A 115,343-nucleotide genomic window follows, 5' to 3' on the forward strand; every position below is an offset into this window, starting at 1 on the left:
GTTGCTGCAACGGCATGTGCAGCAGACGCGACGTATTGATCACATACACGAGGTCGAGCGGTGCCTCGCCGACGAAGTCCTGATAGCCAGTCAGGTTGCGTGCGTCGCTCGCATGTTTGAGCACGAGCCGGTGCGACGCCGGGTCGTATCGATAGACCCCGTTGGGCAGCACCGCGTAGAGGTCGACTTCGTGGACGGCATGCGCGGACGGCGCCGTGCGTCCACCGGTCGCGGGTCGATTGACACCGCCGGCAGCCCACAGCAGCGCGCCGAGCGTGCCGGGCGAGAGATCGGCCCTGGAGAACTCGCGCGTGCTCGCACGCAACGAAAGCGCTTTCATGAGTGGTGCGCCCGAACTCATGTCGGGCAGCGGCAACTCGATCGACGCGGGGGCTTCCCCGCGCGCGCGTGCCGGCGCTCGACCGGGTGCGGGCTCATAAGTGAGCAGTTGGGTGTCGGACATGGTCGACTCCTTGGATGATGGGGGCGATGCGTTCCCTCGCATGTCGATGCATCGTCTTGAACATACCGGCGCGTGCGCGCCTGCCGTTTGACTTCAGTCAAACACGTGGTGACACGGCTGGCGAGACGGGCGACGCGGCCCAGCTCGCGGGCAACCTCATAGAAGCGGCTGAGCTCGAGCAGACGCGTTGCGGCTTGCAGCGCCTGCTGGATTTGCCGCGCGTCGGTCCCGTCGCGCAGTGCGTGCGTAAGCCAGAGACCAGTCAGGCCGCCGCTCTGACGCGCGCCGCTTGATCTCGATCAACTTCGGCAAGCCAAAGCGAGTGAAACATTGTGCTGTCGTGCCCCAACCCGCCACTCGATACGGAGATCACCATGCAAGCCTCGGACATCATGACGACCCAGGTCATTTCAATCGCACCGGACCGCTCGGTCTTTGACGCGGCAAAGCTGCTCGCCGACAACAGGATCAGCGGCATGCCCGTCGTCGACGCCGCCGGCAGCGTGATTGGCATCGTCAGCGAGGGCGATCTGCTCCGGCGGGTCGAAACCGGCACCGAAACACCACGTCGCTCGTGGCTCGCGGAGTTCCTCGCACCCACGCGTCAGCTCGCGGTCGAGTATCTGAAAGAGCGTTCGATTCAGGTGAGCGACGTGATGAGCGCGCCCGCTGTCACAGTCGAAGAATCCGCGCCGCTCAACGAGGTCGCCGCGTTGCTCGGGCGCAAGCACATCAAACGGCTACCGGTGTTGAACAAGGGCACTCTGGTCGGCATCATCAGCAGGGCCAATCTGGTGCGTGCGCTCGCGAGTTGCGCGCCCGCGCAGCTCGATGCGCAGCCGTCGGACGAGGAGATCCGCGGAGCGATCATGAAGGAACTCGACGGACGTCGCTGGTCGATAGCCGCCGACGGCCTGATCGTCACCGACGGTGTCGCTCATTGCTGGGGAGTGGTGCGCTCCGAGGAAGAGCGTCAGGCGATCCTCGCCGGCGCCGCGCGCGTGCCAGGCGTGAAAGCCGTGCAGGATCATCTGGAGTATCCGGTCGCCTTTTCGCCGATGTGACAGGCGCGGTGCCCGAACCGTCGCGCACCTTATCGCGAGTATTGCGGCGGGACGAGCGCAATGCGCGCGGCGCGGCAAGTAGCGCTGCAGTGCGCCGCGGCCCGTCGGCCGGGAGCGAGCGGGCGTTGCCGCGCAGCTTGGCGGCAGCAGGGTGCCCCGGGAGCTGCAGTCGAGCGTCGCAAAGCAGGCGACCCGGTTCGGAACGGGCGTCGTCGCGCGAAGTGATTCGCTCGACGAATCCGACCAGGTCGAGCGCGCGCATCAGGCGCACAGCATTGAGGCGTCCGGACGTGAGCGGCGGAATCTCCGCGCCGCGGGGCAGCGCCTCGCGAATTTCGATTCGACAGGCGCCGCCCGGATCGCCGAGTGTCATCAGCACGTCATAGAGGCGGGCATGCCGAGAGCCGCCGCGATAGCGAAAGCAGATTTTCGTGGCGTCGTTACAGGTGCCAGCCGACGTGACTTTCGGCTCAAGAACAGGTTGCGCACGATGGCTACTCGCGGTTGGCTGAAGAGCGCGGCACGTCGGAAATCGTGTGCCGGCGATTCCGATTCGAACGCATGCCGCGCGAGGACGTGAGCGGCCGAGGCAGGCACGGTCAACGGGCTAGCGCCTCGGATCCGACGAACTGGCGGGCGTTTGCTCGATGCGCGCCTCGATGGAGTCGAGCGGTAACGAAACCGTGATGGCAAAGCCCCGATCCGGCGCTGTGCTGATCTGCAGGTCGCCGCGCAAGGCCCACGCACGCTCGCGGATTCCCAGCAGGCCGAACGAGTCCGCCGCGGGCCGCTTGTCCTGTTCCCTGCCGCGGCCGTTGTCCGTAACGCGAACGACGCAGTACGGTTCCTTGCGCAGAATTTCGAGCACCACTTCCGTTGCTTGCGCATGCCGGGCGACGTTCGTCAGTGCTTCCTGAACGATCCGGAACACAGCGGTGGCGCCGTCGTCGTTGAAATCGATGCCAGTATCAATGCGACGCGCGACGCGCACGCCATGTCGCTCCGAAAACCGGCTGACGAGCCATTCGAGGGCTGGAATCAGGCCTAGATCGTCGAGCATTGCCGGCCGCAGATCGGTGGCGATGCGCCGTACGGACACGACTAGTTGATCGATGAGCTTGTAGACGTTGGCGAGATCGAGCGCTCCTTCCGGGTTATCGCTCCTCATGACCAGCGTATCGAGCCTCGCGCACCCGATCTTCAGCGCGACGAGCTGCTGGCCGAAATCGTCGTGCAATTCTCGCGCGATCCGGGTCTTTTCCTCCTCGCGCGCCTGCTGGATGCCTGCCGACAGTCGCTGAAGTTCCTCGCGGGAGGCTCGCAAGGCCTCCTCGGCGAGCCTGCGTTCTGTGACATCGATGATCCAGCCCAGCATGCGATAGGGTTTTCCGAACTGATCCCACAATGCCTGCCCGCGCGCATGGACCCAGCAGTACTCGCCGGATTTTGTCCGAATGCGATATTCGACGTCGTAGAGCCGCATCTGATCGAGATGCGCGGCGAGGCATGCGTTGACGTGTTCGATGTCGGCCGGATGAATGGCTGCGAGAACGGCCCCGGAGTCGTCGGGAAATTCACCTGGCTCATAGCCGAGGATTTTCTTGAAATAGGGCGAAAGCCAGATTGCTCCCGATTGCGGATTCCAGTCCCACAGGCCCGCGCTTGCGCCGCGTACGGCAAGCTCAAACCGCTCCTCGCTTTCCTTGAGCGCATGCGCGATGCGATGGCGTTCGATCGCGTAGCGGATCGCGCGGCTCAATTCGAAAGGGTCGAGGTTGCGCTTGACGAGATAATCCTGTGCTCCATCCTGAATCGCCAGAAGGCCGACCGATCTGTCGTCGAGACCGGTGAATACGAGCACGGGCGTCTCGGGGACTCGCTCGCGAAAGGTCCTGAACGTAGAGATTCCCTGTGCATCGGGCAAACCCAGATCGAGAAGAACGATGTCGAAACGGCTTGCCGCGCAGCGGGAAATAGCGTCCCCAAGCAGTTCCGTATGGACGAGGTCGTGCTCGAAATCATCGACGTCGGCAAGCGCCTCCCGGATCAGCAGGGCATCGGTCGGACTATCTTCGACGAGCAGGATCCGCAAGTGCTGAGTCGTGTTCATGCTCTTCCCGGCGGCAACGTCACGACGCTGAACCAGAAGTCGTTGATTCTGCGCAGGACATCGACGAACTTCGTGAAGTCGACCGGCTTGGTGACGTAGCAATTCGCATGCAGTCCATACGTTCTTGCGACGTCCTCCTCCGATTTCGACGTGGTCAGCACGACGACCGGAATGCTCATCAGATCGGGGTCGGCTTTCAGTTCCTCAAGGACTTCCCGGCCGCTCTTCTTTGGCAGATTCAGATCGAGAATGATCAGGCCGGGGCGTGGCGCGTCGCCATGCCGTCCTTTGCGGCGCAGGAAATCCATGGCTTCGGCGCCGTCCTGCGCGACGTGCAAGGGGTTGAGCACTTCATAGTCCTCGAAGGCCTCGCGCGTCATCAACACGTCGGTGGGACTGTCTTCGACCAGAAGGATATGAACGGGATTACCCGTTAGCTGTGACAGCATCGGCGACTCCTCGGGTGGGTATTACGTTCGGGCGTGGCCATCCAGTTTCGCGCTCAGCGTGAAGAAAAAGGTCGATCCGCCGTCCGGCGAAGATTCCACCCAGATGCGGCCGCCATGCTGTTCGACGATACGTTTGCATAGCGCGAGGCCGATTCCCGTGCCAGGGTATTCGACGCGCGAATGCAGGCGCTGGAAAATCATGAAAATGCGTTCGAAGTACTGTGACTCGATACCGATTCCATTGTCCTTGACCGACACGATCCATTGGTCGCCTTCACGACGGGCGCCGATGTCGATCCGCACCGGCTGATCGGCTCGCCGGAATTTGATCGCATTGCCGATGAGGTTCTGGAACAGCATGGCGAGCTGCGTCGGAATGCCGACGACGACGGGAAGTGCTTCGCGGTTGATTTGCGCGCCGGATTCCTGCAGCACGACGCTCAGGCTCTTGAGCGCCTGGTCGAGCGCCGCCGTGCATTCGGTCAGCTGCTGCGCGGCCCCTGATCTGCCGACGCGCGAGTACGCCAGCAGATCCTCGATGAGCTTCTGCATGCGCGTCGCACCATCTACCGCATGCGCGATGAACTCGTCCGCGCGGGCATCGAGTTGCCCTTGATAGCGGCGCTGCAGAAGCTGAAGAGGGCCGGCCACGGCGCGCAAGGGTTCCTGAAGATCGTGCGACGCGACGTAGGCGAATTGCTCGAGATCGTGGTTGGAGCGCGCGAGTTCTTCGGTGCGTCTAATGAGCTCCTGCTCCGCGCGCTTGCGTTCCGTGATATCGACGATCGCGGCGAGCACGAAGACTTCTTCCGCGGTCGTGACCGGATTGAGTCCGATCTCCACGAGGACTTCGGCACCGTCTTTTCTGAGCGCGAAGAGATCGCGGCCGGTGCCCATCGGCCGGCTGCTGAGGTTGCCGTAGAACATGTGGCGATACCCGGGATGCGCCGCACGAAAACGCTCGGGCACGAGCATATCGACGCTATGGCCGACCAGCTCGTCGCGCGGATAGCCGAACAACTTTTCCGCCTGCGCATTGACCAGCACGATCCGGCCGTCCCGGTCGGCCATCACCATCGCGTTGGGGGCCGCTTCGACCACCTGACGGAATAGCTCGTGCGTGGGTTGGCTCAAGTGCTTGTACGGTTCCATTCGATCTCCGTGTGTTCGAAGTGTGCCGCCACGAGCATGCGAAGTTTACTTACTTTATAGCAGCTATTACCGGGCTGAGCGGACCTCAGCCGCAATTTTTACGCCTGCTATGCAACGTTGAATTAACCGCTGTGGTAGTGCCGATAACCCATCGGTAAAGGTGCTCAAAAGCACGGGTTCGTGGCTTCGATCCGGTTGACATGGGTCAATGGCAGCGTCGGTGAGACGTTTAGATTGCCTTACATCGGGACGCACTTTACATATGACTTGCGCTCTGTGCGCGAAATGCGATTCGCTGCTGCGAGCCGCATGAAAATCGGGAGCCCTGCCATGGCCAGGAAGCTTGAACGGCGTGTCGGCCGAGCGCTTGCCGGTTGCGATGCGAGAGGCGACGCCGAGTCGGCGCGTAACGGTAGGACCATGCGCAATCATCATATCAACACCCCCTCGCTCGGCGCATCGCTCGCCGATCCGCCCAGCTTCGAAGTCGTGTTTTACAAGGAAATCCTCGACCATCGCGGCTTCCCGCATCACTGCGAGGTCATGCGGGTCCGCTATGGCGGCGAGGTGGAGGAGGCTGCGATCTCCGGCGCCATTCACCGTTTCGAAGCACTGCAGCGCGTGACGACATGGAAGGTCGCCGCCGACGGCTACGAGGTGGTCAGGAAGCTCACGCGTCGCGGGTAGCCGGCGGATGGACCTCCGCGCTCGAGTGTCTGCGCCCGGTTCGCCATGCCCAAGCCATTGGTGCGGATATCGTCGTGATACCGGGGCCGTCCTGCTCGATTTTCCGAGGCTTTCCCGGGCAGCATCGCGTGGCGCCCGCGCACCGTGCGCGATTGACCCATGTCAATGAGCGATGCGCCGGGCCGCCTACAGTGAGCCTGAACAATGCAGCGATGCGACCTGCAGCTGCATGGCAGAGCTCCCGATTGCCGGAGTTCGATACAACGTCTCAGTGGAGAGATCGTATGAACTGGCTTGCAGAGTACTTTTCGCAGAAAACGGCATCGCTGTGCCTGTCGATGTGGGCGCACCCGCCCCTGATTCTCGGACCGGAAGGGCCGACCGCTCAGCCGGTACACGCTCTTCCTTATCCCGGCGCGACGCTCGTGTTCGCGCCCGGTGAGCGGGTCGAGCGCGGAGGCCTCGAATACGAGCTTCCCGCGCGGTTCGATCTGGCGCGCACGTCCGACACACGGGCGGTCGACCTCGACCGCCCGTTCCAGGCATCGCCGTTCTTCCGCTCGGTGACGATCTTCGCACCGTCGCGCTACAACCGCGATTTTCTGATCACGGTCAACGACGAGTTCGCTTTCGTGCCGGTCTTTTCGGCCGATGGCGCCCCGGGGTTCTCGGGTACGTGCATCGCAAGCGGTGCATCCGCGCCGCAGGGGCACATGCCGTTGCCGTGGACCTTCCAAGGCTATATCAGCATCTAGTCCGGGAAAAGGAGCACGACATGGATCAGGCTCTCGCGCACGTGATCTGGTTCGACGACTTGCGGCGCGAGGACGTCGCACGCGTCGGGGGGAAGAACGCTTCGCTCGGCGAACTGTTGTCGCAACTCGACGGCCGGGGCGTTCGGGTGCCACCCGGATTCGCGACGACAGCGCAGGCCTACTGGCGCTTCATCGACGCCAACGGCCTGCGTGAGCGCATTTCGACGTATCTCGACGACCTCGAAAAGGGGCGCCTCACGCTGGCCGAAGCGGGCGAGGCGATCCGCGCAGCCATCGCGCACGGCGACTGGCCGCCCGAACTCGCGCAGGCCATCTGCGCCGCATATCGGACGCTCGCTGAACGGGGCGGCGGCGCCGATGTCGATGTCGCAGTCCGCTCGAGTGCCACGGCCGAAGATCTTCCCGACGCGAGCTTCGCCGGTCAGCAGGAAACTTTCCTCAACGTGCGCGGCGAACGGGCGCTGCTCGATGCCTGCCGGCGCTGTTACGCGTCGCTATTTACCGACCGGGCCATCGCGTATCGAACGGCGAAGGGCTTCGACCATACGCAGGTTGCGCTGTCGATCGGCGTGCAACGGATGGTGCGCTCGGATGTCGGCGGCGCGGGCGTGATGTTTACGATCGACACGGAAACCGGGTTCGACAAGATCGTGCTGATCAATGCGGCATGGGGCCTTGGCGAGAACGTCGTGCAGGGGGCCGTCGACCCGGACGAGTATGAGGTGTTCAAGCCGTTGCTGGCGGAGCCGGGGTGTTCGCCGATCGTCGGCAAAAAGCGCGGGGAGAAGGCTCGCAAGATGGTCTACGCGAAAAGCGGCCCTCATCCGACGAAGAACGTGCCGACATCCAAGGCCGAACGCGCGGCATTCGTGCTTGACGATGCCGAGATACTGTCGCTGTCACGCTCGGCCTGCGCGATCGAGGCTCACTACGGTCAGCCGATGGACATCGAATGGGCGAAAGACGGCGCGACCGGTGAGATGTTCATCGTGCAGGCGCGTCCTGAAACCGTGCAGTCGCGCCGGGAAGCGAGTTCAGTCAGGAGCTACCGGCTGCGCGAGAAGGGGCGCCGTCTTTTGCGCGGCGTCAGCGTGGGTGAAGCGATTGCGGCCGGTCCAGTCTGCGTGATCGAGCATCCGAGCGACATGCACCGCTTCGTCGACGGCGCGGTTCTCGTGACTTCCACCACCGATCCCGACTGGGTGCCGGTGATGCGCCGCGCAGCCGCGATCATCACGGACCACGGCGGACGCACTTCGCACGCGGCCATCGTGAGCCGCGAGCTGGGGCTGCCCGCGATCGTCGGCACGGGCAACGCCACGCATCTGCTGCACGACGAACAGGAGGTGACTGTGTCGTGCGCCGAAGGCGACGAGGGTTTCGTGTACGAAGGCACGGCCGCGTTCGACGTCGAAGAGATCGATTTCCGTTCGATCCCGCAAACGCGCACGCACGTGATGCTCAATCTGGCGAATCCAGCGGCTGCGTTCCGCTGGTGGCGCTTGCCGGCCGATGGCGTGGGTCTCGTGCGCATGGAGTTCGTCGTGAGCAACGACATCAAGATTCATCCGATGGCGCTCGTGCGATTCAATGAGCTCGCGGACGCGTCCGCGAAGCAGCGCATCGAGGAACTGACGGCGGGGTACGCGGACAAAGCGGAGTATTTCGTGGACCGACTTGCGCGCGGACTTGGACGCATCGCCGCCGTGCAGTACCCGCGGCCTGCGATTATCCGCATGAGCGACTTCAAGACCAACGAATACGCGCATCTGATCGGCGGACAGGCATTCGAGCCGCACGAGGAAAATCCGATGCTGGGGTTCCGCGGCGCTTCGCGGTACTACTCACCGCGCTATCGCGAAGGCTTTGCACTGGAATGCCGGGCGATCCGGCGGCTGCGCGAAGAAATGGGCCTGCGCAACGTCGTGGTGATGATTCCGTTCTGCCGCACGGTTTGCGAAGCCGATCAGGTCTTCGAAGTGATGGCGCAGAATGGCCTGCGGCGCGGGCAAGACGGACTGCAGGTGTACGTGATGTGCGAGATCCCGTCGAACGTGATTCTTGCGCGCCAATTCGCGCAGCGTTTCGACGGCTTTTCGATCGGTAGCAACGATCTCACGCAATTGACGCTCGGCGTCGATCGGGACTCGGCGGAACTGGCGCCACTGTTCGACGAGCAGGACGATGCCGTCGAATGGATGATTCATCGCGTGATCGACGACGCTCATCGTGCAGGCGCGAAGGTGGGTCTGTGCGGTCAGGCGCCGAGCGATCATCCGGAATTCGCGGCGTTTCTCGTCGACTGTGCGATCGATTCGATGTCGGTGAGCCCGGACAGCTTCATCGCCGTCAAGCGTGTAGTGGCCAGCGCGGAAGTTCGCGTGGCGTCGAGCGCGGCGACTGGCTGAACTGCTTGCAGGCGCTCTAGCGCGACCGGAGATGCCACATGGCCGAGATCCTCACTTTGACACTGAACCCAGCGGTCGACGTTGCGACTTCGGTCGATAGAATCGTCGACACGCGCAAGCTACGCTGCAGTACGGCGCGGCGAGACCCTGGCGGCGGTGGGATCAACGTCGCGCGCGTGGTGCATCGGCTAGGTGCCGACTGCGAGGCGCTCTATATGGCGGGCGGCGTGCCCGGCCTGACCCTGAGCGCGATGATCGAAGCGGAAGGGTTGCACGCCACCCGTATCGGCATCGCCGGCGAGACCCGTGAAAACTTCTCCGTTCGGGAGACCTCGTCTGGCCGCGAGTTCCGCTTCGTGTTGCCGGGGCCCCTGCTCGCCGAGACGGAATGGCAGGCATGCCTGCGGCACATCGGCGGCCTCGCCGTCGCGCCGCGCTATCTCGTGCTGAGCGGCAGCGTGCCGCCGGGTGTGCCTGACGACATCTACGCTCGCGTCGCAACGATTGTCCGGCAACACGACACCCGCGTCGTGCTCGATACCTCCGGCGCGCCGCTTGCCGCGGCGCTCGCGGCTGGAGTTTTTCTGGTCAAGCCGAGTCTCTCGGAGCTTTGCACATTGGCAGGCCACGAGCTCGACGACGACGCGCAGCGTCTCGACGCGGCACGCAAGATCGTGCGTGACGGCGGCGCGGCGATCGTCGCACTGACGCTCGGCGACCAGGGGGCGCTCGTCGTCACCGCCGATCGCGCGCTGCGCGTGCCTGGATTCGCCGTACCGGTGTCTAGTTCGATCGGCGCGGGAGACAGCTTCCTGGCGGCAATGGTTTGGTCACTCAATCGCGGCATGAAGTTTGACGAAACCTTGCGCTATGCGGTGGCGGCCGCTTCGGCGTCGTTGCTCACAGAGGGCACCCGCCTGTGCGACCGGGAGCAGATCGAGCGGATTCATCGCGAGCTCGAACTCGCGGGGGCCGATATCGTCTCTGTGGCTTGAGCAACGGCAGGAATCCGCATACTCGTTGCTGGAGCCGTCGGGCGCTGTAAGGCGACGTTTCGACTCTGATCGAATGGCTGCTTTTCGTCGGGCTGGCGATCTTCGTCGGACGGTATCGTGCGCAGCGCCTGATAGAAGCTGAATGCCATGTTCCAGGCCTGGCTCGTGAAAATAGCGAAAAGCGCGGCAAATCAGGCGCGACAGATGCAGCCATCGGCCGAGCACCGCGACACGCGGATCGTGGTTTCATCGACGCAGCGCCATCAGCGACGGCGGAACCAGCGGACGGCCGGGGTTCATCGGAACCTTCTGATGGAGGACGGGGCGGCAGCGCCATGCGTGTCGATCGCGTCCCTGCAGAGGGGATTTTCCGCGCGGACTATGGTCTGGACTTGATGCAGGTCAGTCCCGCAGTCGCTGGGTGCTTCGGATGGCCACGCACTTTGGAGCGGGAGCAGCGCGTGCGTTGCGGTGCTGGCGATTTGAGGCGTCCGGGTTTAGTAGTTCAACGCTGCAATTAGGCAGTCGGATGTCCTGAGCAATGAAGCAGACCTCCAGTCACGGACCAGCTTGCAAACCAACAATGTGATGAGTACCGTCACGGCGCGGGCAGGATTGCGAATGCAGGCCTGCACCTGCGCGCTTTTTCCATTCCCGCATACGCACCACTGGCACAGATGCTCACAGTTGTTGGTGAGCAGCCTGTAGTTGCGCTCGCCGAGGCGCGACGCCGCGCGGTGCGCTACTTCGGCTCCCGTGTAGGGCGAGTCCGGGTGCCGAACGATCTCGATCCCGAAGCCTGCCGAAAAATGCTCGAGCGGGATCGCTTCGATGGGACCGCCGCAGCATCCACGTGAAAGGCCCGCGTAATGAATCACCCGGCCACGCCCAACATAAATGCCGTGATGCGTATAACCGTGGCGCTTCGAGGCGAGGTGGGCTCCGAGCGGCAAGTCGCGCATGGACGCGAGGTTCATGCATTGCGCTTCCTGATGCTGGTTCATGTCTCGCTCCCGAACATTGCCGCGGCAGTGGGCTTCATCGGATCGGCCTGCTGAATGTCGCCTTTGCCCGCTGAGTGCCCGAAGACGTGTGCTCCTGTCACGCTTTAAGAATGGGCTTTGGATGGCTCGGCAACAATCGGTCCTCGCTGGAATGCCCGTCCGATCTGCGGTCGCAAGTGTCGGAATTGTCCGACCCGTGCCGGGTGAAATGCTGATGTCGAAGCGGGTAACGACGGGATTTCGAATTCGGCGGGCACTGCCCGTGTGCCGAACGTCGGGATGGGTGCGGACTGGACCGCACGGCGCCCGCTGGATCGATGGACCGGCGCGAGCAGTTCCACTAGCGGAGCGCTGTCGGCCGAGGCTGAGCGCCGCAGTCGGCCTAACGGCGACGGTTGCCCAGCAGGCGAAGTAGCATCAGGAAAACGTTGAGAACAGCCGGTCGTTACCGACGAATCTGAGTGCCATGATCGTTCCTCCCGCTGGAATCGCGAGACGGGCTCAGCGCACCGGCGCGCCGTGTCGTGTGATCTGAACCGCGGTCGCCTCGACGTAGTCGACCCGCACGCTGTCGCCTGCTTCGAGCCCGTCGAGCAGTCCGTCTGACGACGCCTGCAGCACCACGGTGCGTGTCGGCCCGCGCAACGTCAGCTGACGTTTGCCGCGATCGATCTGCACGACGGTGACCACTGCCTCGACCCGGTGCATGGTGAGGGACTCGCCGAGCGATGCGCCAGTCGTGAATCCTTTGTCGACGCGCTCGCGAATGCCGCTCGAGTTGGACTTGTCGGCCCGCAGCAATAGCGCGCGGTTGAATGTGACGGCGACGGTGTCGCCCAGCCGCAGTTTGCCGACGTCGCCGATACTCGGGTCGACCACCACGTCCACGGGTTCGCCGTTGTCTTCGAGCAGCGTCATGCTGTTTCGTCCGCGATCGATGGCGAAGACGACCGCGTTCGCATGCGCGACGCTGGTGCCCGAGAAGCGCTTGTCGGGGGGCGCCTGCGTCGTCGCTTCTTCGCCCATCGCCGCGAGCATCGCCGCCGCGCTCAATACGAGCCCCGCTATGGCGGCCGGTAGTCCAAATTGGCATCTGCTTTTCATCGTGTCCCCACCGATCCATTTGACTTAAATGAGGGTGTTTGTGCCGCCACATGCGGTGGCGGCGACCGCGCAATACGTCTGTTCACATGGGCAAGCAACTGCGGCGCGTATGCGAGTTCGGCCAACCTTGCGCGAACGCGAGGATGAACGCACACGAGCGACAAGACAACGAAGGACCCCGGAAGCGCGAGAAATCCAATCAACAAGATCCGTTTGAGCATGCTGAGCCTCGACTGCGATTCATGTACGTTTCAGCGTAGGGCCTCGCGCACCGGCGGGTTTGATGCACGTCAACGGGGACACGTATCTCGCCCGAACCCGTGCTGGGTGAATCACCGTGCACAAGTGACGACGCATTGCGCTGTGTTGGCGCGCTTGGTCTATGTCTCATTGGTGATTGCGGAGGCGGCCAGGCGCGATTTCACGGGTGAGAACAGGTGGCCGGCCGCATCCGGCTCGCCGCAGTGCTCGAGGATGGAGGCGCGCACCCGCTCGCGCAATCGCGCGGTCGCGGCAAAGTCGGTTCCATCGGGCACGACAGGCGGCAGAACCGAAAGCGTCATGGAGCCGCGCCGGGGGACCCATTCGCCATCGGGCAATGCGGCACGCGCACCGCGCAGCGCAACCGGAACGACGCGCTGTCCCGTCACGCATGCGCAGCGGAAGGCACCAAGATGAAACGCGCGCAGACCAGCCTCGCGCACGAAGGTGCCCTCGGGGAAAAACAGCAGACGTTCTCCGGCTTTCGCGAATTCGATCAAGCGCGCTTCGTCGGCGAGGCTCCCCGCGTAGACTCCGCGCTCGACGAAGCGCGCGCCGATTGCCCGCAACAACGGACCGGCGAATGGCCGGCGCGCCAGTTCCCGCTTCGATACGAAGGCAACCGGCGCAGGCAGAAACGCGGTGAGCGCCACGACGTCGAGATAACCGGTGTGATTGGACACGATCACCGTATGCGGCTCGCGCAAGGCGGTGAGGTCACCTTCGAGTTCCACGCGCAATCCCGCCGCGCGCAGGAACAGTCGGCTGGCCCGCGCGAGGATGCGCCAGTTACGCGCTTGATCGCGTCGAAACGCGATACAGGCGAAGACGCCGACACCAAGCGCGGCCGGGATGTACGCGGAAGTGATACGACAGAGCGATCAGCAACCCGCGGCTTTGCGCGATTCACTCGATGCAGCGTGCGAGCACGCGGACGTCGCCGGGCAATTCCGGTGCGGCGACGCTAGCGTGACTGAAGCCAGTCTAGGCAGATAGGGGAGCGCAGCGTTGACGCAAGTCAATGGGATTCGGGGCTCGGCGAGTTTCACGGCACCAAGGGATTTACCAGCAGAAGGGATGCCGCGATCGTGCGTATCAGCGCCGCTCAATCCACTCGCTGCCGTCCTTGACGTAACACCGCTTGACCGCCGCCCATGCCACGCGATGCGCGATTTCTTCGTGACGCGCATCGGCTGCGTATTCCTCGTACGCGGAGTTAAATGCAGCCCGATAGATCTCCTGCGCGCGCTGCGGCAGATGATGCCGAACCGATGCGGGCAGATCGGCATTGCTGAAATAGGGCACTTCGTTCTCCGGTCGAGGAGTCGTCGTTCAGGCACGATCCAGGTTTGAGAGAGACGAACCGGATGTTTCAGATCTGTCGACGACCACCTCCGGCATCACTCGTGATGTTCGTGAGCGAGCCGGATGACGCTCTTCCACAGCCGCGACTCCGGCCGGACCGACCGCACCTTCCGGTGCAAGCACAGGCAACGCGGCAGCGGGGGCCGCACCAACTCCGTCGGCCAGATCGCGACACGCGTTGACAGCGTCCGAGACGTTCTTGAAGTAGCGCATCGCGCTGGATACGCACTCGGGCAGCATGAGGCTGGCAGTCGACATGCATTCGAGCGGATTGCGTGTGAGCGCGCAACGCGCCCATGTTTCCTGTGTCAGCGCCAACCAGTCGACGCAGGCTTGCGTCTGCGCGTCGGCGAAGGTCTTCCAGATTTCCGGCAAATTGCGTGTAGAGGACTGAGTCAACATGAATGCCTCCCGTGGGCGTGGTCGCGAGAGCGCCACCAGGCTGCCGGCATCCGGCTGTGCCCGGCAAGCCGGGCTCACGCGCCGCTGCGGGTCACCGTTGGAATGCAATAGCGTGACGCTCCAATAGGAGGATGAACGACTGCGAGGCGCGAGCATTGACGTGTGTCAATGAGGGAGCAGCGGGGTACGGATGTCGCGGGAAGCGAGTCACTCACCAGGTTTGACCTGGATCAATCCGCATCTCCCCGTCCGGCAGTCTGATATGCGAATGGCTCTTTAGCAGAGAGGATGGCCGGCGCCAGCCGCGTTACGCGCGAACGGTCTCACACCGCGGCAAAGGAGAAGGCTGATGGTCATCGTTGCCGCTTTCATCTCGATGGTATTTTTCTACAGCCTGATTTCCCGGCGACTGGAGCGAACGGTCCTGACGGCACCGATCCTCTTTACGGCGTTCGGTGCGCTCATGGCTTTTTCACACGGAGCGCTGGACGAACTCGCCCTTGACCGCAAAGACCTGCTGCAGGTGGCCGAGCTGGGACTTGTGATGACGCTCTTCACCGATGCTTCGAGAGTCCGTCCGAGCATGCTGAAGGGCGAGACCAATCTGCCGATACGCCTGCTGAGCACGGGCATGCTGCTCACCATCATGCTCGGGGTGCTGTGTGCGATGGTCGTTTTCAGAACGCTGACCTGGTGGGAGGCGGGTATCATCGCCGCGATTCTCGCTCCGACTGATGCGGGGCTCGGGCAGGTCATCGTCAATAGCCCGCACGTGCCACATCGAATCCGTCAGGCGTTGAATGTGGAGGCCGGATTGAATGACGGACTCTCGGTGCCCTTCCTGATGTTCTTTGTCGCGTTGGCGGAGGCCCGGGAAACGAGTCGGGGCGGCACAGTCCTGACCCGGTTTCTGATCGAGCAGCTCGGCTACGGCGCGCTGGTGGGACTCGCCATCGGACTGCTGGGCGGCTGGCTGCTGGGTCTTGCTCTCCGAAAGCAGTGGATGGCCGAACCCGTCGTGCAGCTGGGCGTCGTGGCGCTGCCGCTTGCTTGCGTGGTGGCCTCGGAGGCTACAGCAGCAAGTATGTTTATCGCCGCGTTCGTGGCCGGGCTGGCGACACAGGTCGGCTTCCGCGAGGTCGGCAAGCATAGCGTGGAGTTCGCCGAAGACTGGGGGCAACTCTTTAACTATTTCGTGTTCTTCCTGTTCGGGTTGCTGGTGACGCGTGTCTGGTCACAGTTCAGTTTTGCCGTCGTGACCTATAGCGTACTGAGCCTGACACTGATTCGCATCGTGCCGGTGGCGATAGCGCTGCTGGGCACGCGCCTGAGCTGGCCGACCGTGCTGTTCATGGGATGGTTCGGCCCGAGAGGCCTCGCCTCGATCGTTCTCGGGCTTGTCTATCTCGAGGGGGAAACCGATCTGCCCGGAGAGCCCACCATCAAGCTCGTGGTGATGGCGACGGTGCTGCTCAGCATCTTCGCTCACGGACTCACCGCGCTTCCTGCGACCGTCAGGTACGCCAAATCAATCGCCACGCTGGGGCATCGTGCGCCAGAGTATCAGGACGAGGTAATGGGCGCCGATCGGGCGACTGCCGAGGGGCTCTGACTCACAGCGAGGTCGTGCATCGAACACATCGCTCAGGGTGGCTGCTTGCTGCGGTCCTCGGCGCCAATGACGGACTGCTCTCGATGTTCAGCCTCATGATTGGCGTGGCGGCAGCGCACTCGCATCCACAAGGCTGGCGATGCGAGCAACGTCCGTTGGTCCGTTGGGGAGGCAACGGACGATTCGCCTGGCACACACGCTATTCCATCGTCAGCACGATGCGTCCGTTCACCGTGCCTTCCCGCAGCGAACCGAGCACGGCATTGATGTTTTCCAGTCGGTCACGGTGGATGTGCGCGCGCACGCTGCCTTCGGCCGCGAAGTCGAGCGATTCCTGCAGATCGCGCCGTGTCCCGACGATCGAGCCGCGCACGGTAATGCCGTTGAGGACGGTCGAAAAGATCGGCAACGGGAAATCGCCGGGAGGCAACCCGTTCAACGACACCGTGCCGCCACGGCGCAGCATGCCGAGCGCCTGTGCGAACGCGCTGCGCGAGACCGCGGTCACGAGCACGCCGTGGGCACCGCCGATTTCCTTCTGGATCACGGCCGCCGGATCCTGGGTTTTCGCATTGATCGCGAGCTTCGCGCCGAGCTTTCGCGCGAGTTCGAGTTTGTCGTCGGCGACATCGACCGCGACGACGTGCAGGCCCATCGCAATCGCGTACTGCACCGCGACGTGACCGAGGCCACCGATACCCGAGATCGCGAGCCACTGGCCGGGGCGCGTGTCGGTCATGCGGATGCCCTTGTAGACCGTCACGCCCGCGCAGAGGATCGGCGCGATTTCATCGAACGCAACGTTGTCGGGCAGGTGGCCGACGTAGTTCGGGTCGGCCAGCACGTACTCCGCGTATCCGCCGTTGACCGAATAGCCGGTGTTCTGTTGCTCGTGACACAGCGTTTCCCAGCCGCTCAGGCAGTGCTCGCAGTGGCCGCATGCGGTGTAGAGCCACGGCACGCCGACGCGGTCGCCTTCCTTGACCGCCGTCACGTCCCTGCCGATCGCGGCGACATAGCCGACGCCCTCGTGTCCGGGGATGAACGGCAGGCTCGGCTTGACCGGCCAGTCGCCGTCGGCGGCGTGCAGGTCGGTATGGCAAACGCCTGAAGCCTTGATGTTGACGAGAATCTGTCCGGGACCCACCTCCGGGACAGGCACTTCTTCGATGCGCAGCGGCGCGCCGAACTGGTGGACGACGGCGGCTTTCATGTAACGGGTCATGTGACGCTCCTCGAAATAGCCCGTCCAGTATTCCTTCGCGGGGAGACGCCGAAGTTGACTCACGTCAAGCGCAGCGGGTCATCGCGCTTAGTTAATCGCGTCGCCGCGCGGCTTGCGCGACCAGCAGCCGATCAGCGCGAGCGCGCCGGCCATGCCGCCGAGATGCGCGAAGTGCGCGATGCCCGGCGCCTCGCCCGAGACGCCCAGGCCCAGTTCGACCAGTGCGTAACCGGTGGCGAACAGCCACGCGGGCATCGGAATCGGCGGGAATAGCAGGACCACGCGCCGCTGCGGAAACAGCAGCGCGTAGGCAACGAGCAGCCCGAATATGCCGGCCGACGCGCCGATGGTCGGATACGCGTCGCCACCGAGCGCAAGCGCGGTCAGTAGCTGAACGACCGCGCCGCACACGACGCTCGCTGCATAGAGCCGCAACAGCCTTGCGGCGCCGAGCACGCGTTCCACTTCGCGGCCGAACATGAAAAGCCCCAGCATGTTGAACGCGAGATGCGTCAGGCTCGCGTGCAGCGCGCTGTAAGTCAGCAGTTGCCAGATGTGGAACGCGGGAGCATAGGCGTTCGCCGAATGAAGCGGCCACAGCGCGAAGCGGTCAATCATCGAGGCCGGACCCAGCGCCTCGAGTACGAACACCAGCGCATTCAATGCGATCAACAGGAGCGTCATGCTTAGGCGACCTTGCAGGAAAGGAGCAAATCAGCGGAGAGGTTTCAGATCAGGGTACGACGGCGAACTCGCGCACCGTTGATCTGCGTCAGACTCCTTACCCGGCGGCGCGACGAATCTGTGTCGTGACGGCATGAGCCGGCGGGGCGCAAAGCGTTGATGCAAATCAATAGACAAACGTGCTGCACGCGTAACGTGGGCACGGTCACCAGCCCGACGCGACCGCACGATGACTGCCAAGCTCTCCCTCGCTACAGCCACGCCGACCACCCGGGCCGCCAGGCTCGCGACGCATCCGTTCCCGGCGCGCGATCGACAGGCACCCGACACGTCGGCCGACCCTCGGGCGCGATTCGCGTTTTCGTGCGACGAACTCGACCGCGCGGCGCACGCTGGCGTGGCCGCGTTGACAGGAGGTTTGTCGCCATCTTCGGCAGTGCTCGCGATGGCGGACTGGTCCCTGCATATCGCGATTGCACCCGGCAGGCTCATGGAACTGGTATCGCAGATGTCGCTCGCGGCCCTTGATCAGGCCCTGCAGGCGCTGCGCGTGAAAATTGGGCACCGGAAAGCGCAGACCCGCTCCGACGATCCCCGCTTTGCCGGCGACGGCTGGTCGATGTGGCCTTTCCATGTGTACCGCGACAGCTTCCTGCAAATGCAACACTGGTGGGAGTCCGCGACGACCGCGATACCGGGCGTCGAGCGCCATCACGAAGAACTGGTGCGATTTCTGGCACGCCAGTGGCTCGATGCGTGCTCGCCGAGCAACTTTGCCGCGACCAATCCGGTAGTGCAGCGGGCGGCGTGGGCGAGCAGCGGCATGAACTTCGTGGCCGGCGCGCTGCACTGGCTGGCCGATCTGCACGATCTGTCGCGCGGCGCCGCGACGGCAGGGACCGGCGTGTCCGCGTGGCAGCCGGGCAGGGACGTGGCCGTCACCCGAGGCAAGGTGGTCTGGCGCGGGGAACTGTGCGAATTGCTGCAATACGCGCCCACGACGCGGGCCGTCACAAAAGAGCCGGTGCTGATCGTGCCGTCATGGATCATGAAGTACTACATCCTCGATCTTCAGCCGCACGATTCGCTGATTCGCTATCTGGTCGATGCGGGCCATACGGTCTATACGATCTCGTGGCGCAATCCGGACGAATCGTTCCGCGACTTCCGGCTCGAAGACTATCTGCATGACGGTCTGTTCGCGGCGCTCGCGCAGGTTCGCGCGCGCGAAGCCGATGACGTGCCGCGGCGCGTGCACATGGTCGGCTATTGCCTCGGCGGCACATTGCTCGCGATTGCCGCGGCCGCGCTGTTTCGCGACGGCAGGGGCGCGGAATTGAAGACGGTGACGCTGCTCGCCGCGCAGACCGATTTTACCGAGCCGGGCGAGCTGGGACTTTTCGTCGACGCGAGCGAACTCGCCGCGCTTGACGCATTGATGTGGCGCCAGGGCTATCTCGACGGTGCGCAGATGTCGGCGGCGTTTCAACTGCTGAACGCGCGCGATCTGATCTGGTCGCGCATGATGAGCGAATATCTGCTCGGCCGCCGTTCGAAACCCAACGATCTGATGGCGTGGAATGCCGACACGACGCGTATGCCGTACCGCATGCACAGCGAGTACTTGAGCTCGCTGTTCCTCAACAACGATCTGGCCGAGGGGCGCTATTGCCTGGACGGCGGCCCAGTCGCGCTGTCGGATATCGAGGCGCCGATGTTTGTCGTCGGCACCGAGCGTGATCACGTGTCGCCGTGGCGATCAGTCTACAAGGTGCATCTGCTCACGCACAACGAGCTGACCTTCCTGCTCACCGCGGGCGGGCATAACGCCGGCATCGTGTCCGAGCCGGGTCACGCCGGGCGGTATTACCGCTGTGCCACGCGCGCGCCCGACGAGCCGTATCGCAGCCGGCATGACTTCGCGAGCCAGTGCGAACCCGTCGACGGCTCGTGGTGGCCGCGCTGGAGCCAGTGGCTGCGTGAGCACTCGGATGGCGAGGTGGCCGCGCGCGAAATTATCGATGGGCTCGACGATGCACCCGGAACCTACGTATTCGAACGCTGATCGCAGCGGCGGCGACACTGACGTGCTCGCCGGCGCGCAAGTTCCGCACGACGCAACTCCCGGACCTGCGAGAGCGTCCGCGGCCGAGCGGCTCCCGGGTCTGCTGTGCGCTGACGCTGCGGCCTCGCCCTTGGTGCGACTGGCACGCAACGCCGGTTCGCTGCGGGTGGCCGTCGTGCATCCATGCGATGCGGCGAGTCTCGAAGGATTGCTTGCGGCGGCCGCAGGGCCCGGGGGTGGCCTCATTACGCCGCTCATCGTGGCGCCACGAGTGAAGCTCGACGCGCTTGCGCGCACGTTGCGGGTCGACCTCACCGGCTTCGAAATCGAAGACGTGCCACACAGCCATGCCGCAGCGGCCCGTGCGGTGGAACTGGTCGCGCAGGGCGCGGCCGACGCGCTGATGAAAGGCAGCCTGCACACTGACGAACTGATGAGCGCGGTGCTCGCGCCCGGTTCAGGTTTGTTGACAGATAAACGCGTGTCGCACTGTTTCCTCGTCGAAACGCCCGCGTATGAACGGCCGTTCATCATTACGGACGCCGTCGTCAATATCGTGCCCGATCTCGAGCAGAAGCAGGCAATCGCGCAGAATGCGATCGACCTCGCCCATGCGCTGGGCGTTGCCCGGCCGCGGGTTGCGGTGCTGTGCGCGGTCGAGACGGTCAATCCCCGCATGCGCTCGACCATCGACGCGGCGGCGCTTGCCAAGATGTCCGAGCGCGGGCAACTGACGGGCGCATTGGTCGATGGCCCGCTCGCCTTCGATAACGCCGTTTCCGTTCGCGCTGCGAGGATCAAGGGAATCAAATCGCCCGTCGCGGGGCACGCGGACATCCTGCTCGTGCCGGATCTGGAAGCCGGCAACATGCTGGTCAAGCAACTGGAGTTTCTCGGCGAAGCGGCGAGCGCAGGCCTGGTGGTCGGGACACGCGTGCCGATCATCCTGACGAGCCGGGCGGACAGCCTCGCTGCGCGCGTCAATTCCTGTGCGCTCGCGTCGGCGATCGCCGCGCGGCGTAGCGCTTGATATCCGAAAACCGAAAATTACGAGCAGGTGGTGGCCGCTGGCCGCTGGGAAGCGGCCGTGATCCTTTGTCCGTGGCCGCGGCCGTTAGCGTTGCTCGAGCTCGACGCTTTGTTCGTAGACGGGGACTTCGCAGGACCCGCCGAACTTCTCCGCGATGCGCCGCCGCATCGCATCGGCGGCCGCCGGCTCACCATGCGTGACGAAGGGCAAGCCCGCTTCTTCGAGCAGCTACTTCGACCCAGTGACGGTCTCGCTTGCACCGAGAAAGGTCAGCCTCATGGTTCCTCCGTGGCGCCGCGATGAGTTGGCGCCTCGTTCATTTCAGCGGATTCGGGCTCCTGGCTATTGACGTGGACCATGGGCCGCGCACCGGGGAAAGTAACAAATCGATTCGTCAGTGAAGCCGCCTGCATGCCGAGGCTCGCGGCGCGAGATCGAAGCGACGTTCTCCTTGACGCTCGTCAATTGCATCGGCCGCCTCATGCCTACACTCGTCTGCAACAGGGTAGGTCCCTCGACATGGAGACTCACTATGCAAACCTCGGACATCATGACCACTCCGGTCGTTTCCATCGCACCCGACAGCTCGGTCTACGACGCGGCGAAGCTGCTGACCGAGCACCGCATCAGCGGAATGCCGGTAATCGACGACAACGGCGACGTCATCGGCGTCGTCAGCGAGGGCGATCTGCTTAGGCGCGTCGAAACGGGCACGGAAACGCAGCGCCGCTCATGGCTTGCCGAATTCATGGCGCCCACGCGGGAACTCGCGGCCGAGTATCTGAAGGAATATTCGATCCAGGTGCGCGACGTGATGAGCGCGCCGGCGTTCACGGTAGATCACGCCGCCCCGCTCACCGAGGTCGCCGAACTGCTGGGGCGCAAACACATCAAGCGCCTGCCGGTGCTGCGCGATGGCAAGCTCGTCGGCATCGTCAGCCGGTCCAACCTGGTGCGCGCTCTCGCGAGTTGCGCGCCTGAGCAGCTCGATGCGCAGCCGTCGGACGAACAGATTCGCGATGCAATTGCGAAGGATCTCGATGGACATCGCTGGGCGATGGCCTCCGACGGCCTGATCGTCACGAAAGGTGTCGTGCATTGTTGGGGTGTGGCGCGTTCCGAAAAGGAACGCAAGGCAATACTCGCGGCGGCAGCGCGCGTGCCGGGGGTGAAGGAAGTGAGGGACCACATGGAATGTCCGGGCTTCTTCTCTTCGATGTGAAATGCAGTGCGCGACTCGTCGCGCACCGCTAGCAGGTTCCGACCCGGCTACGACTCGCCTGCAGAAATGGAAAGCCCGCAACGCAAAGCTGGCCTGCGAGGCCGATCGCGCCAGGCACAGTCAAGAAGCCGACAAAGTACTCGAGCACCGTCCTTCTGAACAGAAGCACGGCGGTGCCCAATTCCGCAAGCATCAATACGACCAGGGCGATTGCGCCCATCAGCAAGGCCTCGCTGGTATCTGTCAGCAGGTCGTGCTGGTTCGCGCTCCAGCGCGACAAGTTCCAACTCGCGGCAAGCATGAATGGCACTTCGAGCGATACGGCCGCCGCCTCGCCAAGGCGCGGCACGAGCAGCAGGATGCGAATCGCTCCGAGGGCAAAGCCGATCGCAAACACGAGCAACGCATAGAGGCAGCCCGCTTTGGCGCACACTGTCCACCTCGGCCGGCCATGTGAGCACCGCGTCATGGAGTCTTACGCTTGCGCTGATCTAACAATGACCCGATCGTCTTCGCCCGGATCTGTTCGTCCATGGATCATCTTCCAGTTCGTCAAAGTTCCATCTTGGACCGCCGGCTCATCGGGCGCTTGATGCAAGTCAATTGCCAATGATGAAGCACCTTTCTCAGCATCTCAACGTCGAGCAGATTTTTAAGTCCTGACTGGAGTGCTTCCGCGCTCGCCGTGGCCGACTGCGTCGCCGAGCAATTGATGCAGGTCAATCGGCTCGCTGAATCGTCTTAGCCGTCAGATAAACGTCATATTGACGATTGAGACTGAACCCATTCGCTTACCGCGGGTAGTCACCATGCAAAAGACCGAGGCGATCAACGTGCTGGGAGAGCGCAGCTTGCTGCTGCCGGGTTGGATCCGGGCGGCGCTCGCTGCCAACGACCGCGTGAAGTTGTATCTGAGCGTGCTTCAGGCTGCATTGGCGCACGCCGACGATGCCAACACCGACGCACTGGACCTGAGCGCGGAAATGGCGGCCGCACATGTCGATATGCCCTGGCTTCGTGACATGCCGAGCGGTTCAGCGCTCGTCAACGACGAATTGCTTGTGCCGGATCTGCGTCGTCTGCTGCAACGACTTGGCGAGGATCTCGCTACGATGGCCAAGCCGTTGCGTGGATCGGCCTATGACGTGCCCGCTCTGCGAGATCGTATTCAAGGCTGGCAGGCCGAACTGGAATCGATGGGAGGCGAGCGGATCAGCCGCGCCCAATTGCAGGCGCTGACGCGCGGCCGCAATGACGCCGGCGCCGACGGCCTGCACTGGCTGATCATGGATCTGCATCGCGCGCTGAACAAGCTGGCCGGCTCGCTCTCGAGCGAAGAAATCGATGGCGCGCACGTATGGCAACTTCAGCCGGCCGACCGCAGACTCGTCGTCGCTTTTATGCGTGGGTTGAACCGCACGGCGCCGTTGAAGTTCGATCACCCGGGACTCGAGACGGCTGCCACACGCGACGGTGACCGGGTACTGCTGCAGAACGACATCGGCACCAATGACGCGCATGTGCTGGTCATTCAGATCGAGAACCGGACAGTCACGCTGAGCTATGCCGATCTCCACCGCCCACGGTTTGAATTCCTCCAGACCCTTCTTGCCCCGGTGGGGGCCCATTGGACCGGAGTGCAATCGAAGGTGGAGGCCACGCTCAACGAGGGCGCTGCTTACACGTTCGGCACTGCGCGCTTTGATTGCGCCGACGACCCGGCTCTCGAGACGACCCTGGAAACCATCGGCTCGCGCATCGTGTTCCTCATCGACTGGAACCGGGCACGCAAGCGGCTGCTGCCTTTTGTGGGCAAGGACATCGCGATCGCAGTGCTGATCGAATCCGCGCAAAGCGAGGCCGGGCACATGGCATGGTTGAAGGCGGGCGGCGAAGCGCTGATCTACGCGGCCATGCAGGATGTGGGACAAGGTGTGTTCCGGATCGGTGACCGGCTCGATGCAATATTGGGAGCCCACGACGCGAAAGCATTTCTGGTCGACGTTCTGCAAACCGCCAGTCGCGAGCTACTCGGTGGGCATCCCGTGGCACTCGTCGCGGATGAGACACGCCTGCTGCTTGCGAGGAGGATGCGGCAGCACAACAGCGAATTCGAATTGCTCGAGGAACACGCGGCCTACTGCAATGCGCTGGCGCAAGCGGTATCCGACGGGCTGATGCATGACGTGGCCGCCGGGGCGGACGCGGAAGCGGTCCGTGCGCTGGCGGCGAGAGCCAAAGTGTGGGAGCGGCAGGCAGACCATCTGGTGATGCGCGCGCGTGAGCAAGCCCATCGGCAACCGCGCTGGCAGCCGTTCGCCCATTTGCTCGAACTTTCCGATGACGTTGCCGACGCTCTGGAGGAAGCAGCGTTTCTGATGTCCTTGATCGCCGAAGGTCATCAGCGCGATTGGGACGACGAGGTCAGAAGCGCGCTATCGGGTCTTGCGCAAACCGTGTTGCTGGCGACGCAAGAGCACGTGAAGGCGCTATCCATCGCGCGCTGTCTCGGCGATTCGAGTGACACGTTGGACACTGACGGTTTCCTGGCCGCGTTATGGAATGTTTTGCGTTCTGAACGCCAGTGTGATGAATTGCTGCGTGCTGCCCGGCGCGCCATTCTCGCCGTGGTGCTCGATGCGCCTACGCTGATGCTCGCCAATGACCTGGCGAGCACGCTGGAAACAGCGTCGGATCGTCTTCTCGTTGCAGGGTATGCGCTGCGCGATGTCGCTTTTGGTAAGGCAGGAGTAGGCGCATGAATGAACGTGCATTTTATGGTCCGCCACCGCTGTGTGAAAGCGTCTATCTGATCGGCTGCAAAGCGGCGCAGTGCGCTAACGTGGATCCGCCGCGTGTATCGACGGACGAGATTGGCAGCAAGGCCCACAATCTTGCACGCATGGCTGATCTTGGCCTTCCCGTGCCGCCTGCATTCGTACTCGGTACGCCCTACTGCAGGGACGATGCGTTGCGAAAAGCCGCAACTTCGAGCGCGGTGTGGGGCGGCGCACTTCAGGAACTCGAGCGGACAACCGGCAAGCGCTTCGGTGATACGAGACAGCCTCTCCTTCTTTCGGTGCGCTCGGGAGCACCCATTTCGATGCCGGGCATGATGGATACGCTGCTCGACATCGGAGTCTGCGATGCGACGATCGCAGGATTGTTGCGTCAGACCGGCAATCCGCGCCTTGTCTGGGATACCTATAGCAGGCTCGTCGCGAGCTATGGAGAACTGGTCGCGAATGTCCCTGCGAAAGTTTTCGAAACTGAACGCGAGGCGATTGCCGGTGAGCGCGACGAACAGACGCTCGATTTTGCCGAACTACGCGAGCTCACACATCGTTGCCTTGTCGTGTACGAGCGCGCAAGCGGTCAGCCGTTTCCACAGGATCCGCGGCATCAACTGGCGGGTGCGATAGACGCGGTGCTCCGAAGCTGGCAGTTGCCGAAAGCCGTCGCGTACCGAAGCCGATGCGGTATCGGCGATGCGATCGGCACGGCCGTAACGATACAGGCAATGGTGTTTGGCAATGCTGGCGGTCGTTCGGGCGCTGGAGTCGGGTTTACGCGCGATCCAGTGAACGGCGAGCCGAGTCTCTGGGTGGATTTCCTGTTCAATGCTCAGGGAGAGGACGTCGTGTCCGGCAGACGGAGCGCCCGAGGCCATCAGGAACTGGCCCGAACCATGCCGGCTGTCTGGGCGTCGCTACGGGACGCCGCGGCAAAGCTCGAGCGGGCGTTCGGCGACATGCAGGACTTCGAGTTCACCGTGCAGGATGGTTGCCTCTATATGCTGCAAGCCCGCAACGGCAAGCGCACGCCGCAAGCGGCCGCACGGATTGCGCTGGACATGCTCGACGAAGGCATCATCACCACGGCCACCGCTCGTGAACGCACAAAGGAACTCAGCCCCGCTGATTTGGTGCGTACCCGTATTGCGGCGCCGGATGGTCACTCGCTGATCCCGCTCGCACACGCTGCGAGCGCGACGAGCGGGGTGGCGATGGGAGAAATCGCGCTGGACGAGGCACGCGCGCGCGAACGCCACGCCGCTGGGGCCGCTGTGATCCTGGTGCGCCGCGACGCCGAGACCGACGACATCGCTGCCCTCGACATTGCGTCGGGACTGCTGACACAACGGGGCGCGCGGACTTCGCATGCGGCTGTCGTGGCTCGGCAACTCGGCAAGGTTTGCCTCGTAGGCTGCGCGATGCGGCTCGATGAGCCGACTCGCAGGCTCCAGATCGGGGAAACATGGATGCGTGAGGGGGACCTTGTGACCCTTGATAGCAGCGACGGCTCAGTCTATGCCGGCGCCGTGCAGACCATCGTCGAACCGCTAGTCGAATTGCAGTCCCGTCTCGCACGACTGCGGGCACCGTGACGGGCGCGATTTGCGGGCAATGCTCGCATCGTTGATGTGTGTCAATCGGGTGGCTGCCGGGACGCGCACGATGATCCTGTCCGCGCGCAATGACGCCGCGCGGCGCGTTTCGAGAGGAGCCCCTGCCATGCAGAAACACCTGATCGTGGTCGCGCACCCGGTGGAAGACAGCTTCACCATGAGCGTGACGCGCGCCTACCTTGGGGAACTGGTCCGGATAGGCCATGACGTGCGCGTTCACGACCTGTACCGGATGGGGTTCGATCCCGTGCTTTCCGCGCAGGAATTGACCGAGGGCATCGATGCGCGCCTTCGCATGGCCGACGTCCTGATCGCGCAGAAAGACGTTCTCGCGGCGGATGTCTTGACCGTCATCTATCCACTCTGGTGGATGGCGATGCCGGCGATGATGAAAGGCTACATTGACCGCGTGTTCAGCCGGGGGTTCGCGTATGAGACGCAACCGGACGGCGTGCACGGTCTGCTGTCAGGGCGCCGCGCCGTCGTGGTGACCGTCTCGGCCGCACCGCTGGCTTCTTTCGTTGAGGACGGCCGATGGCAAGCGATGCAGCTGCTGCAGGATACCCATGTTTTCCGCGCATCCGGTTTCGACCTGATCGGGCACCTGCATTTCGACGAAGTCGGCCCGGCCACGCCGCCTGCGATGGCTGCCAGTCGTTTCGCGCAGGTGCGTGAATTCGTTCGCGGGCATTTCGCGTCGGTGCCGGCGGCGTGAGTGACAGGTCACGGGCCAGACGTGGCCGCAACGCGGGAGCACTGCCATGTATCGCTTCTTTCGCAGATTCGAACGGTTGGCGTTCGGCATCGTGACGGTCTCGGCCATCGTATGCGCGGGGATTCTCGTCATCCACCGGTTCGGTGATGTGTCGGTGCCCGATTTCGTGTCCCGGGGCGCGGCGGATCCCCGTTTCCCGTTCGTGTTCGTTTGCGAGGACGTGAACGAGATGGACTCGTGCGAACAGATGCAGGCCGGGCGGACCGCGGCGGAATGAACGCCGGAGCGCTCATCCGGCGGCTAGACATCCACGGCTGAAGCCATTGGCGTTGACGCGCGCGCAACTCTCGGATTGCCGACGGTGGAAGCATCGAGCGGCCAGGCGGCAGCCTGTCGGATCAGCGAACTCCCACTCCCGATCCTCCACGGCCGGGCGTTATATTCCGTTCAAAATCCCGCAAAACAATAAGCATGAAAGGCGATTACCGAGTTCGCGGTGATGCATGCACGACCATCGTGCCGATTCCACTGATCACGATTACAGCCATCCCTACGATGGTCCATAGGTCCGGAATCTTACCGAACAGCAGCCAGCCAAAGAAAGTGGCGAAGGCAAGCTGCGCATAGCCGAACGGAGTCAGCACGGCAAGCGGCGTTCTTCGCAAGGCCTGAAGCATAAGGAGATGACCCGAAGTGGCAAGCGACGCCATCAAAATGACCAATAACCAGCTTCCCGCCTTCACGTCATGAATTGTGGGAAGAAGAGCAGCCTGATCGACCCATAAAAGCGACGCTAGTGCGATGCTCGCTATCAGGGCTGTGAAGAAATTGGTCGTAACGGGGTCGCCAGCCATCGACAACTTGCTTGAGACAACCTGGAAACACGCAAAGGTTGTGGCAGCACCGATAGGAAACGCTACTGCCCAACTGAACTGGCCGCTTCCGGGCCTGACGACGATCAGCATCCCGACGAAGCCAAGCGTAACCATGAACCACTTTGCCTTGGAGACTTCCTCGTTGAGCAGAGTCGCCGCGAGCAACGTTGAAATGAGTGGTGCCATCATCGCCAGCGACGTGGCGACTGGTAATGCCAACAGACGCAAGCCGGCAAACGTGCAGGCTGAATTGAGAAGCAGGAGAAACGCACGCAACACCTGGAGCCTCAGCGTGCCGATGTGCCCGAAACGACTCATGCCGTGTCTGGCCTGCCAGGCGCCAAGGGCGATTGTCTGGAAGATGTAGCGTCCAAGAAGAATGGCTGTCAACGGGACCGCTGTCCCGATGACCTTGACGACGGAATCACTTGCAGCGAACGTCGCGGTCGTGACTACCATCAGGGCGACGCCGGCTTCGGCTGTCATTGGGACGTTTGCTAAGCGGTTGAGAACCATACAATCTTCGATGCGCCGCCCCTTGGCAGGCAGAGGTTGAGACCGGTAAAAACTGTCGGCGAACGTTCTTGCCGATAGTGATTGGCGTCGCTTTCGAGCGTGGAATCGTGCATTGAAATTCCGTGCGTCACGATGGCTGTACGATGCCTTGAAGCCGGTGACATGCAGGGACCTCGACCATCAATGTGCATAGGCAACACACAACATAAGCGAGTGCACGGTGTTTGCACGTCACTATATTAGCAAGAGGCGCCCGTGAGATACTTCCTCTCCTCACGCACGCATAACCCGCCGCGTCTACCGCATTCAAACTGTCCCAGGCATGCAAGCCCATCCTCTGCGACTCAGTCCCGGCGACGACCTTCGCGTCGCCGTCGAAGACGCGCTTCGCCAACGCAAACTGCAAGCCGCCTTCGTCGTCCAGGGTATCGGCAGTCTCCACGTTGCGGCGTTGAGATTCGCTGGCGCGGACGCGCCGACGGAAATCCGCGGCGACCTCGAGATATTGACCCTCGCAGGCTCGGTCTCGCCCGATGGCGCTCATCTGCACATGTCGATCGCGGATGCGCGCGGACAGGTGTTTGGCGGTCATGTGGCGCGCGGCTGCACGGTACGCACCACCGCCGAGTTGTTGCTCGTGTCGGTTCCAGGCTATTCGTTCGCGCGGGAGCCCGATCCGCAGACGGGTTATATGGAACTGGTGATTCGTGGTGGCGGCGCGCCGTAGCCCGGTTCCACCTGATCACGCGAAGGCGGCATCACGTTGCGCGCCGCTAGCCGTTCAACGTCCCGCCAACATCCGCCCGCCGACTCCCACCAACAGTACACCCGCCGCCGTATCGAGCACGGCCTTGCGCCGAACCAGCGTGCGCCGAACCGCCGGATGCGATGCAAGCAACGCCATCGCGCAGTACCACGCGCACGAGATGCCGATCGACAGCGCCACGACCGCGATATCGAGCCACAGCGGCGCATGCGCCGGCACCATCAACGCGAAGATGCTGCCGTAGAACGCGACGGATTTCGGGTTCGTCATGCTGACGAAATAGCCTTTCTTCGTCGCGGCCCAACCGGACGCGGTGCTGTTGACGTCCGCGGACAACGGCCGCCGCGCGGTCACGATCATCTTGATGCCTAGCCAGATCAGGTAGAGCGCGCCGGCGATGCGCAGCACGGCCCCGAGCCAGCTGACGTGCGTGACGATCAGACTCAGTCCCGCGATCGCAATCAACGCCCACGTGCCGGACGCGGCGGCGAGCCCAAGGCCGGTCATCATGCCGGCGCTGCGCGACGCAACGGCCGTCGACGTGACGATCAGAAAGTTGGGTCCCGGGCTCGCGACGCTGAGCAACAGGACGCCCGCAAGCGCAAGCAGGATGTTGACGGAATGCAAGATGAATCCCCTGTGGTGGGCTGGGTGTGGGTTCGAGCGACCGCCCCGACTTTCATCATACCGGCGCAGCTTCATGCGTCGTCGCCGCCGGTGCGCGCGCACATGCGCTTGCGCGCAGGCATCCCTTTGTAACATTTGACCTTTCGATGCGCTTCCGACCCTCTGACCGCGTCCCTGATATTGGGAGGTCGGGTTTACTGTAATTGAAAGAGCGCCGCCTTCTAAAGCATGATCCGTCGTACGTTGTACGATGAATTTAATTGTTGCCCGACAACCTGATCCGCGAGCATGCGGAGACGATTGTCTGCGAGCCCGTCGCGTGGCCGGTTCGCAACCAGAAAATAACCTTCGAGGCGCAGGCCCAAGCTGGGCCAAGCACCACCTCTGCCATGCGCTCTTGAGATCCGGCTTGGGGCTGGGTCGTTGCGTCGATATAAGTTGCGCGATGTTTGGTTTTCGGCCGTCGCGCGTCGAGTGGAAGCTCCGGATTTGAGGTTATAACTTATACGATGTCTTATAACAAACATTGATGCTCCACATGCCCTGACGCCTTCCCGTCGCATTCGCGCGAGGAGAGCGAGGCCTGCCAGGAACACGCACTGGACCCACTCCCAAGGAGATAACTTATGAAGATGCGCTCAGTCCGAGAGTTTGGTGTACTCGGCCTGTTTGTTTTGACCGTCGCCGGTTGCGGTGCGGGCAATAACATTTCAGGTTCCAGTACCGGCTCGACCACGCCACCCACCAACCCGACCTCGCCGGCGTCCCCCGTCTGGACGCCCGGCCGCTACGCGGGCGATACGAATCTGCCGGATTCGCCGTCGTTGCCCGCCGACACGCAGGTGTGCTCGACGCTCCAGGCAGCCAACAACCTGGTGAAGAACGCCGACGGCTCGCTGCCGGTCAGCTCGGACCCGACGCCGGCCGCTTACGGCGGCGCGACCACCGCGTTGAACAACCCCGACCAGGCGCGCATTCAGGCCGCGCTCGACGCGTGCGGCGCCGCCGTGGACGCGGAAGTCGGCGCGAAGATCACGCAGGCCGATCAGCAGGCAGCCGCCACGCAGCAGGCGGCCAATAACGCAAACGTCAACATCGCGGGGGCATCGAGCGAAACGCTGTCGAACCCTTCCTACAAGGCCACCAAGTTCGCGGTGCGTCTCGTCAAGAACAGCAGCGGCGCGGGCAACGCGTTCCTGAGCGGTCCGCTGGTTCTGCCGTCGGGCGTCACGTTGTGGGTCGACGACGGCGTCACGCTGTTCGCGAGCCGCGACGTGGTCGTCTACGACAAGACCGCGGCGGATCGGCCGAATGCGATCACCTGCGGCGCCGCGATCAACAATCCGGCAGGGCTTCCCGCTCCGGCTGGCACCGCCAATGCGGGCGCGGCGACCATCTCGGGCACGAGCGGCATGCAGAACTGCTATCCGCTGATCCGCGGCACGCATACGGTCAACGCGTCGATCATGGGCACGGGCTCGATCGATGCGCGTGGCTACATGCCGCTCATCAGCTCGTCGCCGCAGTATCCGATGATCCGCTGGGCCACTGGCGTCACCGAGGCGTTCACGTATTCGGGCAACAACATCAGCGGCGTGACGACGCCGAAGTTCAGCTGCACGAACACGATCGCCGCTTACCGCGCAGGCACGCTCGCGCCGGAAGGCACCGCTTGCGACGTGGTCACCGCGATGGGCAAGACGACGCTGACCACGCCGGCCGTCACCTATGTGGTGAACCGCCAGGCAACCAGCATCCCGAGCGGCTACACGGTCAACGGCGGCGGTTGTACCGCGGGCACGGCCGGTTGCGCACGCTGGGTGACGGCAAGCTGGTGGGATATCTCGTACCACGGCAATAAGGACATCGGCGGCGGCCCGTACAGCTTCCAGGGCAACCCCGGCATGCTGTGGATGCAGCAGTCGAAGAACCTGTCGCTGTATCAGATCACGTTGCGCAACAGCACGTTCTTCACCGTCGAAGCGGACGGCGTGGACGGCTTCACCGTGTGGGGCATCAAGATCATCACGCCGTTGCTGCCGGATGCGGCCAACCAGGCGGCGGTCGGCATGAACAACGACGGCTTCGACGGCGTCAGCGGTTCGTACTCGCATCTCTATACGGGCGCGACGATCGATGCCAGCTCGACCGGCGTGAAGAACACCGACGGTGTCGACCCGAGCGTTGCGGCAGGTCCGGAACACGCGGCTCTCGGCACGGGCAGCAAGACGACGTCCTCGGGACAGGTGTACTTCGACGGCTACGTGAAGAACGTCGCGATCGTGTACAACTTCCTGAGCCCGTCCGACGACAACGTCGCGTTCAAGGGCGGTCTGCAGGATCCGCGTCCGGCATCGGCACACGGCGCGACGACGGCGGCCAACATGCTGTGGGCCATCGACGGTAACCGCGACGTTTCGTCGAACCGCACGTACGGCATCACGGTTGCGCACAACCACAACTACAACGGCCATGGTCTGTCGATCGGCAGCCCGACGAATGCAGGTGTGCGCAACATTCACTTCTACGACAACTACTTCGACAATATCTACGACGGCAGCACCTCGTCGACGGATATGGGCGTCGTGGGCCTGCGTATCAAGAGCGGTCAGGCACGCGGCGGCGACGTCAGCAACATCTACTACGACGGCGCATGTATGCGTGGTGTGAAGGACTTCCTCGTGTTCGACATGTACTACACGGGCCCGAGTGCTGATCCGATCTCGTACACGGGGCTGGGCTGGTTGCCGCCGAGCTTCCACGACATCAACCTCAGCAACATCCGCATGATGAACATCCCGGCCAACAAAGCTGCGAGCAAGACCGGCGGCGGCGGCCTGACCTTCCGTGGTCTGCATGCCGACACGGCTTACGCCAATACGCAGAGCGTGATCCAGCTGAACCTGGATAACGTGGTCGCGGACAAGGACGTCGCGATGTCGATTGCGAACCTGAGCAAGCCTGTCGTGAACATCGGCGCGCTCGATGGCTCGACGCAATCGAAGGCCGCCAACGCCACGCTGAACCTGGGCGCCAACGTGAGCCTGATCGGTTCGTCGATGGCACACGGCACGGGCGGTATCCTGACGAACACGTCGAGCGGCGCGGGCAAGTACACGACCCCGACGAACACGTTGAACCTGACCGTCAATGGCAGCGACGACGCTGGCGCGGCGGGCGACACGGATCCGGCGGCCACGATCGTCTCGCAGAACGCGAAGATGCAGCTGTGCGATCAGGCTGCGTCCTGGCCGGTGTTCCCGAATGTGAAGTAAGCGTGGTTGCTTGAAAGACCAGGACCCGCGGTGTCAGGCTGCGGGTCTTCTTGAAGCCTCACGGGTGACCGTGGGGCTTTTTTCTTTTGGGGTAGGGCGGTTGTGTGTATCGATGCAGCCGCTAACCGGCTCACCGCCACAACGCCAGACACAACCCAATCCCCGCCGCATATGTCCCGACCGCACCGACGAACCGCAACGGATTAGGCTTGGCCATCGTCGGAAATGCAACCAGCCCGACGACGAGCAAGCACCGGCACACGGTCGCGATGACCATCAGCGACACGGTCACCACGGACGGCGATCTCGCGCCGAGAAAGAGAAACAGCACCGCGAGAAACGGCGCATATTCCGCCGTATTGCCATGGGCCCGCACCAGCTTGTGCAGCAGATTGGCGGGATCGTCGGCACAGCCCGACGTGGCGCCTTCCCGGAAGCGCATCATCGACACCGACAAGCCGAGGCCGAACAACAGCAGCCCCAACACCGCTACACATCCGAGCGCAATGTTGTTCATGGCAACGCGGCTCCTCGTCAGGCAATCGACGCACACCTGTCGGGTGACATCATGCGACTCCTATCCTATTTCCGTACGCGCCGGCACGCGAGGTCCGCACGGCTGGCGCCGGCAAAAACGACTGCGCCGCGATCGTTACAGCACTGATCGCGGCGCAGTTCGCTACTCAAATACGGCGACTACCCAGTACTCAGTCGCGATCGGATTCCGGCAGCGGACGCGTGCCTTCGAGCGCGACCGAATTCAGCAGCTGAGGGTTCAGATCGAGCAGACGCAAGATCGTCGGTGCGACCTGCGTGGTCAGCACGCGCTCGTCGTTGACCTGTCCGGCGTGATGCGAATGAGGCACGTACATCACGAGACCCAGATGGCTGTCGTCGGGCGCGTTGCCGCCATGCTCTTCATCCTTCGACGTGCTCGACGTGTAGATGACGCCCGGATTCGGCTGAACGATGATGTCCGGCGTGCGGCCGCGCGACGGATCGCCGAACCGGTTCGCCAGTTGCGGGCCCGACAGGATGTACGCCTGCGGGCCGTCCGCGCAAATGCCCGGCGCGTTGCAGCTCAGATTGTCTTTCAGGGTCTTCACGACAGCGGCCGCCTGGCTTTGATCCCGCAGCCAGATCAGACCGACGTCGTCGGTCTGCACGAAGCCGGTGCCGACGAGTCCGGTGCCGTCGTTGAGGTTGCCGCTCTTCGTCGCGGCCTGCCCAAAATTACCCGCCGAATCCAGGTAGTTGCTGGTTTCGAGCAGCTTGGTGAGCGTATCGCCGTTCTTCACGAGCTTCGAATGATCGGTCGGCGACTGGCCATGCTTCGCGGTCACGATGATCGCCGTCGACGAATAGAGACCGGTCTCCTTCAGTTCGGACACGATGCGTCCCAGCGCGTCGTCGAGATACGCGATCGCGCCGGTGACCTGTGGACCCGGCGTGAAACTCGCATCGAGATAGCCGCCGCCCGTCGCGACCGTGGCCTTCTGCGCGACGCTCAGCGTCTGGAAGTTGGCGCCGAACACGGTCGGGACCGGGACGCTCTTCTTACCGGTCGAATCCTTGCCGTTGATCTCGCGGAGCAGCGATCGCACATGGTAGTTGTCGAACTTCTCCGTGTGCGTGTACGTGTCGAGGTAGTACGTGTTGGTATCCGGATCGATCGAATTTATTTCGGTGCGCGAAAGATCGTCGACGCCCGCGCCGGACGGTCCGTTGAGCCAGTCGTAGCCCCACGCGTGTTTGTCGGCCCAGGCGGTGCGCGCGCCTTTCACGTTGCCCTTGATCACTTCGAAGACCGTGTTGGTCTTCAGATAGTTATGCGGATAGACGGGCGTACAGACGCCATTGACGAGCGCATTCGGAATCGCTTGGGGATTGAACGCGCCGCCGCCGTCGAGATGGATCAGCGCGCCGCCGTTCTCGCCGTCGATACCGGTCGTTTCATCGAAGACGACGTTCCAGCCGGTCGGGCCCGTGCAATTGGTATCGGACGGTGCATAGAGCGTGCGGTCGTAGGAGACGTCGTAGAACAGGCCCGCCGACTTCGGCGAGCCGCCGGTCACGAGCGCGGCGAGGCCCGGAAACGAATCCGACAGTCCCGGCGTGTGCGCGTTCGTATAGGTGGTGCCCGACTTCGCGAGCAGCGCCAGGTTGGGGCACGTGTTCTCGCCGATGCAACGCGCGACGTCCTGCTGATGCAGACCGTCGAAGCTGATCAGCAGCACGTGCTTGACCGACGTGCGATCGCGATCGTTGTCGCGGCCGTGGTCGTGATCGTCGCCGGCGGTCGCGACTGCCGAGTACAGCCCTGCAAGCAAGACGACGGCTGCGCACATTGCGCTTTGCTTACGCTTCCATTTCGTGATCGGTTTCATGTCTCGTCCTTTTGTTTGACAACGAATTTGGGTAAAGCCGGACGAATTTGAACCGTTAAAAAGTCATTTGCGTGAACTGGGGTTTTTATTTGGTAATACTGAGCTCTTAAGGTTTTGTTAAGCTAAGCGTGATCCATCTGGGGCGCATGCGCGGTGCGTGATGTGCGTGAGCCATCGCGCATAAAAAACGGCGCGGTTTATCGCAACCCGTGCCGCTTCGCTGCTCGGTAGTCAAATACCGCCAGGTGTCATCCCAATGAGTGAATCAACGCTTGATCCGTCACCTGCACGGGCCGGACCTTGATCGTTTGACTATAGAGCGGCGGCAGCGTCGTGCAAAACTCATCGAGATCGTGTTGCGGCATGCCGGGCTTCACGTATTGCAAAGGTGATGGATTCTCCTGGGTCAGCGGACCTTCCATCGTCGAACCGTATGCGCCGAGTTCGAGCAAGCCTTGCGATTCGCTGTCAGGGCCGAGTGCCATCACGAACGTGCAGTATTTCGGATGACCCAGATACTTGAGCACGTCCGGAACGTTCTGGCTGAGCAGCTTGCTGCGAAGCTGCGCATAGCTGCGCGTGACTTCGAGAAAGGCGCGCCGGATTTTCGACAGCCCCTCGGCGCCCGGCAGACATAGCAGCAGATAGCCCCGGTTGTCGAGCATCGCGACCGCGTGCCCCGTGCCGCCGTTCTTCAGGTCCTCGGCCACCCCTTCCTTCAGGAACGGCGCGAGCCCCGCATCCGGCACGAACGCCTTCGCCGCCCGGTATTGCAGCGCTTGGCCGTAATGCGTGTTGAGTTCCTGAATGATCGGGCTCGCCGGCGGTAAGGTGCCGATGTCGAGCAGTTGATCGTGCGGCAGATCGTCGTTGATCTTGTCCCTGATCTGGCTGAGCGTCGCGGCGAAGATGCTGCCGCAGAGCGCGACGGTTTTGCCGTCGAGCTTGCTGCCATCCGGCAACGGAGGAATGTTCAGCGAACCCTGCCGCGCGCGATTGAAGCAGCCGCCGTCTTCCACCTCGGGGTAGGCGAACGTGTTGATGGCCTGGGTGCGCGTGGAGCCCCGCAGCGACGGAAATGTGAACTTCTTGTCGTAGTTGATGCCGGCGTAGGTATCCAGCGCGCCGACCGCGACCTTGAAGCCCGCGGTCAGGATCGCGCCGGCGCACATGCAGCACGGATCGAGCGACGTCACCACCGTCACCTGCTCCGGCGGCGGCAGGCCCAACGCATCCTTGTTCGCGTAGTACCAGTCGACCAGCTGCCGCTCGCCGTGCGCGGTCGGATCGTTGGTGCGGCCGTTCTGGATGACCCGGTTCGACATCTTGTTCAGCACGTTGCCGTTGTCGTCGACGAGCGCGCCACCGACGCTGAACGAGCCTGCGCAGTTCGCCGTCATCGCCTGAAGCGCGGCCAGCGTCATCGCGGATTCCGTCGATGTAACTTTTTCAGCCATGTTGATTCACCTCTGTAGCGCGGATTGAATGCCGACTGCAAAGAGAAGGCAACCCGCGCGGCGCGGCCACGGCGCGCTCAGATCGACTCTCTGAGCTGTATCTGCACTTTGCCGTCGCGAATCGGCATCACGTCGGGACGATCTTCTCCGACTTCGCGATCCATCGTTTCATTGAGCCTCGCGTTCAGCGCAAGCAGCAATTCGCCGTTGCGTTTGCGATCGACGGCAAGGTTGTGCATCTCGCCCGGATCGTTCGCGAGATCGTAGACCTCGACGTCGTTCTTGTCGAACAGCGCTTCGAGCGTCGTCGGGCGGTTGAATTCGAGCGGCGAGAAGTAGCGGCTGAAGCGATAGCGTCCATCGAACACGCTGCGAATCGTGCCGCGCAGCCTGAAGTCGGGTTGCTGCGCCAGCGCGCGGCGACGGATTTCCTCTTCGGGCATTCCTTTCTCGTGCAGCGTCTTGAACTCCTTGATCATCCACTCGCTGTCGTAATAGAGCAGCATCGCGTAGTTGAACAGCGCCGTCGAGCGGACCGCGTCGACGCGGGCCTGCTCGGGTTTGCCGAGCAGTTGCGTCAGGTCGTGGCCCTTCAGCGCGGCGCCGCCGATCGTCTGCAAGCGCCCGGCGTCGAGGCCGGTCAGCCCGAGCAGCGTCGGCGTGATGTCGACATGCGAAGTGAGTGCATCGCAGCGCTTGCCGCCGGGATAGGCCGGATGCCGGATCACGAGCGGCACGTGATTCTGCTGAGCATACGTCGTTGCGCCCTTGTCGACGAGTTGGTGCGCGCCGGCGTGATCGCCGTGGTCGGCGGTCATCACGACGATCGTCCTCTCGTCGAGGCCGAGCGTTTGCAGCGTCTGCATCAGCCGCACGACGTGCGTATCGCAATCGCGAATGCAGTTGAAGTAATTGTTCTGATAGACGCGCACGCGTTCATCGGTAAACGGAAAGCGCCCCACCAGATGCACGTGTGCGTCGTTGTACATGCCGTGCGCGGGCGGACGGCCCGGCTCGTCGTAGGGCTGGCGGCGCGACGCGGCGAGCGGCACGTGATTCCAGTCCTGCTGATACAACGCGTCGTCGGGCGGCGGCGCGTTGCCGATGATCATCGTGTTTGCGCGCTGCAACGCCGAGCCGGGCGGATCGGTGTTGACGAACATCACGTCGTGAGGATTCACGAGGTTGACCGCGAGGAACCACGGCTTGTTGTCCTTCGCGAGTTGCGGCGCGCGCGAGCGCATCCAGCTGACCGCCGACTCGGTCGTGATGCCGTCGTAGTTGTAGCCGCCGCGCACTTCGCCGATCAGGTCGCCGACGCCGAAGTAGTCGTCGAAACCGTAGTCCTGGATCTTCTTGTGGTAGTCGGAAACCGGCGCGCTGTAGGGGCTGTTCGTTTCGTGCAGGCTGCCGCTCAGGTGCCATTTGCCGAGATACGCGGCGTAGTAGCCGGCGTCGCGCATCATGTGTCCGATCGTGCGGATATCGGTCGACATGTCGGTCTGCCACGGCACGCCGGCGTTGTCGAGCGCGCCGGTGTGCTGCGTGTGCTGACCGGTGTAGATCACCGATCGCGATGGCGAACACACGCACGACGCGATCTGATGCTTCGTGAACGTGATGCCGTCGCGGCGCAGCGCTTCGCGGCCGGGCACCGGAAACGGCCACTTGTCGAAATAGCGTTCCTGGTCGGTCAGGATGAACAGAATGTTGTAGCCGGAGGGAGCGCTTTCAGGGGCGCTTTTGGGTTCGATTCGCGAGCTGCTCGCAGCGCTCGATGCGTTCTGCGCGCCGTCCGGCGCCGTCGTCTGCGCCGCTCGCGCGATGCCGGTCGCCGCGATCGCCGCGCCCGCACTCGCCACTTTGAGGAAATGCCGTCTGCCGTCGTTCATGGGCAGGTTCGACGCGTTGGCGTCGATTGTCTTCCGATCGTTCATTCCATCGTCTCCGCAAGCTTTGTCTGTTATCCGCAACCGCACGCAGACGGAAGCGTGATTCATTGTGTAGCAGGATGGGGTACGATTCGATGAAAGATGATGGTCGATCCATAACCGTACGGTAATGATTAAAAGGACGCCGATGCCCGCCCCGAAACCACCGGCCGTGCCGCCTCCGCTAGTCGCGCCGCCCAGCGCGGAGCGCGGCCGCATCGAACAATTGCCGCAGGTGCTGCGCAAGCTGCGGATCCGCGATCTGGAAACGCTCGACTGGCTCGGTCGCTATCGCAGCTTCGCGCGCACGGCCGAACAGGCGTCGATCACGCAGCCGGCGTTGTCGAAATGGCTGCGCGAACTCGAGGACACGCTGGGTCTGCCGTTGTTCGAGCGCACGTCGCGGCGCGTCGCGACGACCGCGTACGGCGACGCGATGCTCGAATGCGTCGCCCGAATCCTGACCGATCTGCGCACGGTGCAGCCCGCGTTCGATGCGTTGAAGCGCGGCACGAGTCTGCCGCTGAAGGTCGGCATGCTGCCGTACATATCGATGCGTCTGTTGCCTGGTGTGATCGAGCATCTGGCGAGAGTCGCGCCCACGCAGCAGATCAACTACACGGAAAACACGCTCGACTATCTGCTGCCGCTGTTGCAGCGGCGCGAACTCGACATGCTCGTGTGCCGGCTGGAGCCCGCCGCGCTGACCGCGGGCTTCACCGTCACCGAGCTGTATAGCCAGGAGATCGTCATCGTCGCGCCGAAGGACCATCCGCTGCATCGGCGCAGTCGCCTCACCTGGCGCGACGCGGCTACCTATCCGTGGATCATGCCGTCGATCGGTTCGCCGATGCGCACCGCGCTCGAGGTCGAGTTCGCAACCGCCGGTGTCGCCACGCCGCGGGTGCTGATGGAGTCGACGTCGCATCTGACCAATTGCGCGGTCGCGCGCCGCGTGCCGTGCCTGTTCGTGTCGACGCCGCTGCGGCGCGGTGAGACGGACCTGAACGACGAGTTGAAGCAGCTGCCGCTGAAGCTGTCGAGCGCGGTGCAACGCATCGGCGTGCTGAGCGTCGAGCCGCACAGCGCGGCGGTATCGACGGTGCTGGCGGCGTTGCAGGCGGCGAGCGCCGAGCGCGCACCGCTACCGGGGAATTGACGCGACTGCGGACGCGGGCGCGTTCGCCTAGTGAGCGGCCGGCTCCTGCGTGATGGCATCCACCCGGTCGGGATAGAACGCGAGGTGCTCGCGGATCGGCGCGACGCCGTCGTAAGGGTGCTCGTAGGTCCACACCGCGTTGGTGCCGCGCTCGCCCGCCGACGGAATCGAGTAGTAGGCGCAGTCGCCCTTGTACGGACAGTAAGTGGCGTGCGCCGTGCGTTCGAGCCGGGCCATGTCGACGTCCTGGCGCGGGATGTAGAGCACGGCCGGATAGCGGGCTTCGCGCAGCGTCAATGCGTCGTGCGTATCGGCGATCACGTGGCCGCCTGCCATGACGATCACGCGCGCGTGGTGCTGCTCGATCGTGATCGGATGGTCCGGGCCGGGGATCTTGACGGGTTTGTCATTCGGGACCGAATGGGTGGACATAACGAGGCTCCGTGAGTAAGGGGGGCTGCTGCGAGATTCCGTTTGTCGCGGTGGTGTCCGTTGCCCGAGCGCAAGGCAAGCGACTGAAGATATGCCCGTATTGCTGTACCAGTTCAGTTCGGGTATTTCTTACGATACTAGCGCAGACCTTCCAGGTGCTGTGAGCGGCGCAACGCCCGTCCGGAGTCGTTTCAGTTGCGCGCACGCGCTTTTGCAACGGGAAGGCGACTTCGCGGAAGACGAACACCATCAGCCGACTGACAGGAGTGCGTCATGCTCGTTGGATACGCCGTGTGTGAGCCCGCAAGTCAGCCTGCAAGCTCGTCGACAAATGGCGAGGTTGTTTGACTATGCCTGCACTTCGCAAGCATTGCTCGCATCGCGCATCAGGGGCGTGCGCCGCTCTGCTGCTGAGCCTGCTTTCCGGCCCTTCGCACGCACAGGTCACGCCGGGGCAATTGTCGAGCAATACCGTGATTGGCGGCAATGTGAAGCAGCACGCAGACGCCGTGCTGGCGATCATGAGCTACACGACGGTCCCCGACGTCACGACCAGCAACCTGTCGGTCAATAACGGCGCGACGGGTAATCCGAGTTTCGGGCAGACGCAATTTGGCGGGGGCTTCACGCTCAGCAGGTCGTTTCCGTTGTACATGGAGGGCACGCTCGCCTATAGCCGCTACGACCCGACCTTCGTCGCCACGGATGGCGCCCAGCAGCGTGCGGTGCCGACGAAGTGGAACACCTTTAGTGGCACGGTCGGCCTGGGGTGGGATTTCCGCATCACGGACGAACTGGCATTCCGTCCGATCCTGAACGGTACGATTGGGCGTGTGTCGAGTGACCTGAAGGTGGGGCAGACGATCTTCAATCGTGTCACGGACAGCAACCTGCAGTTTCTCGAGAACGGCTCGCTGAACGCGTACGGCTATGGCGGCTCTCTGATGCTCGACTACGAGCACTACCGCGAGAACTATGAAATCGACGCCGAATTGCGGGCGACCGATATTTACCTGCGCAGTTTCGGCAGTACTTCGGAGGCCGTGCAGGGCTCGGCGACGGCCCAGCAACTCAGCCTATGGACGCGCTGGCGCGCGCCCACCGGCTGGCACGCGCTGGACCGGCCGGTCCGCTATGTACTCGAAGCCGCTTACTCGCACTATTTTGGCGACAGTGCCGGGGTGCTGGGTTTCAACGACCTCACGTCGCTGGGAGTCGGCCTCGAACTCGACAGCGGCAGGTATCCCGTCATCGTCACCCGCACGCGCGCGATGGTGCGATATGTGTTCGGTCGCAATGTGCACGGCGTGTCGTTCGGATTCGCGATGAGTTTCTAGCTGGACCCGTTTGTCGGGCTGCGCGGATCGGGCAGATGCCTTGTCATTTCGTTCCACTGATTGATTGCGTGGACTGCATTGGCGCGTGAAAACGTGAGGTACTGACTGAGGCATCGAACCCGCCGGGAAGGGTGCTCGCGGATCGATCGACCCATTGCCGGCGCCCTCTAGCGGAGTTCTTTGCTGCTCTTGATGGCGTTCAACGCGGAGTCCGCGGCATCCGCCGCGTGGGCGAACAGGTCGTCGACGATTCGGCGCGCCGCGCTGTACCCGGCCATCAACGCGTCGGCTTCGGTGTCGAACCGCCGGCCGCCCGCAGCGTCGAAGCGCAGCGGGGAGAACGTCGCGACCGCATTACCCGCCTGATAGACATGAACCACCGCCGTGTAGCGCGTGCGTACCGCCGCGCGCCCGGCGGGGCGCAACGTGAAATCCGTCTCGACCGTCACCTCGATCGTGAACCCGTGGTATTCGTAGGTCCGCATCATCTTTTCCTTCGTCGCGTGAGTGACTAATCGTGCCGGTGCGCGATGATCACGTCCGGCCGGGGCGCTACCGGCGGCAATTCGGCATTGGCCTCGATGCGCGCGCGCCAGAAAGTCGGCGTCGCAAATACCGTGCCCAGCCAGTCGACGCAGTCGCGTTGAACGGATTGTTCGAGGCACTGGAGCAGCGTTCCGATGTGCGTCAATTCCTTTACGACGTCGTTATGGTTGCGCACGGCTTTCACAGATTCTCTCTCCGATTTTTTGTTTGGCAACTTGATGCCGCGTCGCTCGGTCGACGGGGCTGTACAGCTCAGCGTATTCGCGTGATGTTTCGCAGCTCGTAGTGAGTCGTATGGGCTTGATGAACTGTCCGAAACAGCCGCATTGTGGGCAGCCCTGTCGGCACTCGCACGGCGGTCTGCAAACCCCATATTCGCTGATTCAACGCGCCCGATTGCTGCTACGCTCGGCCGTTGTTGTGACGTCGTGATGACAGCGCGTTCGATCAAGCTTGCGCCGTCGTCGGTTGGCCCGTCAAGTTCTGACCTGGATCAAAAAAGCAACAGGCGGCGCGGTCATCGCGCCAGCACTCGGGTACTCTCGATTGAAACACTCGTGATGACATTTGCCGTCACCGTGATGGCAACGCTCCCAGTGCGTGTCGCCGCGCGTCACGCTCCTCGCTGGCCCGCCTTCGTGTGCAATCGGATGACCGATGTTGGACATGTCGCGCCGCGCGTTGGCACGTGCGTCTCCATCGCCTTCAGCTTATGGACAGCCAGCATCGGTTGGAGGAGCATGGTCGAAGGCTTGGTTAGAAGCGGTAAGCGTGACAGGAGAAAGCGCCAGCGCTGACCACGCGCACGAGCGCGGCAACCGGTCGTTCCGATGCAGGAGGAAGGAAATGCTGACGCAGAAAACCAAGGACATCGTAAAGGCCACGGCCCCGGTTCTGGCCGCGCATGGCTATACGATCATTGCACGCTTTTATAGGCGCCTCTTCGACGCGCATCCCGAACTGAAGAACGTGTTCAACATGGCGCACCAGGAGCAGGGCCAGCAGCAGGAAGCGCTCGCCCGCACCGTGTACGCGTACGCCGAGAACATCGAGGATCCGGGCAGTCTCGCCGCGGTGCTGCGCAATATCGCCAACAAGCACGCGAGCCTCGACGTGAAAGCGGAGCACTATCCGATCGTCGGCGAGCATCTGCTTGGTGCGATCAAGGACGTGCTCGGCGACGCCGCGACCGACGACATCATCTCCGCGTGGGCGCAGGCATACGGCAATCTCGCGGACGTGCTGATGGGCATGGAGTCCGAGTTGCGTGAAACGCGCGCGGCGCAGCTTGGCGGCTGGACCGGATGGCGCGCGTTCGTCGTCAAGGAGAAGCGGCCCGAGAGCAGCGTCATCACGTCGTTCATTCTCGAACCGAAGGACGGACAGCCGGTCGCCAACTTCGAGCCCGGCCAGTACATCGGCATTGCCGTCGATGTGCCCGCGCTCGGCCTGCAGCAGATCCGGCAATACAGCTTGTCCGACGTGCCGAACGGCCATAGCTATCGGATCTCGGTCAAGCGCGAGAGCGGCGAGGCCGGGCGGCCGCCGGGCTATGTGTCGTCACTGCTGCACGATCACGTGAACGTCGGCGACGAGGTGAAACTGGCGGCACCGTACGGCACGTTCTACATCGATGTCCATGCGAAGACGCCGATCGTGCTGATCAGCGGCGGCGTCGGTCTGACGCCGATGGTTAGCATGCTGAAGCGCGCGATTCAGGACCCGCAGCGGCGCGTGGTGTTCATTCATGGTGCGCGCAACTGCGCGGTGCACGCGATGCGCGATCGTTTGCAGCAGACCGCCGCCACCCAGCCGAATTTCCGCGCGATCGTGTTCTACGACGCGCCGCTCGATACCGACGTGCAGGGCCGCGACTACGACACCAAGGGCTTCATCGACCTCAGCAAGCTGCGCGGCGAGATTCTGTTGCCCGACGCCGACTACTACATCTGCGGTCCTGTTCCTTTCATGCGGCTGCAGCACGACGCACTGAAAAGCATGGATATCCACGAGTCGAAGATTCACTACGAGGTGTTCGGCCCGGATCTGTTCGCCGAATGATTTTCTCTCTAATGCCTATTTGCATTGAATGCCTTGAGGATGGCCTCGATATCCATGAACGGCAGTTCGCGATTCGTGCCATCGCCGAGGGGTCTCCCGGCGTTGCCAAATGCAGGCGCCAGGGTGATCGCAGGATGGTCTCCACCATTCTCTGTCGCGTGTTCGTCTGAAGACATCACCTTGCGCATCGAATCGAAGACAGGAGAGCGAAACTGAGGACTCCAGGACACCCGCAAATCGTCCAGTTGCACTTTCACGCCCGCGAAATAGTCGGCCCACACGTCGACACCTTGGGCCCGCCAGAATCGATCCGCATGATCGGCATACCACTCGGCAATGCCGAGACTGACGTTGACTGGATTCGCGACCCACTCCTCGGCGAGATTCTGCAGCCACACGAATGCGCCCGACACGTTGTCGATGCGTCGCTCCCGCAAAGCATTGCTATCCAGAAAGTCTTTGAGATCGGAGTCGCTCAAGGTCGGGTAGATCTGCAGGTACTCGCTACCATTGAAGTACTCCTTGGCGTCGAATCCATCGGGCTTGCCATCGGGTAGATAAACGCCGATCCGGGACGAAACGTTTCCGTCGAAAAATCCCAGCTCCCACGGCGTCCAGACTCCGACACCATGTGCGGATGCAGAACCGGCAGGATTCCCGGTAGGTTGTTTCGGCGTTGGATACAACAGGAGCAAACAGGTTGCGCGCGATATTCTGTTGCAAAGGATCTCGACCTTTTTGCGCGTCACGTTGCCCGTGTCGGCGAGCTCGGCAAAATCCGTGTCGAGGAACGGTGTGAAACCGTAGCCGCGAATCGTCGTTGCGAGTTGCTGGGCTTTGTCCTTGTCGCGGTGACGATACGAGATGAACACATCGAAGAACTCAGGAACACTATCTTGATCTTCTGCCACGGTAACCTCCGCCACGACTGCATGTTCGAACGTTCTATGTTGCGTCGTTTTCCAAACCCGATTGCGCGGCCAGCCAGTCGGCCACCGCGCGAAGCCGCGCGCGTCGAGCCTCGTCCTCAACCAGCCGAAGGCTCACGCGCAGATCGGCCAGCACACTCACGATCTTCCAGCTCGCCACATCTTCGCTGGCCACTTTTTTCGCGAGGTCCTCGGCGAGATCCGCGTTGCCTTCGTCGAAGGCAAGAGCCAGCCACGTCGGCCTTAGCCATTCGTCCGTGACGCCACGCTTGAATGCGCGCTCGCAAGCGGCGTTCGCGAGCACCGCCGCGGTTTGCGCCAGCTTCAAGTCGCCGTCGCCATTGCGCTCGCGGTACAGACGCGGAAGATTCGACGAGCAGTAGTACTCGTTGAAGTCGAGATCCATGCCCCGTTCGTAGTAGTCGATAGCCTTGTCGCGCAATCTCGACTTCCTTTTCGGATCGCCGGCCTCTTTGTACTGCCGTTTGTACCGGCCTCCCAGCAAGCCGAAACGTTCAGCCGACGGCCCGGCTATCGCCACCAGGCCCTCGAGCTGGTCGATCGCGGCCTCTACGTCGCCCGTCTGCGAAACGGCGAACGCGCGCTGAGCTAGTACCTCGGGCTTTTCGCGGTATTCCTGCGGCAACTGGTCGATGAAGTCGAGCAGCTTGCTCCAATCGGCCTTTTCGTTCATCGAGTCGCGCAACAGCAGCAGCAACGCGAATACGACACTCGCCATCAACGGCGGCACCCCGTGCTTCTTCACGAGTTCCTGCGCCGCCTCCATGCGCTCTTCCCTGGGCAGCTGGCGCACGTTGCGCACGGCGGACTGGAACACTGCCAGGTCCATCATCTGCAGCTTCATCGTGGATGCGAGGGCCGGTTCCGGCTTATCCGGGAAGCCGCTGACCGCGGTGAACATCGGCGATTCGCCATTCGCGAGCGCGCGGATGCCCGGCACGATGCATTCCTGGATGCGCTGCGCGGTGTCCTTGTCGATATTGCCGTTCGAGAGCGGATAGCGGACCGTGCGCATCTGCGCCACGTCGAATAGCGGTTGTGACCACTCGGCCGCGAGCAGCACGCAGCCGGTCCGCGTGGCCGCGTGGCGGATGCCGATCTCGTAGTAGACGTTGCCATTAGGGATGGTCATGTCCGCGATCACGAGGTCCGCGTAGAAGATGCGTTCGAGCATCTGCGTGACGATCATCGAGCCGGTGTCCTGATCCGCGCGCACGGGCGCGTAGCCCAGCGCCTCGATGGCAGGCACATAGGCGAGGTCCCACAAGGCGTTGAAGTCGATCTCCCCCGGAGCGTGCGCGGTGTCCGCCTGGGTCCGCTTGCGCCCGTAGGGCATGATCGCGAAGCAAATGGGTTTCAGCATGGTTGCCTCGCTATTTCGATCGGAGCGGATGGATGGGCCGCCCGGCAGCGCCGCCGGCCGCCTCGACGGCTTCGTACATATGGCCGGTTCCGCCTGGCCCGTCGCCCGCCTCGCCGTTCCAGACGCAAATGAAATGAACCTTCTGCGCCCCGTATCCCAGCGCGCGCTCGAGCATCCACAGGTTGTTGCGCTCGTAAGGGGACGCCTGACGCTCCACCTCGGTCCGTGGTTCGGGCAGCACGAAAGTGCGGGCAAACGCGTGCGCCCGCACGGCCTCGAAGCGCGCGGGCCAGTGCGAGTTCGCAAAGTCGACCGAGTCCTTCACGAACACCTGCGGCTCGAAGGGCAGATAGAGATCGAGATGCGCGCCGCGCGCAAGCATGAGTTCCGCAAAGATCAGATCGCCGCCGCATGCACCGCCGCAGATGGCGAGGTCGGCGCTGCCAGCCTGGAGATCGTCGAGCGCCGCGGCGACGTCGTTCGTCACCGCGCCTTCCCGTTCGGGTGGGAAACGCGGCTGCGGGCGGTCGGGATGGTCGATCATGTGCCCGCTGAAGAGAAAGACACGCTGCGTCGAAAAGTTGTCAGTCACCTTGGAGGTCCTTGGCGATGGGCGTCGAAAGGCGGCCGGGGCGCGCTGTGCTCAATAGTTCCATTCGGGCTCTTCGCACACTGGCATCACATCGAGCATCTGTTCCGCGAGTTCTTGCAGCCCGAACCAGTGGGGGCCCACCATGGGGCCGAACCATTCCAGATAGCGAAGGATCTGTCGCCGGGTGGAGAACACGTGAAACGATGAGGGGCCCGCCAGCTCGACCACGCTGCGGCAAGCCTTGATCGCTTTGTCAATCGTCCCCTGCTCAGGAGGGAGTGGAACATCTTTCAGCCAGGGTTCGATCAGGCTCAACTCCGCGATATTGCCGTAGGCCCAGGCGCGGTCGCAGGCGGAACCGTTCTCGGCGTCGTTCCTCGATTGCGAGTCCGCCGTGAACCACAAGGGCTTGACCTTGGCCTCACCCCAATCCGAAGGCGAGAGGCGGCCCGAAGTGCGCAGGAACAACGTGAGCGACACGTATTGCACCAGTTCCCAAGGGTGCGACCGGTTCAGCAGATAGGCTTGCCAATACCAGGTTCGCGCGCGCTCCAGCTTGTCCAGCACTTCGTTGCCGCCTTTTTTCGTCGTGCGGCTAGTGGATCTGCGCGAGTGGTAGAGCATCTGTGCTTCGCGCTTCTCGGTGCTCGCGAGTTGCGCGAGGATCCGTGCCCTCTGCGCTGGATACGCTTCATTCGCCGCTTCGAGCCGTTCCTTCGCGTAGGCGACCTTTCTCTGCACGTGCCGGAGCATCTCCTGCCGCTTATCGTCGGCGAGCATCTGATGACGCCCAGTGGAGCTGGACTCCCGGTCGGAAAAGGCCACCATCACGCGATCCGACGCACGCAACGCAATATTGATGCTGCTCATGGCTTGCTGAATGCACGCGTTGGCCAATTGATCATCGAAATTGGGGGGCAGGGATGCATACGCGACGATGCTCGCCCAGTCGTGCTGGTCCTTGAAGCAGGAATGCAGCCGCCTGCGCAGGCCCACCAGCAGCTTGCGCGGGTCCTCGCCCCAGAGCAGGCCCTGATAGAGATCCTGCACCAGCATCACCGAGCCGCCGAACGACAACGGATACTGGCTCGCGATCACGAGCGGAATGCCTGCCTCGTGCAGCGCATGCCCGACGCTCGCCCCGACACCCGTCACGCCGCCGACGTTACCGCCGTTGCAGCTCGCAAGCGTCACGACGGCGGGCCGCACGAACTTGCCAGCCTTGTCGCGGCGTGGCGTGCGCAGGATGCTCGCGAGCCGCGCACCGGAGACGACCTCATAGCCCTTCGGATCGGTGTGCGAGATCAGCGCGATGCCGTACCGCTGGTCGTACCCGCCAGGCAGATCGACGCCGTGCGCGAGGATGTGTATATGCGTGTAGTCGCTGGATGCGCATGCGCGCTCCAGACTCTCGACCGTCGCGTCGGGGAGCACGGACAGCCGTTCTCCGATGATCTCGAGCCGCTCGTCGTCGTCGAGGTCGTCCGATAGCGCGAGCCACGGCGCGAGCGCCTCGCGCAGCGCAAGCAGATGCGCCGCGGCCGGCACGTCCTCGAAGGTGGGCGGGGACGCATAGGCGAACAGCACGCGCGGCTTGCTCGGCCAGCGGATGAATTCCTCGGGCACGCGCCGCGTCTCGCGTGTGACGCAGATGGGCTGCTGCGTCTGCAGGACAAGCGGCTGGCCTTCGCCGGGAAAGCCGCTGGGCGCGGTCGCGAGTTCGAAGGGCAGGAGCGCGAGCTCGGAGGCGGACAGGATCAGCCGCAGATGCGTGACCGGCTCATCGCCCGTCGCGGCGTCGGCGCCGCGGCGGTTGAGGTCGGCGGTCAGGCCGGGAATCTCGCCGAGCAGCTTGCCCAGCACCAGCGCGGTGTCGCCGAGCTGAAACTCCCGCGCCTCCGGTCCGAGCTGATAGCTGAGCGCGCGCAGCCGGTAGAGCATCTGGTTGTGCTCGAACGGAACATGGAGCGTCACCGCGCTATGGTTTTCGCACAGTGCGATATAGGCCGTGAGCGGCGACAGCAGCTGGTTGTGCGAGGGGCCCTGACGGAGCAGTTCGAGTGTGATCTTGCGCATCGTCAGTCATCCAGCAGGCTGTTGGCCGTGGCAACGAGTGTGAACCCGCTTGTCGCGTTGTTGACCACCTGACGCAGCTCGGCTTTCGCCCCGCCATCGTCCTTCTTCCATATGGCCACGACCGTGCAGAGGCGCACGACCAGCGATCCGGAGCGAAAGCCGTCGAGCGTCGACATGTCGCCGCCGTTGAGCACGTCGAAAAATTCCGCAAAGGCGTTTGAATCGGTCCGCGTCTTCGGATCGACGCGGATCAGCCGCGCCCAGGTCCCGCTATTGAAGTATCGCCCCTTGCCGTTCTGGCGGTGTAGGGCGCGCGCGAGATGGGTATGCCCCGCGACGATGATGTCGATCTCCGGGCCGATCTCCTTGTCGAGCAGCGTGGCGGTTTCGTCACGCGCGGAAATGTCGAAGCTACGATCCTTGTCCAGCTTCTCGAGCGCCTCGCGCAGCACTTCGCTCGTCGGCGCGTCGCGCGACCACTTGACCAGCGCGGTCACCATGTCGAGCCGCTTGCCCTGCTCGTTCGCGACGAACTCGAGCGGATTGACGCCCTGGCGGACCAGTGCATCGGCCGCGGCAAGCATCGCGCGCCCGTCGCGCTCCTGGCGCGAAGCGGGCAGCTCCACCGGAGTGAGCAGACCGCCGGGCATGGGCGTGGGCTGCAGCGGATCCCCGGCCGCCAGCTCCTCGGCCCCCAGCATGCCGCCAGGCTTGTAGATGCCAGCCCACGCACGCGCGAACCCCACGTTGGCGAGCCGGATCGCGCTGTTGAAGTTGCGCATGGCTTCGGGTGCGCAGGCGGCGAGCGTCGGCACCACACCGTCCGTTTCAGGCTTGAGCAGATCGACGAATGGATACTTGCGCTTGATCGGATTCATCACGTCGATCACCATGCGCGAGCCGGCGTTGGGAATCCATGGATCGACGGGGCGGCTCAACTGCTTATCGCGGCCGATCTGCCTGATCTTCTCGAAGTCGGCCGGATTCCACCGGTCCACCTCGTTGCCGTGCACGCATAGCACGGAGCGTCCGCCGACGTCGCACCGCACGCCCGAACCGTCGAACACGAAATGCAGGCGCGCATGCGCGCCACTCGAAGAGGGCGCGTCCTTCGTCAGGATCTGCGCGAGGCGCTCGCGCACCCAGGGCAGCGCGAGCTCCAGATCGTGATTGCCGAGGTTGACGATCAGACGACGCCTGTCCTGCTTGAGAAAAGCCGGAAACGCATCGAACACGGGCTTGAAGGTGGGATCCTGCAACGCGATCCGCTCGAGCTTCGCGACGGCACCATCCGGGTCGAAGTAGGTGGCGTTCGGTTCGGCCAGAAAATCGATGAAGTCGCCGTTGATGACGAGCGCGATCTCCTGTTCGGGATCGCGTAGGGCAAGGTCGTTGATCAGCCACGCGAGTTCGCCCGCGGAGCCGAAGATCTGGAAGCCCGGCGTGCCGCCGAGATGGAGATCGGAAATGACGTAGAGCTGATCGACGCTGTGAACCGGATTCAATTCGGTCTCCTCTTATCCAGGTCCATCAACGCGCGACGCGGGGCTCGCGCCCGGACGCAGGCGCAATGACGCGTGCGCGATCTTACGCCGTGTCATGTTCGCCCTTTTGGTATGAAAAAGATAGCTGACGCGAATTGGGCGCTGAGACACGATGTGCTGTCGAATGTGTGGCGTCGCACACAGGAAGCATTGCCTACTTCTTACAGAATCGGTCACGATGTTTGTCTACGCCGAGAAGATCTGGGCGATCTTTGGATTTGCCAATTTTCCCTACTCAATCTGGCAGATGTTTTCTGGCCGCCAAGTACCGGTGCTGGACGACGAACGCCAAAATAAATGGTTTGTTCGCTGTTCCGCGAGCCGGCCAAAGAGCCGCACACTGTCTGGATCGGAAAATCGCCTTGCTCGTTGCAAAGCAGCACTAAATTACAGGACGAGCAAAAAGAGAGTTTATTCAAATTGCCGGGTCCCACCTGCGTTTTCACCCAGCCCCGAGCGTTTGCTAACGCTATATGCAGTACGTTCGGGAAGCTCTGCCGTTTGCGGAATGAAGAGGCAATCGTGCCTTGAAGTCGCGCTGCACTCCGAGTATCAGTCGGCGTATTAGTCTCTTGTCGGTCACGCAGGCGGCTATGCCAGGGCTGGATGACGTGTTCCGTGTCGCCGCGGTGGCCAAGACCCCAACTGGGAAAGCGGAGTGGGCGAAAGTGGCAGGACTTCTCTGTGCCGAAGAAAATGGGCCGAAGCCCGCTGCTTGGTGTACGGAGATTGCTCTCCAGGGGCAGATCACAACTACCGCGCCGACGGCCTTTGTTCCTGCCAGCAGCGCAGCCCGAACAACGGTATTTGGCCGTAAGCGTGATCGAGCATGTCCGATTGCAGGTTTTCGTACGGTTCCCAGCGTGTCTCGTCGACATAGAGAAATATCTCGAGCGCGACGACAGGCTGGGTCGACTGCACCTGGCGGATGACGATCGGCATGTCCTGGCGGACCGCTTCATGATCGCGAAAGTACGCATTGAGATAGAGCCGGTACAGACCGAGATTCGTGCGACGCCGGGAGTCCCCGGGCGCGACTGCCGCTAGCGGCCTGTCAACATCGTTGCGGAGTTGAACGAGCAGTGCGTCGTCCGGATAGCGGACGGTCTCGGCATCGAAATGTATCGCATGCTTGACGCGTCGAGCGCCCGACTCAGTCATTCCTCGCCAGTTCTTCATACTGTTCGTGAGCAGGACGTAGGTCGGCAGCATCACGATCGAGTTGTCAAAGTTCTGGACCTTGATCGTGTTCAGTGCAATGTCGATCACAGTGCCGTCTGCGACGAAGCCTGGCACTTCGATCCAGTCCCCCACCCGCACCATGTCGTAGACGGTGAGCTGGATGCTGGCCACGAAACCGAGCAGCGAGTCGCGGAAAATGATGATCAGAAGCGCCGTCATCGCGCTGAGGCCGGTGAGAAAGTACGCCGGGGAGCGTTCCAGCACTACCGAGATCCCGGCGATCAGCGCGACTACGTAGAGCGCGATGGTTGCGGTCTGCAAAAAGCTTTTGATCGGCCTCTCGCTTGCCGAGGGGAAGTGACTGTAGCGCTCACCGACACTGTTGAGGAATGCGAGCGCAGCGCGCAGCAGCGTGTACACCATGTAGCATGCCGCGAGCACCGCCAGTGGATGGCCAAGCGCTGCGATCAGCGGGAACGTGAGTCCGGTGAGCAGGGGCGCGGACGCATAGAGGATCAAGGCTGGCACGAGCGGCGCGAGCCGGTCGAACACCTTGTGGGACTCGGCGGCACGCAGCCACTTGCGCTGCGGCTGGCGTGCAAGGCGGCCGACGATGATCTGCACGATCCAGCGCGTCACGTAGTAGCAGATCGCGCTCGCGAGCAGAATCGTGAGCAGCAGGGCGGCGACGAGCAGAAATGCAATCAGCGGGCTGTCGGTATAGACGTGGAAGTGATGCCAGTCCGGGCCGCCCTCGAAACGCAGCGCCTTGTCGAACATGGGTCCCTCCAGTGCCGGCAAAACAGTTCGCTGGGAGTGTCGCATCCGGCTATTAGCCTGGAACGACGCTGGGGCTCAGACAAGGTGCCTGCTGGCGGTGGCGGCTCCGTGCACACCGGTCTGACTCGCGGCGCACACCATGCGAACGTCTTTGGGCGGCGACGCCTCGATGCAATGAGCGCAATCATACAATCCGCGGTTTGAACGATCCACTGGCTTGCCCTCGACAAGCTTCTTCAATCGGGGGGCGTGACGGATAGGCGCTTCACGGACCCTGAAGAGACATTCGACTCAGTGCGAAGGATATGGCCGGTTGCAAACCAGAACGGCCAGCCGCGTGGCGTCTCGGCCGGCGCGTTGCCGGCCAAAGCCGACTGTCACGCGTCGACTCCGATATGCCCGCTCACCGCTGCTCACCGGCCGCTCGCTGGCAATTCGAGGCGAATGACCGCTGCCGAGTTCAACGAATGCGTACTACCGTCCATGAACAGCCATTGCAGCACATGCCTGCGCGGACACCCCAACGGCAATTCCCCGCCATAAAGCCGCCACTCAGTGAGATTTTCAGCGTTGCCGCAACTCGGATAGATTCCGGGACATCAAAGGAACAAGCTAGCGAATGCTCAGGCGGTTTGCCGCGTATCAGACATTAGTCGTCATCATCCTGGCGATGTCTCCAACCCTTGTGCCCCCTGTTGTCGTGCCATTGCCGACGGCCCCAATACTCGCCCTCATATCCGCGGCCATATGCAACCGGATCTTGTGCGTACACAACCAGAGGTCCCTGATACACACCTGGAGGTGCCTCGTACACGACCGGGGCCGCTTCGACGACAACGCTTGGCCGAGTTTCATGGAGAGGAACTTGCCGCGCCGAACGGCCGCTATTCTGCGTGGCGAAATCGTCCGCGGAACCGGGCCAACCGTTAGCCAACCGCGGTGCTGGGAAATCCCGGGGTTGCGCAGCGCCGTGATCGAACGGGGCGGAAGGGGCATGCTGGGCGATCTCAGCACGGGCAACTGCAGTTCCACGGGCAGAAGCCGACCATGATGGTGCGCCATGGCCAGACGAAAGTGTCTGATGCCTTGACGATGTTGAGCGGGTGATGCCGAGCGCCTGGCGCACGCTTGCCATAAACCGCGACGCCCAAGGCCCGCGATTGTGGCTCGACACGTTGCCCACTTTACCCACTCGAGCTGTGGCCATCCGCGATGCAGCGTCGCCGCGGGAAGGTGCCGCGCGGCGGCGGGGAGAAAGGGAAGACGTCGGCGGGACGAGTTCCGCACGGGAGATTGCGGTTGCGCGAGCAGGAACTGCCGTTGCTGGCGAGACTTGAGGGGACGAAGTCACTTGTGGCGTTGGCGATGCCGGTCTGATCGTCCCGAACGCCTGACGTGCACTCGCCTTCGATTCGACGCCAGCGCGCTCGTCACGGTCCGGCCAGAGCTGATACGTGACGGCAGCCGCGGCCCCGAACGCCACTAAGCTTGCCGGCACCGCCCAAAGCGCAAGGCGTCTGAATCGCGTAGGCGGCGTGGTTGCCACGCGATCAAGCGCGAAATTGGCGCCGCCAGCCAGGCCGTGTGCACTCAAATGCCGCAGCCCCGCCAGTCGAGACACAGTGCCGGGATTCGACTCATTTCGTCTGATGTTTAGATAGACCTTGCGTAGGCTTGTGTGCAGGCGCTGGAACCGCCTGAATAGGATGATGAGCGAAACAATGACGCACATCAGCGTGTTGGCCAGATTCATCCAAAACATCCCATTCGGGATTCCCCTGCTCATTTCGAGGAGCATGAGGGCGAATGTGCCATTGCTCAAAGCCCAGCAGCCCCAGCTCAGTAGGCTGTGGCTGCGCATGTCCGCCTCCCTCGCGAGGAGTTTGCCGATAGTCGGGAGGTACGTGAGGATGCGCGCCCCATTCCAGAACAGGAACATCGCGCTAAGTGCCTCAACGTAGAGTTCGTGAGACATCTCGACTCCCTTGCCATGCATGGCGGGCTACGTACTGCAGCGCGGGCACCCAGGTTATTTCATGCGGGGCTCCTGTGCGATGAGGAGCGGCACTCACCTGGACAGTCCGATTTCAACGGTCCTTTTGCTAAACGACTGCAAACAGGTGGGACCTGATCGGGTCATCCACGCATCGCCAAACTTGAAGCCGGGACGTGTCTCTGCACCGCATTGTTGCCCTCTCGCGTACCGCAGGCCAACACTGCGTCCACTGGTCCCATCTGCCGGGCGCGCGCGGATGGCGACGCTTTTATAGCTAATGAGCGTATGGTAGAAAATTTGTTTCAACATCGCAGATCGCTGTCTTCTAGCGCCTGGTAATGTGCTGAGCAAGCCAGTGAATCCGGGACGTGCGGTTGAGTTTCGCCGGCTCCAACAACACTTGAGGGGCGCACCTGGGCAAACAACCATTGGGCGGCCTGAACAGGGCACCTTCGATGCCAGGCTGGACTAGCTTCAATTTTTGACGGTATACGTGACGGCATTTTTTGAGCCTCGGGCTCGAGGGGCGTTGGGCCCGGTGCATTGCGTCCTTATAAGCATCGACACTGTCGAATTCCAGAATCGCCGGCGGGACCTTCGCCGCGTGCTCGAGTAGGTGGATGTCGCGCCGGCCGTCATCTCCGCTAGCAAAGCTACTGTCGCCGACGGGAAGGTTCCGCGATGCGTCCGTGAACATTGCAGGAGGAATGGCCGTTTCAATTCAGGATGAGCCAATGGTGTTCGTCGCTCCGACAATACCGGGTTGAAATGACTCATTCGCATTTGCGATTGTCAACGTTGAATCGAATCCGTTGTGAAAGTCAGTGAAGCGACCTTCAGCCGTCGCACAGCGCCCGATCGGCGTCCGGCCGCTTCGGCCGACAAGTGCGCCTTGAGCATCTGGCGGATTTCGGAATGGGCCCGCCGTTCGAGTGGCCACTGCATGGCTCAGACGAGTGTCAGAAACTGGCCGGCAGTACCCGTTCACTCGCAGCGCCGGATAGCTGCCTCTGAAGACACCGATGCCAGCTCTGCAGAACGCGACAGAATTTGTGCTGTTGGCCACAGGCGGACAGTCACGGGCTTCTCCTTTCGAGACGCTGATTGGGCGCTTCCGACGCGCCTGCCACGACCGTCATCAGCGCAGGCATGCGGATTGCCCGTGGGCCGATAGCGGACAAGAATGTTGCCGTGCGCCTCCACGCATTGCGCCTGGCCACTCCCCGAAGTGCAACCTTTCAGGTGAAGCCGATCTAACCACAAGAAACGCGCTCGCATGACCATGCGTCGCTTACCTAGCCCCAGAGGAGACAGTCATGGCGCTCGATCGCTATACCCTGCTCGGTCGTTCCGGCCTGCGCGTGAGCCCGATCTCACTCGGCACGATGACGTTCGGCACCGAATGGGGCTGGGGCGCCGACGAAGCAACGGCGCAGCGGCTCTTCGATCTCTACGTCGACGCAGGCGGTAACTTCATTGACACGGCCGACCTTTACACGGAAGGCACGAGCGAGCAATGGGTCGGCCGGTTCGCAGCGGCGCGCGCGATGCGCGAGCGGCTCGTGATCGCGACGAAGTACTCGTACAACGCGCAGCCCGGCAATCCGAATGCAGGCGGCAACCATCGGAAGAACCTGCTTCGGGCACTCGAAGGCTCACTCAGGCGGCTCGGCACAGACTACATCGATCTCTATTACCTGCACACGTGGGACCGCATGACGCCCGCCGACGAAGTGATGCGCGCCATGGACGACGCCGTGAGCGCTGGCAAGATCCGTTACGTCGGCCTCTCTGACGTGCCAGCGTGGTATGCGGGCCGGGCGCAGACGCTCGCGGACTGGCGCGGCTTCGAACCGGTTGCTGCAATGCAGTTGGAATACTAGATGATAGAACGCAACGCGGAACACGAGTTCGCCGACCTCGCCACAAACCTCGGCATGGGGCTCGTGGCGTGGAGCCCGCTTGGCATGGGCGTGCTGTCGGGCAAATACCGTCCGTCGCAAGACGCCCAGAATCAGGCCGCCGTAACGGGCAGTGGTCGCCTGCAGACGCTAGGTACTGCGCCGCCGCCCGGCTTCGACAAGCTATCTGCGCGCAACTTTTCGATCGTCGCTGAGCTGGAGGCAGTCGCGCACGCCGCGAATCGGCCGATGGCCCAGGTCGCCCTGAACTGGCTGTATCAGAAACGCGGGGTCGCGAGCATCGTCGTCGGCGCGACGAAGGCGGCGCAGCTCGAAGAGTCGCTCGGGGCACTCGACTTCGTGCTGGCGCCCGAGTTGATTGCCAGGCTCGACGCGGCCTCGGAGCCGCCCCACCCGTTCCCGTACTACATGTTCGCGGATGGTCATCAGGCACGCATTCACGGACAGGTCGATGTCGCCGCTCAACCGCCGAACCATGCCGACTTTCAACGAGTGCCGGCGCCGCCGTCTACGGAGAAGTGAGCAGCACACTAACGCGACAGAAAGCTAAAAAGCGTGGGGTGGGGACCATTCGTTTCACGGGCGCCAACGTTGAGCTAGCGACGCAACATGAATGTCGAGACGACGCTTAATGCGAATCCCGCATCTACGGTGATACCCGGTCGGCGGTGGGCGCTTGACTAGAGAAGGCATCCCTGAGGCCGGCACAGTATCTTTCCCCAGTCGGCTGTCAGCATCCCCACCTCTTTCGACCCGGCAACATGCCCGGATGACCCGTCGATGAGCGGGCAATGCCGGAGTCGACCCGACAGTCCACGGCACGCATTCCTTGCGCCGTACCAAGGCAAGATTGATTTGCAAACGGACCAAAAACCTCGAGCCGTCCAGTTGCTGCTGGGCCCTGCTGTCGCGCTTATCTGCGCTTCTTCATCCTATGATGTAGAGAATGCGCTCCCACGCAAATGCAAAAACTTCCGGCACGACCGTCTTTCAGAATGGCATGTGGTCTTAACGGATCGCGCTCGATCCGGGGTTCTGGGCGAGAACGGCGGATGACGGATGTTGCGTGCTGCCGATGAAGTGTTTCTGGCTGCCGTCCTGCCAGCCCCCCAGAACCTGGAGTCGATCTAGCGTAAAGAGGGCGATCGATCACGATGGGGACACGACAATGACGGTTCTAGCCGAATATGACCATGACGTGTTCATCAGTTACGCCCACCTGGACGACAGAGGCGACCGGCCGTGGATCAGCGCGCTTGCTGAGAACCTGGCGCTTTACGCATCGTCGCGGCTGGGCCGTCCGCTTCGTGTCTGGAAGGATCACGAACTCGCGGGCAATGACCCGGTTACCCCCGCCATCATCGGCGCGATTCAACGATCGGCTACGTTGCTCGTCGTCATGTCGCGAGGCTATCTCCAATCCCAATGGTGCAGCAAGGAGCGCAATGCGTTTCTCAGGGTCGCGGCCGACCGTATCGCCGAGCAACGCGTTTTTGTCGTGGACGCGTGGGAGACCGCCCGGAGTGAGATGCCGGACGAGTTTCGCGACCTCAAAGGTTTTCCGTTCTGGGTGCAGGATTCGGGCGCGGGCGGGTTCGCCCGCCCGCTAGGCCTCATCGACGTACAGGAGCGCCGGTATCACGAGCGGCTCATCGATTTGAGCGGTCAACTGGTCAAGAAGCTGCAGGCCCTCGAGGTGGCCAATACAACCATCGAAACGGGCGCCGCCAATCTTTTCGATACGGTCTTCATCGCGCGTTCAACCGACGATCTCGAAGATCGTGAAGATGAACTGAACGGGTACCTGGGTCAGGCCGGTATCGAGCGCTTGCCGAAGAAGTGGTATCCGGACATGAGCGAATCCGCCTTCTGCGCCGCGATGAATGCCGATCTCCAGCGCGCATCCGTTTATGTTCAGCTGCTCGGGAAGGCGCACGGGCGCAAGCCAGAATTCGGTGGAGAGCGCCGGTATCCGGTACTGCAGAGCGATCTGGCGCACGCATGCGGAAAACCCGTCTTGCAATGGCGTGACCCTCGCGACGATCCCGCGGATGTGAGCGATGCCGTGCATCGTGCGTTGCTGGAGGATGCACGCTCCTGCAGCTTCGAAGACTTCAAAAGCGCGGTGGTCGAACTGACTCGACGCAAACCCGTAGAGCCGAAGACGAAGCCACCCGGCGTTACGGTATTCGTCAATGCGGACCGCGACGATCTCGAGGTCGCTCAACGGGTTGCCGAAGTCCTCGCGCAGAACGGCGTGGAGTGCTACTGGCCGCTCAGGGAAGGCAGTCCCGAAGAGGTGCGGAAGGACCTGGAAGAAAACCTCAAGGAGTGTGACGGCCTGATCCTCGTGTATGGCGCGACCGAACCATCGTGGGTACGCGATCAGCTTCGGCAGGGACGCAAGATACTGAGCCAGCGTGAGCGCGCGCTGGCCGCGATGGCCATCTATCTGGGACCGCCGGAACAGAAGAAAGAGATCGCGGTTGCACTGCCCAACCTGATTACCCTCGATGGTCGGACCGGCTTGAACGCAACCGCATTCGCGGCTTTCCTGCAACGCGTGACAGGCGGAGTCTGATCATGGCCACGGTCATCGAGTTCAGCAGCAGTCCGTATCCGGGCTTGCGTCCATTCCGCTACGACGAGTCTGATGTCTTCTTCGGGCGCGAAAAGCAGATCGACCTTCTGATCTCACGCCTTGCGGTCAATCGCTTTCTTGCGGTGATCGGTTCGTCGGGATGTGGCAAGTCGTCCCTCGTGAGAGCGGGATTGCTTCCTGCGCTCAACGCCGGATTCATGGCGCAAGTCGGATCGAAATGGCGAATTGTCGAACTGCGTCCCGGCGAGCGGCCGCTCAGGCAACTGACGCGCGCGGTATCGGCGGCCAACCTGTTCGGATCCGTGCGCGACGCGGAGGAATCCGCGGCATTTATTGAGGCCTGCTTGCGGCGAGGTCCGCTCGGCCTCGTCGAGGTCGTTCAGAGTGCCGATGCGATGCGTGATCAGGCGCTCCTCGTGCTAGTCGATCAGTTTGAGGAGACGTTTCGCTACAGCGAGTCGCGACCTTCCGATGAAGCCGAAGCGTTTGTCGCGCTCCTGCTCGCGAGTGCTGCACAGCGCGAGTGGCCGATCTATGTGGTGGTCACCATGCGGTCGGATTATCTCGGCGAATGTGCCGCGTTTCGGGGGCTGGCCGAAGCCGTCAGCGACAGCCAATATCTCACTCCGCGGCTCACCCGCGACGAACTGGAACTCGCCATCGACGGACCCGCTCGCGTATTCGGCGGACAGATCGATCCGAAGCTCCTGAACCGGCTGCTCAACGACTTCGGCACGGATGCCGACCAGTTGCCGCTACTTCAGCATGCGCTAGCCTGCATGTGGGACCGGAAGGCGCGCTCCGGTATCGAGGCTCCGCGTCTGACGGTCGATGATTGTGATGCGATTGGTGGTGTGCGCATGGCACTCTCCAATCACGCGGACGAAATCCTTGCGGAGTTGACGCCTGAGCAGCAGCGCATCACGCAAGTCATGTTCCGGAGGCTTTCCGGCTCTGCGAGCGGACCCCGCGACGTGCGCGCGCCTGCGCGCGTGCACGAGATCGCGCAGATCGCCGACACCAGCACGGATGAGGTTATCGCGGTTGCGCAAGCATTTGCCCGTACCGACCGGTGTTTGCTGATTGCACCCGAAGGGGCGATCACTGCGGACAGCATGCTCGATATCTGTCATGAAAGTCTGATCCGCCAATGGCTGAACCTGCGCGACTGGTCGGAAAAGGAAGCGCAATCTGCCGAGACGTATCGGCTGCTTGAACAGACCGGTCGACGGTGGCGCAGAGGAGAGGCCGCGCTCTGGAGCACGCCGGATCTCGAAATCGCGCTCGCGTGGGAAGCACGGGAAAGGCCTACGGCGACGTGGGCGCGCCGTTACGGGGGCGACTTTGATGAGGCAATGGCATTCCTGCGGGCAAGCGAGGCGAAGCAGCGGGCCGACATGGCGGCGAAAGAATCGGCACAGCGTGCGCAAATGCGCCGCTATCGGCGCTATCGGTGGATGGTGTACGGGCTCGTAACGTTGATTGTCGCAGCATCGGGGGGCATGGCGGTCTACCTGCACCATTTGTACGACACGGCATGGGAGTACACGGCCTACTACAACACGATCGTCTCGCATTGGGGCATACCCGTGGGCTACGGGCGCCTGACTGATGCGCAGGTGCGACAACGCCCGTGGTCACTCAAAGTTGTCACACGTGGACGTTCCGGCAGGGTCCTGCGTATTGAGGCGGTCAACAGCTTCGGCGACTGCGAGCCGGACAATGGCATCGCGCAACCTCTTGATCAAGAATCCAAAGATAATTTCCTGACCAATCAGAAGAGCCTACAGGAGTGCGAGTGGGTCTATGTGGTCGATGCCGATGGCAAGAACCTGATATATGAAAAGGCCCTGAACCGTGACGGTAAGCTGGTCTGGGGGATGGCAATCCCACCGCAGATCGACAGGACACGTCAACAGGCCTATTACGTCGGACCGGATGGCTCGCTCAAAGTGCAGAAGAATACCAGGTTGCATAGCGTCGAGTTTGACTACATCGCCGACAGGAGCAACAAGGAACGCGACGGGATCGAAAGGAGCGAGCGGTATTTCACCTACGCGGGAGGTCTAAGACGTCCGGAACCCGGACCAGACAATGTCTATGGGGTCATCAAGGAGCACGACGCGAACGGCCTTAAGCTCAGCATGACCATGCTCGGAAACGGAGCGGCAATCGTGAATGACGCCGACGGCGTCGCCATTGAAACGTACCAGCACGACGCGCTCGGTAACCCTGTGCAGATCGCATTCTTCGATCAGTCTGGCCGGCCTGTTCTCTCGAAGGACGGCTACCATCTGATGCGGATGACGTATGACGCAAACGGCAATGAGATCTCAAGACGTTACTTCGGTGTTGATGGAAGGCCGGTAAGGTGCAAGGGTGAAAACTACCACGAAGAAAGGAAACGATACGCACAGGGTGAGGCGGTGGAAATCTCCTACTTCGACGTGGACGGGAGCCCGGTCTACAATGCCGCTTTTCTGGTGCACGCGATGACCATGTCGTTCGACCGGAACCGGGTCGTGGAGATGCGGTTTTTCGATGTTCACGGCAAACCAGCTTCTGGCACCGGAGGGCAGCAGGGCGCGAGGATCAGCTACGACAAGAATGGCAACATTGCGTCACTCGCGTACATCAATGCCGATGGATCCCCGGCTTACGACATGGTTGGCGTACATCGGAGGACGTGGGAATACAACGAGAGTGGCAAGCCGGTCCGCGAAATGACATTTGATAATCAGGACACGCCAGCGCGCACGAAAGGTTCGACATTTGGTGAGGTCCCACTGAATTCTGATGCGTATGGACTGGCCTATGATTACGACAACCGCGGAGAAATGACATCCGTGGTGTTCCTTGACCGGAAAGGTGCGGCGCTGGTGGGTGAGCACCGCTACACCAAAATCCGCGAGACTTACGATGATCGCGATAATCTGACTGAAGTTGCCTATTTCGACATGCTCGATCGACCGGTTTTACTGAATCAGACCGGCTATGCGAAGATCGTGACGACCTATGACGATCGCCGCAATCCGATCAAAAAAGAATTGTTCGACGAGCATGGTGAGCGGACCATCGGTAATGATGGATATGCCACGGTCGAGCACACGTATGACGATCGCAACCGCATCACCGAATTGCGCTTCTTTGGCCCGGACAGCAAGCCAATATTGGTCGGCGGACGCTATGCAATCCAGCAAAGGCATTACGATGCCCGGGACAACCTTGTCGAACAAGACCTCTTCGGCCCGAATCATCAACCGGTCGCTTCGGGGCAGGCGAGCTTCCGGCGCAAATACGACGACCGCGACAGGATCATCGAGGAAGCCTACTTCGACGCGAACGGCAAGCCATTTGCCGATAACGGGATTGTGCTAGCACGCGCCGCCTTCGATGCGAGCGGATTCAATGTTACGCGAGACTACTTTGATGCAAACGGGCATCGCACCGCGGACAGTAGCGGATGCTGGGGCCATAGGCAAACGCTGGATGCCCGCCAAAATATTCTTGAGGAAATCTGTTTGGGCCAAGACATGAAGCCGACTCTGTCGGCTCAGGGTTTCGGCATCAAAACCAGAAAATACGACGTGCACGGGAATATAGTGGAAGACGCAGCCAGAGACCCACAAGGGCACCTGGTGGTTATGCCCAAGGCCTATGCCGTCGCGCGCCAGTCTTTCGACCCGTTCGACAACCTCATCGGGCAGGACTTCTTCGACGCCAATGGAAAGCTGATTCAGCAGTCCTTCGGCTATGCCATGATGCGTAAGAAGTATGACGGCGCGAATCTGACGGAAGAAGCGTATTACGGTGCGGATGGGAAGCTGACGCTCCTGGCAGACGGCTATGCAATGATCCGCTACGCGTACGACGAGCGCGACAACGAAGTAGAGCGGGCATACTTCGGGATAGACGCCAAGCCGTTGCTCCAGCCTACCGGCTTTGCTTCCCTACACAACAAATACGATCGCAGCAACAATCTGATTGAAGCCGCGTTCTATGATGCGAATGGCAATTTACTTGTGCAGTCCGATGGCTATGCCATCGTGCGTAATAAATTCGACAATCGCAACAACAAGATCGAATCGGTCTATGACGGCCCCGACGGGAAACCTGCCTTGACTACCCGGGGCTACGCGGCTAGGCGCATGCAATATGATAAGCAGGACCAACTGACGGCCGTGACCTTTTTCGATCCAGCCGGTAAGCCGGTGTGTCTCGATGCGACCTATGCCCGGTACTGCGAAATCGTATTTGCATACGATAAGCTCGGGCGAATGGATTCGACCCAGTACATGGACCTCGACGGACATGCGCAGATCACGGGCGTCTTCAGCTTCGATGACAAGGGGAATACCACAGGTGTCCATTATCTGGGCAGGAATGGTGAAGTGGTCGAGTATCGGGAGACCGTGATGAAGGTCAGGCCCGGTACGGAAAGTGAGAAACTGCTTCGGCAGGGGGATGTTGTAATGACCTATGCGGGCATTCGGATCGATACCCCCGACACGCTGCCGCGTCTGACTCGAGAGGCACTGGGGGACTCGCGCGATCTTCAGGTCCTTCGGGACGGCAAGATGATTTCGTTGAAGGTCAAGCCAGGCGAGATTGGATTCACAGACGAGACGACGTTTGTCGCGGCCCATTGAGTGAGCGGCAGACCTGGCGTGGTCGGTAACCACTGCGACATCGGGGTTAAGGGCTGGAGTCACCATAAACGGTGACTCCAGCACTGCACACTCCAAACCCGATCATTGAACCACTTCGTTATCGATGTCGCTCAGATTCATGCCCTTCGTTTCACGCGTGAAATAAAGCAGGATTCCACCAAGTAACGCTGCACCGATCGAGAAAGCGATGATGGCAGTGGACATCGTGAGTGACAGACGATTCATGGTCGACAGTGTAATGAACGGTGCCAGGCCGCCGCCGATCACGCCGAAGTTGTAAAGAAACCCCACACCCGATGCACGGACTCCACTCGGCAGATTTTCTGTGAGAATCGTGCCCCAGATGCCGGATGCGCCAACCAGAAAGAATCCGCTCAGAAACGCGAATATCAGCGCCGCAGGCGTGTTGCCGGTCGTAAGGACGAGCGCGGCGACACTCAATGCTCCGATGCCGATCATCGCGGAGATGGCCCCGCGTCGGCCGAGCTGTTCGGCAATGAACCCGCTGGCAATAAAACCGAAAATCTGGCCGACAGCCGACGCCATTGCCACGCCGCTCACGAACGATGCCGGAAGATTCAGGTTGCGCAGGTACGTCGGCAGCAGGGCCTGAAACGGCCAGTTACCGAAGCACAGTACAAACATCAGCACGGCAAGATAAGCGACTCGTCCGGGGTACTGGGTGAAAAGCTGAACAATAGGATTTTTCTGTGGTCCCTGGGCGGCTTTAGCTCGCGCTCGCTTCCACGCCTCCGATTCGGGCACGAAGAAAATAATGAAAAGACCGAGGACGAGTGCGGGCGGCAAGCCGACGAAGAACATGCCGCGCCATCCGAACGTCGGGTAGACAAACTGATAGGCGAGTGCCGCGCCGATGGTGCCAAGGCCCCAGCCGGTGTCGAGAATGCCAATGCCGATTGCCCGATACCGCTCCGGCCAGGACTCCGCGACCATGGCCGCGCCCAGAGAAAAGCCCGGCGCCATGCCGAAGCCGAGCAACAGGCGAAACACGACGAGCGAAGCGAAACTCCACGACAGACCGGTGGCTACCGCACCGGCGGTGAACCAGGCCAGCGTGATGAGCAGAGGGATCTTCCGGCCGATCCTGTCGCTCAGGCCGCCGAACGCGAGCCCACCTATCCAGCGCACGCCATAGGTCGCGAGCAGTAGGAGGGAGGCCGTTGAAAGTTCGACGTTGAAGGTGTTCGCGATGTCTTTCAGGACGAACGTGATGGCCAGGAAGTCGAGCGCGTCGTTGACCCAAACTCCCCACGCGGCGATGAGTACACGCCACTGCGCACCGGTGATCTCGCGATACCAACGCTTCGTGGTCTGTCGATTCAGAGTGATGTCGGGTGGCATTGTCTCTCCATGTACAGGTGTTATGTTGAGTGCAATGTAACCGGTCTCAAATGGCGAATCAACAAATTCTTTGTGGAATGCGCTATGAGTAGGGAATACACCTAACAGACTGAATTAACAGCATAAAAATGCATGAATTTAGCTCGCCCGTTCTTGATGGTCTAGTGTGATACCGATTGCATGGAATTGCTTTGAACTTGATCTGCGGCGACCGAAGGCGCGTGTCAATGGCCCGGGAGGAGGTGGTTTGCGCGAATGTGTGGGAGGCGCTCGCCAGGACATCCGTACTGGTGAGGTCTTGGTTCGGGCGCTGAGTCGAAGTTGTGCGTCCGCGATGCCCCGTCGACATGGGGGCGCAGAAAAGACATCGGCCGCACGGCGGAGTCGTCAGGCTGCCGCGCGAGGGTTTGTCAAAGGAGGTATGGCCCGCGAAGTCCGCTGGTGACTGGCGGGCAGGCCGCGAGCGTCAACCGGCCTGATGCCCGGGCGGCGGGGCCGAAGATGCGCGAACGATGATCGCCGCATCGCATTCGACGCTCGCGGGCCAGCGTTCTCCCGAGAGTTCCGCGAGGATCATTTTGGCGGCTGTGCGTCCGATCTCCGCGCTGGGGACGCTGACTGTCGTGATGGGAATCGGGAGCTCGGACATGATTTCGAAGTCATCGAATCCGGCAAGCGTCAATTCGTTCGGGATGTCGTATCCGCACCTGGTTGCTTCCAGCATCGCGCCGATCGCAAACGTTCCGTTGCCGCAGATGATCGCCGTGGGCGGTTGAGGGGTATTCATGACTTGCGAAAACAGCTTGCGGCCGACTCCCACGCCCCAGAATCCTTCGGCCATGTGCGCGGCGGATATGCCGAGTCCGTGCTCGGCAAGTGCATCCCGGACGCCTTCACGGCGGGCCCACGCGCGATCGTTGGAGTCCGCGGTTTGCGACAGCATCGCGAAACGGCGATGTCCAAGGTTCAGCAGGTAAGTTGTGAATTCGAAGAAGGCCTTGTGATTGTCGATGCCGACGCACAGATGCTCGCTTTCCTTTCGATACGTAAACGTATTGACGAAAGGCACGCCCCGCTGGGCGAGCGTCGGGTAAAGGTCGGGGTGGTGCGACTCGCCGACGAGCACGACGGCATCCACGCCGCGTTCGAGCATGTTGCGGATCTGGTTGTACTCGCGCTGGGTGTCGTATTGCGAGCAGCCGAGCAGCAGCGTGTAGCCGGCGGACTCGAGCGCTTCCTGCAATTCCTGGATCGCGGTGGCGAAGTGCTCGTTGGAAACGGTAGGAAAGACCGCGCCGATGGTGCCCGTTCGCTGGGTAGCGAGCGCTCGGGCGGCGGCATGCGGGACCCAGCCCAGGTGGTTGATCGCCGCCGTGATGCGCTCTCTCAACTCGCTGGAGACGGCCTCGGGACGATTCATCATGCGCGAGACCGTCGCGGACGACACGCCGGCAAACCTGGCGACGTCGCGCAGCGTGACGCTTCCTGTCGATCGAGGTTTCTTTGATTCCGTAGCGTCTACAGTCGTCGATTTTGCTTTGTTCATGCAAGGCTCGGGCGATTCGCGGTCGGCGCAATTATAGCGATCCTCGGTCGAAGTCGGACGGGCGGCGGTGACCGTGGAGCGCCGTTCCGATCAAGATCGGGTGGATCTGCGCACTTCGGCAAAAGTCGATATGAACGTCGATCTCCTCTTGAGTATCAAGTTTAGAAGATACCGGTTACAAATCAAATTTTTTAGAGGAATCGCCGGCGATCGAGTGACAAGTGCCCGTCTCATCAGCTGCATAGTGGTTATCCCTGACCTCTTGGAAAAATGGAAATCTCACCTTGAAGTCACTAATGAGACCGGTTACATTGCGATTGTCTGGCCGCGCATCGGCCACAATCAACGAGCCATTCAACGCCATGCAACGAATCTCTTCCGACGAAGCCGCAGCTCTGCTGCGCACAGGCGACTCAGTTCTCATCAGCGGATCGGGCGGCGGTCACGCTGTTCCCGACGCCTTGCTGGCCGCGGTCGAGCGGCGCTACCTGAGCGAACAGCAGCCGCGCAATCTGACCTCGATCAGCGTGGTGGGTATCGGCGACCGCGTGTCGCTGGGCGCGTGCCACCTCGCGCATGACGGATTGCTCAAGCGGGCCATCACCGGTGCATTGATCGATTCGCCGGGACTTCTGAAGATGGCCGCGGAAGATCGAATCGAGGCTTACACGCTTCCGCAGGGCGTGCTGTCGCAACTGATGCGGGAAATGGCGGGTGGTCGGCCCGGGTTGATCACGAAAACGGGCTTGCATACGTTCGTCGATCCGCGCCATCAAGGCGCGCGGCAAAGTCCGAGGACAGAGGAGCAACTGGTCGAGCTGATCAATCTCGACGGCGAAGAATGGCTGCGCTTCAAGCCGTTCCCGATCAGCGTGGCCTTCCTGCGCGGTACCACGGCCGATGAGGACGGTAATGTCACGATGGAACAGGAAGCCGTGCTCGGCGAAATGATCGCGATGGCACAGGCCACGCGTCGCGCGGGCGGCGTCGTCATCGTGCAGGTGAAACGCATGGCGTGCCGCGGCACGTTGCCGCCGAAGCAGGTCAAGATTCCCGGCATCCTCGTCGACTTCGTCGTCGTTGAGCCGGAACAGCGGCAAACCTACGCCACCGACTACGATCCGAGCTACTCCGGCGAACTGCGCGTGCCGCTCACCGAAATCAAGCCGCTGCCGTTCGGCGCCCGTAAGGTGATCGTGCGGCGCGCCGCGATGGAACTGTATCCGGCGGCGGTGTGCAATCTCGGTGCAGGTGTCTCCACGGGGCTGTCGACCGTCGCGGCGGAAGAGGGGTTGCTGGATTCGGTCGTCTTGACCAATGAGCAGGGGCTGATCGGCGGCGCGCCAATCACCGGCCGCGATTCGGGCGGCGCACAGAATTTCGCTGCGATGATCGAGCAGCCAGCGCAGTTCGACTTCTACGACGGCGGTGGTCTCGACCTTGCGTTCCTGTCTTTCGCGGAAGTCGATGCGAAGGGCAACGTCAACGTTAGCCGGTTTGGCGACAAGATCGTCGGCGTGGGCGGTTTCATCAATATCAGCCAAAACGCGAAGCGCGTGATCTTCAGCGGTACGTTGACGGCCGGCGGCCTCGACGTTCAGTGGGACGGTGGTCGCACGACAATCGTTCAGGAAGGAAAGCACCGCAAATTCGTCAATTCGCTGGAGCAGATCTGCTACAACGCGGCGCTCGCGCATGGGAAAGGCAATACGGCACTGTTCGTCACCGAACGCGCGGTTTTCAGCGTTGGGGCCGACGGACTGCAGCTGATCGAGGTCGCGCCCGGCATCGACATCGAACGCGACATCTTCGCGCAGATGGACTTCCGCACACCTGTCGCCGCGAATCTTCGCGAGATGGACGCACGTCTCTTTTCGGCGGATCTGATGGGCATCGCCGCTGAGACTTCGCGCCGCGAACGTCGTTACCGTTCGGAGCGGGTTGCGCAATGGTATCGGAGCCATGAATGAGTCCCGCACCTTCGATCACGGGGAAGACACGTCTGTATGCAATCGTCGGCGATCCGGTCGTCCAGGTGCGCTCGCCGCAGGTGTACTGCGCGGAATTCGCCAAAGCGGGCGTTGATGCGGTGTTGGTACCGATGCATATCGCGGCTGCCGAGATTCATGATGTATTGCCCGCCTTACTCAAGCTGAAGAATCTCGATGGCGTGCTCGTGACGTCTCCGTTCAAGGCCGATGCAATGTCGATCGCGGCCGAGGTACATCCACGCGCACGACGCGTCGGCGCCGTGAATGCATTGCGAAGAGGCGCCAATGGACTTTGGTTCGGCGATATGTTCGACGGCGAAGGTTTCGTTCGAGGCATTCTCGCCCATGGTCATAAGGTTAGTGGACGGCGCGCGCTCGTTCTCGGCTGCGGCGGCGCGGGTAGCGCGATCGCCGGCGCATTGATCGATGCCGGCGTGTCCAGTATCACGGTGTTCGATCCCGACGAAGCACGCGCGCAAAACGTCTCGGACGCGCTATCGAAAAGTTCCGGCGCATGCCGCGTCACAGCCGGAAGCGCCGATGCCGCAGGTAAAGACCTGATCGTCAACGCTTCGGTAGTTGGCATGCGCGAGTCGGACGGCATGCCCGCTGACTTTAGCACCCTGACTGCCGATGTTCTCGTGGGCGACGTGGTGCTTCGGCCGGAAGACCGACCGACGGCGCTGATTGCTCACGCAAAGCGATGCGGATGTCCCGTGGTGACCGGGGTCGACATGCACGAGGGGCAGGTCGATGCGATCCTCGAGTTTTTCGGCATTTACCGCTCGGCTTAACCAATTCTCTGGATATCTGAACATGTCCATTCTCGGCTCAGCAGTTGTTCTGATTTGGAATGACGTCGTTGATAGTGCGCGCACCGAATTTTATGAGTGGCACAACAAGGAGCACATTCCGGAACGCCTCTCGCTCGAAGGCTTTTTGCGCGGCCGTCGGTATCGCGGCGCCGATGCATCGCCGGAATGGTTGACTGTCTATGAAGCTGCCGATCTTGGCGTTCTCACAGGCCCTGCCTACCTGGAGCGGCTGAATAATCCAACGCCTGCAACGCTGGCGACGGTCAAGCATTTCAGAAATACCGCGCGTTCGCTCTGTCGGATCGAGCATTCGGTAGGGGAAAGCAATGGTGCCTACGCGGTGACCATGCAACTCCAGAAAGCCCCTGGTCCGAAGGACGACATCCAGGATTTCGTCTCCACGCAGTTGTTCCCTGAAATTCTGGCGCGGCCGGACGTGGTCGCCGTCCATCTGTTTGCGGCGGATCTCGATGCAAGCAACGTCAAGACCAATGAAGCGCAACACCGCGGCGGCGTGGGTGACGTGCCGGCGCGCGTCGTACTGATCGAATGCACGACCGAAGCGGGCGCCCGGGCGGCGGCGCGGCAGATGAACGATGCCGATTGGCAGCGGCTCGGCGCTTCGCATAGCCCGCCCCAGGTGTACACGCTGGAGATCAGCCGGCTCGGCAAATTGCGTTGATCGTGACTCACTCTCTTCTTTACGGATACACATCATGAAATTAGTACGATTTGGAAACCCCGGCCAGGAAAAACCGGGTTTGCTCGACGCGGACGGCAACATTCGCGACCTGTCCCAACACGTTAGCGACTTCGATCCGGCCTTCTTTGCGAACGACGGTATCGCGAAGCTTCGCCGCCTCGATTTGACAACGCTGCCGGTCGTCCCTGGTAGCCCGCGCTATGGCGCGTGCATCGCGCGGCCGGGCAATTTCATCGCGGTCGGACTGAACTACGTGCAGCACGCGATCGAGACCAATGCGCCTATTCCGAAAGAACCGATTCTGTTCAACAAAGCGCCGTCGTGCATCGTCGGGCCGAACGATCGGGTTCTGTTGCCGCTGAAATCGACGAAAGCGGACTGGGAAGTCGAAATCGCCTTCGTGATCGGCAAGCGCGCGCACAACGTGAGCGAGGAAGAGGCGCTGGATTACGTCGCTGGATATTGCGTTTGCAACGACGTTTCGGAACGGGCTTTCCAGCTCGAGCAGGGCGGGCAATGGGTCAAGGGCAAGATGGCGCCGACGTTCGGTCCGCTCGGTCCGTGGCTCGTCACCGGCGACGAAATTCCCGATGTGCAGAACCTGCCTCTGTGGCTCAAGCTCAACGGTCAAAGAATCCAGAACTCGTCGACTTCAGACATGATTTTCCCGATTCGCAAGCTCGTTTCGTATATCAGCGAATTCGTCATGCTCGAGCCGGGTGACGTCATTACGACTGGCACCCCGCCGGGTGTCGGCCTCGGCATGAAGCCGGAAAAATATCTGAAGCCCGGAGACGTGATGAAACTGAGCGTCGAGGGTCTGGGTGTGCAGGAGCAGACGGTAGGCCGCTGGGGAGACAAATGATGACCGAAGCAAAACGCGCCGGCTACACCTACGAGGATCTCTACGTAGGCATGCAGTTCCGCAGCCCCGGCCGTACCATCACCGATGCCGACCTCGTCGGCTTCGCGGGATTGACCGGCGACTTCTCCGAACTTCACACGAGCGACGTCTATGCAAAGAGCAGCCAGTTTGGGCGGCGCGTCGCGCATGGGATGCTGGGCCTCGCCTATGCGCATGGCCTGATGTGGGCACGCACGGGCGAACTGCGCGAAACGGCGATTGCGTTCCTGGGCATCAATGACTGGAAGTTCGCGGCGCCGCTGTTCGTCGGCGACACGATGTTCGTGAACTATACGATCCGCGAACTGCGCGACAGCAAGTCGAAACCCACGCAGGCGATTGCGCTCTTCGACGTCAAGGTCGTGAATCAGGACAACCAGGTCGTCCAGCAAGGCACCAAAGCGCTGCTCTGCTCGAAAGTACCCCTTGCCGCTGTCGAAAAGTCCGCCTGATCATGAACTCAGATACTGCGCACCGCTCTGCGAATCAACCGTTGCTCGGTTGTATCGCCGATGACTTCACCGGCGCTACCGATCTCGCCAACATGCTTGTCAAGAGCGGGATGCGCACCGTGCAGACGATCGGCATCCCCGCGCCCGGCACGTCAATCGATGCTGACGCGATCGTCGTCGCGCTGAAATCGCGCACTATCCCTGCAGCCGAGGCGGTCGCGCAATCGCTTGCCGCGCTCGCGTGGCTGCGGGAACAGGGGTGTCGTCAGTTCTTTTTCAAGTACTGCTCGACCTTCGATTCGACCGATGCGGGCAACATCGGCCCCGTCGCCGACGCTTTGACCGATGCGCTGGCGGACATGCAAGGCATGGCCAACGGTTTCTCTATCGCTTGCCCGGCATTCCCGGAAACCGGCCGTACGATCTACCGCGGGCATCTGTTCGTCGGCGATGGCCTGCTCAACGAGTCCGGCATGGAGAACCATCCGCTCACGCCGATGAAGGACGCGAACCTCGTGCGCGTGTTGCAGCGGCAGACGGTGTCGAAGGTCGGACTCGTACGCCACGACGTAGTCACAGGCGGCGCGCAATCGGTGCGAGAGGCATTCGCCAGGTTACGTACCGATGGTGTGCGCTTCGCGATCACCGACGCGCTCTCCGACACCGATCTGCACGTGGTGGGCGAGGCCTGCGCGGATCATGTGCTGATTACGGGCGGTTCGGGCATCGCGCTTGGCTTGCCGGCCAACTTCCGTCGTGCCGGTCTGCTGCCCGAGCGCAGCGACGTGGCCCGGTTGCCGGCCATTACAGGACATGCGGCTGCGCTGGCCGGTAGCGCGTCGAAGGCCACGAGTCGCCAGGTGGCCCAGTGGCGTGAGACGCGTCCCTCGTTCCGCGTTGACCCGCTCGCGATAGCGCGCGGCGAGCGCGTGGCCGACGCGGCACTCGCGTTCGTCCGCGAGCATCTGCCCGAGCCCGTGCTGATCTACGCAACCGCATCGCCCGACGAAGTGAAAGCGGTGCAGCAGCAACTCGGCGTGGAGGCGGCAGGCTCGCTCGTCGAGCACACGCTCGCCGACATCGCGCGCGGACTATTCGCGCTTGGCGTGCGCAAGTTCGTGGTTGCGGGCGGCGAGACTTCCGGCGCGGTGGTTCAGGCGCTTGACGTCAAGGCACTGCAGATCGGTTCACAGATCGACCCTGGCGTGCCCGCCACCGCGACCCTCGATGGCTCGATCGGGCTCGCGCTCAAGTCCGGTAACTTCGGCGGAGTCGACTTTTTCGACAAGGCGCTGAAACGGCTGGAGAACCCGGCATGAGCACCGAAGCGACGCTGCGGGAAACCATCTGCACGGTCGGCGCGAGTCTCTTCGCGCGCGGCCACGCGGTCGGGACGGCCGGCAACATCAGCGCGAAGCTCGACGATGGCTGGCTCATCACGCCAACGGATGCCTGTCTTGGCCGGCTGGATCCAGCCCGGATCGCGAAGGTCGATCTGGAGGGCAACGCAATCTCCGGCGACAAGCCGTCGAAAACGCTCGCGCTGCATCGTGGCATCTATGCGAACAACGCGGAGGCGCGCGCTGTCGTTCATACGCATTCGACGCATCTCGTCGCGCTGACGCTCGCCGGTGTGTGGCGCGACACCGACGTGCTACCGCCGATTACGCCGTACTACGTGATGAAGGTCGGGCACATTCCGCTGATCCGCTATCGCCGTCCAGGCGCCCCCGAGGTGGCAAGCGAAGTGGCCGCGCTCGCTGGCCGCGTGCGTGGAGTCGTGCTCGAACGGCTTGGGCCTGTGGTCTGGGCGCCGGGGGTGGAGCAGGCGTCGGCGGTACTCGAAGAGCTCGAAGAAACTGCACGGCTGTGGCTGATGAGGACCCCGAAACCGGCGCCGCTCGACGAGCCTGCGCTCGATGATCTGCGACGTACCTTTGGCGCTCGCTGGTGACCCTGCGGATTTCAGATAGGTCGCCACAATTTTGCGGTATCGCGACACCAGGGCGAGGCATCGAAAAGATGGCTGAACGCGGTCGGCGCTTACTGCGTTGTTCACTTTCCGGAGATTTCGTTATGCCTCGCTTTGCCGCGAACCTTTCGATGATGTACAACGAATTTCCGTTCCTCGATCGCTTTGCCGCCAGCTCGCAGGATGGCTTCAAGGCGGTCGAGTATCTGTTCCCCTACGACTTCGGGGCTGCCGAGATTCGTACTCGGCTCGACGACAACGGGCTCGTGCAGGCGCTCTTCAATGCGCCGCCCGGCGACTGGGCAGCGGGCGAGCGCGGCATAGCGTCGCTACCTGGACGCGAAGGCGAATTCCGCCGTTCGATCGACATCGCACTCGACTATGCACGCACGATCGGTAACAGGAAGCTGCACGTGATGGCGGGTCTGATCGACGCGAAAGGCGACCGCGCGCGCCACCGTGATGTCTATCTTGGCAATCTTGCCTATGCCGCCGAAGCTGCACGCCGTGATGACATCCTGGTCGTGATCGAGCCGATCAACCAGCGCGATATGCCCGGCTACTTCATTAGCCGCCAGGACGATGCGCAGAGCGTTTGCCGTGAAGTGGGCGCGCCAAACCTGCGTGTGCAGTTCGACTGCTATCACTGCCAGATCGTCGAGGGTGATGTAGCGATGAAGCTCAAGCGTGACATCGCGGGTATCGGCCATATCCAGATTGCTGGTGTGCCGGAACGCCATGAACCCGACATCGGCGAGCTGAATTACCCATATCTGTTCGAGGTCATAGACGCGCTTGGCTATGACGGCTGGGTCGGCTGCGAATACCGGCCCAAAGGCAATACGTCCGCCGGACTTGGCTGGCTGAGATCGTATTGGCAAATCGCGTCGTCGAAATAGGATCGCCTGTCCGAACCCATTGTTTGAAAGGAGCTGTCAATGAAAGTCCTGATTACCGGTGGTGCCGGCTTCCTCGGCCGCCGTCTCGCAACGAAACTGCTGGCGCTTGGCCAACTGCCCGATACGACTGGCAAGCCCGAACCGATTGACGAACTGGTGCTGCTCGACGTGGTCGAGGCGACCGGATTCAACGATCCGCGCGTGATCGCAGTGGTCGGCGACATCGCCGATCGCGCGGTGCTTGAACGTGTGATCGATAAGCAAACCGGTGCGATCTTCCATCTCGCCGCTGTGGTCAGCGGGCAGGCCGAAGCCGACTTTGAACTTGGCATGCGTATCAATCTCGACGCGTCGCGCGCGCTGCTCGAAGTGTGTCGCGCCGCGGGTCATGCACCGCGCGTCGTGTTCACGAGTTCGGTAGCGGTGTACGGCGGCGCGCTGCCTGATGTCGTGCAGGACGACACCGCGCTCAATCCTCAATCGTCGTATGGCGCACAGAAGGCGATTGCCGAACTGCTGCTTTGCGATTACTCCCGTCGTGGGTTCGTCGACGGCCGCGTGCTGCGCTTGCCGACCATCAGCGTACGGCCGGGCAAACCGAACGCGGCGGCTTCTTCGTTCGCGAGCGGCATCATTCGCGAGCCGCTGAACGGTGAGCGTTCGGTGTGCCCCGTCGACGGCGAAACGCGCCTGTGGCTGTTGTCGCCCACGAGTGCAGTCAAGGCGCTGATCGCCGGCTGCGAGATCGATCGCGCGAAGTTCGGCAACCGGCCGGTCATCAATCTGCCTGGCTTGTCCGTGAGCGTGAACGAGATGATCGCGGCGCTGCGCGAAGTGGCTGGAGACGAGGCAGTGGCGCGCATCGACTGGCAACGCGACGAGCGCATTGAAAAGATAGTGGGGAGTTGGCCCGGAAAATGGGATGTCGAGCGTGCGCATGCGCTCGGTCTTGCTGGTGACGAGAACTTCGCCGAAGTCATTCGTGCGTACCAGGCAGATGAAGGCTTGAGCGCGTAGTACCGTACAAAAGTCCTTCAGTCAGGAACGTGCACATGAACAATACCCTCGAAAAGGAGGCTTCATCGACTCCGGTCGCGCTGGTCACGGGTGGCCGACGCGGGCTCGGAGCCGCGATCGCGAAGGCGCTCTGTGCAAGCGGATTCGATATCGCCATCGCGGATCTGGAACACGATAACGACGCTGAAGAAACGCTGAACGCGATACGGGCATCGGGGCGGCGCGCGGCTTTCTTTGAGGCGAACATAGCTGATCTTGGCAGACATGACTCGCTGCTCGACGAGGTGTATGCGTCGTTGGGGAGTGTAGATTGCCTCGTGAACAATGCGGGCGTGAGTGTGGAGAAGCGTGGCGATCTGCTCGACGTTACGCCCGAAAGCTTCGACCGGCTGATGAACATCAACCTGCGTGGCACGTTTTTTCTGACGCAACACCTCGCTCGCCGTTTTGTCGGGAACGCCAATGCCGAAGGACGCCCCCGTTCGATCATCAATATCTCCTCGGCGAATGCAATTTTGGTCGCTCCCAACAGGGCGGAGTACTGCATCTCGAAGTCGGCATTGACCACCGTAACGAAGCTTTTCGCCGTTAGGCTAGGCGAGTTGGGTGTACCGGTGTATGAGGTGCGGCCGGGAATCTTTCAAACCAGAATGACGCAAGTTGCACAGGCCGACTACGACGAGAAGATTCGACAGGGGTTCTCGCCAATCCCGCGTTGGGGCACAGGGGACGAGATAGGCAAGGCCGTCGCGTCATTAGCGTCGGGCTGTTTTCCGTTTAGCACGGGAGATGCTATCCATATCGACGGTGGTCTTCACATTCATCGAGTCTGAATTCGGGTTACAACCTGGTCGACCGAGTATACGCCCCGAACGACTATCAGCTCGGCCAGACCGGGAAGATTGTCGCCCCTGCTTTCTGTCACTCGACCGCGTCACGGATCGATTTGAGGGCTGTTGGCTGGCGCAACGCTTTCGCGGCCGCAACCATGTTGGTCAGCGCCGGAATCACTTCGGCCCACGCACGGGTCTTCAGGCCGCAGTCCGGATTGACCCAAAGGCGCTCAGTCGGAATGCGCTCGGCTGCCTTTTTCATCAGGTTCACGATGTGTTCCTGGCTCGGGATGTTCGGCGAGTGGATGTCATACACGCCCGGGCCGATCTCATTCGGATAGTTGAAGTTGTCGAATGCATCGAGCAGTTCCATGTCGGAGCGCGACGTTTCAATCGTGATCACGTCGGCATCCATATCGGCGATCGACGCGATGATGTCGTTGAACTCCGAATAGCACATGTGCGTATGGATCTGCGTTTCGTCCTGCACGCCGTTCGCCGTGATGCGGAACGATTCCACCGCCCATTGCAGGTAGTCGTTCCATTGCGCACGCCGCAGCGGAAGTCCTTCGCGCAGCGCCGCTTCGTCGATCTGCACGACGCGCACGCCGGCCTCTTCCAGGTCGAGCACTTCATCGCGGATCGCTAGCGCGAGCTGGTGGCACGACACCGAACGCGGCTGGTCATCACGCACGAACGACCAGTTCAGGATCGTCACCGGGCCCGTCAGCATGCCCTTCATCGGCTTGTTCGTCAGGGACTGCGCGTAGCTGATCCACTCGACCGTCATTGCCTTCGGACGGCTGATGTCGCCGAACAGGATAGGCGGCTTCACGCAGCGTGAGCCGTACGACTGCACCCAGCCGAACTGGCTGAACGCGTAGCCGTCGAGCTGCTCGCCGAAATATTCGACCATGTCGTTACGTTCAGCTTCGCCGTGGACGAGCACGTCGAGGCCGAGTGCTTCCTGCTCCTTCACGGCGCGTGTGATTTCCCGCTCCATCGCTGCCTTGTAGCCGGCCTGATCGAGATTGCCGGCCTTGAACCGGCTGCGTGCGTGACGGATTTCGCTCGTCTGCGGGAACGAACCGATAGTCGTAGTCGGGAATGCCGGTAGATTCAGAATTGCGGACTGCTTTTCCGCGCGTTGCGGATAGGCGCTCGCGCGCTTGCCGAGCGACGCATCGATGCGCGCAATGGCCGCCTTGACGGCGGGGTTGTGCACGCGCGGCGAGGTGCGGCGGCTCTCGATGGCCTTCGCGTTGGCGGCGAGCGCGTCGGCGACCGAAGCGCGGCCATTGTTCAGTGCGCCGGCCAGCACGGTCAGTTCATCGAGCTTTTGCTGCGCGAATGCGAGCCACGATCTGATTTCCGCGTCGAGCTTCTGCTCGCTGTTCAGATCGACCGGGGTGTGCAGCAACGAGCACGACGGTGCAATCCACAAACGATCGCCGAGCGTGCGATGCAGCGGCTCGAGCCACTCCAGCGCTGCGCTCAGGTCGGTCTTCCAGATGTTGCGGCCATTGATCGCGCCGACCGAGACGACCGACGTCGCGGGCAATTGTGCGACGGCCTTCACGATTTCATCGCGGGCATTGATCGCGTCGATGTGAAGGCCATCGACGGACAGCTTGCAGGCGAGTTCGAGGTTGTCCTGCAACTGGCCGAAGTAGGTGGCGAGCAGCAGCTTGACGCGGCGCTCCGACAGCGCTTCATACGCGGTACGGAATGCCTGACGCCACGTGGCGTCGAGTTCCGTCACGAGCACTGGTTCGTCGATCTGCACCCAGTCGATACCCTGCGCGGTGAAGTAGTCGAGCAGTGCAGCATAGACAGGCAGCAGACGCGGCAGCAGCGCGAGCTTGTCCGAATCGTCCTTCGCCTTGCCGAGCCACAGATAGGTGACCGGGCCGATGATCACGGGCTTCGCTTTCACGCCTAGCGCGCGTGCCTGTTTGAGCTGTTCGAGCAGACGCGACGGATCGAGGGAGAACTGCGTGTTCGCGTCGAATTCGGGGACGATGTAGTGATAGTTCGTATCGAACCACTTCGTCATCTCGCCGGCGGCCACACCACCGCAGCATGCGCTGTGATCCTCGACACCTTGTGTCGAACGACCGCGCGCGACACGGAAATAGTTGTCGAGTACATCGCCGTGGAAACCACGCACACGTTCGGGCAGGTTGCCGAGCGTGAAACTCATGTCGAGCACCTGGTCGTAAAACGCGAAATCGCCGACCGGCGCGAAATCCAGACCTGCCTGGTCTTTCCAGTGACGCTCGCGAAGCTGTGCGCCGACTGCTTTCAGTTCGTCGCGCGACGACTCGTTCTTCCAGTATTTTTCGAGCGCGAATTTCAGTTCGCGTTTGGCGCCGATGCGCGGAAAGCCCAGGTTGTGCGTAGTGACCATGTTTCGGGTGTCGTCCAGAGAAAGAGTAGCTGGAAGCGATGATAGAATTTTCCATGTATGAATAAAAATGGTTTTATTTCATACATGGATCAATTTTGTTCATGGAGAGTGTGGCATGTTGGAGCGCAGTCACCTGATGGTCGTGCGTGAGGTAGAGCGTCTAGGGTCACTTACCGCAGCCGCGGGTACGCTCAACCTCACGCAATCGGCTCTAAGCCACGCGGTGAAAAAGCTGGAACAGCACCTGGGCACGCCTGTATGGACGCGCGAGGGCCGGTCGATGCGGCTCACGCAGGCGGGGCAGTATCTGCTTGGACTGGCGGATCGTATGCTGCCGCAGTTCGAGCTTGCCGAACAACGGATCAAGCAGTACGCGCAAGGCGAGCGCGGAACGCTGCGCATCGGGATGGAATGCCACCCGTGCTATCAGTGGCTGCTTAAAGTGGTCTCGCCGTATCTCGCGCAATGGCCTGACGTCGATGTCGACGTGAAGCAGCGCTTCCAGTTCGGCGGCATTGGCGCGCTGATCGGCTACGAAATCGACGTGCTCGTCACGCCCGATCCGCTGAAGAGGCCCGAGTTGCGCTTCCAGCCGGTGTTCGACTACGAACAGGTGCTGGTCGTCGCCGATGGGCATGCGCTGGCGCACGAACCGTTCGTCATGCCCGAACAGCTCGCGAGCGAAGTGCTGATCACCTATCCCGTGGAAACCGACCGGCTCGACATCTACACGCAATTTCTGACGCCGGCCAATGTCGTGCCACGGCGCCACAAGGTGATCGAGACGACCGACATCATGCTGCAGATGGTCGCGAGCGGTCGGGGCGTTGCGGCGCTGCCGCGCTGGCTCGCTGAAGAGTACGCGGACTGGATGCCGCTCATTCCGCTGCAACTCGGCAAGAAGGGCATCGCCAAGCAGATTTTTCTGGGTACCCGCAAGGCCGATGACGAGATCGAATATCTGGCGGCATTCGTGAAGGCGGCGCGTGAGCCGGAATGGACCGCGGCGAAGTTGCGTCGATAGTGTTGCCGCTGGCGCTAAATGCCCCGCGAATAAGTCTGCATGTGGTTTGCCCGACCGATCGTGAGGCGCTGGAAGACCTCGCTTTGGGGCGACCGAGGGGCCGTGTCATCGACGCTGCGCTGGTGGATTGTGAGCACACGCGCGATGTGGCAGTGCAACTCCCGAGCGTCCCGGACGGATCTCGCTATGGGTGATGCCGCGGGTTGGATCAGGCAAATACGACCTTCCAGTCGCCCTTCATGCTAACGACCGTAATGTCGTATTCGTCCGCCTTGTCGAGTGCCTCCGAAAGCGGACTCAGCTTGAACTCGCGGTCGTAAGCAAACTCGCGCTCGTCGTCGTCGTGATGCAGAAGCAGCGCGAGGCGCGGCCCCGCGCCCGCCTTCGTGTAGCGCATCATCGGCAGGTCACCGTCCGAATTGCCGAATGCCAGAAGAGGACGTCGGCCGATGTGCAGGCCAATGTTGGCCGGCTTTGCTTCGCGATCGTCGAAGCTGTTGAGCTCGCCGACTTTCACGAGGTGCGGTCGTGCGTCTTTGATCTCGAAGCGCAGCTTCATGCTCGATCCGATCACCTGCTCGCGGGCGATCCCGTAGGCCTCCTCGGCAAACGCGCGCATCATATCGACACCGCCGCCCGAGACGATGTAAGTCTTGAAACCGTTATCGCGCAAGTACCCGAGCATCTCCACCTGCGGCCTGTACGTACACTGCGTGAAGAGGCGGCCGAATTTCGGATGCCGGGCGGACGCAAACCAGGAACGCGCAATCGCGTCAAATTCGTCCTCGCTCATCCCGGCGTGCGTAGCCGCGAACAGCTCCATGGCGGCCTGCTTGCCCAGCCTGAGCAGCGTTGCGAAATCCTGTTCGAGGAGTGCTTTGAAGGGCAGGCGCTCCTTCACCGTCGGATCCTTCGCCACAAGCTCCTTCACGCGGTCGATCAGGAAGAAGATCTGCACCTGGATGGGCTGCTCGCACCACAGCGTACCGTCGTTGTCGAACACCGCGATACGCTCGGCCGGCGGGACGTGTTGCACGCCGCCGTCCTTCGTCACACGCGTGACGAAGTCGAGGATCGCCGACTTCGCCATGCCGTCGTTCCAGCTTTCGAGTGCCATTGGTTCGCCCCTCCTCGATTCGCCAATCTTCCGGAGCGCGTCGTCGACGCGAACCTATTCAGCTTCTGGATGGTTGGAACTTCCGGAACGTCTCGACGAACTTCGCCATCCTGAATTGCGCTGCATCGGCGATGTACGTGTCGTGGTTTCTGGCCAGGCCGGGCCCGAACAACAGCGTCATCGCCATGACGTAGCCTCAGGCCTCCAACTCCCAACTCCTGAGCTTCTTTCGAGCGGTGCCCAGGTTCCCGAGGTGATAAACCGCCACCCCGGACGGTGAGAACGTGAACGCCTCGAACCTCTCGTCAAGCAGTTTCTTCAGGTAATCCTGTGAGGCGATGCCAATGCTGACGTGCGGATTGAACTTTCCGCCAGTCTGATTGGGCACGTAGCCCGCCACGTAGTCGATGGTCGGCTGGTTGATCTCAGGGTCCTCGTTCGTGGTGACGAACGCCGCTGCGGCCCCCGTATTCTCGGTGAACGGGGCGACGGCGCCGATCAGTTTCTGTTGAAAATCGACGAGATCTTTGCTTGGCTCGATAACGATCCCGGCGAGCCCGATCTCCTTCCAGGGCAAATAGTAGTACCTGTACGCCCTCAGCTTCCAGGTGGCCGGCTTCTGCGCAGCCAGGACCTTGCCCACGGCCTCGTAGACCTCATCGAGGGCCGCTGTCCTGACATACCGCTGCAAGCAGCTGACGTGCGGTTGATGGGTCTCGTCCAGCGCGAAGCCGTCGGGAAAGCTCTTGCGCAGTCGCGCGTTGGCGATCTCCGCGTTCTTCAGCATGGTTGCGTCAGGTTCGAGCAAGATGTCGATGGCCGTGACCAGGTTTGCTTTCGGGTCCGAAGGTTGATTCATGATGTCCTCCTGATTGAAGACATTCTTGCGATTCGCGTCGTCTGACCATCGCCCGGCCACAACCCTGGCTTGGCGAACGACTCGGCCGACCCGGGCCAGAAGCCCTGCAGGATAAGCTTGACGTTTTGTTCCGACTCGACGTCGCCAGGAAACGCAATTGTACGCTTTGACTCCAATTCATCCAATTCAGTCGGGACTGCCAGAGATGCGCGACTACGAGATGCGAATGCCTGAAAAGCAGCCTGTGACTGAACTACCAATGCCGGGATCAAATGTTCGCGAAGATCCAATACCGCGGCCGTTACATGCCGTGCGTCGATCGCCCCGGCAATGACAGTTCAATCGCGCCAATACCGCCGCCAACGGTATTGGGCGTTCAGCGTGATTGATACACTTTGAAAATTCCTCCACCGGGTTGTTTGCAACGCCGGCAGAAGTGTCATAGCCGGGCGCCTGCATGCTCGAGCCGCGACGCTCGCGCGCGGCGGCGCGGACTCGGGAACGCTGGTTGCGGTTTAATCAGTCCTGGTGAAATGGCGCCATGGATGGCGGATCGTGACGACAAGAGGTGACGTGGAAAAGCTACACATCTATCTGTTCGGCGCGCACGACGCGGTCGGGCACGAGCAGGCGCTGATCGGGCTCGATAAGGCTGGCTACATGGTCACGCTCGCGCGAGTCGTGGTCGAGGATCTGCCAACCTACGTGCAGGGGCGCGATCGTCCCGAGTTGCAGAGTCTGATCCGACGAATGGAGCCGCGTGACACGCTCGCCGTGCTCGAGCTGGCCGCGCTCGGCTGCAATGCGCGCGATATCCTCGCCACCGTGATGCAGTGCCGCAAGGCCGGCGTGGCGCTGCGTTGCGTCGAAATCGGCCATAGCGATCTGGCCGGCCGTCCCGAGCCCTCGGCGGTGAAGGCGCTGCGCGCGCTGGTGCGGCTCGACGCGGCGTGCCGCAGCCTGCGCAGCCGCGATAGTCTCGCGGCTGTTCGCGCGAGCGGCAAGCACACGGGCAGGCCGCCGTCGCTGTCCGAGCAGCAGCGTCAACGCGTGCTGCAATCGCTCGGCAGAGGGCAGTCGGTCAGCGAGGTCGCGCGGCGCTTCGGCACATCGCGCCAGACCGTGATGCGCATTCGAGCGGACGTGCCCCGCGCGTAGAAATTGCCTGTCCCTTTCATTCTGCGGATCGTTTTTGCCGCATCCCTGCCTGCGAAGTCCGAAGCGTCGCGTTTCGCCCCAGCCGCTGCCAACTCCCTTCTGGCAGCAGTGCACATATGCCTGTCCGTAACGCCGGCGTTATGGACAGCGCATACGTGCTTTGTTTTGAAAGTTCACCCGTCTAATCTCAACGTAAACAAACAACATTAATCTCTGAGATCCGTACCCGAGGCGCGGCGCCATGCCGTGAGTGAGCCATGAACGTGAAACGTCTGACTGTTTATGCAAGCCCGGGATCACTGCGAGTCGTCGCAGTCTGGAAAAGCCTGATCGAACATCGTGCGCAAGTGTGCGGCTGGTCCGCTCACATGAACACCACGGGCGGACGCGAGTCTTTGAGCGTCGACCTGGTCGATTGCCCGGCGGACCGCCTCGCGATCATTTCGGCCGCGTTGAGCGCTGGACCGATGACCGTGCTGACGAGCGACGCCGAGTCGACGATCCGTCCGTCCTGAATGTGCAAAGACCGGTGCGAGTCAGGATCGCAGCCGAATCCCATCGTGAATGCCTGAGCTTTACCGTATGCCATAGCCCGCAAGCCCTTCGCGGCATGGCTTTTGAGCGGCCCCCGTGGCTGCTCTCCGGGCGGCCTTTATGGCCGCTTCTTTTTGCGCTTCGCGAGATTCGCACGGCCGTCCACTCGCACGGTATGTCACGCTGTTCGGAGCGGCGAGCGCGGCCGTCGGCAGGCAACGGCTAGACGCGTTGTACTGCGCCGAGCCGCTCACTCAACCGCGCAGCCGCGCGAAAATGCTCAGCAGGTCTTCGAGAACCACCGGCTTTTTCAGGTGCGCGTCGAAACCCGCTTCTTCGGCCGCCGTGACGTCCGCCTGCTGGCCGAAGCCGCTGACCGCGATACAGATCACGGACTTCATCGCCGGCATGCCGCGCAGCTTGCCGATGAACTCCATGCCGTCCATTCCGGGCATGCCGATGTCGGACAGGATGATATCCGGCGCGTTGCCGTCGATGATCGTCAGCGCCTCCTCGCCGCTCGTCGCGGTCCGCACTTCGGCGCCCTCGGTTTCCAGCAGCAGCTTGAAGGTTTCGACGGTCGCGGCGTCGTCGTCGACCATCAGGACGCGTGTGCCTTTCAGCGACCCGGCAGTGACCATCGATCCCTCCCCGCTCGCACGCGCGGCGAGCCGGTGGGTGGGCAGCGTCACGGTGAACGTCGCGCCGCGGCCGACGCCGTCCGACTCCGCGCGCACCGCGCCGCCGTGCAGGTTGACCAGGTCGCGCACGAGCGCGAGGCCGATGCCGAGGCCACCGCGGCGCGAGCCGGGGTCGCGGCTCTGCTGGAACATGTCGAAGATATGCGGCAGCAGCGACGCCTCGATGCCGGTGCCGGTATCGGCGACGCGCAGCACCGCCTCGGCGTGATCGTTGACCTGCAACGACACCTCGATCGAACCGCGCTGCGTGAACTTCAGCGCGTTGCTGATCAGATTCCACACGATCTGCTCGATCCGCGTGAGGTCCGCGTGAATGATCACGGGTGTATCGGTCATCTCGACGCTAAGCGTGATGCCGCGCTGCGCGGCATCCTCCTGAACGGCGCTGCATACGCGCCGCACGATTTCGCGCATGTCGACCACCGTGCGCACGACCGACAGCTTGCCGGTGCGCACTCGCGAAATGTCGAGCAGATCGTCGATGATCTGCGCCTGGCCGATCACGGTGCGGCGGATCGTATCGGTTGCGCGCGACACGTTCAGGTTCTGCCGCGTTTCCGGTGCGCGGGCGATCAGTTCCGCGCTCGCCGAAATCAGGTTCAGCGGGTGCTTGAGCTCGTGCGACACCACCGCGAGGAACTCGTCGCGGCGGCGCTGCGCCTCGCGCTCGCTGGCCGCGCGCAGCGTTTCGACGTGGGTGCCGCGCCCGGAGGTCGGGTCGGGGGCGAACTCGCCGAGATCGCGCGTGATTTTCGCAAAGCCGCAAGTGCCCGGTTCGTCGAGACGGGACAGCACGCCGCTCGCAAAAAAGCGCGTACCGTCCTTGCGCAGATGCCAGCACTCCTCTTCGGCGCGGCCGTTCAGACGCGCCTCGGCGAACTCGCGTTGAGCGACGTTGGCAGCACGGTCTTCCTCGGTGTACAGGATGTCGGCCGACTGACCGATCATTTCGGCTTCCGAATAGCCGAAAATCCGTTCAGCGGCTGCATTCCAGCTATTGATCACGCCGCTGTCGTCGAACGTGATGATCGCGTAGTCACGCGTGCTTTCCGCGACGATGCGCATGCGCCGCTCGCCGTCGCGCAGCCGGTCTTCCGCCTGACGCCGCCCGGTGATGTCGATGAACGACAGCACCGCGCCGTCGATGCGGTCTTCGGTCGTGCGGTACGGCACGAAGCGCGCGAGATACCAGCGACCGTCGCTGCTCTTCAGCTCGCGCTCGATCAGGCGCAGCGAGTCGAACGCTTCGGCCGCGTCGTCGGCGAGCTTGTCGTATTCGAGGCGGTGCGTGATGTCGAGCAGCGAGCGGCCGATGTCCGACGGAATGATGCTGAACACGTCGGTTGCGCGCGGCGTATAGCGCTTAATGCAGATGTTGCGGTCGACAAAGATCGTGCCGATGTCGTTCGCGGCGATCAGGTTGTGCAGGTCGTCGTTGATCTTGCCGGTTTCCTCGACCTTCGACTTCAGCTCCGCGTTGACCGTGGTCAGCTCCTCGTTGATCGATTGCAGCTCTTCCTTGCTGGTTTCGAGTTCCTCGGTCGCCGAGCGCAGTTCCTCGTTGATCGCCTGCAATTCCTCGTTCGACGCCTTCAGCTCTTCGGTGGAGGTTTCCGACTGCTCGATGGTCGACTGCAACTGCTCCTTCGTGCGTTGCAGCTCGCGTTCGAGCTGGCTGATGATCGGGTCTTTCTGCACATCGGTCGGCGCCGTTTCGGCGTTGCCCATGCTGTCCTCGACCTCGTCGAACAGCACCAGCACGAAGTCGGCATTGGCTTCCGGATCGTGCACCGGCCGCGCGGTCATGTTGACGAAGTACGAACGGCCGTCGCGCTCGATGCGCACGCGCCGCGCTTCGACGCTGCGGTTCGTGTGCAAGGCCTGATAGATCGCGGTGCGCAGCTCGAGCCGCAGTTCCGGACGCACGACGGCCACGATGTTATGCGACGGCTCGCCGCCCGAATACTGCAGGAAACGCCCGGCGCGATCGGACAGATGAACGATTTCGGATTCCCGGCTCACCAGCACGCTGGGCGGCGCATATTGCTCGACGAGCCGCTGATGCAGATCGCCGAACGAAAAGCGCCGGCGCCCCGGCGGCTGCACCGTTGTGACGACCGGGCGCGAGCTCATCGTGCCCGAAATAGCGATCGGCACCGGCGTGTCGCCGCGCACCGCCATGTTCGCGCGATAGATGCGGTTGCGTTTGTCTACCACCGTGAACATGGAACTCACGCTGTCGGCCGATTCCGAGCTGCCGAGGAACAGTATGCCGCCCGGCCGCAACGCGAAGTGGAACATCCTCAGGATTTCGATCTGCGCCTCGCGATCCAGGTAGATCAGCAGATTGCGGCAGCAGATCATGTCGAGCCGCGAGAACGGCGGGTCACTCAACACGTTGTGGTGCGCGAACAGCATGTGTTCGCGCAGTTCCTTCTTGATGCGGAAATGCGCGGCATCTTTCGTGAAGAACTGGCGGATGCGCGCCGGCGTCACGTCGGCGGAGATCGAGTCCGGGTACAGACCGGTGCGCGCGAACGAAATGGCGCGCTCGTCGATGTCGGTTGCGAATACCTGGAACGACACGCCCTCGGGCGACTTAAGCGAGCGTTCCTGCAGCAGCATCGCCAGCGAATACGCTTCCTCGCCGGTCGCGCAGCCGACCGACCACACGCGAATGCGGTCCTGTTCGCCGCGATTTTCGAAGATCGGCGGCAACACTTCGCGCTCGAGCACGTCGAACGCTTCCTTGTCGCGGAAGAAATTCGTCACGCTGATCAGCATGTCCTGCAGCAGCGCCTGGGTTTCGTCCGGATGCAGATGCAGATAGTCGCGATACGCCTGCAGGTCGGTAATGCCGTTGACCTGCAGCCGGCGTTCGATGCGGCGCAGAACGGTCGCCCGTTTGTAGTGGCGGAAGTCGTGCGCGGTACGGGTGCGCAGGATCACCATGATCTCGCGCAGCGCGCGCTCGGCCGCCTCGTTGACCGTTTGTTCCTCGGGCTCGTCGGGCTGTACCGCCGGCAGATGGATTTCGCGTGCGGTGGACCACAGGTCCAGCAGCCGTTGCGGCATTTCGGCCGCGGTCATCACGAAGTCGGCCATGCCGGTCGCAATCGCGCTGCGCGGCATGCTGTCGTATTCGGCCTCAGCAGGGTCCTGCACGAGCGTGACGCCGCCCATTTCCTTGATGCGCGCGAGCCCGACCGAGCCGTCGGAGCCCGCGCCCGACATCACGATGCCGATCGCGCGTTCGCGGTGCGCCTCGGCGAGCGTGCGGAAGAACAGATCGATGCTCGCGCGGCGTCCTTCCGCGGGCGGCTTCTGCGTGACGCGCAGGTAGCCGTCGACCATGATCATCTCGTACGAGGGCGCGACCAGATAGACGTGGTCCGGTTCGATCGGCGTGGGGCTCGTGACCTGCATCACGGGCATGCTGGTGACTTTCTGCAGCAGCGAAGCGAGGTTGCTTTCGTGATCTGGGGACAGGTGAACGACCACAACGAAGGCCATCGACGTATGCGCGGGCAGCGCCTCGAAGAATTCCGTCAGCGCGTTAAGCCCTCCCGCCGATGCGCCGATACCGACGATCGGATAGAGTGCCTGGCTAGGCAGAGTCTGCCCTCGCTTTTTCGACATTGCTGCGTGTCCCTTCATGGAAAAGGATAGTGTTCAGCGGTGAATTTTTATAGGGCGCCGAGCCCATTTCGTGCTGGCTCGGCTCGCTATTATCCCGCATCGCACTCACTTTTCCAGCAGCATCGACTGCAAGACTTCGGCCGCGTGGGCCGCCCGCCGGGCGTTGTCCTCCTCGCGAAGCTGCGCGGCGGTGTCTCCTGTCGTCGCGAAATGCTCGCCGAGCTCGCGGCTGAACATTTCGCGCTCGCGTAACGCCCGCAGCGCGTTGCGCAGCGAGTCCTCCGCATCGATCATGCGACCGTCGTCGAGCGACGCGGCCGAGTACGCATGACCGGTATGGCAGCGGTAGCGCATCACGCGCGAGCCGGTGACGCGCCACAGCGCTCCGTTGCACTCGGGGCACGTGAAGGTCGACGGCGTCGCCAGTCCCTTGATCGCACCAAACGGCGCGGTGCCGGATAGCCACGCGCGCTGCTCCAGGACGACGCGATCGGTAGCCTCGCGCCGTGCGGTGTCGGCATCTGCCGGTGCGCTGGGGGTGTCGCCGGTCAGATTGACCAGACATTGCCCCAGTCGATCGAGCGGCAACACGTGGTCGGCGAACGGCGAAGCATGCCGCGGCATCTCGCTCGCGAACGCGTCGTCGGGGTCCTGTACCACCGTCGTGCCCCCGCATGTCTGGATCGCCTCCAAGCCCGCGGCGCCGTCGTCGAGCAGGCCCGTCAGGATCACGCCGATTGCGCGCGGCCCCATCTGCGCGGCCGCGCTGCGAAAGAGTGGGTCGATCGCCGGGCGCGCGAAATTCTCCTTTGGGCTGTGCAGTAGCCGCAATTGCCCATCGTCTACCACGAGGTGCCGATCGGGCGGCGCCACGTAAATTCTGCCGGGTGCGTAATGTTCGCCATCCTTGGCGTGGGTGGCCCGTAGTGGGCCGGCCTGGTTCAGAAGCATGGGCAGCATGCTGCCGTGCGCACCGATGTGCAGCACGATGGCGATGCTAGCGGGCATATCGGCGGGAAGTTGGGAGGCAAGCGAACGCAGCGCATCGACCCCTCCCGACGACGTGCCGATTACGATGAAGTCGGGGTGGGTCAAGGGAACTCCGGGACGTGACAGCAGGACATGAAAGTGGAACTTTTATGTCAGTCAAAATAATGAGCAAGCGGCATGCCAGCACGGCGTTTTGCTGTGGGGTCGCATGTGAAAACGTTTCTGGTTCGACGTCGGTTTTCAGCTTCCGCGTCACGAGCGGCGCGGTCGGCGGTCATATCTGGTGAGACCTTGAATTTTCGCGCCGCCGTCGCGCGGAGTCGCGCCTGGCGTCGCTGGGACAGTCATGTTCATAAGTCGATGCTTACGGACGAAACCATCCTTTGACTCGTCCATTAACATCGATTTGAGGAGGGCACAACAGGATCGCCTGTCTCAGGCAGGGAGAGCCATGGCACGGAGAAAGCTGAAACTGACGCACTACCCGGCGGCAGCGGTCGCCTCGCGCGACGACTTTTCGATCTACGTCACCGCGCGACGCAGCGCCGATGGACGCTTCTATGCCGATCTGCTGGTGAGCCGTAAAGCGGATGGCCGCCGTCTGTTCCCGTTCGATGGCGCGCCCCAAGTCGGCCCGTTCAACAGCATCGAGGAGGCGCGACTCGCCGCCGAAGAATACGGTGCGCGGATCGTCGCGGCCGACCTTTCCTGTCCCGAGGCGTGAGCGCGTGGTGGGCGTGGCGCTCAGCAGTCCGGCTGTGATGGCGACGACACCGCGCCGTCGGCATGCGCCGCTATATCGCCTGGAGACAGCATCTCCATCAGAGGCTTGAGCCGGTTCATGACCGGCACACGGCTGCGCCTTTGCCACACCATCCGCACGCGGCTTCGCACCGTGGATGCCGCGCTTCACTTCACTTCACTCGCTGGGACCAGCCTATGGCGGGACTTGCACCCGCAGGCTTGATGGCTGCCCCTGTCCCGATTGACGTCGTCCTCTTCTGCGTTTTCGAAGCACCCATCCCAGCGGCGTGCTGATTTGGTCAGCAGGTCGAATGGTGTAGTGCCGTCGAACCGACGCGCCGCGCGGAACATCGATTGCTTGCCTGTCGCTCGCCGTCATTCGGACCCGGCGCGCGTGGCGCCGTGCCGCGGCATCGCTCACGGAGAAACGCATATGGACCAGGAACTCGAAGCCCGCATCCGCACGCGGGCATACCAGATCTGGGAAAACGATCCGTCGCCGGAAGGGAGAGCCGACGACCATTGGGAAGAGGCGCGCCGGCAGATCGAGGCGGAAGGCGCGGTGAACGGCGCGGTGAACGGCGCTGCCGCTCCGCAGGAGCCGACGGACCAGTCCGCGGAGCGCGAGCATGGCTCGCGCATCGCGCCCGAAGAGCAACTGCAGGAAATGTCAGGCGATGACATCGAAACGTCGAAGCGCGCCAAACGTCCGCGTGCCGGATAAGCCGACGAAGCCCGCTTTGCCCGACGGCGAGCAAACGCTCTCTTGAAGCGCGCAGCAAACGTGGATCCGCGCTCGCGAACGGCATGCGCGCGGCAACGAAGACGGCTCATGAAGGGGCTACGTGAGGGTTGTGTTGAAGAGGTAGCGCGCGCTTCACACTTCGCGCATCGCCACCAGTTCCTGCCGGCGGTATGCTCGTTGCTGAAGCGTGAAAGAGCAGCGGACTCGCGCGTGTCCCCGTCGGAATGCGTGGCGCGCGCAGCGCTGCGCATTCGCGGGGAGGCGGCGATGGGCGATTTCGACGAGGCGCGCGCAGGGATGGTCGAGCGGCAGATCGTGCAGCGCGGCGTGCTCGACGACTACGTGATCGAGGCGATGCGACGCGTGCCGCGCGAAGCATTCGTGCCGTCCGATCTGCGCGAATTCGCGTATGACGATACGCCGCTGCCGATCGGCGGCGAGCAGACGATCTCGCAGCCCTACATCGTCGCGAAGATGCTCGCGGCCGCCGAGTTGCAGCCCGGCGATCGCGTGCTCGACATCGGCACGGGCTCCGGCTATGCGGCCGCGCTCGCCGCGGAGATCGCGGGCCGGGTGGATTCGATCGAACGCGACGCGAGTCTCGCCGAGAGCGCGCGCGAGCGCTTGCAGCGGCTCGGCTACGAGAACGTCGAGGTGCATGTCGGCGACGGCACCGTGGGTTTTGCCGCGCACGCACCCTATGACGCGATCATCGCGGCGGCGGGCGGCCCGCACGTGCCGCAGGCGCTGCGCGCGCAGCTCGCGATCGGCGGCCGGCTCGTGATACCGGTCGGCAGCAGCCGCCACCATCAGCGGCTCGTGAAGATCGTACGGCGCGGCGAACACGACTACGACGAACATGGGTTGGCTGAAGTGCGCTTCGTGCCGCTCGTCGGCGACGACGGCTGGCCCGAGCCGGAGTGGGCGCCGCACCCGGACCCGCGGCCTGCATGAGGTGTCACCGGCACGCATCGGCGTCAGGCGTGGAACGCGGCTTGCAACGGAACGGACAGTGCGTATCCCGCTTGTCCGGACCGAGGAGGTCGCTGATGAACCAGCTTGTCCAGCGCCGTGCCGGCGCCGCGCGCCGCGCGCGTTAGCGGCGGCGCGGTTGCGCTGCCGCTAGTGCGGCTCATGCTCGCCATCCCGCCATGAGAGACGAACCGGTCTGGTTCCTGCTGATCGGCGCGCTGCTCACCTTCATGGCCGTCGCGCGCGGGCCGATTCGCCGCTTGCCGCTGACGGGCGCGATGATCTATCTGCTGGTCGGCGTGGCGCTCGGACCGGGCGTGTCGGGGCTCGTCGGTGTCGATCTGCTCGACAATGCCGCGTTGCTCGCGACGCTCGCCGAAGTCGGGCTCGTCGTGTCGCTGTTCGCGATCGGCATGCATCTGCGCGTGCGGCCGCGCAATCCGCTGTGGTTGTTGCCGCTGCGACTCGGCGGCCCCGCGATGCTCGTCACCGTCGCACTGATGTTCGGCTTCACCGCGCTCGTGACCGGACGCGCCGACGGCGCGGCGTTGTTCCTCGCGGCCGCGCTGGCGCCGACCGACCCGGTGCTCGCCAACGAACTGCGCGTGACGCAAGCCGGCGACGACGAACCCGTGCGCTTCGCGCTGTCGGGCGAAGGCGGTCTGAACGACGGCGCTGCCTATCCGTTTGCCGTGTTGGGTTTGTCGTTGGTCGGCGTGAAGCTGTTCGGCTCGGGCAGCGGCGTGCATTTCGTCGGCTCGGTGCTGTGGGGGATCGTGAGCGCGCTCGTGATCGGCGTCGTATTCGCGATTCTGTTCGCGCGGACGATCTTTTTTCTGCGCACCCGCTACGGCGAGGCGATCGGTCTCGACGGCTTTCTTGCGCTGGGGCTGATGTCGACATCGTATGGTGCGGCGCTGTGGCTGCACGCCTATGCGTTCGTCGCGGTGTTCGTCGCGGGCGTCGCGCTGCGTCATGAGGAATTGCGCGCCACGGGCGACAAGCATCCCGCGGAGGTGCTCGACGAGGTGCAGCACGGCGATCAGCTCGACGTCGCCAAAGACCCGGAAAAGGCGCACGCGGTCCTCGCCGAATCGATGATGGGCTTTACGCTCGAAATGGAGCGGATTGCGGAGATGTCGCTGATGCTGATCATCGGCTGCGTCGTGTCCGCGCATTGGCGCGAGATGCTCGACCTGCGCGCCGCGTTGTCCGTGGTGTTCCTGTTTTTCGTCGCGCGGCCGCTGTCCGTGGTGGTTTCGATGTTCGGTGCGCGCATCGACCACGCTCAGCGCTATCTGATGGCATGGATGGGCATTCGCGGTGTCGGCGCGTTCTACTACCTGATGTTCGGCGTCGAATACGCGCGTGGCGCGATGGCACCGTTGCTGCCGACGGTGCTCGACGCGATCGTCTTGTCGGTGCTGCTGCATGGCTCGACCGCGAACTATCTGTTGCGGCGGTATTTCGGACGGCGTCGCTGAATGACGCGACCGGGCATTCGCAACAGGCGGATCATTCGCACCGGCATTCTCGGCGGGTCAGCGACGCGGCGGCCCAAACATCCTGGAAAGCGCGCGCGCCAGTTCCTTCACGACCGGATCGGCGGTCGGACGATGCAGGAGTGCGATATCCATCGATTCGATCGAGGGCAGGCGACTCTTCGACGTCAGGACGACGTGCTCGGCAGTGACGGCGCGCGCCGGCAGAAGGCTGATGCCGAGCCCGTCGGCGACAGCGGCCTGGATGCCGCTCAGACTCGAACTGATAAAACTGATGCGCCAACGGCGTCCGATGGCTTCGATCGCGTTGATCATGTCGTCCCGGTACAAACCTCGCGGCGGAAACGCGACGAGCGGAATCGGATCGAGCTGGATAGAAGGGTTTTTCGCGCTGTCGATCCATCTCATTTGCTCGGGCCACGTCGCGACGGCTTCGCGGCTGTTGCGCCGCTGTTTGACGAGGACCAGGTCGAGATCTCCGCGGTCATAGCTACTGGCAAGATCGCGGCTCAAGCCACTGGTCACTTCGAGCTTGACGAGCGGCTGCTTGCGATTGAACGTCGCGAGTACATGGGTGGTCGGTCCGCCGACGAAATCCTCCGGGACACCGAGACGCACGGTCAAGCCCACGGTTGCGCCCGACAGCGCTTCGAGCATCTCGTCGTTGAGCGCGAGCATGCGCCGCGCGTATCCGAGCAGCGTTTCTCCCGCATCGGTCGGACGCACGTCCCGGCTGCCACGATCGAGCAGCTTGTGTCCAGCCATCTCCTCCAGCCGCCGGATTTTCTGGCTCACGGTGGACTGAGTCGAATGGAGCCGCGCGGACGCCGCTGTGAATGTGCCGCAATCGGCGACCATCACGATCGCTTTGAGCAGATCCAGATCGAACAACGGTCTACGCGGTTTTGCACTGTTTGCCATGGCGTCATTCGATGCGTGAATGGATTGCCGACTTGTATCACGCACCGTACGGGCTGGCAATCGTGCCGTCTGCCAGCCGGATGATTCCACTCGGCCGGCCGCTGTCCTCAGTTATAAACGTCGAACGCGAAGTACTTGCGGGAAATGCGCTGGTAGGTGCCGTCCTGAATCAGCTCGGCCAGTGCCTTGTTGATCTGCTGGCGCAGTTCGTTGTCTTCCTTGCGAACGCCGATGGCGGCACCGACGCCCAGCGTTTTCGGATCACTCAGTGCAGCGCCGGCGAACGCGTAGTCGCGGCCGCTGGCGGTCTTCAGAAAGCCAAGTTCCGCCTGCACCGACGATTGCAGCGCGGCATCGATGCGGCCAGCCAGCAGATCCTGATAGACGAGATCTTGAGTCTGATAGGTCCGCAGAATGACGCCTTTCGGTTCCCAGTAGGTGCGGGCGTACGTTTCCTGCGTCGAGCCCTGCTCCACGCCGACGGTCTTGCCCTTCAATGATTCGGCGGTGGGCAGAATGCCCGAGCCTGTTCTTGCGACCAGCCGTGGCAGCACATTGTCGATCTTGTCGGTGAAGGCGATCTGTTCTTCACGCTTGACGGTGACGCTCATCGACGACAACACGCCGTCGAATTTCCTCGCTTTCAGCGCCGGAATCATTCCGTCGAAAGAGTTTTCGATCCACACACATTTGACCTTCAGCCTTTCACAGATCGCATTGCCGAGGTCGATGTCGAAGCCCACCAGTTTGCCGTCCGGCGCGAGGGACTCGAACGGCGCATAGCTGGGATCGACTCCGAAGCGAATGGCCTTCAGATCGCTGGCATGTCCAGCTCCGGCCACGAGGGCGAGGGTTACCGCAAGCACTGCTTTCTTCATGACGTCTCCATCCATGTTTGTGATATGTCGCGCCAAGCGTAAGCTCGTCTGCCGTCATGAGGAAATGAAATATTCGACTGGTAATCAGTGGGAAATGAAATGGCCAGCGGGGCATTCCTCAGCATTTATTTATCCACTGGTTCATATTCATACATTTAATTTTCGAATATACGGGAAGGTGAATATCATCGGACGGTGACATGCAATCAGCGAGTATCACCATGAAAATCCGCATTATTCTCGCCGCGCTGCCGTTCATCGGGCTCTTTTCCGGTGGCTCGCTGGCGGCGCACAAAACCTTTCTGTTCGGCATGCCTTTTCTGCTGGTGTGGAACCTGTTCTGGATGGGCGCGACAGCGGCCATTCTGGCGCTCATCTATCACCTCGACAGTCGCGACGCAGCCGCCGGCACGCGCCAAAGCGCGGGAGGCGGGCAATGAACCCGGCGCTGATCATCATCGTTCTGTTCGCGATCTTCGCACTCGCGGTGGGACTCAATGCGCGGCGCGGCAAGAAGCTCAGCCTGGAGCAATGGGCAATCGGCGGACGCGGCTTCGGTTCTCTGCTCACTTTCCTGCTGATGGCCGGCGAGGCCTTCTCGACTTTCACGTTCCTCGGCGCGAGCGGCTGGACCTATAGCAAGGGCGTGCCCGCTTTCTATATCCTGTCGTACGGCTGTCTCGCCTACGTGCTCGGTTACTGGATGCTGCCCGCCATCTGGCGCCACGCGAAGGAGCGCGGCCTCGTGTCGTTCGCCGACTATTTCGCTTCCAAATACGAAAGTCGCGCCGTGGGTGTGCTGGTGTCGCTGGTGGCCGTGCTGGCGATGGTCGCGCTGTTGATCATCCGATTGCGTGGGCTCGGCATCATCGTCTCGGAGATGTCGTATGGCCTGATTTCGCAGAATACGGCGATCTGGATCAGCGCGCTGCTGATGGTCGTGTACATGACGGTCTCGGGTATTCACGGCTCGGCGAGCATCGCGATCTTCAAGGATGCGCTGATTCTCGGTCTCGCGATCTTTCTCGGCACGTACTTGCCGCTGCATTACTTCGGCGGCGTCGGCGAGATGTTCGCGCGCATCGATGCCGTGCATCCGGAACTACTGCGCATGCCCGAACATGGGTTGAACCTGAGCTGGTACAACTCCACACTACTGCTGACGGCGCTCGGCTACTACCTGTATCCGCACGGCTTCACGGCGGTCTATGTGGCGCGCGACGCGTCGGCGCTGCGCAAGAACGTCGTGCTGATGCCGATCTATCAGGTGCTCATCGCGTTCCTGTTCCTCGTCGGATTCGCCGCCGTGCTCACCGTGCACGGCCTGGAGGGCGCGCAGACCGATCTCGCGTTGTTGCGGCTCGTGAAGCAGACGTTCCCGTCGTGGTTCGTCGGCATCGTCGGCGGGGCTGGGCTGCTCACGGCGCTGGTGCCGGGCTCGCTGATCATGCTCAACGCCTCGACGACGATCGCTCGCAACATCTATCGCGAAGGCTTTGCCCCACAGGCCAGCGACAGGGCCGTCGCGCGCGTGGCCCGTATCTCCTTGCCGCTGTTCACGCTGGTCGTCGTCTTCTTCGTATTGCGCGGCGGCACGACGTTCGTCGCGCTGGCGATCTTCTCGTCGAGCCTGCTCACTCAACTCGTGCCCATGCTCGCATCGAGTTTCCTGAAGCGTCCGTTCGGCACGCACGAGGCGGCGTTCGGCGGCATCGCGGCGGGCGGCGTCGTGCTCGGGCTGTCGAACTGGGCTGGCATGACGCTCGCGTCCGTATTCCCGAACGCGCCGCTCGCGCTCACGTCCATCAACATGGGACTCGTCGCTCTGTTCTCGAATGCGGTGGTCTTCGTAGCAATCAGCGCCGCGCAACGCTTGCTGCGTGCGCGTATCGATACTGCCGTGGAATCGGCATGACACACATGACTCGCAATCTCTATCTCTCCAATGTCCGGCTGGCCGATGCCGAGCCGGTTTCCGTAGCGGTCGTCGATGGCCGGATCGAAGCGCTCGGCGCGCACGTCGCCGCGCCAGCCGACGCCCATTTCGAAGACGGCGGCGGCGCGTTGCTGCTGCCGGGGTTCGTCGAAGGCCACACGCACATCGACAAGAGCAACTGGGGACGCCCGTGGTATCGCAACGAGGTCGGTCCGCTGCTCACCGATCGCATCAGCAACGAACGCGAGTGGCGCAAGACCTCCGGGCACGATGCGGCCGCGCAATCGCTCGCGCTGTCGCGCGCGTTCGTGCAGGCGGGCACCACGCGTCTGCGCACGCATGTCGATGTCGATACCGATGCGGGCCTGCGCTACCTCGAAGGCGTGTGCGCGACGCGAGAGGCGATGCGCGACGTGCTCGACATGCAGATCGTCGCGTTTCCGCAATCGGGCATGCTGGTTCGCCCCGGCACGGTCGAACTGCTCGGCAGCGCGCTCGCGCAAGGCGCCGACGTACTCGGCGCGCTCGATCCGGCGCTGATCGATGGAGACCCCGTCGCCTCGCTGAACGCGACCTTCGCGCTGGCGGAGCGCTATCGCAAGCCGATCGATATTCATCTGCACGAGCCCGGCGAGATCGGCGCGTTCACGCTGAAACTGCTGCTCGATCGGGTCGAAGCGATGAGCATGCAGGGACAGGTCGTCGTCAGTCACGGCTTTTGTCTGGGCGCGTTGCCGGAGCGCGAGCGCGATGTGCTGCTCGCCCGGATCGCCGATCTGCGGGTGGCGTTGTTGACGAGCGCGCCGCCTTCGCGCACGGTGCCGCCGCTCAAGACCTGTCGCGAGAAGGGCATCACGATGTTTTGCGGCAACGACGGGATTCGCGATACGTGGTCCCCGTACGGCGTCCCTGACATGCTCGAACGCGCAATGCTGATCGGCTTGCGCTACGACCTGCGGCGCGACGACGAGCTTCAGATCGCATTCGATTGCGTGAGCCACGCCGCTGCGCGCGGCTGCGGATTCGAACACTATGGCCTGCAGCCCGGCGCGCGCGCCGACCTCGTGCTGGTCAATGCGGAGTCCGTCGCGCATGCGGTCGTGGCAAGGCCGAAGCGCAAGCTGGTCGTGGCGAACGGGCGGATCGTCGCGCGCAACGGAGAACTCGTCGCATCATGAACGAATACGAAAATGTCGATGTACTGATCGCGCACGGCTCGGTGATCACGATGGATCCATCGCGCCGCGTCATCGACGATGGCGCGGTGGCCGTCAAGGGCGAGCGCATCGTTGCCGTCGGCGAAACGAACGAGTTGGCGCGGCGATATCGCGCGGCACGGGTGATCGATGCGCGCCGCAAGGCCGTACTGCCGGGTCTCATCGATGCCCACGCTCATGCCGGACACGCGATGCTGAAAACGATCGGCGGCGCGGACGGCGACGCATGGACGGCGGCGTGCGAGGCGATCTATACGCGCGCATCCGACGAGGCGTTCTGGGAAACCGAGTCACATCTCGCGGCGCTCGAGCGTCTGAAGGCGGGCGTGACAACGGGCGTGTCGCTGCTGGGCGGCGGAGATTCGATCATGCGTGTCGATGACGCCGTGTACGCGCGGCGTCACTGCGACGCCGTGGTCAGGACGGGCACGCGTTCGATCGTCGCGGTCGGATCGTCGCGTCCGCCCGCGCCTCGTGCCTATACACGGCACGCCGCAGGCGGCAGCGAGACGCGCGAGATTTCCTTCGATCGCATGTTCGAGGTATGCAGGGACATTGTCGATGCGTGTCACGGCGATGCCGATGGCCGCATCCGGATCGCGCTGACGCTACCCGTGTATGCGCCGGACCACTATCCGGACGTCGCGCGCTACGAACGCGACTTTCGCCGCGAGGCGGCGCGCTATGCGGCCTTCGCTCGCGAACGGGGCTTGGGTTTTACCCAGGATGGCCATCGCGCGGGCTCACTCGATTTCGCGCATCGCGAACTGGGACTGCTGAGCGCGCAGTCGTTCATGTCGCATGCCATCGATCTGACCCAGGCCGACATCGCGGCATGCGTCGAGACGGGCGCTTCGATCGTGCACAACCCGAGCGCGATCATGTCGATCATCGGACGCTGCCCGGTCCCGGAACTGATCGATGCGGGCGTGACGGTGGCGATCGGTTCCGACGGCGCGGCGCCCGACCGCGGTTACGACATGTTCCGGCACATGTGGCAATGCATGCACTACCATCGCCGGCACTTTCGCGATCCGGATGTTCTGCCGCACGGCAAGGTGCTCGAAATGGTGACGATCGATGCCGCGCGGGCATTGTCGCTCGATAGCGAACTGGGCTCGCTCGAAGCGGGCAAGCAGGCCGACATCATTCTGGTCGACCTGTTCAAGCCGCACCTGATGCCGATGCATATGCCTGTCTACCGCGTCACCTGCTTCGCCAATGCCGGCGACGTATGCATGACGATGGTCGGTGGAAAGATCCTGATGGAGGACTACCGGGTGCTGTCGGTCGATGAAGACGCGATACTCGAACGCGTCTCGGAGGTCGCGGAGCATACGTTCGAGCGCGCTGGTTTGCGTCATCTGCTCGATGCGCCGCCAACGCTCTGGGGGCGCAGCCACTATTGAGGCCCCGTTCGGCGCGGCACGCCCGGATGAAGGGGCGTGCCGTTTGGCATGAATTCAGCGCGGCGCGTTGAGCGTCAGCTTCATATGCCGGTTGACGTCCTTGTACAGCAGATAGCGGAAGCGGCTCGGTCCGCCGGCATAGCAGGCCTGCGGGCAGAACGCGCGCAGCCACATGAAGTCGCCCGCTTCCACCTCGACCCAGTCCTGGTTCAGTCGATAGACCGCCTTGCCTTCCAGCACGTACAGGCCGTGCTCCATCACGTGCGTTTCCGCGAACGGGATGACGCCGCCCGGCTGGAAGGTGACGATGTTGACGTGCATATCGTGGCGCATGTCGCTGGTATCGACGAAGCGCGTCGTGACCCAGCGTCCTTCCGTGCCCGGCATCGGAATCGGCTCGATGTCCTGCTCGTTCTTCACGAACGGTTCGGGAAGCGGCACACCATCCACGGCTTCATAGTGCTTGCGGATCCAGTGAAAGCGTGCGGTGTCCCCGTGGCGATTGCGCAATTGCCAGTTCGTGCCTGGCGGAATGAACGCATAGCCGCCCGGCTTGAGGACGTGCAGGCTGCCTTGCAGCGTGACCTCGATTTCGCCTTCGACGACGAAAAGCACGCCTTCGGCTTTCTCATCCTGTTCAGGATGCTCGCTGCCGCCGCCGGAAGCCACTTCCATGATGTATTGCGAGAACGTTTCGGCGAATCCGGACAGCGGACGCGCCAGAACCCAGAGGCGCGTGTTGTCCCAGAAGGGAAGGTGACTCGTGACGATATCGCGAAGCACGCCCTTCGGAATGACCGCGTACGCTTCGGTGAACATCGCGCGATCGGTCAACAACTCCGTCTGTGCAGGATGGCCGCCGTGAGGCGCATAGTAAGTGTTGCTTGACATACAGGTGTCTCCGGTAAAGGTTCACCTCGTTGCACGCACGGCGACGCCATGGTGATGCCGAGGTTTTTCGGACTCGAATCGCAGACTGGATAGCTCGTACTGGAACTCGCCGCCGCGGACGATGGCGCGCTCCGCAGGCGCCGCCGCCACAGCGGCAGCGCCGTTGGGCGCCTTGACGATGACGAAGCTCGCGTCACTGCCGGGCTTCAGTCCGTACGCATCTTTGCCGAGCACGGCGGCGCCGGCGTTGGTGGCCATGTGAAGCGCGACGAGCAACTCGTGGTCGGTGTAGAAACCGGAGCGGTAGCCGATCAACATCGCTCTTTGCAGCATGTCGCCATTGCCGTAAGGCCACCAGGCGTCCTGGATGTTGTCGTTGCCGGTAAAGACGCATACGCCTGCTTCACGCAATCGCAGGATCGGCGGGAACGCCCGGTCGCCAGGCGCGTTGGTCATGATCGATACGCCGGCCTGCGCTAGCGCCGCGGCGATCCGGTCTACCACACCGGGGGCGACATCGCCCAACCCGTAGGCATGGCTGACGGCGACGCGGCCCTGCATGCCTGATGCCTTCGTGCGCGCGGCGATCCGGTGCAACTGGTCGATGCCTTGCTGTCCCGCTTCGTGCAAGTGAATATCGATCTTCACGCCGCGCCTTTCCGCGATGTCGAAGATGATCTGAAGCTGGCCGTCGGCGTCGCCGTCGAGTGTCGTCGGGTCGATGCCACCGACCACCTCGGCGCCTTCGCATGCAGCCGCATCGAGAATATCCGCCGTGCCGGGACAGGAAACGACACCTGCCTGCGGAAACGCCACCAGTTCGATGTCGACGAGACCACGCCATTTCTCGCGCGCCGCCATGACCGCGTGCAGGTGGGTCAGTCCCGTGCTTGCGTCGACGTCCACGTGACAGCGCATTGCCATGGTGCCGAACGATGCGGCCTGGCGTATCAGCGCATCCGCACGGTCCGCGATGGGGCGCGCGCGAGCCAGCTCCTGCTTCTCGACGGCAAGGCGCTCACGCAGACTCGAGGCTGGCCGGTGAGGGCGCCAGCGATCGCCCACGAAGCTCTTGTCCAGATGGATATGACCATCGACGAAGCCCGGCAGGACAAGGTGGCCGTTGAGATCGGTGATCTCTTCGCCGCCGGTCTCGGGGTGTTGCGAGCCGACGGCGGCAAACAGACCGTTTTTGACCGCGAGGTTCAAGGCGTTGCCATTGACGTCGATGGCATTGATGAAGACGCGGTCGTACATGCTTGTGCCTCAGTGAATCGGGATATGGTCAACACATCCCGAACCTTCGGCGGCGCTGCGTTGACTAGTCCCTGGGGTGGTGGACCTGTTCAAAGTACAGCAGGCGCATAGCATCTACAAATTAAATGATGAAATGAGATTCATCCATTTTCTGAATGGGTCCTCGTCACTCGCGCAGCGTGATGTAGAACTCGCGTCATTTCCGTTTTCGTGAGCGTCGGTTCTGCTATGCGAGCAGCTTCGACATCTGCGCGGCGGCGCGCTTGACCGGCAACGCCAGCGCTTCGTCGTGCTCCGGCCGGTCGGCGAACAGGCGCGACGGCCCGGCGATGCTGAGCGCGGCAACCGGGTTGCCCGCGGCGTCGACGATCGGCGCCGCGCACGAATCGATGCCTGCTTCGAGACCCGAATGACTCCACGCGCAACCGTCCGCGCGTACTTCGGCGAGACGTGCCGATAGCGCATCGAACGATGGCGCGTCGGCTTCCTGCCACTCGGTCGCGCAGAGCCGCTCGAGTTCCACGGGAGCGAGCAGTGCGAGCATCGCTAGCCCCGGCGTCGCACGATACGCGGGCAGCCGGCTGCCGACGCGGATCTGACTGACGAGCGGCGTATCCGGCACTTCTGAGAGCGAGTAGACGATTTCCGCGCCTTCGCGCATGACCAGATACGCCGACATGCGCGTCGACGCGGCGAGCATCGGCAGTACGGCGCGCGCATGCGCGATCAGATCGGACGATCCCAGCGCGGCCGACGCGAGCGTCAGAAACGGCATCCCCAGACGATGTCCGGTGCCGTCCGCGACGATCAGGCCGAGCGCTTCGAGCGATGCGATCAATCGCATCAGCGTGATGCGATTGACGCCGAGCTGCCGCGCGGCCTCGCTGACATTGCCGGTCTGTCCGCCCTCGGCAATGAAGCGCAACAGCCGGAACGAGCGTTCGACGGCGTTCGGGGCTTCAGTGCTGCGTTCTGAACCGTCAGACATGCGATGGGCGAGGAGCGAGATAAGGGACAGACAGCGATCATGCCACAGGAACCGTCCACGCATCGTAGCCGTAGACCCAGCCGGCGTTGCCGCCTTCCTTGAGCCAGTTGTTGCCGCGCGAGCCGATCTGGATGCGCGCGGTGCGCTCGCGACGCGCTTCTTCGTAGCGTGCGAGCGCGGCATCGAGCGTCGTGGACGAAGCGTCGGCGAGCGCGCGCGACAGCACGACCGCGTCTTCGATCGCCATGCCGGCGCCCTGCGCCATGAACGGCATCATCGGATGGCAGGCGTCGCCGAGCAGCGTGAAGTTGCCGCGGCTCCATTGCGGCAGCGGATCGCGCACGTACAGTGCCGAGGCGAGCACGGTATCGCAGGCGGCCAGCAGCGTTTTCGCGTCGGCGTGAAAGTGTTTATAGGCCTCGCGCAGCGCGTCGGGGTCGCCGGGGGCGGTCCACGATTCGTTGGTCCAGTCGGGCTGCGCAGTCGTCGCGAAGATGAACACGTCGCGGCCGCGATTCAACGGGAACGTGACGATCTGCGATTCCGGCGTCGGGCCCCACCATTTGACGAACGCGCCGGTTTCGAGATTCGCAAGACGCGTGGCGGGCACCACCGCGCGATACGACACGACGCCGGTGAACTGCGGCGCGTCCGGGCCGAGGATGAATTCGCGCACGCCGGAATGGATGCCGTCCGCGCCGATCACGAGATCGAAACGATGCACGGCGCCGTCGGCGAGCGTGACGGTGGCGGCGCCGTCTTCCTGCGCGAGCTTCGTCACGCGATGGCCGAGCCGCAACGCGCCGGCGGGCATCGCGGCTTCGAGCGCGGTGATCACGTCGGCGCGGTGCATCGTCAATTGCGGGGCGCCGTACTTGATCTCGGCTTCGTCGGACATCGGCAGATGCGACGTCACTTCGCCGGTGTCCCACGTCCGGCTGATGCGGGCCGACGGACGCGCGGCGGTTTCGCGCAGCGTCGCGCCGATGCCGAGGCCGTCCAACGCGCGCACCGCGTTCGGCGTCAGGTTGATGTCGGCGCCGACGCGGCCGAAACGCTCGGCCTGTTCGAACACGACCACGTCGTGGCCTTGCTTGTGCAACGCGATAGCCGCCGCCAGACCGCCGATTCCGCCGCCATTGATTCCGATCTTCAGCACTTCGTTTCTCCGATGTTCATAAATGAACATATTCGTGATAAATTGAACAGGTGACGATTGTGGCCAGAAAATTTTTGGGATGCAACGAGTTTTGGGAGGCGAGGGGCCTAGGGGAATCCCTTGGTGAGGAAAGCGGAAGTCACGCCGAAGGCCGTGGGGAACGGCGGCGTGATCGTTCATGCGAACCGCGTGCGGGTTGCCCGGTGCGAATAACGCGGGGAGAAGAAAGGCACCGCGGGGTGCAGGAGAGCGAGCGGGTTGCGCGAAAGACTCGCGAAGATCAGCAACCGCGTAGCGGGCGCTACGCGGTGTCGGCCTGGAGCGGCCTGCTACGCCGCAGGCGCGACGGACGCCCCAGCGATCCCATGTCGCGCGAGCGATTCCGCCACGAAGCCCGACGCCTTCATCTCTTCGACGAACGAACCCAGCGCCTGAGCCGCCGCTTCGCCGCGGCTCTTCGGCACACCCATCGCCTGGCGGATCACCATGAAGCGCTCGTCGAGCAGCCGCAGTCCTGCGGTTTGCTTCGCATCGGCTTCGAGTTGCTGCTTCACGCCTGCCGCCACTTCCAGCTGCTGCTCGATGAACGTCGGCACGACACTCGGCGAGCTTGGCGCACGCACGATCTGCGCGGCCTTCAGTTCGCGCGTCAGAAACAGATCGTACGCACTGCCTTTGCCGACGACGACCCGGTTGTGCGGTTGATCCACATCCTGATTCGAGCGCACCGGCGAATCGCCGCGCACCAGATAGAAGCCTTCGATCAACACATACGGCGCCGTGAACTCAATCGTTTCGCCGCGCAATGGATCGATCGCGAAGAAGCCGAAATCCGCGCGTTCCTCGCTGACGGCCTGCACCGATTTGCCGGCCGTATCGAACACCACCAGTTCCAGTTCGACATTCAGTTTTGCGGCGAACGCGCGCGCGAGGTCGATCGATACGCCGAACGGCTCGCCGGATTCGGTGTGACTCCTGGCGAGGATCGGATTGCCGAGATTGATCGACGCACGCAGCTTGCCCGTTGGCGTGAACGCGGCGACGACGGAGGGATCGATGGTCATGAAGGCTCTCGTGGTGACCGCGTTCAGGGCGAAGCGCGGTCTCAGGTTCAAGGATTTCGCTGATGCTCGCGCATCGCTTCAGACGCTTCTTCGTTGCGCTCGCGATCCAGCAATTCGAGCAGATGCAAATGCTGCTTGAAGCGTATTCAAAAAATGAGGTGTCTCAAAACGATCTTTAATCCTTGTCAAAACCGGCTCGTCTCAAATTAAAGCAATTGACCTTGTATGGTTTAAATGGAAAATTAATCAGGCTAAAAATTCAGCCAGATCATACGGGATCAATTTGAGTTCAACATTGGAGCGAGTGCGGAGCTATCTGACCGGACGCCAGGCCGCGCACCTTAAATTCATACGGCGTGAGGCGCGTCGAGACAGCGAAAGCGGCAAGCCGTTACCGGGGCCGGAAGTATCCGTCGTGTCCTGGGAGATCCGCGAGGAAATCTGCGAGCCCTATTGCATCAAGGCGGTGATTTCGGCTCCGCTTGCTATCCCTCGAAAGGACGTGCTGGGTCAGTTCGCGCGATTTTCGATCGATCCCGAGGACAGTCGCGCGCACCGGGAATTTCATGGGTTCGTGGCGAAATTCGATTCGGTTTCCGAATCGCGCGACGGCCATACCTATCGCGTCGTGATTCGTCAGCATCTGGCTGTACTCGACGGCCCCAGCAATTGCGCGACGTATCAGGGGCTTGCGTCGTGGCAGATCGTCAAGGAGGTTCTGGACCGTCACAATCTGCGTCCGTGGATGGGGGTCGAATTCAGGCTGCGCCGCGAGCACCCGAAGCATGCCTTCCGCTTCCAGTACAACATGGGCGACTGGCCGTACATCAGGCTCGAAATGGAGCAGGCCGGCCTGTACTGCTATACGACGACTGGTGCGCATGGCGAGGTACTGGTCATCGCCGACGACATCGACGGCTACACGCGTCCGCCAATTCCGGTACTGGATCGTCCCAGCGCCGACCTGTCCACGTTCGAGGAATCGATCTATTCCCTCGAGGCGCACACGCGCACTGTACCCAAATCGTACGTGGTCGCGGACTACAACCCTGAGAGCGCGTGGGACCGCATTCGCGACGAAAGCGGCGTCGTTACGGACGACGACACCATGCTCGGCACGCCGTACGTGTGGGGCACGCACCACCAGGACGAGGCCGGTGCGAAACGCGAAGCGCAGTTGCGACATGAGGCCGCTCGCGCGCGGCAGGTGCGGTACAAGGTCGAATCAACGGTGCTCGCGGTGCGGCCCGGCTGCATCGTGAAGTCGGACAACGCGCATGAAGATGCGATCGCGGGCATGCTCGTGACGAGGGTCGTGCATCGCGGCTCGCGCGCCGAAAGCTACATGAACACGTTCCGGGCGATGCCCGCGAACCGGCCCTATCGCATGATGATCGACGAAAGCCGGTGGCCGAGGATTCACGGCACGCTAGGTGCGACGATATCCTCGCCCGGCCAGTACAAATTCGCGTACCTCACTGAGAAGGGCGAATATATCGCGCGATTCCACTGCGATTTCGGCAGCTGGCCTAAAGGCGCTGAGAGCGTGCCATTGCGGCTTGCCAAGCCGTTCGCCGGCAAAAACCATACTGGCCTTCACATGCCGGCGCTCGACGGCGACGAAGCGCTGATCGGCTTCAGGGAAGGCAACCCGAACAAGCCGATCATCGTCGGGTTCCTCCATAACAGCGAGCGTCCCGACCTTATCAATTCGTCGCGGCGTCGCATGTCGCGCAACGAAATCCGCACGCAGTCAGGTAACAAGCTGTGGATGGACGATTGGGACGACCAACAAGGTATCGAGCTTGGTACGGAGCACTCCGGCCGCTCGCAATTGAACCTCGGCTATCTTGCCGACGGCGAACTCAAATCACGCGGCGCGGGAGCGGAACTGCGCACGTCCGGTCACGCTGTGACGCGAGGCGGCGCGGGTGTGATGCTGTCCGCCTACGACCGGCCCGGCGGCAGCGGCAAACAGCTCAGCATGGCCGAGACGGTTGCGCAGCTCAAGCAGATGCTGGCGCTCGCGGAATCGCTCGCGCGGTCCGCCGAGGCGTCGAAGGCTTCGCCCGCCGACATCGAGGCGCAGAAGGCCATCAGCGCCGATCTGGACGAACTCAAAAAGCCCGGTGCCGTTATCGCCGCGCCGGGACCTGTCGGTGTCTTGTCGGGCGACGGCGTGCAGTTTGCCGCCGATGGTTCGATCATCGCGACAGCGAAAAAGGGCGTCCACTTCAGCACGCTCAAGCGCTTCACCGTTGCCGCTCGCGATGTGATCTCGCTGTTCGCGCAGAAAGGCATGAGTCTGATTTCGGCGGCGGGCAATGTCGTCGTGCAGGCTCAACGTGGGGCGATGCAGCTTGCGTCGCAGCAGGACATGACTGTGGAGACCGTGGACGGCGTATTGCATGTGAAGTCGTCGAAGGAGATCGTGCTGAACGTCGGCGGATCGTATCTGCGCATGACGCCCGGTGGGATCGAGATGGGTACGCGCGGCGGCGTGCTGTTCAAGACGAGTAGCCTCAAGAAGACGGGGCCGGCGCAGATGGATTTGGGCGGGGTGGCGTTTGCGCCGAAGTTTGTCCCCTACACCACGCAGTGCGAAGTCTGGCGCACCAATCCGGCCTTCGTGCCGCCGCCCGAGCCAGCGCCTTTGATGGCCCCGGCCCGGAATGCGGGAGCGGTGGCACCGTCACCATTTGGCGATTTCTTCTCGCGTCGATCCAGCGAAGGCGTACCACCGGGTGCGTCCGCCTTTTCGCCATTTGACGGCAAGCCGTCGAATGTGGATTCGGGGGTGGCTGGAGCCAAGGTCACGTTGAATAGTCCCGGCGATCAGCAACAGGCTTATGTTGCGCCTGATCCTATCAGGCTGGTGAATGCCGTTCCCTGCGATTGGAAAATATCGGACCTGAAGGCCGATGTACGGGAGCGCATCGAAGCCCGGTCGTATTGGGGGGTGTTGAATGACCGGACACCGTGGAAGAGCAAGGATGGAACAACTCGGTATCGGGGTGGTGGTTCGAGGGATTCGATTTTCGAATTTGCTTATAGCGAGCAAGACAAGGCGATTGTCTGCACGGTTCGGGTGATGCTGATCCCGATGGATCTGTTTCCCGTCGATGCAGAAGGAAATCGTGATCCTTCAATTCGTCCTCAAACGATTCCATACAACTATCTGGAGCATTGGAGGCTGACGCCGGGCTCCACAGAGAAGGGCGTGAAAAAGGACTATCGCGATGCGTTGGGGGATAAATATGACGTCAGCGCAGTGAGAAGTCGTATCGAGGCGGTGCTGAATCAGGGGAGCTACAAACTGATCCTGGACGGTTGCGCCAAAGGGGCCGCGTGCGGATGCCGGGTGAAAGTGTCCTTCAAGGTAGACCTGCGTGTATCGGTTAAGGGCGTGCCTCTGAAGGGATTCAGCGAGCATGTTTCGCTTCACCTGTACCCCTCCGTTCTTCGGGCAGATACGTCTTCGTGGGGGGAACAGCATAAATGGAAGGATAACCAGAATGTCATACACGACTATCCGATCGCGAACGTCGAGGCGCATGAGTGCGGCCACTATTTCAATTTTCCCGACGAGTATTTCGGTCAAGGCGGTTGGCTGCATGAAGCGTATATCAAGGACGAACAGATTGATTTTTCGCTGGTCGATGCCAACGCGGGAGCCATGGTATGGCAAGGTTATTCAGATCAAAACCTGATGGGCGGCGGTGCTAACGCGCCACAGCGGGATGGTCGCCCTTCGGCAATTATCCGGCCGTACTACCTGGAATATGTGCGGCGTCAGTTTTCGCTCGCGACGAATAAATTGTGGCGGGTCGGCTATGAAGCGTAATCCATGGATGGAATATCTGAGGAGTGCGGCCCTCTCGTTGTTCCTGATTGGAAGCAATGCGCACGCTGAGATAACAAACCCCGGGAATCAGTCAATGCAATTCAGCTATACGACAAATGGCGATGCGGATGGCAGCCTCAACGCCTATGGAAACAACGAAATATCGGTTGCAGAAGATGTGCTGACGGTCCAGATCGGCGATTCCGATGACCTCAGATATATGAGCGGAGTTGGAATATTTGAACTGAAACTACTGAATCAGAATCTGGAAGACGCCAGGAAGCTTGCGGAGTTGTTGTGTTCTCCGAAGGACCCTGCGAGTGACGTGCCGATTCTCGATCTTTACATCGCCAGATGCAACGGAGAGACTAGAAGCAGTTTTGTTAAAGATTTTAGTCGGGATGTCGAAAGAAAGATCCATGCTCTGATGAGCAAACTGAAAGAGGCAGCGATTCGGGACGGACGAAAACTCGTGAAGCTCGACCTTGCTCTTGTTTCAGTCGATCGTGACAAGGACGGCTTTGTGGTTTCTTTCAGGTTCATCAATGGCGGAGATTACCCGATCAAGTTCAAGACACCCGATAAGTGGGACACCAGAATGGGCAAGTATATGGATATCCTCGGTGTGAATGGCTACCGTTTGGGTGACAGTGATCAGGATCAATTTGGACTTGCACTTGCTGGCACGAATCTCGTCGACCCCGCGCAGTTTCCAGATGGCGAAGTCAATTTGCCGGCGCACAGTGACGTGGTGATCAAAATGAAAACCAGCTCAGTCAGTAAATTCGCTGCCGGCACCTACGACTTGAATATCGGCGCATTCATGAACATGGAAGTCGTCGGCATTCAATCGAGTCTGGTACGAGTCGATTTCAATTCGAATCACAAGAATCCCACGCGGGTTACCTTCGATCGCGACTATCCGTGGACGCCCGAAGAGCGCGAGCAGTGGGAAGTGACACAACGGGCCAGAATGTCCTACTTCCCAGTGAAGCCAGGCGAGACGTTCGCGGAGGAAGGTCTGTATCGCGCCGTGACGCTGATTTCCGGTGTCCGCTATCGCAGCCTTCAGGTCAAACGATTCAAGGTCGGGGACGTGGCGGCCAGGGATAAAGTGAAGATGCTGATGGAGAACGGGAACGGCATCAACATCAGCGGGCCCGTGCAGTGGGAGTGGCAGGCCACCGCACCGACGTCGGTCAAGCAGTACTCGTTCGACATCATCGATGACACCCGGCAGTTCTGTACTCCGGGTTCGATATGTCCGCGCAGTGGCCGCTGGGTTGCCCGCGTCGATGTGGGATCGGATTTCCGGTACCCGGAATACCAACATGACCTGTCAAGTCTTGTGAGGCGGCGACGTGGCCAGCCGATGCCATCTATCCGGGCCGAGAGCGACCGGGCAGATTGGGAATGGGTGGGGCCTGAGACGGAAGAGCGTGGCTGCATATTGCATGCATGACAGAACGACCGTGATTTTGAATTGGGACGCAAAAATAAGGCTGTGGCTAAATATTGAGCAATAAAAATTGAAACAATCTTATGGGTGGTGGATGTCGTCGTCCTATAGCTAGTACTTCACCTTGTTACCTTAAGTACATTCGAAGATGGTTTTCTGTCTATACAAGCAAATTGTGTCGGGTTGGTTATGACGCGCCTGTTGCGCTTGCGAAGAACGCCAAAGTGGAAAGCGGGGACTCGCCTGCGAAGGCGGAGACTGTTCAGGTTAAAAGATAATGGTTACTCGAATTTTTTCAAGATACTAAGTGTAGCTTTTTTGTCTTTGGCTACGCTATGGACGGCAGGAAGATACGCGATGGCGAATAATTTAAATGACGATGTCTTACACCCCGGCGCGTTTTCTCTTTCGTGGGCTGGCGGTCTCCAATACGGTTCGAGAGAGATGAGCTTCGACGGTGATAGCAGGTTCTATTTCGCCAAAGGGGATACGATCAACGATGATCTCCAAACCGGCATCGGCGTTTTCGTGCTTGATCTGCAAAACCGAGATATTCAGGATCTGAAGGACGTGGCGGAAATCCTGTGTGGCAAGGATATCCAGACGGGTGGACCTGAAACTCATGACCCCGCCGCGACATTCAACATTGTGTGTTTAGACAATGGGAAAGCTGTTAGCAAATCAGGTTCCTTGCGGTTGATTCCTGAGCGACTTAAGCGCAGGGTCCTCGATACGCCTTTCAGGTTAGCGGAGCAGGCACGGACGCAAGGCCGCAAGCTGATCAAACTGGATTTCACCACCCTGAAGATCGAACGCAAATCCGATCGCTACGTCGTTTCCGTACGCTTCATCAATTCCGGGATTCGCTGGATAAGGTTTAAGACATCGGATCAGTGGCCGGGCAACACGATCGGAGGAGAACTTGGAGTCGCTCCTTTTAGCAAGATCGGGGCGGTCAATCCGCGCGACGATTGGGGTTTCCCGCTGTCGGGTCAAAAGCTAACCAATCTTGACGAATTCCCTGATGGAGTCGTTTCTCTGAATCCAGGAGAAGGAAAAATTCTTAGATTCGAGACAGTTCCCGACAGCAGGATTGTCAAAGGGGACTACGAGCTTTCCGGCGCCGCGTTCATGAGAATTGAATACGAAGGGTACGGATGGGGGCTGTCGACCCAGGTAGACTTTAGACCCATCAAAACACGCCTCACTTTCGACCATGACTATCCATCGACGCCCGAGGAGCGCGAGCAGTGGGAAGCAAAGCATCGCGCGGATATGTCTTTGCAGCCGATCCTGCCAGCAGGAACATTCCCTGAGAACGGCCTCTACCGCGCAGCCCGCGTGGCATCCGGCGCCCACTATCGCAGCCTTAATCTGAAGCCCTTCAAGGCCGGGGACGTGGCCACGACCGACAACGTCAAGATGCCGATGGAGCAGGGCAACGGCGTCGAAATCAACGGGCCGGTGCAGTGGGTGTGGGAAGGCAGCGCACCAACGCCTACCAGCCCATCATCGTTCGACTGTGAGGACGGCACCCAGCACCATTGCATGCCGGGCGCAACATGTCCGCGATCCGGGCGATGGATTGCGCGCCTGCGCACCGGTCCGCTTCACCAGCGCTCAACCTACCGCTATGACATGACCCGCATCGTCGCCTTGCGTCGCGGACAGCCGATGCCAGCAACGCGAGCCGATGCCGGCGACACCGATTGGGAATGGATTGGAGCCTGACATGGCAGAGCGCGCCTGCATATTGCAGCATGACCGGACGACGGCTAACGGAATCGTGCTCGATGGCCTCGACGACATCGGCCTCGATGACCGCAAACTAAGCTACGTAGGGGCACGGGTTCAATGTCCCGCCTGCCACTCAATCGGTCGCATCGAAGCGCACGGCGAACGTTCAGATCACAGCCTGAGCGGCAAACGGCATGCGCTCGAAAACGATCTTTGCCGATGTCGCTGTAACCCCCCGCCACGGCTCATTGCCTCGCAATGCGAGTGGACCGACGAGGCCTGACCGATGACGGTGCGCCAATGAAATTTCGCTGGGATCAGCCCATACCCGCTGAGTGGACGGCGAGCAAACCGCCGCCCGTATGGACCTACCTTCTGCTGTTCGTGGTCGTCGAGTGTGTCGCTGTCGGTCTGACCGTGGCTATGTGGGCTCAGGGCAAGTCCGTCGTTTCCGCTGATTTCGTACGGTACGTCCTGCTGTTGCCGCTCGCCGTCTGGCTGGCGTTCTGTATTGCATTGCACCGCGCGCTATACGGAGGCTTCGCGTTCGAGGCTGCCGTAAAGAACAGCGCGCGCCGTCATCTCCTGAACCGTTGGCACCAACTCTCGCGCAAAGGTATTGCGGTGCTCGACAGCGTGATTCTGACGCCCGAACCCGACCTCGGCGAACGGATGTTGAGCCTCGAGGGTAAACCGCCAGAGAATCCCGGAAAGGTGATGGCGCTCGATGGACTCGATTCGGCCAATGGCCTGTCGCGCGTTCATGCGATGCTCGAACAACTCCTTATCCCATTGACGGGCAAACTCACGCGCGCCGCGCGTAGCGGCTCGTTCGAAATCGTGATCCAGTGCGAGCGCGCAGAGTCGTCGGTGGACGTTCGGACCGTGTGGGAATGTCTGGATCTACCGGGGCGGCCTCGCATCCGCTGGATGAACAACGACGCAGCCCCCGCATTCGCCGATGCGTGGTTCGAGGACGATATCCAAGCGCCGTACGCATCCGCATCGTTCGTGATCGACAGGACGCCACGTTATCGCCTGCTGCTGGCGTGGCATCTGAATGACCATGGTCCGGACGCGTCGCCTGAGGCGTCGGAGTCGGCGGTGGCGCTGTTGTTCGGCTCGGCCGCACTTCTTGACGACAAGCCGGGTATCAAGCAGCAGGCGTGGCTGTTGCGTCAGCGCATCTCGGATGCGGTCGACGTCGATGAGTCGCTTGCGCTGCTGCTGCGCGCGCAACAGGTGCCGCATGACCGGATCCGCCATTTCTGGCATAGCCGGCTCAAGGGACTGTCGCAACATGCAACGTTGGGGGCTGTCAGAGATACCGGGCTGAAGGTTGACGAACATGCGCTCGATCCGGCCATTGGCCCACAAGCGCCTGTCGCCCGGTGGATCGTGCAGGCGCTCGCAGCAAAGATGGCGCACTTCGGGCAGGGAGCCCAGCTTGTCGCGCTTCCGCACGGACACGGCGTAGCGCTGAATCTTGTAGCGAAGCAACCCTCGACGCTCGACGTGCCCTGGAAAGCGGAATATGGCTATAGCCTGTTTCCCGCCGCGGAACTCGCGACGTGCTTTCTGCTTTGGGTCGCTATGCTGCTGCTGTGCGTTGACGAGCAGTGGGGTACTGCCCAAACCGTTGCGACGGGCGTATGCATTTTTCTCGCCATTCTGTTTGCAGGCGCCCGCTTCATGTCGTGCCGTTTCTATGCGGGTGAGATATGGCGCAAGTATGGCTGACCATGTGTAACGAGGCGCTACGGTCATAAGGACCGTAGCGCCTCGTGCGCCCCACGCTTTGGATGGCTCAGCAGAGCTACTTCAATCGCGCAACTTCACCGCCGTCATGCGCGGCATCAGCAGGTGGATGATGCCCAGTGCAACCAGATACGCCGACGCGCCAACAGTGAACAGCGCCCAATACTGCCCGGTGCGCTGCAACGTCTCGCCGATCACGCCGGAAAAGAAGAACGAACCGACCATCCCCGCCACGCCGCCGATACCGACCACCGTGCCGACCAGCCGCTTCGGGAACACGTCGCCAACCGTCGTGACGAGGTTCGCCGACCAGCCCTGGTGCGCCGCCGCCGCGAGACCCACGGCGAACACCGCCCACCACAGGCTCTGGAAGTACGACAGCGTAGCGATCGGCACCACACATAACGCACAGATGAGCATCGTCAGCTTGCGCGCGAAATTCGGCCTGTTGGTGCGCGCCATCAAGCGCGACGACAGCCAGCCACCCGCCACACTGCCGACCGATGACATCGTATAGATCGCGATCAGCGGCAGGCCCATGTTGCCGATGTCGATATGACGCGACTCGTTGAGCCACTTGGGCAGCCAGAACAGATAGAACCACCACACCGGATCGGTCAGCAGCTTGCCGAAGACGAACGCCCACGTTTCGCGGTACTTGAGCACCGACAGCCAACTGACTTTCTGCTCGACTACTTCTTCGCGATCCGCATTGATGTAGTCGAGTTCTTCCTTCGATACCGACGGATGCTCCGAGGGTTGCCGATAAACCAGCAGCCACACCGCAAGCCAGATGAAGCCCGTCGCGCCGCCCGCGATGAAGGTCGCGCGCCAGCCCCACATCACCGCGGCGATCGGCACGAAGGCCGGTGCGACGATGCCGCCGATCGTCGCGCCCATGTTCCAGAAGCCCGTCGCGAGCGCGCGTTCTTTCTTTGGAAACCACGTTGCCGTGGTGCGGATCGCAACCGGAAAATTCGCCGCTTCGCCGAAGCCGAGCAGACCGCGCACGGCTGCGAAACCCGGCACGGTCGACGCCACCGCGTGCAGCATCGCCGCGAGACTCCACAGCGCCATCGCGCTGCCGTACACCTTCTTCGTGCTGACGCGATCCGCGATGCGGCCGAAGATCGCCAGACCCACCGCATAAGCGACCGTAAACACCATCACGGTCTGCGCGTACTGCACCTGGCTCCAGCCGATGTCTTTTTGCAGCAGCGGCGCGAGCAGGCCGAGCATCTGACGATCCATGTAGTTGATCGTCGTCGCGGCGAAGATCATCGCGCAGATGGTCCACCGGTATCGTCCGACGGCCGTGCGTGCGACGGCCGTCGTTGCGTCTATCGTTTTCATCGAGTCTCCTGAAGGTTTTTAGAAATGATGTCTGTACTGTCGTTCGATGCGGTCAATGCGCGGAGACGGGCAATCCTTCGCGCGGGCTCATGCGGGAGAAGAACACGACCCCGGCAGCAACCACCGACATCACCGCGAGTCCAGTGAGGCCGCCTTCGATCGAGCCGGTCTTCTGTTCGAGGAAGCCGAAGGTCGCAGGCGCGACGAAGCCGCCGAGGTTGCCGATCGAGTTGATCAGGGCCAGCACCGCGGCGGAAATCCGCGCATCGAGATAGCCCTGCGGGATCACCCAGAACAGCGACGAGGCCGCCTTGAAGCCGATCGCGGCAAAGCAGA

90 protein-coding genes and 3 pseudogenes (1 of these 93 running past the window's edge) are annotated in these 115,343 nt (G+C 62.3%); 48 read left to right on the forward strand and 45 right to left on the reverse strand.

Annotated features, from left to right (window positions below):
* Positions 1–463, reverse strand: a 463-nt coding sequence (locus EVC45_RS14180; protein ID WP_129958611.1) for a nitroreductase family protein, incomplete at its 3' end; no start/stop codon positions are given.
* A gap of 374 nt (positions 464–837) precedes the next feature.
* Here EVC45_RS14180 and EVC45_RS14185 point away from each other — a divergent pair.
* The gene (locus EVC45_RS14185; protein WP_129958612.1) at positions 838–1,527 is read left to right on the forward strand and encodes a CBS domain-containing protein; all 690 of its coding nucleotides are present in this window, start codon (positions 838–840) and stop codon (positions 1,525–1,527) included.
* 607 nt (positions 1,528–2,134) lie between these two features.
* Here EVC45_RS14185 and EVC45_RS14190 read toward each other — a convergent pair.
* From EVC45_RS14190 to EVC45_RS14200, 3 genes and pseudogenes are all read right to left on the reverse strand, one after another.
* Entirely contained in the window at positions 2,135–3,637 is a 1,503-nt protein-coding gene (locus EVC45_RS14190) for a PAS domain-containing protein (protein ID WP_129958613.1), read from the reverse strand.
* The gene (locus tag EVC45_RS14195) at positions 3,634–4,086 is read right to left on the reverse strand and encodes a response regulator (RefSeq protein ID WP_129958614.1); all 453 of its coding nucleotides are present in this window, start codon (positions 4,084–4,086) and stop codon (positions 3,634–3,636) included. Before EVC45_RS14195 ends, EVC45_RS14190 begins: the two co-directional genes overlap by 4 nt.
* A 21-nt stretch (positions 4,087–4,107) precedes the next feature.
* Positions 4,108–5,202 (reverse strand): annotated as a pseudogene (locus EVC45_RS14200) (ATP-binding protein); the annotation flags it as partial.
* Between the two features lie 456 nt (positions 5,203–5,658).
* Between EVC45_RS14200 and EVC45_RS14205 the strand changes: the two are divergent.
* The 4 genes from EVC45_RS14205 to EVC45_RS14220 all read left to right on the forward strand — a co-directional run bounded on the left by EVC45_RS14205 (position 5,659) and on the right by EVC45_RS14220 (position 10,104).
* The gene (locus EVC45_RS14205; protein WP_129958616.1) at positions 5,659–5,925 is read left to right on the forward strand and encodes a hypothetical protein; all 267 of its coding nucleotides are present in this window, start codon (positions 5,659–5,661) and stop codon (positions 5,923–5,925) included.
* Between the two features lie 284 nt (positions 5,926–6,209).
* Positions 6,210–6,680: a hypothetical protein gene (locus EVC45_RS14210; RefSeq protein ID WP_129958617.1), complete on the forward strand. Its 471-nt coding sequence runs from the start codon at positions 6,210–6,212 to the stop codon at positions 6,678–6,680.
* Between the two features lie 20 nt (positions 6,681–6,700).
* Positions 6,701–9,109, forward strand: a complete 2,409-nt coding sequence (gene ppsA, locus EVC45_RS14215) for a phosphoenolpyruvate synthase (protein ID WP_129958618.1) — start codon at positions 6,701–6,703, stop codon at positions 9,107–9,109.
* A 38-nt stretch (positions 9,110–9,147) separates the two neighbouring features.
* Positions 9,148–10,104 carry a 1-phosphofructokinase family hexose kinase gene (locus tag EVC45_RS14220; RefSeq protein WP_129958619.1) on the forward strand — a complete coding sequence of 319 codons (957 nt, stop codon included), beginning with the start codon at positions 9,148–9,150 and terminating at the stop codon, positions 10,102–10,104.
* A gap of 497 nt (positions 10,105–10,601) precedes the next feature.
* On the opposite strand, the gene EVC45_RS14225 is transcribed toward EVC45_RS14220, so the two are convergent.
* From EVC45_RS14225 to EVC45_RS14250, 5 genes are all read right to left on the reverse strand, one after another.
* On the reverse strand, positions 10,602–11,108 hold the full coding sequence (locus EVC45_RS14225; RefSeq protein ID WP_129958620.1) for a lecithin retinol acyltransferase family protein: 507 nt from the start codon (positions 11,106–11,108) through the stop codon (positions 10,602–10,604).
* Positions 11,109–11,609: 501 nt separating this feature from the next.
* Entirely contained in the window at positions 11,610–12,212 is a 603-nt protein-coding gene (locus tag EVC45_RS14230; RefSeq protein WP_129958621.1) for a hypothetical protein, read from the reverse strand.
* Between the two features lie 380 nt (positions 12,213–12,592).
* Complete coding sequence (locus tag EVC45_RS14235) at positions 12,593–13,207, reverse strand: 1-acyl-sn-glycerol-3-phosphate acyltransferase (RefSeq protein ID WP_248295129.1); 615 nt, start codon at positions 13,205–13,207, stop codon at positions 12,593–12,595.
* Positions 13,208–13,568: 361 nt separating this feature from the next.
* On the reverse strand, positions 13,569–13,778 hold the full coding sequence (locus tag EVC45_RS14245; protein ID WP_129958623.1) for a ChaB family protein: 210 nt from the start codon (positions 13,776–13,778) through the stop codon (positions 13,569–13,571).
* A gap of 27 nt (positions 13,779–13,805) precedes the next feature.
* Positions 13,806–14,348, reverse strand: coding sequence for a hypothetical protein (locus tag EVC45_RS14250; protein WP_129958624.1), 543 nt, complete (start codon positions 14,346–14,348; stop codon positions 13,806–13,808).
* 241 nt (positions 14,349–14,589) lie between these two features.
* Between EVC45_RS14250 and EVC45_RS14255 the strand changes: the two genes are divergently transcribed.
* The gene (locus EVC45_RS14255) at positions 14,590–15,852 is read left to right on the forward strand and encodes a sodium:proton antiporter (protein WP_129958625.1); all 1,263 of its coding nucleotides are present in this window, start codon (positions 14,590–14,592) and stop codon (positions 15,850–15,852) included.
* A gap of 199 nt (positions 15,853–16,051) precedes the next feature.
* On the opposite strand, the gene adhP is transcribed toward EVC45_RS14255, so the two are convergent.
* Positions 16,052–17,077 carry an alcohol dehydrogenase AdhP gene (adhP, locus tag EVC45_RS14265; protein ID WP_129958626.1) on the reverse strand — a complete coding sequence of 342 codons (1,026 nt, stop codon included), beginning with the start codon at positions 17,075–17,077 and terminating at the stop codon, positions 16,052–16,054.
* An 87-nt stretch (positions 17,078–17,164) separates the two neighbouring features.
* Positions 17,165–17,761 (reverse strand): rhomboid family intramembrane serine protease, encoded by a 597-nt coding sequence (locus EVC45_RS14270; RefSeq protein ID WP_129958627.1) that lies wholly within the window; start codon positions 17,759–17,761, stop codon positions 17,165–17,167.
* A 229-nt stretch (positions 17,762–17,990) separates the two neighbouring features.
* Between EVC45_RS14270 and EVC45_RS14275 the strand changes: the two genes are divergently transcribed.
* Both EVC45_RS14275 and EVC45_RS14280 read left to right on the forward strand, forming a co-directional pair.
* Positions 17,991–19,826 carry an alpha/beta hydrolase gene (locus tag EVC45_RS14275; RefSeq protein WP_129958628.1) on the forward strand — a complete coding sequence of 612 codons (1,836 nt, stop codon included), beginning with the start codon at positions 17,991–17,993 and terminating at the stop codon, positions 19,824–19,826.
* A gap of 100 nt (positions 19,827–19,926) precedes the next feature.
* The gene (locus tag EVC45_RS14280) at positions 19,927–20,856 is read left to right on the forward strand and encodes a bifunctional enoyl-CoA hydratase/phosphate acetyltransferase (protein WP_248295144.1); all 930 of its coding nucleotides are present in this window, start codon (positions 19,927–19,929) and stop codon (positions 20,854–20,856) included.
* Between the two features lie 84 nt (positions 20,857–20,940).
* Here EVC45_RS14280 and EVC45_RS47630 read toward each other — a convergent pair whose 3' ends face one another.
* Complete coding sequence (locus tag EVC45_RS47630; RefSeq protein ID WP_306770777.1) at positions 20,941–21,066, reverse strand: hypothetical protein; 126 nt, start codon at positions 21,064–21,066, stop codon at positions 20,941–20,943.
* 322 nt (positions 21,067–21,388) lie between these two features.
* On the opposite strand from EVC45_RS47630, the gene EVC45_RS14285 reads away from it, so the two are divergent.
* The gene (locus EVC45_RS14285) at positions 21,389–22,078 is read left to right on the forward strand and encodes a CBS domain-containing protein (protein WP_129958630.1); all 690 of its coding nucleotides are present in this window, start codon (positions 21,389–21,391) and stop codon (positions 22,076–22,078) included.
* 28 nt (positions 22,079–22,106) lie between these two features.
* Here EVC45_RS14285 and EVC45_RS14290 read toward each other — a convergent pair whose 3' ends face one another.
* Positions 22,107–22,475 (reverse strand): hypothetical protein, encoded by a 369-nt coding sequence (locus tag EVC45_RS14290; protein ID WP_129958631.1) that lies wholly within the window; start codon positions 22,473–22,475, stop codon positions 22,107–22,109.
* 412 nt (positions 22,476–22,887) lie between these two features.
* Between EVC45_RS14290 and EVC45_RS14295 the strand changes: the two genes are divergently transcribed.
* The 4 genes from EVC45_RS14295 (at position 22,888) to EVC45_RS14310 (ending at position 27,478) form a co-directional block, all read left to right on the forward strand.
* Positions 22,888–24,840 (forward strand): DUF47 domain-containing protein, encoded by a 1,953-nt coding sequence (locus EVC45_RS14295; protein WP_129958632.1) that lies wholly within the window; start codon positions 22,888–22,890, stop codon positions 24,838–24,840.
* A 140-nt stretch (positions 24,841–24,980) separates the two neighbouring features.
* Positions 24,981–26,465 carry a PEP/pyruvate-binding domain-containing protein gene (locus EVC45_RS14300; protein WP_248295145.1) on the forward strand — a complete coding sequence of 495 codons (1,485 nt, stop codon included), beginning with the start codon at positions 24,981–24,983 and terminating at the stop codon, positions 26,463–26,465.
* Positions 26,466–26,592: 127 nt separating this feature from the next.
* The gene (locus EVC45_RS14305) at positions 26,593–27,201 is read left to right on the forward strand and encodes an NAD(P)H-dependent oxidoreductase (protein ID WP_129958634.1); all 609 of its coding nucleotides are present in this window, start codon (positions 26,593–26,595) and stop codon (positions 27,199–27,201) included.
* 46 nt (positions 27,202–27,247) lie between these two features.
* Positions 27,248–27,478: a hypothetical protein gene (locus tag EVC45_RS14310; RefSeq protein WP_129958635.1), complete on the forward strand. Its 231-nt coding sequence runs from the start codon at positions 27,248–27,250 to the stop codon at positions 27,476–27,478.
* A 205-nt stretch (positions 27,479–27,683) separates the two neighbouring features.
* On the opposite strand, the gene EVC45_RS14315 is transcribed toward EVC45_RS14310, so the two are convergent.
* The gene (locus tag EVC45_RS14315) at positions 27,684–28,562 is read right to left on the reverse strand and encodes a DMT family transporter (RefSeq protein ID WP_129958636.1); all 879 of its coding nucleotides are present in this window, start codon (positions 28,560–28,562) and stop codon (positions 27,684–27,686) included.
* Positions 28,563–28,914: 352 nt separating this feature from the next.
* Here EVC45_RS14315 and EVC45_RS14320 point away from each other — a divergent pair, with 352 nt between their 5' ends.
* Entirely contained in the window at positions 28,915–29,319 is a 405-nt protein-coding gene (locus tag EVC45_RS14320) for a PPC domain-containing DNA-binding protein (RefSeq protein ID WP_129958637.1), read from the forward strand.
* 54 nt (positions 29,320–29,373) lie between these two features.
* On the opposite strand, the gene EVC45_RS14325 is transcribed toward EVC45_RS14320, so the two are convergent.
* Positions 29,374–29,985 (reverse strand): LysE family translocator, encoded by a 612-nt coding sequence (locus tag EVC45_RS14325; protein ID WP_373683020.1) that lies wholly within the window; start codon positions 29,983–29,985, stop codon positions 29,374–29,376.
* A gap of 626 nt (positions 29,986–30,611) precedes the next feature.
* Here EVC45_RS14325 and EVC45_RS14330 point away from each other — a divergent pair.
* Positions 30,612–33,260, forward strand: coding sequence for a glycosyl hydrolase family 28 protein (locus EVC45_RS14330; protein ID WP_129958638.1), 2,649 nt, complete (start codon positions 30,612–30,614; stop codon positions 33,258–33,260).
* 130 nt (positions 33,261–33,390) lie between these two features.
* On the opposite strand, the gene EVC45_RS14335 is transcribed toward EVC45_RS14330, so the two are convergent.
* From EVC45_RS14335 to EVC45_RS14350, 4 genes are all read right to left on the reverse strand, one after another.
* Positions 33,391–33,777 (reverse strand): MAPEG family protein, encoded by a 387-nt coding sequence (locus tag EVC45_RS14335; RefSeq protein ID WP_129958639.1) that lies wholly within the window; start codon positions 33,775–33,777, stop codon positions 33,391–33,393.
* Positions 33,778–33,967: 190 nt separating this feature from the next.
* Positions 33,968–35,647 carry an alkaline phosphatase family protein gene (locus EVC45_RS14340; RefSeq protein WP_129958640.1) on the reverse strand — a complete coding sequence of 560 codons (1,680 nt, stop codon included), beginning with the start codon at positions 35,645–35,647 and terminating at the stop codon, positions 33,968–33,970.
* Positions 35,648–35,895: 248 nt separating this feature from the next.
* Positions 35,896–37,104 carry a nucleoside deaminase gene (locus EVC45_RS14345; protein ID WP_129958641.1) on the reverse strand — a complete coding sequence of 403 codons (1,209 nt, stop codon included), beginning with the start codon at positions 37,102–37,104 and terminating at the stop codon, positions 35,896–35,898.
* A gap of 77 nt (positions 37,105–37,181) precedes the next feature.
* Complete coding sequence (locus tag EVC45_RS14350) at positions 37,182–39,041, reverse strand: sulfatase-like hydrolase/transferase (protein ID WP_248295130.1); 1,860 nt, start codon at positions 39,039–39,041, stop codon at positions 37,182–37,184.
* A 142-nt stretch (positions 39,042–39,183) separates the two neighbouring features.
* Here EVC45_RS14350 and EVC45_RS14355 point away from each other — a divergent pair, with 142 nt between their 5' ends.
* The gene (locus EVC45_RS14355) at positions 39,184–40,194 is read left to right on the forward strand and encodes a LysR substrate-binding domain-containing protein (protein ID WP_168991479.1); all 1,011 of its coding nucleotides are present in this window, start codon (positions 39,184–39,186) and stop codon (positions 40,192–40,194) included.
* Between the two features lie 27 nt (positions 40,195–40,221).
* On the opposite strand, the gene EVC45_RS14360 is transcribed toward EVC45_RS14355, so the two are convergent.
* The gene (locus EVC45_RS14360) at positions 40,222–40,626 is read right to left on the reverse strand and encodes a DUF427 domain-containing protein (protein ID WP_129958643.1); all 405 of its coding nucleotides are present in this window, start codon (positions 40,624–40,626) and stop codon (positions 40,222–40,224) included.
* A 350-nt stretch (positions 40,627–40,976) separates the two neighbouring features.
* Here EVC45_RS14360 and EVC45_RS14365 point away from each other — a divergent pair, with 350 nt between their 5' ends.
* Positions 40,977–41,963 carry a hypothetical protein gene (locus tag EVC45_RS14365; protein WP_129958747.1) on the forward strand — a complete coding sequence of 329 codons (987 nt, stop codon included), beginning with the start codon at positions 40,977–40,979 and terminating at the stop codon, positions 41,961–41,963.
* Positions 41,964–42,130: 167 nt separating this feature from the next.
* On the opposite strand, the gene EVC45_RS14370 is transcribed toward EVC45_RS14365, so the two are convergent.
* A complete protein-coding gene (locus tag EVC45_RS14370) occupies positions 42,131–42,451 on the reverse strand; it encodes a hypothetical protein (protein ID WP_248295131.1) in 321 nt (106 codons plus the stop codon).
* 23 nt (positions 42,452–42,474) lie between these two features.
* Complete coding sequence (locus tag EVC45_RS46685; RefSeq protein ID WP_248295132.1) at positions 42,475–42,960, reverse strand: hypothetical protein; 486 nt, start codon at positions 42,958–42,960, stop codon at positions 42,475–42,477.
* A 395-nt stretch (positions 42,961–43,355) separates the two neighbouring features.
* Between EVC45_RS46685 and hmpA the strand changes: the two genes are divergently transcribed.
* Positions 43,356–44,570 carry an NO-inducible flavohemoprotein gene (gene hmpA / locus EVC45_RS14380; RefSeq protein WP_129958644.1) on the forward strand — a complete coding sequence of 405 codons (1,215 nt, stop codon included), beginning with the start codon at positions 43,356–43,358 and terminating at the stop codon, positions 44,568–44,570.
* A gap of 8 nt (positions 44,571–44,578) precedes the next feature.
* Here the strand turns inward: hmpA and EVC45_RS14385 are convergent, their stop codons facing one another.
* The 6 genes from EVC45_RS14385 to EVC45_RS14410 all read right to left on the reverse strand — a co-directional run bounded on the left by EVC45_RS14385 (position 44,579) and on the right by EVC45_RS14410 (position 53,057).
* A complete protein-coding gene (locus EVC45_RS14385) occupies positions 44,579–45,481 on the reverse strand; it encodes a toll/interleukin-1 receptor domain-containing protein (RefSeq protein WP_129958645.1) in 903 nt (300 codons plus the stop codon).
* A 34-nt stretch (positions 45,482–45,515) separates the two neighbouring features.
* Complete coding sequence (locus tag EVC45_RS14390) at positions 45,516–46,883, reverse strand: TRAFs-binding domain-containing protein (RefSeq protein WP_129958646.1); 1,368 nt, start codon at positions 46,881–46,883, stop codon at positions 45,516–45,518.
* 10 nt (positions 46,884–46,893) lie between these two features.
* Entirely contained in the window at positions 46,894–47,427 is a 534-nt protein-coding gene (locus EVC45_RS14395) for a hypothetical protein (RefSeq protein ID WP_129958647.1), read from the reverse strand.
* 99 nt (positions 47,428–47,526) lie between these two features.
* A complete protein-coding gene (locus tag EVC45_RS14400; protein WP_129958648.1) occupies positions 47,527–49,551 on the reverse strand; it encodes a CHAT domain-containing protein in 2,025 nt (674 codons plus the stop codon).
* A 2-nt stretch (positions 49,552–49,553) separates the two neighbouring features.
* Entirely contained in the window at positions 49,554–51,056 is a 1,503-nt protein-coding gene (locus tag EVC45_RS14405; RefSeq protein WP_129958649.1) for a metallophosphoesterase, read from the reverse strand.
* A 792-nt stretch (positions 51,057–51,848) separates the two neighbouring features.
* Complete coding sequence (locus EVC45_RS14410) at positions 51,849–53,057, reverse strand: mechanosensitive ion channel family protein (protein WP_129958650.1); 1,209 nt, start codon at positions 53,055–53,057, stop codon at positions 51,849–51,851.
* A gap of 3,312 nt (positions 53,058–56,369) precedes the next feature.
* On the opposite strand from EVC45_RS14410, the pseudogene EVC45_RS14415 reads away from it, so the two are divergent.
* The 4 genes and pseudogenes from EVC45_RS14415 to EVC45_RS14430 all read left to right on the forward strand — a co-directional run bounded on the left by EVC45_RS14415 (position 56,370) and on the right by EVC45_RS14430 (position 64,226).
* Positions 56,370–57,497: pseudogene (locus EVC45_RS14415) on the forward strand (aldo/keto reductase).
* 173 nt (positions 57,498–57,670) lie between these two features.
* Positions 57,671–57,875, forward strand: a pseudogene (locus tag EVC45_RS47910) (integrase); the annotation flags it as partial.
* Between the two features lie 268 nt (positions 57,876–58,143).
* Entirely contained in the window at positions 58,144–59,556 is a 1,413-nt protein-coding gene (locus EVC45_RS14425) for a toll/interleukin-1 receptor domain-containing protein (protein ID WP_168991480.1), read from the forward strand.
* Positions 59,557–59,558: 2 nt separating this feature from the next.
* Positions 59,559–64,226: a hypothetical protein gene (locus tag EVC45_RS14430; RefSeq protein ID WP_129958652.1), complete on the forward strand. Its 4,668-nt coding sequence runs from the start codon at positions 59,559–59,561 to the stop codon at positions 64,224–64,226.
* Positions 64,227–64,328: 102 nt separating this feature from the next.
* Here the strand turns inward: EVC45_RS14430 and EVC45_RS14435 are convergent, their stop codons facing one another.
* Together EVC45_RS14435 and EVC45_RS14440 are read right to left on the reverse strand one after the other, a co-directional pair.
* Entirely contained in the window at positions 64,329–65,609 is a 1,281-nt protein-coding gene (locus EVC45_RS14435) for an MFS transporter (RefSeq protein WP_129958653.1), read from the reverse strand.
* Between the two features lie 466 nt (positions 65,610–66,075).
* Positions 66,076–67,155: a LacI family DNA-binding transcriptional regulator gene (locus EVC45_RS14440; RefSeq protein WP_129958654.1), complete on the reverse strand. Its 1,080-nt coding sequence runs from the start codon at positions 67,153–67,155 to the stop codon at positions 66,076–66,078.
* A gap of 362 nt (positions 67,156–67,517) precedes the next feature.
* On the opposite strand from EVC45_RS14440, the gene EVC45_RS14445 reads away from it, so the two are divergent.
* From EVC45_RS14445 to EVC45_RS14490, 10 genes are all read left to right on the forward strand, one after another.
* Positions 67,518–69,125 (forward strand): acyl CoA:acetate/3-ketoacid CoA transferase, encoded by a 1,608-nt coding sequence (locus EVC45_RS14445; protein WP_129958655.1) that lies wholly within the window; start codon positions 67,518–67,520, stop codon positions 69,123–69,125.
* Positions 69,122–69,940 carry a shikimate dehydrogenase gene (locus tag EVC45_RS14450; protein WP_129958656.1) on the forward strand — a complete coding sequence of 273 codons (819 nt, stop codon included), beginning with the start codon at positions 69,122–69,124 and terminating at the stop codon, positions 69,938–69,940. The genes EVC45_RS14445 and EVC45_RS14450 overlap by 4 nt, the downstream gene beginning before the upstream one ends.
* 22 nt (positions 69,941–69,962) lie before the next feature.
* On the forward strand, positions 69,963–70,643 hold the full coding sequence (locus EVC45_RS14455; protein ID WP_129958657.1) for a DUF4286 family protein: 681 nt from the start codon (positions 69,963–69,965) through the stop codon (positions 70,641–70,643).
* A 34-nt stretch (positions 70,644–70,677) separates the two neighbouring features.
* Positions 70,678–71,529, forward strand: a complete 852-nt coding sequence (locus EVC45_RS14460; RefSeq protein WP_129958658.1) for a fumarylacetoacetate hydrolase family protein — start codon at positions 70,678–70,680, stop codon at positions 71,527–71,529.
* The gene (locus EVC45_RS14465) at positions 71,526–72,020 is read left to right on the forward strand and encodes a MaoC/PaaZ C-terminal domain-containing protein (RefSeq protein ID WP_248295133.1); all 495 of its coding nucleotides are present in this window, start codon (positions 71,526–71,528) and stop codon (positions 72,018–72,020) included. Before EVC45_RS14460 ends, EVC45_RS14465 begins: the two co-directional genes overlap by 4 nt.
* Before the next feature lie 2 nt (positions 72,021–72,022).
* Entirely contained in the window at positions 72,023–73,339 is a 1,317-nt protein-coding gene (otnK, locus tag EVC45_RS14470; RefSeq protein ID WP_129958659.1) for a 3-oxo-tetronate kinase, read from the forward strand.
* Complete coding sequence (locus EVC45_RS14475) at positions 73,336–73,974, forward strand: aldolase (protein ID WP_129958660.1); 639 nt, start codon at positions 73,336–73,338, stop codon at positions 73,972–73,974. The genes otnK and EVC45_RS14475 overlap by 4 nt, the downstream gene beginning before the upstream one ends.
* 122 nt (positions 73,975–74,096) lie before the next feature.
* A complete protein-coding gene (gene otnI, locus EVC45_RS14480) occupies positions 74,097–74,891 on the forward strand; it encodes a 2-oxo-tetronate isomerase (protein ID WP_129958751.1) in 795 nt (264 codons plus the stop codon).
* A 39-nt stretch (positions 74,892–74,930) separates the two neighbouring features.
* Positions 74,931–75,908, forward strand: a complete 978-nt coding sequence (gene denD / locus EVC45_RS14485) for a D-erythronate dehydrogenase (RefSeq protein ID WP_129958661.1) — start codon at positions 74,931–74,933, stop codon at positions 75,906–75,908.
* A gap of 35 nt (positions 75,909–75,943) precedes the next feature.
* Positions 75,944–76,741, forward strand: a complete 798-nt coding sequence (locus EVC45_RS14490; RefSeq protein WP_129958662.1) for a 3-ketoacyl-ACP reductase — start codon at positions 75,944–75,946, stop codon at positions 76,739–76,741.
* Positions 76,742–76,829: 88 nt separating this feature from the next.
* Here EVC45_RS14490 and metE read toward each other — a convergent pair whose 3' ends face one another.
* Positions 76,830–79,151 (reverse strand): 5-methyltetrahydropteroyltriglutamate--homocysteine S-methyltransferase, encoded by a 2,322-nt coding sequence (gene metE / locus EVC45_RS14495; RefSeq protein WP_129958663.1) that lies wholly within the window; start codon positions 79,149–79,151, stop codon positions 76,830–76,832.
* 67 nt (positions 79,152–79,218) lie between these two features.
* Between metE and EVC45_RS14500 the strand changes: the two genes are divergently transcribed.
* Positions 79,219–80,175, forward strand: coding sequence for a LysR family transcriptional regulator (locus EVC45_RS14500; RefSeq protein WP_211193419.1), 957 nt, complete (start codon positions 79,219–79,221; stop codon positions 80,173–80,175).
* A 208-nt stretch (positions 80,176–80,383) separates the two neighbouring features.
* Here EVC45_RS14500 and EVC45_RS14505 read toward each other — a convergent pair whose 3' ends face one another.
* Genes EVC45_RS14505 through EVC45_RS14510 form a run of 3 tightly spaced genes read right to left on the reverse strand, consistent with a single transcriptional unit; the run spans position 80,384 to position 82,151 of the window.
* Positions 80,384–81,292, reverse strand: coding sequence for an HAD family phosphatase (locus EVC45_RS14505; RefSeq protein WP_129958665.1), 909 nt, complete (start codon positions 81,290–81,292; stop codon positions 80,384–80,386).
* Positions 81,293–81,350: 58 nt separating this feature from the next.
* Entirely contained in the window at positions 81,351–81,479 is a 129-nt protein-coding gene (locus EVC45_RS47635; RefSeq protein WP_306770776.1) for a hypothetical protein, read from the reverse strand.
* 9 nt (positions 81,480–81,488) lie between these two features.
* Positions 81,489–82,151, reverse strand: coding sequence for a hypothetical protein (locus tag EVC45_RS14510; protein WP_129958666.1), 663 nt, complete (start codon positions 82,149–82,151; stop codon positions 81,489–81,491).
* Positions 82,152–82,724: 573 nt separating this feature from the next.
* On the opposite strand from EVC45_RS14510, the gene EVC45_RS14515 reads away from it, so the two are divergent.
* Both EVC45_RS14515 and EVC45_RS14520 read left to right on the forward strand, forming a co-directional pair.
* Positions 82,725–83,309 carry a recombinase family protein gene (locus EVC45_RS14515; protein ID WP_168991481.1) on the forward strand — a complete coding sequence of 195 codons (585 nt, stop codon included), beginning with the start codon at positions 82,725–82,727 and terminating at the stop codon, positions 83,307–83,309.
* A 257-nt stretch (positions 83,310–83,566) separates the two neighbouring features.
* A complete protein-coding gene (locus EVC45_RS14520; protein ID WP_129958667.1) occupies positions 83,567–83,824 on the forward strand; it encodes a hypothetical protein in 258 nt (85 codons plus the stop codon).
* Positions 83,825–84,097: 273 nt separating this feature from the next.
* Here the strand turns inward: EVC45_RS14520 and EVC45_RS14525 are convergent, their stop codons facing one another.
* Together EVC45_RS14525 and EVC45_RS14530 are read right to left on the reverse strand one after the other, a co-directional pair.
* Positions 84,098–88,183, reverse strand: coding sequence for a CheR family methyltransferase (locus EVC45_RS14525; protein ID WP_129958668.1), 4,086 nt, complete (start codon positions 88,181–88,183; stop codon positions 84,098–84,100).
* Between the two features lie 105 nt (positions 88,184–88,288).
* Entirely contained in the window at positions 88,289–89,278 is a 990-nt protein-coding gene (locus EVC45_RS14530) for a chemotaxis protein CheB (protein ID WP_129958669.1), read from the reverse strand.
* Positions 89,279–89,624: 346 nt separating this feature from the next.
* Between EVC45_RS14530 and EVC45_RS14535 the strand changes: the two genes are divergently transcribed.
* From EVC45_RS14535 to EVC45_RS14550, 4 genes are all read left to right on the forward strand, one after another.
* Positions 89,625–89,897 (forward strand): DUF6723 family protein, encoded by a 273-nt coding sequence (locus tag EVC45_RS14535; protein WP_129958670.1) that lies wholly within the window; start codon positions 89,625–89,627, stop codon positions 89,895–89,897.
* Positions 89,898–90,350: 453 nt separating this feature from the next.
* Positions 90,351–90,641 (forward strand): DUF2934 domain-containing protein, encoded by a 291-nt coding sequence (locus EVC45_RS14540; RefSeq protein WP_129958671.1) that lies wholly within the window; start codon positions 90,351–90,353, stop codon positions 90,639–90,641.
* A 231-nt stretch (positions 90,642–90,872) separates the two neighbouring features.
* Positions 90,873–91,616, forward strand: a complete 744-nt coding sequence (locus EVC45_RS14545; protein ID WP_248295134.1) for a protein-L-isoaspartate(D-aspartate) O-methyltransferase — start codon at positions 90,873–90,875, stop codon at positions 91,614–91,616.
* A 197-nt stretch (positions 91,617–91,813) separates the two neighbouring features.
* Positions 91,814–93,118, forward strand: a complete 1,305-nt coding sequence (locus EVC45_RS14550) for a sodium:proton antiporter (RefSeq protein WP_129958672.1) — start codon at positions 91,814–91,816, stop codon at positions 93,116–93,118.
* A gap of 57 nt (positions 93,119–93,175) precedes the next feature.
* Here the strand turns inward: EVC45_RS14550 and EVC45_RS14555 are convergent, their stop codons facing one another.
* Complete coding sequence (locus tag EVC45_RS14555) at positions 93,176–94,057, reverse strand: LysR family transcriptional regulator (RefSeq protein ID WP_129958673.1); 882 nt, start codon at positions 94,055–94,057, stop codon at positions 93,176–93,178.
* 107 nt (positions 94,058–94,164) lie between these two features.
* Positions 94,165–94,935, reverse strand: a complete 771-nt coding sequence (locus tag EVC45_RS14560; RefSeq protein WP_129958674.1) for an ABC transporter substrate-binding protein — start codon at positions 94,933–94,935, stop codon at positions 94,165–94,167.
* Between the two features lie 221 nt (positions 94,936–95,156).
* Here EVC45_RS14560 and EVC45_RS14565 point away from each other — a divergent pair, with 221 nt between their 5' ends.
* The 4 genes from EVC45_RS14565 to EVC45_RS14580 are packed head-to-tail and all read left to right on the forward strand — an operon-like array spanning position 95,157 to position 99,497.
* On the forward strand, positions 95,157–95,375 hold the full coding sequence (locus tag EVC45_RS14565) for a DUF3311 domain-containing protein (RefSeq protein ID WP_129958675.1): 219 nt from the start codon (positions 95,157–95,159) through the stop codon (positions 95,373–95,375).
* Positions 95,372–96,850 (forward strand): sodium:solute symporter, encoded by a 1,479-nt coding sequence (locus EVC45_RS14570; protein WP_129958676.1) that lies wholly within the window; start codon positions 95,372–95,374, stop codon positions 96,848–96,850. Before EVC45_RS14565 ends, EVC45_RS14570 begins: the two co-directional genes overlap by 4 nt.
* 5 nt (positions 96,851–96,855) lie before the next feature.
* Positions 96,856–98,049: an amidohydrolase family protein gene (locus tag EVC45_RS14575; RefSeq protein WP_129958753.1), complete on the forward strand. Its 1,194-nt coding sequence runs from the start codon at positions 96,856–96,858 to the stop codon at positions 98,047–98,049.
* Positions 98,046–99,497 carry an amidohydrolase family protein gene (locus EVC45_RS14580; protein WP_129958677.1) on the forward strand — a complete coding sequence of 484 codons (1,452 nt, stop codon included), beginning with the start codon at positions 98,046–98,048 and terminating at the stop codon, positions 99,495–99,497. Before EVC45_RS14575 ends, EVC45_RS14580 begins: the two co-directional genes overlap by 4 nt.
* Before the next feature lie 54 nt (positions 99,498–99,551).
* Here EVC45_RS14580 and EVC45_RS14585 read toward each other — a convergent pair whose 3' ends face one another.
* The 5 genes from EVC45_RS14585 to EVC45_RS14605 form a co-directional block, all read right to left on the reverse strand.
* Positions 99,552–100,388 carry a bifunctional allantoicase/(S)-ureidoglycine aminohydrolase gene (locus EVC45_RS14585; RefSeq protein WP_129958678.1) on the reverse strand — a complete coding sequence of 279 codons (837 nt, stop codon included), beginning with the start codon at positions 100,386–100,388 and terminating at the stop codon, positions 99,552–99,554.
* A 21-nt stretch (positions 100,389–100,409) separates the two neighbouring features.
* Entirely contained in the window at positions 100,410–101,645 is a 1,236-nt protein-coding gene (locus tag EVC45_RS14590) for an amidohydrolase family protein (RefSeq protein WP_129958679.1), read from the reverse strand.
* A gap of 226 nt (positions 101,646–101,871) precedes the next feature.
* Positions 101,872–102,633 (reverse strand): IclR family transcriptional regulator, encoded by a 762-nt coding sequence (locus tag EVC45_RS14595; protein ID WP_129958680.1) that lies wholly within the window; start codon positions 102,631–102,633, stop codon positions 101,872–101,874.
* 37 nt (positions 102,634–102,670) lie between these two features.
* On the reverse strand, positions 102,671–103,822 hold the full coding sequence (locus EVC45_RS14600) for an FAD-dependent monooxygenase (protein ID WP_129958681.1): 1,152 nt from the start codon (positions 103,820–103,822) through the stop codon (positions 102,671–102,673).
* Positions 103,823–104,121: 299 nt separating this feature from the next.
* The gene (locus tag EVC45_RS14605; RefSeq protein WP_129958682.1) at positions 104,122–104,856 is read right to left on the reverse strand and encodes an ABC transporter substrate-binding protein; all 735 of its coding nucleotides are present in this window, start codon (positions 104,854–104,856) and stop codon (positions 104,122–104,124) included.
* A 304-nt stretch (positions 104,857–105,160) separates the two neighbouring features.
* Here EVC45_RS14605 and EVC45_RS14610 point away from each other — a divergent pair, with 304 nt between their 5' ends.
* The 5 genes from EVC45_RS14610 (at position 105,161) to EVC45_RS14630 (ending at position 113,636) form a co-directional block, all read left to right on the forward strand.
* Entirely contained in the window at positions 105,161–108,700 is a 3,540-nt protein-coding gene (locus EVC45_RS14610) for a type VI secretion system Vgr family protein (RefSeq protein ID WP_129958683.1), read from the forward strand.
* A 94-nt stretch (positions 108,701–108,794) separates the two neighbouring features.
* Positions 108,795–110,162 (forward strand): hypothetical protein, encoded by a 1,368-nt coding sequence (locus EVC45_RS14615; RefSeq protein ID WP_248295136.1) that lies wholly within the window; start codon positions 108,795–108,797, stop codon positions 110,160–110,162.
* A 354-nt stretch (positions 110,163–110,516) separates the two neighbouring features.
* On the forward strand, positions 110,517–111,890 hold the full coding sequence (locus EVC45_RS14620; RefSeq protein ID WP_129958685.1) for a hypothetical protein: 1,374 nt from the start codon (positions 110,517–110,519) through the stop codon (positions 111,888–111,890).
* Between the two features lies 1 nt (position 111,891).
* Positions 111,892–112,179 carry a PAAR domain-containing protein gene (locus EVC45_RS14625; protein ID WP_129958686.1) on the forward strand — a complete coding sequence of 96 codons (288 nt, stop codon included), beginning with the start codon at positions 111,892–111,894 and terminating at the stop codon, positions 112,177–112,179.
* A 17-nt stretch (positions 112,180–112,196) separates the two neighbouring features.
* The gene (locus EVC45_RS14630; protein WP_129958687.1) at positions 112,197–113,636 is read left to right on the forward strand and encodes a hypothetical protein; all 1,440 of its coding nucleotides are present in this window, start codon (positions 112,197–112,199) and stop codon (positions 113,634–113,636) included.
* Between the two features lie 81 nt (positions 113,637–113,717).
* Here EVC45_RS14630 and EVC45_RS14635 read toward each other — a convergent pair whose 3' ends face one another.
* Both EVC45_RS14635 and EVC45_RS14640 read right to left on the reverse strand, forming a co-directional pair.
* Entirely contained in the window at positions 113,718–115,007 is a 1,290-nt protein-coding gene (locus EVC45_RS14635) for an MFS transporter (protein ID WP_129958688.1), read from the reverse strand.
* Between the two features lie 52 nt (positions 115,008–115,059).
* Positions 115,060–115,343: the 3' portion of an MFS transporter gene (locus tag EVC45_RS14640; RefSeq protein ID WP_129958689.1), read on the reverse strand. It continues 1,045 nt past the right edge of the window; only the last 284 of its 1,329 coding nucleotides appear in the window; its start codon lies off the right edge, out of view; it ends in the stop codon at positions 115,060–115,062.

This window comes from Paraburkholderia sp. UYCP14C, from assembly GCF_004197395.1.
Lineage (GTDB): Bacteria > Pseudomonadota > Gammaproteobacteria > Burkholderiales > Burkholderiaceae > Paraburkholderia.

Excerpts from the sequence above, each read along its gene's own strand:
- EVC45_RS14185 (WP_129958612.1), top strand. The coding sequence starts at position 838 with ATGCAAGCCTCGGACATCATGACGACCCAGGTCATTTCAATCGCACCG.
- EVC45_RS14190 (WP_129958613.1), bottom strand. The coding sequence starts at position 3,637 with ATGAACACGACTCAGCACTTGCGGATCCTGCTCGTCGAAGATAGTCCG.
- EVC45_RS14195 (WP_129958614.1), bottom strand. The coding sequence starts at position 4,086 with ATGCTGTCACAGCTAACGGGTAATCCCGTTCATATCCTTCTGGTCGAA.
- EVC45_RS14205 (WP_129958616.1), top strand. The coding sequence starts at position 5,659 with ATGCGCAATCATCATATCAACACCCCCTCGCTCGGCGCATCGCTCGCC.
- EVC45_RS14210 (WP_129958617.1), top strand. The coding sequence starts at position 6,210 with ATGAACTGGCTTGCAGAGTACTTTTCGCAGAAAACGGCATCGCTGTGC.
- ppsA (WP_129958618.1), top strand. The coding sequence starts at position 6,701 with ATGGATCAGGCTCTCGCGCACGTGATCTGGTTCGACGACTTGCGGCGC.
- EVC45_RS14220 (WP_129958619.1), top strand. The coding sequence starts at position 9,148 with ATGGCCGAGATCCTCACTTTGACACTGAACCCAGCGGTCGACGTTGCG.
- EVC45_RS14225 (WP_129958620.1), bottom strand. The coding sequence starts at position 11,108 with ATGAACCAGCATCAGGAAGCGCAATGCATGAACCTCGCGTCCATGCGC.
- EVC45_RS14230 (WP_129958621.1), bottom strand. The coding sequence starts at position 12,212 with ATGAAAAGCAGATGCCAATTTGGACTACCGGCCGCCATAGCGGGGCTC.
- EVC45_RS14255 (WP_129958625.1), top strand. The coding sequence starts at position 14,590 with ATGGTCATCGTTGCCGCTTTCATCTCGATGGTATTTTTCTACAGCCTG.
- adhP (WP_129958626.1), bottom strand. The coding sequence starts at position 17,077 with ATGACCCGTTACATGAAAGCCGCCGTCGTCCACCAGTTCGGCGCGCCG.
- EVC45_RS14270 (WP_129958627.1), bottom strand. The coding sequence starts at position 17,761 with ATGACGCTCCTGTTGATCGCATTGAATGCGCTGGTGTTCGTACTCGAG.
- EVC45_RS14275 (WP_129958628.1), top strand. The coding sequence starts at position 17,991 with ATGACTGCCAAGCTCTCCCTCGCTACAGCCACGCCGACCACCCGGGCC.
- EVC45_RS14285 (WP_129958630.1), top strand. The coding sequence starts at position 21,389 with ATGCAAACCTCGGACATCATGACCACTCCGGTCGTTTCCATCGCACCC.
- EVC45_RS14295 (WP_129958632.1), top strand. The coding sequence starts at position 22,888 with ATGCAAAAGACCGAGGCGATCAACGTGCTGGGAGAGCGCAGCTTGCTG.
- EVC45_RS14300 (WP_248295145.1), top strand. The coding sequence starts at position 24,981 with ATGGCTGATCTTGGCCTTCCCGTGCCGCCTGCATTCGTACTCGGTACG.
- EVC45_RS14305 (WP_129958634.1), top strand. The coding sequence starts at position 26,593 with ATGCAGAAACACCTGATCGTGGTCGCGCACCCGGTGGAAGACAGCTTC.
- EVC45_RS14310 (WP_129958635.1), top strand. The coding sequence starts at position 27,248 with ATGTATCGCTTCTTTCGCAGATTCGAACGGTTGGCGTTCGGCATCGTG.
- EVC45_RS14315 (WP_129958636.1), bottom strand. The coding sequence starts at position 28,562 with ATGACAGCCGAAGCCGGCGTCGCCCTGATGGTAGTCACGACCGCGACG.
- EVC45_RS14320 (WP_129958637.1), top strand. The coding sequence starts at position 28,915 with ATGCAAGCCCATCCTCTGCGACTCAGTCCCGGCGACGACCTTCGCGTC.
- EVC45_RS14330 (WP_129958638.1), top strand. The coding sequence starts at position 30,612 with ATGAAGATGCGCTCAGTCCGAGAGTTTGGTGTACTCGGCCTGTTTGTT.
- EVC45_RS14335 (WP_129958639.1), bottom strand. The coding sequence starts at position 33,777 with ATGAACAACATTGCGCTCGGATGTGTAGCGGTGTTGGGGCTGCTGTTG.
- EVC45_RS14340 (WP_129958640.1), bottom strand. The coding sequence starts at position 35,647 with ATGAAACCGATCACGAAATGGAAGCGTAAGCAAAGCGCAATGTGCGCA.
- EVC45_RS14345 (WP_129958641.1), bottom strand. The coding sequence starts at position 37,104 with ATGGCTGAAAAAGTTACATCGACGGAATCCGCGATGACGCTGGCCGCG.
- EVC45_RS14350 (WP_248295130.1), bottom strand. The coding sequence starts at position 39,041 with ATGAACGATCGGAAGACAATCGACGCCAACGCGTCGAACCTGCCCATG.
- EVC45_RS14355 (WP_168991479.1), top strand. The coding sequence starts at position 39,184 with ATGCCCGCCCCGAAACCACCGGCCGTGCCGCCTCCGCTAGTCGCGCCG.
- EVC45_RS14360 (WP_129958643.1), bottom strand. The coding sequence starts at position 40,626 with ATGTCCACCCATTCGGTCCCGAATGACAAACCCGTCAAGATCCCCGGC.
- EVC45_RS14365 (WP_129958747.1), top strand. The coding sequence starts at position 40,977 with ATGCCTGCACTTCGCAAGCATTGCTCGCATCGCGCATCAGGGGCGTGC.
- EVC45_RS14370 (WP_248295131.1), bottom strand. The coding sequence starts at position 42,451 with ATGATGCGGACCTACGAATACCACGGGTTCACGATCGAGGTGACGGTC.
- hmpA (WP_129958644.1), top strand. The coding sequence starts at position 43,356 with ATGCTGACGCAGAAAACCAAGGACATCGTAAAGGCCACGGCCCCGGTT.
- EVC45_RS14390 (WP_129958646.1), bottom strand. The coding sequence starts at position 46,883 with ATGCTGAAACCCATTTGCTTCGCGATCATGCCCTACGGGCGCAAGCGG.
- EVC45_RS14395 (WP_129958647.1), bottom strand. The coding sequence starts at position 47,427 with ATGATCGACCATCCCGACCGCCCGCAGCCGCGTTTCCCACCCGAACGG.
- EVC45_RS14400 (WP_129958648.1), bottom strand. The coding sequence starts at position 49,551 with ATGCGCAAGATCACACTCGAACTGCTCCGTCAGGGCCCCTCGCACAAC.
- EVC45_RS14410 (WP_129958650.1), bottom strand. The coding sequence starts at position 53,057 with ATGTTCGACAAGGCGCTGCGTTTCGAGGGCGGCCCGGACTGGCATCAC.
- EVC45_RS14425 (WP_168991480.1), top strand. The coding sequence starts at position 58,144 with ATGACGGTTCTAGCCGAATATGACCATGACGTGTTCATCAGTTACGCC.
- EVC45_RS14430 (WP_129958652.1), top strand. The coding sequence starts at position 59,559 with ATGGCCACGGTCATCGAGTTCAGCAGCAGTCCGTATCCGGGCTTGCGT.
- EVC45_RS14435 (WP_129958653.1), bottom strand. The coding sequence starts at position 65,609 with ATGCCACCCGACATCACTCTGAATCGACAGACCACGAAGCGTTGGTAT.
- EVC45_RS14440 (WP_129958654.1), bottom strand. The coding sequence starts at position 67,155 with ATGAACAAAGCAAAATCGACGACTGTAGACGCTACGGAATCAAAGAAA.
- EVC45_RS14445 (WP_129958655.1), top strand. The coding sequence starts at position 67,518 with ATGCAACGAATCTCTTCCGACGAAGCCGCAGCTCTGCTGCGCACAGGC.
- EVC45_RS14450 (WP_129958656.1), top strand. The coding sequence starts at position 69,122 with ATGAGTCCCGCACCTTCGATCACGGGGAAGACACGTCTGTATGCAATC.
- EVC45_RS14455 (WP_129958657.1), top strand. The coding sequence starts at position 69,963 with ATGTCCATTCTCGGCTCAGCAGTTGTTCTGATTTGGAATGACGTCGTT.
- EVC45_RS14460 (WP_129958658.1), top strand. The coding sequence starts at position 70,678 with ATGAAATTAGTACGATTTGGAAACCCCGGCCAGGAAAAACCGGGTTTG.
- EVC45_RS14465 (WP_248295133.1), top strand. The coding sequence starts at position 71,526 with ATGATGACCGAAGCAAAACGCGCCGGCTACACCTACGAGGATCTCTAC.
- otnK (WP_129958659.1), top strand. The coding sequence starts at position 72,023 with ATGAACTCAGATACTGCGCACCGCTCTGCGAATCAACCGTTGCTCGGT.
- EVC45_RS14475 (WP_129958660.1), top strand. The coding sequence starts at position 73,336 with ATGAGCACCGAAGCGACGCTGCGGGAAACCATCTGCACGGTCGGCGCG.
- otnI (WP_129958751.1), top strand. The coding sequence starts at position 74,097 with ATGCCTCGCTTTGCCGCGAACCTTTCGATGATGTACAACGAATTTCCG.
- denD (WP_129958661.1), top strand. The coding sequence starts at position 74,931 with ATGAAAGTCCTGATTACCGGTGGTGCCGGCTTCCTCGGCCGCCGTCTC.
- EVC45_RS14490 (WP_129958662.1), top strand. The coding sequence starts at position 75,944 with ATGAACAATACCCTCGAAAAGGAGGCTTCATCGACTCCGGTCGCGCTG.
- metE (WP_129958663.1), bottom strand. The coding sequence starts at position 79,151 with ATGGTCACTACGCACAACCTGGGCTTTCCGCGCATCGGCGCCAAACGC.
- EVC45_RS14500 (WP_211193419.1), top strand. The coding sequence starts at position 79,219 with ATGGTTTTATTTCATACATGGATCAATTTTGTTCATGGAGAGTGTGGC.
- EVC45_RS14505 (WP_129958665.1), bottom strand. The coding sequence starts at position 81,292 with ATGGCACTCGAAAGCTGGAACGACGGCATGGCGAAGTCGGCGATCCTC.
- EVC45_RS47635 (WP_306770776.1), bottom strand. The coding sequence starts at position 81,479 with ATGGCGATGACGCTGTTGTTCGGGCCCGGCCTGGCCAGAAACCACGAC.
- EVC45_RS14510 (WP_129958666.1), bottom strand. The coding sequence starts at position 82,151 with ATGAATCAACCTTCGGACCCGAAAGCAAACCTGGTCACGGCCATCGAC.
- EVC45_RS14520 (WP_129958667.1), top strand. The coding sequence starts at position 83,567 with ATGAACGTGAAACGTCTGACTGTTTATGCAAGCCCGGGATCACTGCGA.
- EVC45_RS14525 (WP_129958668.1), bottom strand. The coding sequence starts at position 88,183 with ATGTCGAAAAAGCGAGGGCAGACTCTGCCTAGCCAGGCACTCTATCCG.
- EVC45_RS14535 (WP_129958670.1), top strand. The coding sequence starts at position 89,625 with ATGGCACGGAGAAAGCTGAAACTGACGCACTACCCGGCGGCAGCGGTC.
- EVC45_RS14540 (WP_129958671.1), top strand. The coding sequence starts at position 90,351 with ATGGACCAGGAACTCGAAGCCCGCATCCGCACGCGGGCATACCAGATC.
- EVC45_RS14550 (WP_129958672.1), top strand. The coding sequence starts at position 91,814 with ATGAGAGACGAACCGGTCTGGTTCCTGCTGATCGGCGCGCTGCTCACC.
- EVC45_RS14555 (WP_129958673.1), bottom strand. The coding sequence starts at position 94,057 with ATGGCAAACAGTGCAAAACCGCGTAGACCGTTGTTCGATCTGGATCTG.
- EVC45_RS14560 (WP_129958674.1), bottom strand. The coding sequence starts at position 94,935 with ATGAAGAAAGCAGTGCTTGCGGTAACCCTCGCCCTCGTGGCCGGAGCT.
- EVC45_RS14565 (WP_129958675.1), top strand. The coding sequence starts at position 95,157 with ATGAAAATCCGCATTATTCTCGCCGCGCTGCCGTTCATCGGGCTCTTT.
- EVC45_RS14570 (WP_129958676.1), top strand. The coding sequence starts at position 95,372 with ATGAACCCGGCGCTGATCATCATCGTTCTGTTCGCGATCTTCGCACTC.
- EVC45_RS14575 (WP_129958753.1), top strand. The coding sequence starts at position 96,856 with ATGACTCGCAATCTCTATCTCTCCAATGTCCGGCTGGCCGATGCCGAG.
- EVC45_RS14580 (WP_129958677.1), top strand. The coding sequence starts at position 98,046 with ATGAACGAATACGAAAATGTCGATGTACTGATCGCGCACGGCTCGGTG.
- EVC45_RS14585 (WP_129958678.1), bottom strand. The coding sequence starts at position 100,388 with ATGTCAAGCAACACTTACTATGCGCCTCACGGCGGCCATCCTGCACAG.
- EVC45_RS14590 (WP_129958679.1), bottom strand. The coding sequence starts at position 101,645 with ATGTACGACCGCGTCTTCATCAATGCCATCGACGTCAATGGCAACGCC.
- EVC45_RS14595 (WP_129958680.1), bottom strand. The coding sequence starts at position 102,633 with ATGTCTGACGGTTCAGAACGCAGCACTGAAGCCCCGAACGCCGTCGAA.
- EVC45_RS14600 (WP_129958681.1), bottom strand. The coding sequence starts at position 103,822 with ATGTTCATTTATGAACATCGGAGAAACGAAGTGCTGAAGATCGGAATC.
- EVC45_RS14605 (WP_129958682.1), bottom strand. The coding sequence starts at position 104,856 with ATGACCATCGATCCCTCCGTCGTCGCCGCGTTCACGCCAACGGGCAAG.
- EVC45_RS14615 (WP_248295136.1), top strand. The coding sequence starts at position 108,795 with ATGCAATTCAGCTATACGACAAATGGCGATGCGGATGGCAGCCTCAAC.
- EVC45_RS14620 (WP_129958685.1), top strand. The coding sequence starts at position 110,517 with ATGGCGAATAATTTAAATGACGATGTCTTACACCCCGGCGCGTTTTCT.
- EVC45_RS14625 (WP_129958686.1), top strand. The coding sequence starts at position 111,892 with ATGGCAGAGCGCGCCTGCATATTGCAGCATGACCGGACGACGGCTAAC.
- EVC45_RS14630 (WP_129958687.1), top strand. The coding sequence starts at position 112,197 with ATGAAATTTCGCTGGGATCAGCCCATACCCGCTGAGTGGACGGCGAGC.
- EVC45_RS14635 (WP_129958688.1), bottom strand. The coding sequence starts at position 115,007 with ATGAAAACGATAGACGCAACGACGGCCGTCGCACGCACGGCCGTCGGA.